This is a genomic window from Enterocloster sp. OA13 (genome assembly GCF_022440595.1).
Classification (GTDB): domain Bacteria; phylum Bacillota; class Clostridia; order Lachnospirales; family Lachnospiraceae; genus Enterocloster; species Enterocloster hominis.
Map to the genome: position 1 here is coordinate 2,652,891 of NZ_JAKNTF010000001.1, position 115,343 is coordinate 2,768,233.

Below are 115,343 nucleotides of genomic sequence, written 5' to 3' on the forward strand. Positions count from 1 at the left end.
TGGGAACCCTGTAGCGGTTGCACAGCTTGATGGTGTCCACATTCAGGCCAGGGCTTACGATATAGTTGGCGCCGGCCAGGATGCATGCCCTTGCTGTCTCAGGATCCAATACGGTACCTGCGCCGATTACAATCTTGTCGTTATCTTTATACTTATTAGCCATCATCTTGATGAACTCAACAGGGTCGCCTTCATCCATGGTCATGGTCAGCTCAATGAAGTTGATGCCGCCCTCGATGATGGCGTCAACTACCTTCTCACCCTGCTCGTAATTCTTTGCACGGACAACCGCAACCAGACAGTCCTCTTTCATTCTTGATAAAACTTGTTCTTTTTTCATTTCGCTTCTCCTTCTTTCCGCAAATTCGCATATACGAATCAATTTCATATTTGCGATTTTATACTTAAATTTTAATCGCTACCGCTTGATTTGTCAACAGCAAAAGATGTAAAAATATAAGTTTTTCTACTGCCTTTTCAGCATTTTCCCAAAAAGCCCAGCAGCCTTGATATCTCTGCCGCCTTGGTCCGCACCAGGCAGCCCAGCGCATCGTAATCTTCCGTGGGTTTGTAAAGGCTGGATACGCTGATGGCGCCCATGACATTGCCGTCCTGGCCAAATACCGGCGATCCCACACATTCCATGTGTTCCTCCAGCTCCCTTGCGTCAAAAGCATAGCCCTTGTCACGAACACGCTCCAGTTCCTTCTCCAGTTCCTCCCTGGTAACTATGGTCCGCTCCGTATGCTTCTTAAATGTAATGCGCTCCATCAGCTGCCCTGTCTCCTCCTCATCCGAGTAAGCCAGGATGGCCTTTCCCAGGGAAGTGCAGTAAATCGGATTCTTGGTGCCCACAGTGGCTGTGGTGATGATGGGGTTCTCCGGCTCAAATTTGCAGATGTAGACAATGGCATCGTCGGAGCGGATGCCAAAGAATACGGTCTTTCCCACCTCCCTTGAAAATGCCTTCAGCACCGGGTCAATGGTACTGATGAAATCCAGGTTATTGGTATAGTTGATGCCGATCCTGTATGCCGTAAGACCGATGGTATAACGCTGCTTCTGCCCTCTGGCCACATGAATCATCCCGGTCTGTACCAGTGTTGTCACGATGTCGTAGCCGCTTGTCTTGGGCAGGTCCAGCTTCTCGCATATCTCGTCCAGCGTAATCCCGTCCGGCTTCTTGGACACCAGTTTCAGTATGTCTATGGTCCGCAGTGTGGTTCTGTTTAATTTCATGGATACCTCCCACCTTCTGTCACATGTATGTCACCCGTATATGCAAATGGATTTGGATATGCAGATATTGTATTCTGTATTCGTATATGCATATCAAATCCGTATATACGATATCATAGATTCAGTATACATCATCTTCCTCTGTGATGCAAGGGGTAATTCCGCCATAAACAACTGTTTTTCCGGCTATTTTATCCAACGGTCCGGCGGCTGTGCCTGTGATGACGGTATCCGGCTATCAGGTTAACTACTGCCGCCGGACTTAATTCCTGCCGCCGGGCTTAATTGCTGCCACCGGACTTAATTCCTGCCGCCGGGCTTAATTGCTGCCGCCGGACTTAATTCCTGCCGCCGGGCTTAATTGCTGCCACCGGACTTAACTACTGCCGCCGGGCTTCCTACAGTGTAACTCCCTGCTTGAAGATTGCCATATCATGGAAGCCAGCTTCTTCTGACTTCACTTTCCTGCCGGAAGCAACTGCAAGCACATAATCCAACAGTTCTTCTGCCAGTTCTTCCTTGGTCATATCCTCCACCATGCGTCCCGCATTGAAATCAATCCAGTTATCCTTGTGTCCTGCCAGCTTTGAATTGCTGGAAATCTTCACTGTAGGCACAGGGGATGCAAAGGGCGTTCCCCTTCCTGTGGTGAACAGGACCATATGGGCGCCGGACAGGGCCAGGGCAGTGGATGCCACCAGGTCGTTGCCCGGGGCGCTTAAAAGGTTCAGTCCCTTTACCTTGACCATCTCCGTGTATTCCAGGACGCCTCTTACCAGGGCGCTGCCTGACTTCTGGGTACAGCCCAGGGACTTGTCCTCCAGGGTGGAGATGCCGCCCTTCTTATTGCCTGGCGAGGGGTTCTCATAGATGGTCTGGTTGTGGCTGGTAAAATAATCCTTGAACCCGTTAATCAGGTTCACGGTCTTTTCAAACAGTTCAGGCGTGGCGCAGCGGTTCATGAGCAGTGTCTCCGCCCCGAACATTTCCGGCACCTCTGTCAGGATGGTGGTTCCGCCCTTGCTTACCAGAAGGTCTGAGAATGCGCCTACCACCGGGTTGGCCGTTATGCCGGAAAGTCCGTCAGAGCCGCCGCACTTCATTCCAATCACAAGCTCGCTGGCATCAATCTTCTCCCTGGTAAATGCCCCTGCATACACTGCCAGTTCCTTTAACAGGTCCATGGCCGCCTCCATCTCATCCTCCACATCCTGGCACTGGAGGAATTTCACACGGTCCTTGTCATAATCCCCGATGTAATCCATCAGCACGGGAATATTGCTGTTCTCACAGCCCAGTCCGAGTACCAGCACGCCGCCTGCGTTGGGGTGATGGATCATGTCGGCCAGCACCTTCCTGGTGTTTTCCTGGTCATCCCCCATCTGGGAACATCCATATGGATGGGGAAATGCAATCACATCCTCCACACTGCCCTTTACCAGTTCCCTGGCCCGGGCCTCAAGCGCCTTGGCAATGGAATTCACACATCCTACCGTGGGAATGATCCAGATTTCGTTACGGATGCCCGCCTTGCCGTCAGACCTGCGGTAACCGTCAAAGTAAACGTGCTCCGTTGGCTGGACATCCGTTCCGTCCGGCGTATAATCATAGGTAAGGACATCTCCCAGGGCTGTCCTCACATTATGGACATGGACCCATCCTCCTTCCTTAATATCTTCCTTTGCATATCCGATACGGAAACCATACTTAATGACTTCTGCACCGCTTCCAATGTCCTTCAGGGCAAACTTATGTCCCTGTGGGATATCTTCCTGAATGGCTACCTTCCTGCCCTCCACGTCAAGTGTCTCGCCCTTTGAAACAGGCCGCAGCGCAACGGCGACATTATCGTTCCTGTTAATCTTAACAATATCCTGCATGGTCTTTACATTCTCCTATCATTGTTATTTGGTGTGCCCGCTTTATTGTAAGTACTTACAATTATTCTACTCATTTTCAAGGAATAAGTCAATAAAAAAATAGAAAAGTATTGCAATATTTACGCGGAATATGTATAATGAACTTAGCTTGTAAGCGCTTACAGAATGTGAGGTTATTTTATGAATATATACGATGTCTCTGAACATGCAGGGGTATCCATTGCAACTGTTTCCAGGGTACTGAACGGCAATCCCAACGTCAGTGAAAAGACCAGGGAAAAGGTCCTTAAGGTCATGGATGACCTGGGATATACCCCGAATGTATTTGCCAGGGGACTGGGGCTTAATACCATGCAGACCATCGGAATCATGTGTTCCGATTCCTCCGACCCCTATCTGGCGGGTGCCATCTACTATTTGGAACGCGGACTCAGGTCCCATAATTATGATGCAATCCTGTGCTGCACGGGATATGACCTGGATGCAAAGCAGAAGTATTTTGAGCTGCTGCGCTCCAAACGTGTGGATGCCATCATCCTGGCCGGCTCCAAGTTTGTGGAGATGCGGCCCAAGGATAATGCATATATTACGGAAGCTGCTTCAGAACTTCCCATCATGCTGGTTAACGGATACCTGGAAGGGGATAATATCTACAGTACGGTATGCGATGACCATGCTGCCATGTACGGCGCCGCTTCCCAGCTCCTTAAGGCCGGCAGGAGGCGTATCCTGTATCTGTACACCAGCTATTCCTACAGCGGGGTCAACAAGCTGGAGGGCTACAAGGATGCCCTGAAAGCTTACGGAATGGCCCCCTGCGATGAACTGATCCGGCAGTGTCCCAAGGACATATCTGCTGCCAAGGAACTGCTTGTGTCCCTTCATGGACAGGGACTGGAATTTGACGCGGTCATGACAAGCGATGATTCCCTGGCCGTGGGTACTGTTAAGTATGCCCACGCATCCGGCATTTCCATACCCGATGAACTGAATATCATCGGATACAACAACTCCATCCTGTCCCAGTGCACGGATCCGGAGATAACATCCATTGACAGCAAGGTAGAAGCACTGTGCACCACCACCATCAACACACTTATGGGGGTTTTCAGCGGCGTGAATGTGCCCAGCAGGACCACGATCGCCTCTGATTTAATAAAAAGAAAAACCACTAATTTTTAATTCTTAAGGAGGATTAACAACATGAAAGCATTTATGGACAAGGACTTCTTATTATCCAGTGATATGGCAAAGGAGCTGTATCATGATTTCGCAGAGAACATGCCGATTCTTGACTATCACTGCCACATCAATCCGCAGGAGATTTACGAAGACCGCAAGTTTGATAATATCACCCAGGTATGGCTGGGCGGCGACCATTACAAGTGGCGCCAGATGCGCTCCAACGGCATAGACGAAACGTACGTGACCGGAGACAGCACGGACTGGGAGAAGTTCAAAGCATGGGCAGAGACCATGCCCAAGTTAATCGGCAACCCGCTGTACCACTGGAGCCATCTGGAACTGAGGAAGTATTTTGGTTACCAGGGCTTCTTAAACGGAGATACGGCTGAGGAAGTATGGAACCTCTGCAACGCAAAGCTGCAGGAGGATTCCATGACAGTCCGCAACCTGATCAAGCAGTCCAATGTCACCCTTATCTGCACCACCGATGACCCGGTTGACACACTGGAGTGGCACAAGAAGATTGCCGAGGATGACACATTTGACGTACAGGTCCTTCCTGCCTGGAGACCGGACAAGGCCATGAACGTCGAGAAGCCAACCTTTGCAGCTTACATGGCGCAGCTCTCCCAGGTCAGCGGTGTTAAGGTAACTGATTTTGCCTCCTTAAAGGAAGCCCTTAAGAACCGTATGGCATTCTTCACCTCCATGGGATGCTGTGTATCTGACCACGCACTTGAATATGTAATGTACGTTCCCGCGGATGAGGCTGAAATTGACGCCATCCTTGCCAAGGGGTTAAAGGGAGAGGCCATTACCAAGGAAGAAGAACTGAAGTTCAAGACCGCATTCATGCTCTTTGTTGCCCGTGAATACACTAGGATGGGCTGGATCATGCAGATCCATTACGGCTGCAAGCGCGACAACAACGCCTACATGTTTGAGCAGATTGGCGCTGATACCGGTTTTGACTGCATCAACAATTACGCCCCCAGCGCACAGATGGCTGACTTTTTAAATGCACTGAGCGCTTCCAACGAGATACCAAAGACCATCCTCTACTCACTGAACCCCAATGACAATGCCTCCATCGGCACCATCATCGGCTGCTTCCAGGACAAGTTCCCGGGCAAGATCCAGCAGGGTTCTGCATGGTGGTTCAATGACCACAAGGTGGGAATGACTGAGCAGATGACCAGCCTTGCAAACCTGGGCTGCCTGGGCAACTTCATCGGTATGCTCACAGACTCCAGAAGCTTCCTGTCCTACACCAGACACGAATACTTCCGCCGCATCCTGTGCGAACTCATCGGCGGCTGGGTAGAAAACGGGGAGTATCCCGCAGACATGAAAGCCTTAGAGGACATCATCAAAGGCATCTGCTATAACAATTCCGTAAAATACTTCGGTTTCAACCTGGATGTTGTAAAATAGGATTACTTATATGATAAACTTGGTCATATAGTAAAATCAGGCTGGCGTCCGCCGGGCGAATTCCCAGCGGATTGGATACACAGGTACGAAGGACGCAGAAAGCCCCCTCAAATCAACAGATGACTGAGGGGGCTATTCTTAATTCCAAATTCTACAAATAAATATCATACTTTCAATCCACAGAATAATCCAGCCTTATTTCAGCCGCACCACATGCTGGCAGTAAATATACAGATTCTTTATCTTCTTGGCCTGCTGCCCATCATCTCCCAACACAATAGGCTGTGTTCCTGAAGGTGTTATGTACAGTTTAAACGCAAGCGCATCCTGACCAACATGCATATCTTTTACCGGTGCGTATGCGAAATCCTGTCGTTCAATATCCAGATATTCAAACATGATATGTTCCAATTCAGGGTTTGAAAAGACGCGTACAATATCCGCCGCTCCCTTCATCTCCATGATGGCTTTTGCTTCTTCAAATGCAATATTAGTGAAACGGTAGTCGCCATTCCCCAAAATATAAGCCAGCATACTATTATCCAATAACAATAACGGATCTTTCGCCATAACAATACCTCCTTTTTATTAATACACTTCGTTTCACTATTATCATAAGCCATTATACAAATATTGTCAATATTGTTAGAAAACAATCAATATCGTTCGATATTTATCAAACAAATTCCACAAAGTGATTAAAATTACCTTGACATATCAAAAGAGTTTTTCAACAATTCACAATTTATCAGAGGTCCATTTTCTCTATGCGGATTCTATATCTTCCCAATTGAGCCAGTACATGATTGTCTTCCGCTTTCATTTTCGGACTCCTTTCCCATATCAGGTCCTGATAGCGGTATATGCTAAGCAGGATTCCGAGCAGTCCATAGACAGCAACCGTGTGATATCCCCCATATGTAAAAAAGGGAAGCCCGGCCGTGGACACAAAGACGAATCCAAGGTTCAGCATCAGGTTCCAGCCTGTTTCCAGGACAAGGATCATGACACATCCATAACCAATCAGCTGCCCAAGCTGATTCTTCTGCTTTTTCACCATGTGGAACAGCAGGAACAAAAACAGGATTAACAATCCGGCCAGGATCCCTACTGCCAGGACTCCCCAGGTGGAGGCTGCCTGCAGCATCACATAATCATATTGTGCACCAGGAAGCAAATGGATTGGGGTTCCCTCCGGCGTACCGCCCTTTGTAAGCCCGCCCAGGAATTTAAGCTGCTTCATGATATCCCTTGTCACCACTACCTGGAATGCCTCTTCCCTGGCATAGGCCCATGGACTCAGGATTGCCCTTAACCTTGCCATCTGATATGGCTGCATTCCAAGGTAGGAATAACATCCGCCCGCCAAGGCCAATGCCCCCAGCCCAAGAATCGGCCTGCTTTTCCGTTTCACCTGATACCAGTTCCTGAACAGGGAATACATCAGCATCATGAAGCACACAGACATCACATCCAGTGTAATGCCAATCCCGCCGCCAATCACTGCAAATGAAGTATAGGCAGCAGCCAGCAGCCATAAAAGGGAACGGATGACACCTGAATAACCGGTACCGCGATACCCATAGAGAATCCCTCCATACATGGGAATGAACAGATACATGACCGTCTTCATATAGCTGTGTCCTCCATTGATGACCTGGACCATCCCCAGATTGCAGACGAGGATGATTGAAACCAGGAACAGCCCTCCAATCAGTTTCCCATATCTGCTAAACAGACTGTAATCACAAAAGTAAAGGATTGACATGAATCCCAATCCCAAGAAAGTGTAAAGGCATTGGCGGGCAAATGCATCCTGGTTTATCCGGTACAGGTTTTCTGTACCAAACCGGTAAATACAGAAATACTGTACCAACAGCCCGGCCAGACTTAAGAGCATTGCCATTCCCAAAACCATCCAGTTGTTTTTGGGCCTGTGGATACGGTCCATATCAATCCCTACTTCCACGGGGCTTCCCATCTGGCGGACCGCTTCTTCCAGCGCCTCATCCCTGGTCCGCCCCATCTGCTCATAAACCTGGGCCTGGTCTTCGATATGAGTCCGGATTTCCCTCTCAACCTCCTGCTTTGCCTTTTTATTACGGATCTGCCCGGTTAATTCAGACAAATATTCATGCATTTCCATATAAGGCACCTCCTATCACCTGTCCCACTGCCTTTGTATAGGTTTCCCATGCCTCCTTTTTCCTTATCAGTTCCGCCATGCCCTGCTTTGTGATGGAATAATATCTGCGCACCTTGCCCTGGGCTTCCTTTTCATAGGATATGAGTAGTTTCCTAGACTCCATGGTGTGGAGCAGCGGATACATGGTGCCCGCTTTCAGGCTAAATACATATTCGGAGCGTTTTTCCAGCTCTTCTATCATTTCATAGCCATACATGTCTTTTTCGGATAAAAGCTGTAAAAGGAGCATGGATGTATTGCCTGATGATACAATCTTCTCTTCTGCCATAATTGATTCCTCCTGTTGACGCGTGTATTGTTTTCATGGATAGTTTTGGATGGGTTTGGGTATCTTTATATGGATGATGGATATATAGATAATCTATATATCATGATATGATTTATCTATGGACATCCTTTATGCCACTACATGATTATCATATAGCCATTCCATATACCATGGCACGTTCATTATATAGCCGTTCTACCTATCATAATTATATATAGATAATCTATATATGTCAAACACTGATTTTCCCTTTCTTCCTGTTCATCTGCAGCACGGCCGTCACCGCGCCGCTGACAGCAAGGAGCGCATAAAAGCTGATTCCGCGGCTCAGCATCATCACCGGGAAAACCTGTCCCCCGCCAAGTATGGGCCTGTATAGCGAGATAAAACTTCCCTCTGAGGCGCCAACCGACCCCGGAAGCGGAACCGCGGTCACAGCAAGGCTCAGGATAGCCTGCATGGCAAGGAACCGACCAGGTTCCGCCTCTATTCCAAGGGCCAGGCAGGCAAAGTAAGGTACCAGGAACAGGGCTGTCAGCTGAATCAGCGCGCGAAGGAACATCCTGACAACCACCAGCGGGTACTGTCTCAGATACGCCCCTCCCCTGCTGTATTCGTTAATCAGTCCCTCCATTTTGCGCTGGGCCTTTTTGCGGTTCCTTATGAGCTTTACCCTGGTTAATATACGGATGGCCCACAGTACCACCCGCTCTGCCAGAAGGCTGTTTAAAATAATCAGCAGGATCAGGCCGGAGCAGATTCCATTGACCAGGATGCCGAATACCAGAAGCCACTGTATGAGTCTTCCCTGGGACATGACAAAGGACAGGTTAAGGAGTACCATGACGCTTCCATACACCAGCACCGTCATCTGATACACGGCCGCCACAGCCAAAAGTGTAAAGGAACTGTGGGCAAATCCGAACCCGTCCCTGGTCATGTAAAACAGCTGCATGGGCTGTCCGCCTGTGGCAGAAGGCGTGATGGCGCTGAAATAAAAGCCCGCAAAGGAATAGGACAGGGAGCGTCTGTAGGGAATCTTTTTATGGAAGGTCCTCATAAGCAGCCGGATATTGGCGGCTTCACAGTTGATGAACACGAACATGCAGAAAAATGCAGGCAGCACGAACCTAAGTTCCGCCCGCTGAAAGGTTTCCCCCATGGTTTCCATGGAATGGTTCTGAAAAAGCACGTGAAATGTCACCAGGGCCAGGACTGCAACCATACAAAGCCCTATGAGCATTTCCTTCATTTTCATTTTCTTCTGCTCCATCCTGCGCCACCTTCCTTCTTTTCCTCTGTAATTCCCAAATCCTGTCCAGACATCCATCCCCGCTATCTGCACGGGCGGCACCCTGTGTTAACGCGCCTATGTATGGAGCCTGGTGTTAATATGCCAGTGTATGGCACCGGTGTTAATATGCCAGTATATGGCCCACGCCATCCGGACCGGACAATACCATCCTGGATCTGCTGTGTATATTATACTGGCTATTTATTAAAACTTACGGTAATTTTCCTTAAGAAACACAGCCAAACCATATAAAAAAGCCTAAGACTCATTATCTTAGACTTTTTTCATGGATGCTGTTGTATGTGAGCAGGACGGTAAGCCGGGTTATGTCGTTGGATGGCCATCTATCTAGGACTGCCGTCGCCGGCAGCCTCAAGCAACCTACCCGGAAGCTGACGGGCCGCCATATGCTTCCTGTTCGGTCTTGCTTCGGATGGGGTTTACATGTGCCCCGCCTGTTACCAGGCGGGCGGTAGTCTCTTACACTGCCCTTCCACCCTTACCTTTCCCGGTCAGGCCGGGAAAGGCGGTACATTTCTGTTGCACTGTCCCTGGAGTCGCCTCCGCCAGACGTTATCTGGCACCCTGCCCTGTGAAGCCCGGACTTTCCTCTCCTGCGGCCTTGCGGTATCGCAGCAGCGGCCATCTGTCCTACTCACAACCTACACAGTTTATCATAGAAACCCTGGTTTGTCCAGTCATTTTCCAAGCCGCTGCCCACAATGCCTCAGCCTGGAAACCGCTGCCCGGCCCTGGTTAAACGTTGAGGCAGCTGCCGCCGATGAACTCCCGCAGGATTGAGTTCTTCGGTATGTCCTCGCTGCTGACACCGATGAAATAATCCAGGAACTTGAGAAGCCGTTTTGCTTCCAGATATTCCTCCGAATCCTTGGGAATGCCAAACAGCAGTGGCTCCGCATATTGCTTCAGCACGGCGAACTCGTAGACCAGGGCCGAGTTGAACATGGCGTCCGCCTCCTCCTGGAATGGGAAGATGTTCTCCTCCTCGCCCTTGCGCACGGACGGCCACATACGGATGGTGTCCTGGGCCGATGACCCCCTGGTCCTGGCATCCCGTATCATCCTTCGGATAAGACGTCCGTCTGTTGTGGGAATCCGGTTGTGCTCATCTACGTTCAGCTGGGTTAAGGCGCTGATGTATATCTTGAACTTACTCTCCTTTGGCAGGGAGTGGGACAGCCTGTCATTCAGGCAGTGGATGCCTTCAATCACCAGGATGTCCTCCTGCCCCAGCTGCAGGAAACTGCCCTTATACTCCCTGACGCCTTTCTTGAAATTATAGTAGGGCATTTCCACCCGTTTCCCATCCAGAAGGTCCATCATGTTCTGGTTAAACAGGTCGATGTCCAGGCATTCCAGCACCTCATAATTATAATTGCCATGTTCATCCCTTGGGCTGTTCACCCGGTCCACAAAGTAATTGTCCACCGCAATCGGATGGGGCTTAAGCCCGATTGCCTCCAGCTGCACGGAAAGCCTGTGGGAAAATGTGGTCTTGCCCGAGGAGGACGGCCCTGCAATCATGACGAACTTGGCGTTCCGCCTGGATGCAATCTGCGCCGCTATCTCTGCAATCTTCTTTTCCTGCAGCGCTTCCTGAACCAGTATCAGATGGGACATCTCCCCCTTTGAAATCTTATCATTCAGGGCGCCCACTGTTTCCAGGTCCAGCCTCCTCCCCCATTGGGTGGACTCTGTCAGGGTTGCAAACAGCTTGTCCATGGGTTCAAACCTGGGCACCACTTTCGGCTCTGACTTGGAAGGCAGAAGCAGCACGAATCCATAGTGGTAAGGAACCAGGTCAAAGTACCGGATATATCCCGTATTCTGGACCATATATCCGTAATAGTAGTCCTCGAAGCCGTCAATGCTGTAGATATTGACCCTGGATACCCTGCGGTACCGGAACAGCCGCTCCTTATCATACATCCTGTGGCGGTGGAACAGCTCAACCGCATCATCCGTTGACACGCTGCGTTTCATGATGGGGATCTGCTGCGCCACATACTCCGCCATCTTGTTCTTCACCCGGATGAGAAGGTCATTGTCCAGCACAAAGTTACCCCTGGCCTCCACAAAGAATCCCCTTCCAAGTGAAAAATCAATGACTATCTTCTCTATATTCTCCGCGCCTGCAACCGCATAAAATGCCTTCAGCATGATCAGGCAGGCGCTTCTCTGATACGTGGCCAAACCAGGCTTGTCCCTGGCAGTGATGAAGGTAAGCTCACAGTCTTTTACATGCTTGTGAAGCTCCTGGAGCTTTCCGTTCACACGGACCAGAAGGATGTCATCCTCGTACTGGTACTGATATTCCTCAGCCACTTCCAGCCAGGTTGTCCCCTCCGGATATTCCCGGACAAAACCGTTTACATTAACTTGAACCAAAGGCTTTTACCTCCTCTTTCTTATTCAGGCAGTCCCATTCCTGTTTGTTAATTGTCCTATAGGATGACCGTGGGCCATGATGGCGGCGCCTGGATTACTTTTACGCCCTCCCCCAGCCTGGCGGCCAGATAGTCAGCCATGTAGGGAATGAAGATATGTTCCAGTCCGTAATGTCCTGCATCGATTACCGCCATATTCCTTGCAGCGGCATCAATGCCCTGGTGATGGCTGATATCACCTGTGACCAGCACCTGGGAACCGGAGGCAATTGCCCCTTCAATCTCGCTGCCCCCGGCGCCCGGACACACGGAAACCTTGTTTATCTCCGTATCCAGCAGTTCCTGTCCATAGACCACTGCAAAGGGAAGGCCAAAGGACTCCTTGACCTGCCGTGCCAGACTCCGTACCGTCACCGGCTTCCTGAGATACCCGGTCTTGCCGATTCCGTAAGGCACCAGGCCCTGGCTCCCTTCCATCTCGCCCATTGCTTCCAGTGGCACGCATTCCGTAAGGCCCAGGCGTCCTGCGGCCAGGTCGGCCATACAGCCGGGGGCCGCATCAAAATTGGTGTGCATGGCATAGTAGGAAATATCAGCCTGAATCAGCTTTACCAGCCTTCTGGTAATGAAATTCTGGTCATTTACCTTCTTGATTGCCTTAAAAATCAGGGGATGATGGGTCAGCAGCATATCCGCGCCCGACTCTATGGCTGATTCCACCACCTGGTCCGTGGCATCCAGGGCAATATAGATTTTCCTGACCTCTTTATCGCTCCTTCCGGCCAGAAGCCCGGGATTGTCCCATTCACACGCACATCCCTCTGGCGCCAGACTGCTTAACATCTCAATGATCTCACTGCATTTCATCCTGTGCCTCCTTTATCCATCCCAATTCTTCCATAAGGGCATTCCTGGCCCTTAACTGTGCCTCTGTCATGGGGATTGCTGTCCGTGCCGGGGCCATTTCCTGAACCTGGTCCATCCCTTCATCCCCCTGCGCCTTAAAATGATCCAGGATTCCCTGGACCCTGGCCCGTTCCTTCTCCAGATATTCCTTCAGTACGCCGTCCTTCCTGTCCAGAAGGATTTTCCCATACCGGTACCATATGGGACGCGAGTAGGTCATGGAGCCGCGGCCCACATCCATGATGGTATAATATTTCCCCTCATCTTTTACCATGGCTTCCTCTTCAATGACAAAGCCATTCTCTTCCAGGAACAGCCTGACCTTGTGTATATCAGACTGTGGGGAAAGGATCCAGTGGCTGACGCTGTCCCACATGTGGCGTCCTTCCTCCAGGATGCGGATTTCCAGTTCCCCTCCCATTCCGGCGATGATGACCGTGTCCGCTTCGCCTGGTTTTAATTCCTTAAGACCATCGCTCAGACGGGCTTCGATGGTGCAGAAGGACGGCTGCCCGCCGGCTGCTGCATTTTTAGCGGCCCACCCTTCATATTCCTTTATGTGTTCCCTGGCCCGCTCAAGAGGCCCCGGCCTCACATCCATTGCAATGGCCCTGGCTGCCCGGCCTGTCTGGGCCAGATGGATGGGCACATATCCATGATCCGTACCGATATCCGCAATGCGGCTGCCCGGCCTTACAAAGTCAGCCACTGCCTTTAAACGCAGGGACAGACGCACCACGCCTTTTAAGCCGCTGCCGCCCATCCCTGTCATATCCATCTTATCATTTGTTTCCTGTTTCATATTATTCATCCAGATAATCCTTTAGTTTTTTACTTCTGCTGGGATGGCGCAGCTTGCGCAGGGCTTTTGCCTCAATCTGGCGTATGCGTTCCCTGGTCACATTAAATTGCCTTCCCACTTCCTCCAGCGTCCTTGGACGGCCGTCATCCAGGCCGAACCTGAGTTTTAACACCTTCTGCTCCCGTTCCGTCAGGGTCAGCAGCACTTCCATCAGCTGTTCATGGAGAAGGGTAAATGCCGCGGCGTCCTGGGGTACCATCACATTATCATCCTGGATGAAATCCCCCAGATGGCTGTCCTCCTCCTCGCCGATGGGTGTCTCCAGGGATACCGGCTCCTGGGCCATTTTCATGATTTCTGACACCCGCTCCACGGGAAGGTCCGCCCTAGCAGCAATCTCCTCCGTGGTAGGCTCCCGCCCCAGTTCCTGGAGAAGCTGGCGGGAGGTGCGCACCAGACGGTTGATGGTTTCCACCATGTGGACGGGAATGCGGATGGTCCTTGCCTGGTCTGCAATTGCCCTTGTGATGGCCTGGCGTATCCACCAGGTGGCATAGGTGCTGAACTTATAGCCCTTGGTGTAGTCAAACTTTTCAACGGCCTTAATCAATCCCAGGTTCCCCTCCTGTATCAGGTCTAAGAACTGCATGCCCCGCCCCACATATCGCTTGGCAATGCTGACCACCAGGCGCAGGTTGGATTCTGCCAGACGTTTTCTTGCATCCTCGCTGCCCAGCTCCATGCTCTTGGCCAGTTCAATCTCCTCCTCCATGGACAGCAGGGGAATCTTGCCGATTTCCTTCAGGTACATGCGCACCGGGTCTTCCAGGCTGACGCCCTCAGGGACAGAAAGGTCCAGATGCTCCACATCTATCTCTTCCTCTTCTTCCAGGCTGATTTCCTCTTCAATGAACAGGTCCGGGTCCAGCTCCTGGGCTGAATCCATCCGGATGATATCCACCTTGCTCTGTTCCAGGAAATCAAAAAGCTGGTCCATCTGGTCACTGGTGGGCTGCTCCGAGCCAAAGTAGCTTATAATCTCCTGATATTCCAGGACATTTTTCTTCTTCTTTGCCTCCTCAAGCAGTCCTGCCAGTTTTTCCTCAAACACATTCGTCCCTTCCATAACCGGTCCATCCTTCCTATGAAATGCTGTTAATCCAGTGAGATCCGCAGCTTCTTAAGTGCAGCCTGCTGCTTTATGATTTCCTGTAACTGGGTTATATCTTTTGCATTGCGGCTGGCCGCATCCAGGCTGTTCTTCCTGACCTTCATGACGGTTTCGGAGAATGCCTTCTTCTGTTCTTCATTGTTTAAGGACTCTTTGAGGCTTGCGTTGAATAGTGCCGCCACTTCCTTGTACTGGTCTTCATCATTGATGAAGTGGCTGAGTATGGCTGCCGGATTTAAGTTACCCGATGCCTGGCCTTCAAATACCATCTGTGCCACCTGGTGATACAGATCCTCCACAAAATCATCTGCTGTAATGATACCCTTAATCTTGTCAAATAACTCAGGATTTTCTATCAGCCATGTGAGAAGAAGCCGCTGGGAACGGCGGATGCCATCCTCCTTGTCCGGCTTTTTGGGGCGTTTGGGACGCGCCTCCCCACCATCCTGATACCCGCTTCTGCCTTCCGGCCCTGCTTCCCCGTAATCGTAATATCCCTCCGGGGGCCCGTCATAGCCTTCATAGTACCCGTAATCAGGATACATGTCCTCTTCCACGGCCCTGTGCTGTACCTTGCCCCCATGGTCCAGGCTGTCACCGGACTTCATCCCAAAGCTCATACCCATACGGTTCACCAGACCCCGCAGCTCATCCGCAGGAATCATCTGCTCCCTGGCAACCGCCTGGAGGTAATTCTCCCGCTCCAGGGCCTCCCCGAACTGAAGGAGCTTTTTGGCTGTTTCCTGGTAGAACCTGGTCTTCTGCTCCGGGTCATCCATCTGGTAGCCCTGTCTCAGCACGTCCACCTCGAACAGGAAGCTGTTCTTGGCCTCCTTTATCCTCTGGCGGAAGGCATCAGCCCCCATGTTCTTGATGAACTCATCCGGGTCTTTGTGGGGCTTCATGTTCAGCACCTTGATGGACATGCCCACCTCCTTAAGGATGGGGATGGCCCTGAGGGCTGCCTTGATACCGGCCCCATCGCTGTCATAGGTCAGGATGACCTGGTCCGTGTAGCGTTTCAGCACATTGGCGTGCTGGCTGGTAAATGCCGTCCCCAGGGACGCCACCGCATTGGTGAATCCCGCCTGGTGCAGGGAAATCACATCCAGGTACCCCTCGCAGATGAGCAGATATCCTTCCCTGGAAGTCCTGGCATAATTAAGGCCGTACAGGTTGCGGCTCTTATCAAACAGCTTTGTCTCGGGGGAATTTAAATATTTGGGTTCCCCGTCCCCCATGACACGGCCGCCGAATCCGATTACGCGGTTATTCACATCCATGATTGGGAACATGACACGGTTCCAGAACTTGTCCCGTCCCCCGCGCTCTTCCAGTGTCACCAGCCCGGTATCCTTCAGGAAACTGTCCTCATACCCCTTCCCCTTCAGGAAACGGTACAGGTCGTCGCTGGTCTTATTGGAATATCCAAGGCCGAAATGCACGATCGTATCATCCAGAAGCCCCCTTCTGTCATGGAGATACTCATATCCAAGCTTACCCTGGGGCTGTTTTAACTGGTAATAGAAATAATTGGCCGCCAGTTTATTCACTTCCAGCAGCCTGGCCCTGTGTTCCGCCTGCTCCCTGGCCTCCTTGCTGTACTCCATCTTAGGCAGGCTGACCCCGGCCCGGTCAGCCAGATGGGCCAGCGCTTCCTGGAACGTGTAGTTTTCATATTCCATCACGAAAGTAAGTACATTCCCACCTGCGCCGCACCCAAAACAATAGTACATCTGCTTGCCAGGAGACACGGAAAAAGATGGGGACTTCTCATTATGGAAGGGACAGAGTCCAAAATAATTGGCGCCCTTTTTCTGAAGCTTTACATATCCTGAAATCACATCTACGATGTCGTTCTTCATTCTCACTTCTTCTATGACTTCATCTGGATAGTACATGTATGAATCTCCCTTCTGTATCTTAATGCTGCCTTAATATACGTTCCACCGCTTGGGGACAAACAGTTCCTCAAACTGGTCAATGGCATAAATATCGCTCATGCCCGCAATATAATCGCAGACCACCCGCGACTTCTTCTCCCCTGTGTTTACAATGAGCAGGACATATTCCATGGGCAGCTTATCCACATGCTTCATGTAATAATCATAAAGCTGCGTGATCATCTGCTGGGCCTTGCCCTCCTCTGCCTTGGGGATGTCGTTCTTATAAACATTGTCAAACATCCACTTGCGAAGGCCCTGCATGGCATCCTCCATGCCCTCGGACATGCGTATCTCCGGTTTATCCATGCTGTTGAGGATAATGTCGTGAATCATGGTATTAAGGCGCTCACGCACGCTGCGTCCAAGGACATCCGTATACTCACAGGGCAGATCCTCCTCCTTGAACATCCTGGCCCGGATGGCATCGTCAATATCATGGTTGATATAGGCAATCTTATCCGACAGCCGGACAATGGCGCCCTCCAGGGTGGAGGGGTGGCCCGATGTCCTGTGGTTTAAGATCCCGTCCCTCACTTCCCACGTCAGGTTCAGTCCCTTCCCATCCTTTTCCAGCACCTCCACGATGCGCACGCTCTGTTTATAATGCGCAAACCCATCCTCACAGATCTTATTCAGTATGTATTCCCCGGAATGGCCAAAGGGGGTGTGGCCCAGGTCGTGGCCCAGGGCAATGGCCTCTGTCAGGCTTTCGTTCAGCCGCAGGGTCTTGGCAATGGTCCTGGCAATCTGGGATACCTCAAGGGTATGGGTCAGCCTGGTCCGGTAATGGTCGCCCTCAGGCGCAAGGAACACCTGGGTCTTGTGCTTTAAGCGCCTGAATGCCTTGGAGTGCAGTATACGGTCCCTGTCACGCTGGTATTCAGGTCTCATGTCACATAAAGGCTCCGGCTTGTCCCTCCCCCTTGTCCTGCTGCTCAGGGACGCATAGGGACTCATATACTGCTCTTCCAATTCTTCCAGTGACTCCCTGATATTCATCCTCCCACTCCCTATCTCTATTATTATATTGTTAAGTCTCCCATTTTACTACAAAAATTTCATTTTTCGTGTCACAATCCCATATCTTGTCTGTAAACATGTACCTAATGTCCATATTATATCACAATATATGAATATTTCATATGGGCAGACTCCCTGATATCAAGTTAATGTTACAAAGTTTTGGAGCCTTTTTCAAGGCTCCAAGTCTGCAAACCAGCATAACTTCGTAGGGAGTATGGTAACTTAGTGTCAAGCAAGACAGCTATTTATGGTAAATTAGTGCTAAGTTAGTATTTAGAAAATATAATTGATGAATCAATTTTTTGTATTGATATAGTCATCTTTAGTAAAAATGCTACAATCGAGTGTAATGATAATATCTAAATATTTCCATACATTATCCGTTTCTATTCTCTTCATCTTCTGTTAAATCTGATTCAGGAAATTCACTGGCAAGCTTATCCGCCACTTCCTCCCAATAATTAACAATGTCTTTTGTAATTACTGGAATAAAGTGTTTTAGAAAACATAAAATTAATCTCTATTTTTGTCTCCCAAATACATGTTTTCTAATTTCTGTTTCTCTTTTAAATTAAGTTTCTCCTCTAAAATACTCATGTACTACTTACCCTCTTCTCTATTAAGCAAATCAGAAATTGTCCACTCCCCGTTTCGCACATTTGATACTCTCCGATATTCATAAATTGCGTAAATCAGTATATCTACGTTAGAGAAGTATGCTTTAACAAAATCATATGATTTAATCTCCTTGCCCTTCATCTTAGCTTTGCAAAATTCACTTGGCTTTATTCCCGATTTTTTAAATTCGGAATACAACCCTTCATTCAAAATAATCAACATTTCAATCTCAGGTGCCGTTATAACGTTAATAACATCAACTTTTTTTGCATAAGCTGGACTGAGCTTAAAATTTTCTCTTCTGGAATCTAAAACTCTATAAACTGTGATTTTTTCTGAAAATCCCTTTTTCAAATATCGTTCTTCAAAATCCTTACCTTTTCTACACCGAAGGATCTCTTCTTCAATCAGGTTTTCTTTTTCAAAAATCAATTTATTGTTCTCTAAAAGCAAATCAAGTATTGCACGTTCTGCTCCACCTTCACAAATACAAGCTATATATTTCCCCAATATGTATTCCTCCTCTAGTTACGATTTATGAGGACTTTTTTCAAGGCAATATAAGCTTCATAGGTTGGAACGGTTCCTTCTAAAAAGTCACTTTGATATGCTTCACTTTTTTTAATATCATTCCTTTTTAATATATTCGATAAGTTCTCTGCCGAAATACCATTCCGGTTCCTAACAATAAAAATATTATCATTTCGTTCAAATTCATCTAATAGTTCGGAATAATGTGTTGAGAAAATAATGACTGCACCATTTTTATTGACCTTAGAATCCCGGAAAAATCGAATCAATGTGGAAACAATCTCCCTGTTAAAGTGATTTTCCACCTCGTCTACAATAAGATATCCTCCATCTTCAAATGCAAAAAAAGCATTCATAAACACACTGATTCCTTTTATAGTGCCGGAAGAAAGATATTTGTCCAATACCATTGGATTGTTCATTAAGATTTCTTCTTTTCCTTTAAATTTCAACCGAATATCAACATCTTTCTCATCTACAGCACATTTTAAATATTCAATACTAGGGTCGAGGAATAGTAAAAGCTCTTTCGGAAATTTCCCCAGCAAATTCAGCATATTAAAATTTGTCCATTTCGACATGTCACACAGGAACACTTTCGATTTATGCTTTTTATTAAAAGCAATAATTATACTGACATCATCCATCAGATATTCTTCGTCCTGATTTCGTTTCACAGCAGGAATGCCTTGAAAATCAAACATCCCCTTCTTCGTTTTTATTTTTGTCGATTTCTGTGACCACAGGTTTTCACTTTCAATCATATATCTGGTATTCTCATCGATTGGATTTATTGTCTTTTTTATAACAGTTTCCAATTTGTTAAGCAATCCTGAATGATAAAAAAACGTAGTAAAAGTTACAGTTTGCTCATCATTAATATCCTCTAAAATTTCCTTTGTTTCAATCGTATTGATTGGCTTATTGTTCAATAAATTTATCACAAAAGCTATCACTCTTAAAATTGTAGTTTTTCCCGATGCATTAATGCCAATAAATGATATTGAATTATTAACATAAATATTTGAGAATATCTGATACAATCCATCGTTATTCTCTGACTGCACTCTCTGCTGTGCAAAAAAATCAATTTCTAAATTTTCTTTAAAGTGAGGTAAGCCACCTACTTGTATTTTAATCAGTTTCATAATCCCTCCTAGAATTTATCTACAAGATTTTCGTTTTTATATTGTTATTATATCCTCTTTTTTTACTTTTATCAATATTTATTTTTAAATTTTACGTTATTATATTAAATCGGCAGGCTGTCCCGCACACACAGCGCCCCATACCCCAGCTGCGGATTGGGCCAGGTCCCGTATCCCGGCAGGTGCCTGGCTCCCCGGGCCAGATATGCCTTTACCTTCTCCCCGTAAAGGAAAGGGTCGTTTCCATCCACGATTCCCCACTGCATGAGAAGGGCCGCGCTGCCGGACACAAAGGGCGCCGCAAAGGAAGTGCCAGTCACCGCCTCATAACCACCGCCGCTTCTGGCCGTCACGATGTCCACCCCAGGAGCCGCAATGTCCGGCTTCACCTGACGTGTCTGCCGCGTAAAACCGCGCCCTGAAAAATCCGCGTATGATTGGTAGGAATCATCATAGGCGCCCACGGATATCACATTGGCTGCCGTGGAAGGGATGGTAAGGGTGGTCTCCGGCACAGGCATAAGGAACCGGGTGGAGGGATTCAGGATTCCCCTGGAGGGCAGCCACATGTCGTATTGTCCCGTCACGATCCGCTCCGGCGTAAGGCGGAAGGTCCAAATCCCGCTGTCCAGATAGTCCCTTATGGGGATGAAATCAAAATAAACTTCCTGCGCCTTGCTGTAAGGGCTGGGCTTGCCATAATAAATCAGGATTCTGGTCCCCCCGTAATTCAGGGTCTGGGGCCCCAGACGGCTGTCTATGGGACCGATGGTGCCGCCTGAAGGCGTAATCAGACGGATGGCAAACCCGTCCACATAGGATTTCCAAAGCTGGACTCCCATGCCGGTCTCAAAAGGCGCAATGGATAATTCCACATCCGTGTCACTGCCCATGACCAGCCGGCCCGCCGTGTGCCCGTTTCCAGTGCCTTCATTTCCAGTCCCTGCAACCAGCACGCTCCTTCCATAATTCGATATATCGTTCATGAAGGTTTCCAGAAGGCTGGTGCCGTCATGGGAACCATAGGTGTTGCCAAAACTCAGGTTGACTGCAACAGGACGCCCCAGCTCCTGGGCCTGGCGGATTACAAAGTCCAGCCCCTTCATCAGCTGTGTGGTCCTTGGGAAATTATCAGCCACAGGGGCGCCCAGTTTTACCACCAATAAGTCACTTTCATACGCCACCCCGCGGTAGACACCCTGGCTTCCCCTTCCATTCCCGGCCGCAATGGCTGCCACGGCTGTCCCATGGCCGCTTAAATCCACGGAAGGCACAAGGTCAAGGGCGCCTGCCCGGTCAGATGCGTTCAGCGCCTCATTGATTTCTTCCCGTGTATAAATCCTGTCCCTGTCCTGGTCCATGAGCATGAGGATCCTGGTACTCCCGTCCGCATTCCTGAAGTCCTGGTTCAGATAGTCGATGCCAGAATCAATGACCGCCACCAGTACACCGCGTCCGGTCAGTCCGCCCGGCAGTCCGCTTATGACCCCGCCCGTCACATTGCCCGCGCCTGAGGGGGATTGGACCACGGAAAGACAGGAGGCCGCCCTTGCCATGTTGCTGGCAAAGAACAGCCTCTTTGGTTTCTCAATATATTCAATCTGGTTCAGCTCACTGACCTGGTCCACAAGATGTTCCGGCACCACAAGGACAGCGTACCCGTTAAGAAGTTCATCCACCTGGATTCCTGACCCTGCAAGGCCCGCAAGGCTGCCTGAATGCCGGACAATCAGTTCCCATGTCCGTTCTTCAGGGTCATAACCCACGTCCAGGTTTTCGGAGCGCTCCCGCTCCTCGTCCGTGGCGCTAAGGGCCAGATTCAGTAGATTTTCCCGTTTTTGGTTCTGCATGGTTGTTCTCCGGCATTCCTTATCATTAGATGCTATTGATCAATGCTCTAAATTATTCCAATTATATGGGGATGCCTGGAATGGATTTACAAGCACGCCTAAATGCATTTCCCCATTCCCATGCTTATCCGCGGACCGTCATGTAGATGTTATAGAACCCTGTCAGGGTCACCACCAGGACCATGATCGGTGTCAGGAAACGGATGCAGAGTATCCACAGTTTTTTAAGTTTAAAAGGTATCCCGTCTTTTTCGATTTCATCCACCAAGTTGTTGGGGTCCCATTTCCATCCGATGTAATAACACATGGTCACGCCTCCCATGGGAAGCAGGATATTGTCTGTTATCATTCCCACAAAATCAAATACGCTGTAGTTTAAGATGGTCACATTGCCCAGTGTCCCAAAGGAAAGGGCGCTGGGAATTCCCACAAGGAAACATGCCGTCCCAAGAAGGATGGTCCCGGTCCGCCGGCTCAGACGCATGGTGTCCAGGGCAAAGGAAACCGTTACTTCCAGCAGGGCAATGGCGCTTGTGACTGCCGCAAAGAATACAAGGGTAAAGAACACAAGGGCGAAAACGGGACCGAACCGTATGGCTGAGAACACCTTGGGAAGGGTTCCGAAGATTAACCCTGGTCCCTGTCCCGGTTCCAGGCCAAAGGAGAACACCGCCGGGAAAATAGCGGTTCCCGCCATCAGCGCAATGATGGTGTCAAGTCCGGCCACGCTGAGACAGCTCCTTGGGATATTCTCCTTGTCGCTGAGGTAGCTTCCATATGTGATTGTGATGCCCATGCAGAGGCTGAGGGAATAGAACACCTGGCCCAGGGCAGCGCTGACCGCCGTCATGTTAAAGGCTGAGCGGTTCGGTATGAATATGAACCTAAGCCCCTCCGCCGCATTGGGAAGGGTCACGCCCCTTACGATGATCACGATCAGCAGCAGGAACAGTAAGGGCATCATGACCTTACTTACCCTCTCAATACCGTTGATTCCGAAACAGCAGATGACCGTGGTCACGAACAGGAACAGGAAATGCCAGAATACCGGTTCCACCGGGGAGCTGATAAAGGCGGTAAAGTCCTCAGGCGCCTGATAGGTGGACGCATAGCTGACAATGTATTTTAAGATCCATCCGCCAATGACACTGTAATAGGACAGGATAAGAAATGCTGCCGCCACGCCGAACACACCCACAATACGCGCATTGGAATTGATGTCGCCATAGGCCTGTACCGGGTCATGGCGCGTACGTCTTCCAAGGGACATTTCAATCATCATGACCGGTATGCCCAGTATACAGATAAAAAACAGGTAAACAGCCAGAAAGGAGGCTCCTCCGTTGCGTCCCATCAGATAGGGGAATTTCCACAGATTGCCCAGTCCGATGGCAGCGCCTGCCGTAGCCATGATAAAGCCCAGTTTACTGGCCCACTGATTCTTTGTCTTCATATTTTAGTCTTCCTACTCTCTTGTGCGTTTTTTTATAAATATAAATACCAGACCGCTGACCCCCATCAAAATGGGGTAAAAGCAATATGGGATAATCTCAAAAGGCGTGAGGCCCGTCAGGGTCGCCGCCGCAAGGAGCTGTGCCCCATAGGGAATCAGCCCCTGTCCCATGGAGCTGAACATGTCCAGCAGGGAAGCGCTGCGCCTGGGAGTCACGCCAAAGTCATCGCTGATTTCCTTTGCAATAGGCCCGGACATGACAATGGCCACCGTGTTGTTGGCCGTGCACATATCCACCAAAAGGGCCAGGGCGGCAATTCCCAGCTCCCCTCCCCGTTCCCCGTTAATCCTTTTCCTGATAAAGGACAGGATGAAATCAATGCCCCCGTACTCCTTTACCAGGGCCACGATACAGGCCACGATGATGGAAATCACAGTAATATCATACATCCCCATGATTCCCTCCCCCACATGGGTGAACATGTCCCCCAGGCCGAAGGCTCCCGTGCCCACGCCTGCAATCAGGGACAGCACCGTGCCTGCAATCAGGACGATGAATACATTCACGCCTGCCAGGGCGCCCACCAGTACCACCAGATAGGGAAGGACGCGGAATATGTTGTAGGTCAGTTCATCCTTTAGCTGGAAAGCAGCGTCCCTGCCCAGAACCAGGAACAGCAGGATGGTCACGATGGCTGCCGGAAGCACTATCAGGAAATTCTCCCTGAATTTATCCTTCATCTCACAGCCCTGGGTCTTTACAGCGGCAATGGTCGTGTCGCTTATCATGGACAGGTTATCCCCGAACATGGCGCCGCCCACAACGGCGCCGGCGCATACGGCCATGGAAAACCCGGTCTTCTGGCTGATTCCCACTGCAATGGGCGCCAGCGCCGTAATGGTCCCCACGGAGGTCCCCATGGATATGGATATGAAGCAGCCGATAAGGAACAGTCCCGCCACCGCCACATTGGACGGCAGGATGGACAGGCCCAGGTTCACCGTGCTGTCCACGCCCCCTGCTGCCTTTACAGCCCCTGTAAAAGCGCCTGCGGCCAGAAATATAAGGCACATGGTTATGATGTTCTCATCCCCCACGCCTTCTGCAGCCAGCCTGATCTTATCTGCGAATCCCAGCTGCCGGTTCTGTACAAAGGCAACCAGAAGCGCAATTAAGAAAGCAGCAATCGCCGGCATGCTGTAAAAATCCCCGGTAATGAATCCAGAACCTAAGAATATTAACAGAAACACCAGAATAGGGAGAAGGGCAGACGCCCTTCCCTCTTTTGTATTCCCCATCATATAATCCCCCTGTACATCGTGTCCGCCCCTGTTACTTCAGGAAGCCATTGACAATCTGGGCCTCTGCCTCTTCCTCTGTCAGCCCCAGCGTCATCAGCTTCACAATCTGCTCCCCTGCAATCTTACCGATTGCAGCCTCATGGATCAGGGCGGCATCGATATCATTGGCAATCAGGCCCGGAATGGCGAATATCTTGGCATCATCCATGATGATGGCATCGCACTCCGTGTGTCCGCTGCACTTTGCATTGCCTACGATTTTGGAATTGAAGGTCTGCTTTGACCGGTCCTTTGCAACGGAACGCGATACCACGTCCGCGCTGGAGTCATCCCCGTTCAGGTTCACGATATAGGTGCTCTCCGCATCCTGGGTCCCATGGGTCAGAAGGCGCTCCCTGACAATCAGCTTGGCGCCTGCGGCCAGCTCCGCCGTGTTGGTCCTGTTGGTGGAATCCACGCCTTTAATCTGGACCATTTCCATCTCCATGTAGCTGTTTTCTTCCATATATACCTCGGTTCCGGGATTCAGGATACGCTTACCCTCCCCATCTCCTTCGCCGTAATGCTTTTCCACGTATTTAACCCTGGCATTCCTGCCCACGAAGAAACGGTGGATGCCGTCGTGTTCAGAATCCTGGTCCCCGCAGTTATGGATGCCGCAGCCAGCCACGATGACCACATCCGCGTCATCCCCGATGAAAAAGTCATTGTATACCATTTCCTTTAAGCCGCTGGCGCTGACCACCACCGGGATATGGACGCTTTCATGCTTTGTCCCCGGCTTGATGCGTATGTCGATTCCTGCCTTGTCCGTCTTGGTAGTTATATCTATGTTGGCTGTTGTGGCACGTGCTGATGTCTTTCCATTGGAACGGATATTATAAGCTCCTTCCGGCACGCCGTGCAGGTCAGCCACTTCTTCTAACATTCTCTCCTGTATTGCGTCTCCCATCATTGGTTCCTCCCCTTACTGTGCTGTCTCGTAAAACTTACTGCATGCATCCACCGCGGAAGCAGTACCCATGATCTGAGGAAGCACCTCATCCTTGGGGCCCTGGTTCACAACGCGGCCGTCTGCAATTACCACGATTTCATCTGCAATATTAAGAATCCTCTCCTGATGTGAAATAATCAGGATGGAGCCGTTGGTGTTCTGGCGCATACGCTCAAATACCTGAATCAGGTTCTGGAAGCTCCACAAATCGATTCCGGCCTCAGGTTCATCGAACACGGAAAGCTTGGATGCCCTGGCAATGACAGACGCAATCTCAATCCTCTTAAGCTCGCCGCCTGAAAGGCTGGCATTGACTTCACGGTTAATATAATCCTTGGCGCAGAGGCCTACCTCGGCCAGATACTGACAGGCTTCCGCCACGCTCAGCTTCTTCTTGGCCGCCAGGCGCAAAAGGTCCAGCACCTGCACGCCCTTAAAGCGCACCGGCTGCTGGAATGCAAAACTGATTCCCAGGTTCGCCCTGTCCGTAATGCCCATATCCGTGATATCCTGTCCGTCAAACAGGATACGGCCCCCAGTGGGCCTCTCTATTCCCATAATCAGCTTGGCTGTGGTGGACTTGCCCCCGCCGTTCGGTCCGGTGATGACAACGAACTTCCCATCATCCACTGTAAGGCTGATATCCTTGATGATCCCCTTTTCTCCTTTTTCGTCATTCACATCAAAGGAGAGATTCTCTAATGTAAGCATTCTGTTTCCTACCTCTCTTTATCTCTTCTTTTTATTTCCGGGTACGGCAAAAAGCCTGTCCCCCCTACGGTTTTTAGGCCACAAATTACAGTATAAACTATTTCCCACCAAATTACTATCAAAACTTTACCTCTTATGGCAGAAAATGTCTGTTGCAAATGCAACATTGCTAGTTTTCCCTTAAAACCATATTTATATTTATGTTTCAAGGGAATATTCCCCTGCATGCAAAAAAAAACAGGAAGCCATCAGCTTCCTGTCCGTACTGCAGAAGAAGGGAGTCGAACCCTCAAGGTATTACTACCACACGGACCTGAACCGTGCGCGTCTGCCAATTCCGCCACTTCTGCGTTACGCTGCTCTCGCAAGCAACGTAGGTAATTATAATAGATGAATCGAAATTTGTCAATGGCTTTTTAATAAAAACTTTTCAAAGAACTCATCCATGGGAATGGGCTTTGAAAAATAGTAGCCCTGCCCGATGGAACACCCCATCTCCGTCACCATGTCCAGCTGTTCCTTTGTCTCAATTCCCTCACACAGGGAAACAAAACCCATTTTGTTGGTCATCTGGATCAGCTGCCTTAAGAATTCCCTTCCCCTTTCCGTATTCCGGCAGGACTGTACAAAGCCACAGTCCAGTTTAATCACGTCACTGGGAATATCCGCCATCATATTCATGATGGAATACCCTGAACCGAAATCATCAATGGATGTGGTAAACCCGCTGTCCCGCAGTTCCTTCATCACGTGGAAGGTCCGGTCCGTGTCTTTCAGGAATGCGGTTTCCGTCAGTTCAAACTCCAGGAGCCCGTGGTCGATCCCGTACTCCTGCGTCCCCTCCATGATATCGGACAGGATACTGTCCATCCGGATATCCACACTGGAAAGGTTAAGGGAGATACAGACAGGTCGTACGCCTTTGTCCAGCCATTCCCGGAGTTTCCTGCATACCTGCCTGAAAATACTTAAATCCATCTGTGAAATAAAACCGTTCTTCTCAAACAGAGGCAGGAACTCTCCCGGCGCAATGATGGTGCCGTCCTCCCTCTGCCATCTGACCAGGGCCTCGGCTCCGGTCAGACTGTGGTCCTTCAGTGAAAGCTTGGGCTGCAGGTACACCTTAAACTCATGGTGTTTCAGTGCGTATTCCATCCGGTTGATGATTTCATTTTCCCGGAAACTGCTGTCAAATGGACCATCATTAAACACCACCACGGCGGACTGTATGATATAATCCACTGACCGTCTGGCAATATTGGCCCTGTCAATGGCCGCGTCAATCTCCCTGCATTCCCTCTCAATGAAATAAATCCCGGAACGCACCATGAGATTGACATTCGTGAACATCTGGTTCTGTATCCTGCAGAAATCCCCATTCAGGCGCTGGACCATCTCCACGAATTGATTCCGGTCCATCCTGCATATGCCAAAGCACAGGAACTGGTCCGCGCTTACCCTTGTGTAACGGTTTTCCTCCCGCCCATTCTGTGTCAGCATGTCTGCAAACATGCGCAGGATATTGTCCCCCTGGGTGTACCCCACTGCCTCGTTAATGAATTTGAATCCCTTGATATCACTGGCAATGATGACATATCCACCTGCCCCGGCGTCCATTATCTTCTGGCACTCATCCTTAAAACAGGCATAACTCATCAGTCCGGTAAGGATATCCCGGTTTTTATAATATTCGGCCTTCTGCCTGGCCTCCATCAGGCGCAGGGATGTCCTGGCATTGGTCCCCACCACCTTGGCCAGCTCAGATATGGCGCTACGCTCTGACTGTGTCCACTCCCTTTCCTCCTCCGTATTCACAAGCACCATCATCCCAACGTACCTTCCATCGATGAAAATGCCCGCAAACAGCATGGTCTTTGCCCTGGCCCGGTCCATGATCCTTCTCATGCCTGTATTGTAGACTTCCAGCTTGTCCCGGTTCAGCACGGCAATCCCATCGCTGTCATACAGATTGTAACTGAGATAAAATTCCTCCTGCCGGAATGAATCCGAAGGGTCAAACAGCATGGCCGTCCTGTCATCCACCCACTGGTAAGCGCTGTGTCCCTCCCCTTCCCTTTCCCCGTTCATGTAAATGGCAATGCGGTTAAGGCGGAACCGGCTGCCGATAAAGCCCATGAGGATATGCAGCGCCTCCTCAAAGGAGGAGGTCTTCTCAAACACCTCCAGGGCAACCGCTGTGCTGGTCTTTCCCTGCAGGCTGCTCTGCTCCTTCAGCTTTTTATCATTCAGTTCCTTCAGCCGTTCATAGGTAAATATATCATCCTCTTTATCAGTGACAGACTCATAGAAGCGGACCCCGCCCTTGCCATCCCTCTTAACCTGGTGCATGGCCTGGTCCGCCTTTACCATGATATCGTAAAAGCCCTTTTCATCCTCCGCAATCATCCGGCCGCCGATGCTGCAGCCCACCGTCATTCCTCCGTACTCGCTGCTGTCCAGTATACCGCTTATCTCCCGGACAATGAGCGCCGCTGTCCTTGATGCTTCCTCCATGTCCGTGTCCTTTAACAGCACAAGGAATTCATCCCCGCCGAACCGTCCAATCAGGTCTCCCTCCCTGCAGGTGCGCTTCAGGCAGCTGGCAACATTCATCAGCACAACATTGCCGAACAGTTTACCGCGGGCCTCATTAATCTTATGGAAATCATCCATATCCAGCAACAGTGCCGCTGTCCGCTCCGGCTTTGGCACTGTTTTCAGGTATTCTTCCATCTGCCGCTCAAATGCCCCCACCGTAAGCAGGTTGGTAAGCGCATCATGGTCCTCCGAAGCCTCTTCCTTGCTGCTTCTTAGTTCCGTCACATCATTGAGCACGCTCTGAAGGTGGTCCAGTTTCTGCATCAGTATGTTCTGTACCCTGTCCTTTAACAGGAAGGTCCCCACTATCTGTGCCACATAGGTGAGGACTGATATCTGTTCCCTGGTCCAGCGCCGGTTCTCCCTGCACTCGTCAAAGCCGATAAATCCCACCAGGCGTCCATTATCATAAATCCCGCACTGAAGGATGGCCTTAATGCCCTGGGAGGTCAGCACCTCTTTCTGTACCGGATGGAGTTCCTCCACATCCATGCACAGGAAAATCCCGTTCTTATCAAAATTATCCCTGTATCCCGGCGCATCCTCTTCATAAGACATATCCTGCAGATTGTCAATCTGCGGACTGATTCCCTGGTTGCACCACTCAAAGGTATTACTCATGAACAGCCCGTCCGGGCTGTCCTCAAATATATAGACACGGCTTACATTAAACTGAAGCCCCACTATCTTAAGGATGGTATTGATGGCCTGCCTCGTATCCTCCGATTCATACAGCACCTTGAAAACATAGTGGATTACCTTATCACCGCCATATACCGGGCCATTATCAGAATCTATGTCAGGCACGCGCCCTGAAAATGCCTCCCACTTCTTAGCGTCCACCGAAGGCAGGGAAGGTTCATAAAACACGCATTTGCCTTTTCCTGTCTGCTTACCGGAATAAAGGGCAATGTCCGCCTTGGTAAAGAGCTGGTCAAACTCCCTTCCATTCTCCGGATACATGGAAACACCGATACAGCATCTCAGTTCAATGGGATTATCACCGGCAGCGGAGATTCCTGACATTCCCTCCATGATGCGGTCTGCATAAGCCATGACCGCTTCACGGCTTCCCATGCCTGCGAGAAATACAAGGAACTCATCCCCGCCGATCCTGGCCACCACATCGCTTTTCCTGGACACGCTGTTTATACATCCGGCGGCCTCGGTCAGCACACTGTCCCCAAAAAGATGACCCTTTGTATCATTCACTTCCTTAAAATTATCCAGATCCACAATCATAAGGGCGGCCGTCATCCTGCTCTTGCCTGCCTCTTCCAGGAATTCCGATATCCGTTCCCTGGAAGCTTCCCGGTTCAGGAGCCCGGTAAGGGAATCCCTTCTGGACTTCTCCCTGTAGGTACGGATCCGGTTCTTATCGTCCGTGTCATCCAGCATCATGGCATAGAACCAGATCTGCCCTTCATCCCCCTTAATGATACGCCCACGGCAATCCACCCAGCAGGTGCTTTTATCCTTCCTGACAATACGGAATTCCGTCTTAAGGACCTCCCTGTGCTCCCTCAGCTGCTGTCTGCACTCTGAAAGCGCATGATGGTAGTCCTTCTCCAGGATCATCCCCTTAAGCGTACCTCCGGTCAGCACATTAAACTCATCCTCATCCCTGCATCTGAAAAGTTCCAGGATACCCTGGTTCACAAGGTCCACCCGTCTTTCCTTATCCGCTGTACAGCGGAAGAAACCGGCCGGCATGGAATCCATCAGAAAATGAGTCCCCCATTCAGCCCGTACCCCTTTTATCATTTGCCCATAATCACCCATATCAAGTGTGCCTCCGCATACGCCGACCTTGTGTCATGATTTGATTATACTGGAGATTCCAAACATTTACAAGTGTTAGAATTTAGGTTTTGGGAGGGCGGTAGGGGGAGGTGCATCCGTCCGTGAGGGGAATGGCAGCGGGGGAGATGGACGCGGCTTTGGGGCTAGTGCTTCTAATGCTCCGGGATCCGGCGCTGGACAAGAGGCTGGCTGCCAAACTCGCGCTTTGTCTTCTCCAACCATGACGGTATCGGGCTCAGACAAAAGGCGCCAGCCTCTTAGCACCGGTTCCCGCAGCATAAGAATCACACGCCCCTGCAGAAGCATCCATCTCCCCCGCCGCCATTCCCCTCACCCACTACGTACCTCCTCTTACACATTACAAAATCTAAGTTCGGGAGGAAGATAAGATTTCCGCCCCCTTTTTTAGCTATTCTTTCTCACCATCGCTTCCCTTTCACATCTTTACCTCTTACTCTCCCGTTGTTTGATTGTTTGGACGCAGTAGCCGGATGGCACAGCAGCCTCTTCATAAACTTAGCTGGAGGCAGGGGCGGGAGGCGGGCGGGGGTGCGGGGCCTTGTGGAGGGGGTATGGTCTGCTAACTCAAAAAGGCGGTAAAAACAGGGCCGAGTGAGGGCATCAAAGCCCGAACGCAGAGCGCCTACGGAAGAAAAATCATCAAGATTTCTTCTGTAGTTGGCGCGGTGCCCTGTTTTTACCGTCTTTTTGAGTTAGCAGACCATGCGCCCGGAACCAGGCCCCGCAGCCCCGCCCGCCGCCCGCCACTGGCTCTGGAAACACCAAAAAGCAGAGGCTGCGTACCCCCGCAAACCTCTGCCTTCAAACCTCAGATCAACCTCTAAGTTCAATCCCAAGGCCGCCGAGTCCATTCAATATCTTATTCATTACCGCACTGACTTCCTTGTCTTCCAGTGTATGGTCCTTTGCCCGGAAGGTGATGGAGTATGCCACGGATTTATGTCCTGCCAGGACCTGGGCTCCCTCGTAGATGTCGAAGAGCTTATAGCTTTCTAAGAACCTGCCGCCGCGCTGTTCGATGATGTCTTCAATCTGTCCCACCAGGATGTCCTTGGGCACAACCATGCTGATGTCACGGGTTACGGCAGGGAACTTGGCAATTCCGGTGTATTTCCTGTCAAATGTGGTGAAGTCCATGATGGAGGGCATGTCAATAACGGCAACATAAGCCCTGTCGCCAATTTTATAATTGTCTGCCACATCCGGGTGAACTTCGCCGAGAAAGCCTACAACAGTCCCGTCATAGACAATGTCTGCCTTTCTTCCTGGATGAAGATATGGATGCTCCCCATTGGGATTGTAGTGGGGCTTCTTGTGCATGCCGGCTTTATCAAAGAATTCCTCCACAACGCCCTTCATGGTGAAGAAATCCCCATCGCCGTACATACCCAGTGTGAACTGCATGCGCTCATCCGGAAGCTCTGTCAGCGGAAGGGCTATGGGACGGTATACGTTGGCCAGTTCATACAGGCGCACATCCTTGTTGCGTCGGTTGTAGTTGGTTGCAAGGGATGTGAGCATCCCGTTCAGGGAGGTGGTCCGCATCACGCTGAAGTCCTCGCCCAGGGGATTGGAAATGTTCACGGTCGCACGCAGGGGACTGTCTGCCGGAATCAGCATCTTATCAAATACCTTGGGGCTTTCAAAGGAATAGGTCATGCCCTGTGAGAAACCGCAGAACTCAGCAATCTCCCTTGCCAGTTCCTCAATGCGCAGCTTGTAAGACAGCTTTCCGGTGGTCGCCTCGCCGGATGGAAGGGTGGTTGGGATCTTGTCATATCCATAGAACCTTGCAACCTCCTCTGCCACGTCGGCCATGCGCTCCAGGTCCTGCCGCCAGGTAGGGGCAATTACCTCTTTTGTATCAGCGTCATAGCCCAGTTCTATCATCCTGAAGTATTCCAGCATGTCTGCTTCCGGGATATCCGTGCCAAGAAGCCTGTTAATCCTGGCAGCATCAAATGGTATCCTCTTCTCTTCCTTTTTCACGGGATAGATATCGATGATGCCTCCGATTACCTCGCCTGCCCCCAGTTCTTCAATCAGCTGGCATGCGCGGTTTACTGCTTCCTCTGCCGTATTGGGGTCCAGGCCCTTTTCATACTTGCCTGAGGCATCAGTGCGCAGTCCCACCTTTTTTGCGGATAAACGGATGTTGGTTCCGTTGAAACATGCGGATTCGAATACCATGGTCGTTACGTCATCTGTAATCTTGGAGTTCTCACCGCCCATGATTCCCGCGATGCCCACTTCCTTTTCCCCGTCATTAATCATGAGGATGGTGGAGTCCAGCTTCCGCTCCTGGCCGTCCAGGGTCTGGAACACATCCCCGTCCTTTGCACATTTTACAATGATTTCATGGCCGGCCAGCTGGTCATAGTTAAATGCATGCATGGGCTGTCCGTACTCTTCCATCACGTAGTTGGTTATGTCCACGATATTGTTGATGGGACGGATTCCGCTGGCAGCCAGACGGCGCTGCATCCACTGGGGGGATGGGGCAAGCTTGATGTTCTTGACCATCCTTGCGCAGTAACGGGGGCACAGCTGGCTGTTTTCAACGCGTACCTTCAGGTAATCATTAATATCCTCATCATTGCCGGTCTTTGCGACGGACGGCGCCGTGAAGGATTTTTTAAAGGTGGCTGCCGCTTCCCTGGCAATGCCGATTACACTGTAGCAGTCCACGCGGTTGGATGTTATTTCATATTCAAATACCACATCCCGCAGTCCCATGACGGCCACCGCGTCTTCTCCCGGTACACTGTCCTTTGGAAGGATGTAGATGCCGCTCTCCGGCGCGTCCGGATACATATCCCGGTCAGCTCCCAGTTCCTCGATGGAACACATCATGCCGCAGGACTCCACGCCCCTTAATTTGCCTTTCTTAATCTTAATGCCGTCCTCAGGAAGGGCGCCGCCGTCATGGCCGCCTGCCACGCGTCCGCCGTCCAGGACCACAGGAACCTTTTCCCCCACCGAAGCTTCCGTTATATTGGGCGCCCCTGTCACAATCTGGACAGGCGCGTCAGCCCCCACATTGACCTGGCACACCACCAGTTTGTCCGCATCCGGGTGGCGCTCAACAGAGAGCACCTCGCCCACTACGATATTTTCCAGGTTCTTATCCAGACAGGAATAGCCTTCCACCTTTGTACCTGTGAGTGTCATGGCATCCGTGTATTCCTGGGCAGTGACATCAAGGTCCGGCACATATGCTTTAATCCATGATAATGCTGTATTCATATTGGTTCTCCTTCTATATTCACTAATCAATCATGTATGCATCAGAACTGTTTCAGGAAACGGATATCGTTCTCATACAACAGGCGCATGTCATCAATCTCATACTTAAGCAGTGCAATACGCTCAAGGCCAACGCCAAACGCAAATCCGGAGTACTCATCCGGGTCAATGTTGCACATCTCCAGCACATGAGGATGGACCATGCCGCAGCCCAGGATTTCAATCCAGCCGGAGCCTTTGCAGAACCGGCAGCCCTTGCCGCCGCATTTGAAGCAGGTCACGTCCACCTCTGCGCTGGGTTCTGTGAATGGGAAATGATGGGGACGGAACTTAACCTTTGTCTCTGGTCCGAACAGCTCTTTTGCAAATTCTGCCAGTGTGCCCTTTAAGTCGGCAAATGTAATGTTCTTGTCAATTACAAGCCCCTCAATCTGATGGAAGGAAGGTGAATGGGTGGCATCTACCTCATCGGAACGGAATACACGTCCCGGTGCAATCATACGGATGGGAAGCTTTCCCTTTTCCATGGTACGCACCTGCACGGGGGATGTCTGGCTTCTTAAAAGGATGGTGTCGTTGATGTAGAAGGTATCCTGCTCATCCCTGGCCGGATGGCCCTTCGGGATATTCAGCTTCTCGAAGTTATAGCGGTCGTATTCCACCTCGGGTCCTTCCACCACCTCATAGCCCATGCCCACGAAGATGCGCTCCACCTCTTCCAGGGCGATTGTATTAGGGTGGCTGTGGCCCACGTTATTCTTCCTGGCCGGAAGGGTGACATCAATCACTTCCTTCTTAAGCTGCTCTTCCCTGGCCTTTCTTGCCAGTACATTCTTTGTCTCCTCCAGCCTGGCTTCGATAATGGCCCTGGCGTCATTGACCATCTGCCCCACCTTGGGGCGCTCCTCAGGGGAAACATCCTTCATGCTCTTTAAAAGGCTTGTGAGTTCTCCTTTTTTGCCCAGGTAGGACACACGGATATCATTCAGCTTTTCCAGCGCATCGGAAGCTTCGATTTTCTTTAAGGCTTCTTCTTTGATTTTCTCTAACTGCTCTTTCATGGCTTCTCCTTTTCTAATCTCTGTTGGGTGTAATCCGCGGCTTCCTATGTTGTCCTATGCCTGTGAAAGCAATAAAAAAAGCCCCATCCCTCCATACGAAGGGACGAGACAATACCCGCGGTACCACCCTGATTCCTGCTTAAAGGCCTTGCGGCCTGTCAATGCAGACACTTAAACGCATGTAACGTATGCTCACGTCACGGACTACAGGAATACCTTCCTTCATCCATGCAGCTCCAGTGGGAATTTCAACCTCTTATCTGAACCTGGGCAGGCTTTCAGCCGGTGGCCTCCCCTCTCTGGTGGAAAATAAGTGTCTACTGTACACCTTCATTGCTTTTAAGATGTAAATCTAATGTACATTCTAGCCACATCTTGGGGAAATGTCAAGAGGTTTTGGGATGATTTCTCATTTGACGAAAACCAGGTTAAGGGTTAAACTTATTTTTAGACGGAACAAAAGAAAGGTTGTACAACTATGATTACCAAACATACAATACCCTGCCTTGATTTAAAACAGATTGCTGAATCCGGGCAGTGTTTCAGGATGAACCCGCTGGACCTGGACCTGCTGCCTGAGGGAACAGATTACGGATACCGGATCATCAGCAGGGGGCGTCTTCTTGACATATGGCAGCAGGGACAGGAACTGACTTTTGACTGCGCCGGGGAGGACCTGGATTTCTGGCTGGATTATTTTGATATTGCAACGGATTACCAGGCCATGATTAACTGCGTGGCCCCAGGGAACACGTATCTGGCCGAGGCCGCGCAGGCCGGAAAGGGCATACGTATCTTAAAACAGGACCCATGGGAAATGATCATCACCTTCGTGATATCCCAGCAGAAAACCATCCCGAAAATCCGCCAGCTGGTGGAAGCCCTCTGTGCCTCTTACGGCACCCCGGTTAACGGTGCCCTGGTTAATGGTGCCCCGGTTAATGGCACCCCGGTTAATGGTGCCCCGGTTAATGGCACCCCGGCCAACGGCATCCCCGGGAAAGGGCCGGAGGTTTCCATCGAAGGCCCCGATTCAAGCCAGCGCCTGTTTTCCTTCCCCTCCCCGGAAGAGCTATCCCGCGCCACGCTGGATGAGCTTAAGGAGCTGAAACTTGGATACCGGGCCAAATACATATACCAGTTGTGCCAGGATGCGGTATCCGGCGCCCTGGACCTTGCCATGCTGGATACCATGGATTATGATGCCGCCCTTTTATACCTGACAGGCTTTTATGGAATCGGTAAGAAGGTGGCCAACTGCGTGTGCCTGTTCGGCCTGCACCAAATTGGGGCATTTCCCGTGGACACATGGATAGAGAAAATCCTTATGGCCCAGTACTATGATAAACGCAAATACCGCCGCACCCCCAAGACATGTCTCTGCGATACAATCGTAAAGGATGTCTTTGGCCAGTACGGCGGCTGTGCCGGCGTCATGCAGCAGTATATATTCTACTATGAACGGCTGAGGAACAGCAAGCTGTCTTAGAACGTGTCACATCATCCCCAGCTCAAATATCTTCCACTTCCCTCTAAAGCCCGATTCTTTTCCCACCGCAAAGTCCCTGGTATACGTACCGTCCCCCCACTGGGGCGCCTGTTCCAGGGCTTTGTCGGACCAGCGCTGGGAAAAATCCACCCGCACCACCTTGTATTCCTTAAAGCCATACTGGCTGGCCTGTTCATCGTAATATGGCTTTTGGTCCGCATACTCCACGGTTGCAAGGGTCTGAAAGCCATGGATGATATATTCTTTTATATAACGGCCTTCCCTGAAGTTTAAGTCATCCTGCCCAAAGTTAAGGCTTTCAAGCTGGTCCTGGGGGAACAGCCTGACGCACCTGTCAAACTGGGCAAGGCCCATGTATTTGAAGTACCATGCAGCAGCCAGCTGCGCATCATCCGATGGCATTTTCTCAAACTTGACGTGTCTTGGAAGGGAGTCCTCAACCGTGTATTCCTTCACCAGATGCTCCCCGCCTCTTGACCGGTTGACAGCAGCCACCATGAACATGATGGCCAGGCATGCCAGGGTGATGCCGCATATCTTTAATGCCTGGGGTGAGAATTTCTCTTTGTTCATTGCTTTTTCCTTTCACTTGCCTTTTTATCCGGTCTGTCTTGGTATCACCTGATAATCTGCCAGACAGGTACGGATACCCTCCTGGGTGTCCCCGATGCAGATTCCCTGCCTGCGGATCCGCTCCGTATCAATCATAAGGTTTCTTGGGCAGGAGGCAAACCGCTCCGTATCCCGCTCTATCAGGCCGGACACATCGCTGCTTCCCGTCACCGCCCTGAGGAACAGGGCCGCCGTGTCAAATGTGCTGCGGCTGTTCTGGCTGCCAAAATTATAGACCCCGCCAGGGAGTCTCATGGCTGCTTCCATATTCCTTATCACTTCCCACACATATGTGATGCCCCTGTAATCGTGTACAGGCAGCTTCAGGATCCGTTCCTCCCTCCTGGCATCCAGGAGATTGCCAAGCAGGCCGCAGCCGCCCGGACGGTCACTGGACGGATAGTCATACATCCAGGTCAGGCGCAGCGCCACCGCGTCGTGGAGACAGGTCAACATGGCTTCCTCTGCACGCTTTTTATCCCTTCCGTAGACAGAGCAGGGACGGTGAGGCCCCTCCTCCCGGTTTGGCTCCATGGAATCGGATGCATTGTATATCTGGTCCGAACTCATGAATACCATCCTGCTTCCGGACTGCCTGCACGCCTTGGCCATATTGGAGGTTCCCCGCACGTTAATCTGTTCGGAACGCTCAGGCTCCTTCTCACATGTAGCTGTGTTGGACACGCCCGCACAGTGCAGCACGTAATCCGGCCGGATTGCCTTTATGAATGCCGACACCGCCAGGGAATCGCTTACTTCCAGTTCCCTGTGGCTCACGCCAAGGGTTTCATATCCATCTATCTTCCTGAAATATTCTGAAAGCCGGGAACCTAAGAATCCATTGGCCCCGGTTATTAAAATACGCTTTTTCATTGTACTGCTCATACCTTTCTTCAGATATGATAACATTATAGCCCAGGTACTGTCTATATTCTTTGCGATTTTCTTAATATTTACCCAGACACTTTTTTAAAACAGGCAGTCAGTCCTGTCTTTTTCCAGGGTGCCTCTGCCTGCATGAACACAGGCCCGGTTCAACTGGCCGGGCCTGACTGATATTCCAATGTTCTTTTGGTTCCTGTGCCTTACTTGAATATCCCCTTTTTCTTGGGCTTTTCCTCTTCCGGCGGGGTAATACCGTTCATGGCGTCATCAAAACGCCTTAAAGCTTCCTTCTGCGCCTGGTTCATGCGCTCCGGAACCTGGACAACCAGGGTCACATAGTGGTCGCCGCGCACATTACGGCTGCGCAGGGAAGGAACACCCTTGCCCTTTAAGCGGACCTTGGTGTCTGTCTGGGTGCCTGGCTTCACTTCGTACTCCACCTCGCCGTCCACGGTCTTGATGCGGATTGGGCCGCCAAGGGCTGCCCGGGCAAAGGAAATGGGTACCGTGGAATAGATGCTGGTATCCTGGCGCTTAAAAATCGGGTGCTGTGACACCACTGCCTCCACCAGAAGGTCGCCGCGCTCACCGCCGCCGGTCCCAGGCTCGCCGCCGCCTGCAAGACGCACGCACTGGCCGTTATCAATGCCGCCCGGTATGGATACCTTGAATTTCTTGCGCACGGTCTTATAGCCTGTGCCATAACAGTCCGGACACTTCTCCTTGATGATCTGGCCCGTGCCGTTACAATCAGGACATGTCTGCACATTCTGGACCTGGCCAAAGAAGGACTGCTGGGTGTACATGATCTTACCTTTGCCGTTACACTTGCCGCAGGTCTGGGGTGAAGTGCCTGCCTTGGCTCCTGTACCGTGACAGCTTGCACATGTCTCTTTAAAATTAATCTCAATCTCTTTTTCACATCCAAAAACAGCTTCCTCAAATGTTATCCTGATGGAAGTCTTTATATTGGCGCCGCGCATGGGACCGCTCCTCGCCCTGGAAGACCGGCCGCCGCCAAAGATATCGCCAAAAATATCACCGAAGATATCACCCATATCCCCGCCAAAATCAAAACCGCCAAAGCCGCCGAAGCCACCGGCCCCGCCGCCGCCCTGGTCAAATGCAGCATGGCCGAACTGGTCGTACTGCTGACGTTTCTGAGGGTCGCTTAACACACTGTACGCCTCTGAAGCTTCTTTGAACCTGGCCTCTGCCTCCTTATCGCCTGGATTGGCATCCGGATGGTATTTCTTGGCAAGTTTCCTGTATGCTTTTTTCAATGCATCATCGTCTGCATCCTTGGGAACGCCCAGAACTTCATAGTAATCTCTCTTACTCTCTGCCATGTTGTTTACCTCTTAACACTCTTTATCTGCATAAAGGGGTTAGAAGCCGGAATACCGGCCCCTAATCCCCATTTTCGTTCATCTTGCATTAAACTTCCTTGAAATCAGCGTCTACCACATCGTCATTCGGTGCGGAGGAAGCGCCAGCAGCGCCGCCCATGTCAGGACCTGCGCCAGCTGCACCGGCTGCCTGTGCCTGCTCATATACCTTTGCAAACAGCTTCTGAGCGCTGTTCATCAGTTTCTCCTTGCCTGACTTGATGTCCTCAACCTGTGCGTCAGTCATCTCTTCAACAGGAGCGCGGTTGATTGCTTCCTTCAGGGAGTTAAGGTCTGCCTCAACCTCGGCCTTATCGTTAGGTGAAATCTTATCGCCCACTTCTTCCAAAGCCTTCTCGGTCTGGAATACCATGGAATCAGCGTCATTTCTTGCATCGATGGCATCCTTGCGCTTCTTATCCTGCGCCTCGTACTCAGCTGCTTCCTTTACTGCCTTATCGATATCATCGTCAGACATGTTGGAACCGGAAGTGATGGTGATGTGCTGTTCTTTTCCTGTTCCAAGATCCTTTGCGGATACATTTACAATACCATTGGCATCAATGTCAAAGGTAACCTCAATCTGCGAAACACCTCTTCTTGCTGGCGGAATCCCATCCAGACGGAACTGTCCAAGAGTCTTGTTATCCCTTGCGAACTGACGCTCGCCCTGTACCACATGGATATCCACTGCGGTCTGGTTGTCAGCGGCAGTTGAGAAAATCTGGCTCTTCTTAGTCGGGATTGTGGTGTTGCGCTCAATCAGCCTGGTTGCCACGCCGCCCATGGTCTCGATGGACAGGGAAAGCGGGGTTACGTCCAGAAGAAGGATATCCCCTGCGCCAGCGTCTCCTGCCAGCTTGCCGCCCTGGATGGCTGCGCCGATAGCCACACATTCATCCGGGTTAAGGGATTTGCTTGGCTCCTTGCCGGTGAGCTGTTTCACCTTTTCCTGTGCCGCAATCATACGTGTGGAACCGCCCACCAGAAGTACCTTGCCCAGTTCGGAAGCAGTGATGCCTGCATCCTTCAGCGCGTTCTGTACCGGGATTGCGGTGCGCTCAATGAGGTCATGTGTCAGTTCATCGAATTTAGCCCTGGTCAGGTTCATATCCAGATGCTTCGGTCCTTCTGAGGTTGCTGTGATGAATGGCAGGTTGATGTTGGTGGTGGTAGCTGTGGACAGCTCCTTCTTTGCCTTCTCAGCCGCTTCTTTTAATCTCTGGAGGGCCATCTTGTCGTTGGAAAGGTCCACGCCCTCTGCTTTCTTGAACTCAGCAATCATCCAGTTGGTAATTGCATTATCAAAATCATCGCCGCCCAGACGTGTATCGCCGTTGGTGGACAGAACTTCAATTACGCCGTCGCCGATTTCAATGATGGAAACATCAAATGTACCGCCGCCCAGGTCGTATACCATGATTTTCTGCTCTTTTTCATTGTCCAGTCCATAAGCCAGCGCAGCGGCTGTCGGCTCGTTGATGATACGCTTTACATCCAGGCCCGCAATCTTACCTGCGTCCTTGGTTGCCTGACGCTGTGCATCATTGAAATATGCAGGAACCGTGATGACAGCCTCGGTTACGGACTCGCCCAGATAGCTCTCAGCATCGGCTTTCAGCTTCTGGAGGATCATGGCGGAGATTTCCTGCGGGGTGTACTTCTTGCTGTCAATATCTACCCTGTAGTCTGTTCCCATGTGACGCTTGATGGATGAGATGGTCTTGTCAGCATTGGTAACTGCCTGACGCTTTGCCGGCTCACCGATCAGCCTCTCTCCTGTCTTTGTAAAAGCCACAACAGATGGTGTGGTCCTTACACCTTCTGCATTGGCGATAACGGTTGGCTTTCCGCCTTCCATAACAGCAACACAGCTATTTGTCGTACCTAAATCAATACCGATGATCTTGCTCATAGTTTTTTCCTCCTGATTATTTGGTTTATTCATGTATTATATGTTCCACCCAACAAAGTCCGTAAACCCGGTCAGGTGCCTAATGCCTTAGTTAGCAACTTTTACCATGCTGTGCCTTACGACGCTTTCCCTGTACATGTAGCCCTTCTGTAATTCCTCTGCCACAATGTTCTCGCCCAGGCTGTCATCATCCACATGCATCACCGCGTTGTGGAAGTTGGGGTCAAACTCCTGGCCCACGGCTTCAATCGCCTTCACGCCTGCTTCCTCCAGCGTCTTCTGGAACTGCTTATATATCTTCTCCATACCCTCGGCAATGGGGCTGCCCTTTTCATCCTCGGGTACGGTAGCTAAACCTCTCTCAAAATTATCAACCACGGGAAGCATACGCTCAATGATATCCCTGGCCCCCATTTCGTACATGGTGGATTTTTCCTTTTCGCTTCTCTTGCGGAAATTCTCAAATTCCGCCATCTGGCGTTTTACCCGGTCCGTAAGCTCCTCTATTTTCTCATCCCTTGGGTCCTTCTTCTTTTTGAAAAAGCTCTTTTTTTCTTCCTTGGCAGAAGCAGCCTCTTCAGTATCCCCGGATGCCTCCTCCGGCGTCCCTTCTTCCTGCTGGCACGCATCCTCTGTGCCGTCACAGGCCGTCTGCCCGTTCTCAGCCATCACTTCTTCCTGCCCTGTTTCTTTGGCTTCTGCTTCTTTTTTTAACTCTTCGTCCTTCATATCTTCACTCACAGCTTATCACCTTTCATCTTTTTTAAATGCCGTATCCAGCTGATTCATAAGGGTACGCAGGGTGCCTAACACCTTCTCGTAATCCATGCGCTTGGGGCCGATGATTCCGATGGTTCCCCTAAGGCCTCCGCCCAGGTCATAATTGGCAGTCACCACGCTGCAGTCCTTCATGGACTGTACCGGGCTTTCATCGCCAATGTAAACCTGTATGCCCGCATCGCCTTCCACGCCTGCATTGACTTCAGACACAAACTCCTGCAGCACTTCCTGATGTTCCAATGTACCGATCAGCTGGCTGGCCCTCTCACCTTCCGTCAGTTCGGGATACTTGAAAATGTTGGTTGCTCCGCTGGTATATATCTGCAGGTCTTCCCCGCCTGCCCGGATGGCTTCCGCCACCTCATTAAGCACCAGGTCCACTACCTGGCTGTGGATGCCCGCGTCAACCTTCAGCTTACTGATGATATCCAGATTAATCTCTTCAATGGTCAGTCCGTTCAGACTGCTGTTCAACAGGATGTTCAGGTTCAGCAGCTCATCATCGGTCAGCTCATCGGACACATCCACCATGGTATTCTTGATGATGTTTCCTTCCACCACCACTACCACCAGCATTTTATTCTTCTCCACCTTGGACAGCTGGATGAACTTAAGCTTGGTCTTGTGGTAACTTGGGCCGCTTATCATGGCTGCGTAGTTGGTGTTGGAGGCAAGTACCTGGGCCATCTTCTTGAGGACCAGTTCCAGTTTATCAACCTTCTGGACCATCATCTCCTTAAGCTCCGTTACCTCGCTGTCCTTCTCCAACATAATCTGGTCCACGTAAAACCGGTATCCCTTATCAGAAGGAATACGGCCCGCAGATGTATGGGGCTGTATGATATAACCCATCTCTTCCAGATCCGACATCTCGTTGCGGATGGTGGCAGAACTGAGTTTTAAATCCGAATACTTGGAAATGGTCCTGGAACCCACGGGTTCCCCTGTTTCCAGATACGTTTTGATAATCGCCTTTAATATGGTCATCTTCCTGTCATCCAGGAACGTATCCACCGGCATCTGTCCACCTTCCTCTCCGAATTATTAGCACTCGGTTTCGAGGAGTGCTAACATCTACATTCCATAATATATTCCTTCTGAGTGAATTTGTCAAGAGATAAATCCAAATTCTTTTATTATAATTTATTTTTCCAGTTTCACAGGACATAGATGATGTAGTCCCCCTCCTGAAAAATACCTATATATTTGATTTTATCTCCCACTTTTAACAATTTTCTTGCAAAAATATGTAAAATATTCCCCACTTTTTATGAATATGTAACACTTGTTTAATGATTTCAGCTTGACAATTAATAGTTTTGTAATATAATGAAATATACATATAATATAGTCATATGGAACCAGAACAATCTGTTAATATTGCGAGGTAAATATATGCACAATACCATAAGAAAAACCGTCCTGGCCGCGGCGGCTGCCGTCTTATGCCTGGCAGCTTCCTTGCCAGCTTATGCAGAAGAAACATCCCATACGGATGTGGCGGTAATGAAGGATGAGGCTGCCGGCAAAGATGGGACCACGTCTGCGTCAGTGGGCAAGGACGTGACAGTTGTTGAGAACGGATTCCCGGACAGGGACACGGAACATGGTTCTGCGCAGGATACCGCAGGGACCAGAACCTCCCATAAGGACAGGACCAGCCGCGGTTCAGAAGAAGAATACGTGGACGCGGGTCCCGGCGCCAGGAAGAAGGAAGAACCGCCTGTTTCCACGGAAACCTCCCTTGGCAGGTTCACCATCACCGGTTACTGCGGATGCGATAAGTGTTCGGGCGGACACGGGCTTACCTATTCCGGCACGGTTCCCACGCCTAACCACACCATTTCTGCGGACCTGGACCAGTTTCCGCTCGGCACCAGGCTGAAGATTGACGGAACCGTCTATACGGTTGAGGATAAGGGTTCTTCTGTCAAGGGTAACATTCTTGATATTTTTTACGGCAGCCACGAGGAAGCGCTTGCCAAAGGTACCTATACCGCAGAAGTATTTTTAATGGAAGACTGATTTTCCCGCTACATACGGACATTTTGAAAGCCACCAGCATCAAAGGCTGGCGGCTTTTCTTTTTTGCCCTGGGCACAGGGTTTTCCGGTTACATATCCAAGAAATTTCCTTTATTTCCATATATTTCCTTGACAATACAGGAAAATTATGATAAAACCTTGTTTATTGCTCATATATTACAAAAGTATTACATATAATTTATTAATATGTTAAGAAACTATTTTGAATATTAAATGAGCAATAGGAGGTAACAAATAAATGAAATTCAGACACTTATTAACCGGAACCATTCTTACCATCAGCTTACTTGCAGCTTCTGCCGTCACGGCATTTGCAGCTGTATCCAAAGGACGTTTTGAGACAGTTGACAGCACCACCATCAGCGGCTGGGCATACGACAGCGATTCCCCTGATGACGCGTTAAACGTAATGATAACCATCAAGAATAAAAATACAGGTGAGGAAGTATTTTCCCAGCGCATATCCGCCGGGGAATACAGGGAAGCGCTTTATAAGGAAAACCGGGGCAATGGATGCCACGGCTTCACCATCAATGTGGACTGGAGCGCTTATCCGGACGGCATATACCTGGTAGAGGGAACCGTGGGGGGCCGAAGCTTCCCCAATCCCAGGACATACACCAACGGCAGCGGGGATGCCCAGACAGGAAGCGCTGCTGACGGACAGGGGCTGATACCCCTTGGGGTCTTTAAAACCACCGGCTACTGTCCCTGCCGCGCCTGTTCCGAGGGCTGGGGACGCCATACATGTACCGGCGCCGTCGCCACTGCCGGACACACCATCGCAGTAGACCCAAGGGTCATCCCTTACGGCTCAAAGGTCATGATTAACGGTGTTGTCTATACGGCAGAGGACCGCGGGGGCGCTGTGAAAGGCAACCACATCGATATTTTCTTCAATACACACGCTGAGACGAGACAGCATGGAATGCAGAACGCCGAGGTATTCCTGGTCCAGGGATAGACAATAAGATATAACGTGATGATTGAATTCTAAGTGCTGCGTCCTTTAAAAAACGGGGCGGATGGCAGCGGACAGGGCCATATGGAATAGCCCATCCGCTGTCATCCGCCCCGTTTCATATCAGGACTGCATTCCTATCCAGGTCCTATCCGCCAATTTCCCGGAGTTCCGTCCCACTGTAAAAGAACTTCAGGATGGATTCATAGTCCTTTCCTTCCTTGGCCATTCCCTGGGCGCCGTTCTGGCTCATGCCCACGCCGTGGCCGAATCCGCCTCCATAGATGTGGAAGGATGGCTTTCCATCCTCTCCTGTCCTTTTTTCTATGGAAATGAAGGCGCTGGGAAGGGTCGCGCTTCCTTCCATTGTCTTGCCGTCCTGTTTGGTAATGACAATGCCCGGATTCCCCAGGGCGGAACGGATGGCGCCCTGTCCCTTGACAGTCACTGTCCCGCCGCTTCCCGACACGCTCAGTTCGCTGGCAATACCGCCTGCCCCCCGCCCCGTGATGGTCATGTCCGTGACTGCTCCGGCCCCATTTATCTGGGCCGATACCATATCGCTGCTTATATCTGTCTCCCAGCGGAACATGGCGTAGGAGGAGTCATAGGCTGTCACGTCCCTGCTTCTTATAAAGGAATCAAAATTGTCATTATCCCCTACGTCCAGGGGCTGTCTTCCCGCCTTCACCTCCACTGCCTGGAGATACGGGTATTTCTGCGGGTCCGTGCCCCATACGCCTGCGTCTGCGGTACGGCCGCAGGAGGTGGAGAAATAAAAGGCGTCGATTGGCTTATCCTCGTAGAAAAGCATCCTGCCGTATGTCTCCTTGACGGCCTGTGTGGTCTTCTCATCCGCCTGGGTGTTGTTATATACCTGGAAATTCGTACTGTCATCCACATGGGCGCCGTACTGGCTGTAGGAATTGCCCTGAATCTGCCTGTATGCATAGGTCCTGGCGCATACGGCCTGGGCCTTTAAGGCCTCCTTTTCATAGGAGGGCGGCATTTCGCTGGGCACTACCCTGGTCAGGTAATCTTCCAGATACAGGTCATTGACCAGCACCAGTCCCTCATCGCATTCCTTGATTTCCATTTTCCCGGTGTAGACCGGCGTACCCTGGCTGCGCTCAATGGAAGTGACCGTGACCCCGTCCGGGTTATCCGGGTTTATGATGATACGGCCGTATTTAAGCCTGTCATCCCCTGGCTGGATGGTTAACCCGGTTCCCGCCTCCAGGCGCTCCTTCTCCGTCTTGCCTTTGGAGTTCTCATATTCCATCTGCGCCGGACTATTCAGTACAAGGCTGACCGATGGATGGTACAGGTTTTTAAATCCGGTGTCCATGATCAGGACACGGATGGTCTTGGCGTCAAATTCCCGTTCCAGCAGCGCTGCACACAGTTTTCCGTCCGCCGCCACAAATTCCTGCAGGTCATAACCCACCAGGATATCATTTATACCTAATATCTTAAAATCCCCGTAAACCTTGTATACATGGAAATTCTCAGACACAGGTATCTCGCCATATCCCTCAATCTCAATGGCATTCTCTGTAACAGAAAGTACCTTGCCGCTGATGCGTTCCTTTTTCATGGTAATCTTCCTGAGTCTGCCGCCCTCCATGTGAAGGTCCGCCAGGTTGCCTGCCATGTCTGATACATCGCCCAGCTTTTCGCTGACAGGGAATTCGCGGTAGGCTGTTCCCAGATACGCCTTGAAGCTCCTGCCGTCTGTCTCAGACAGCCATATGTTCTCGTAAACAACATCCTCTGACACCAGTTCCCTCATGGCAATCATCTCGCCGTCCCTGGCAAGGAACCGTATCTCACAGTCCAGGTACGCGTCCAGGGCAAGTCCCTGGAACCCGAAATTGCCTTCTGTCGTGTATGCGGTCCAGCTCTCGGCCTGCAAAAGGTTGGAAGGCGTGCCGTAAAGCACCGCGTCCACCATCTTCACGGCCCCGTCCGGGTCTGTCTGGGACCTGATACCCTCATAGAGCCTCCACCACTCCTCCTCCGGAAATGCCCTGTCCTTATTATGTTTGGTGGCCCCGGCCTCCAGCTTAAGCCTGCCGGAAACCTGTCCGGCCATAAATGCCGCCTCCTGATATGTAAGGTATCCCTGGGCCGCAGAAAGGGTGGGCGGCGTCAGCTCCTCATCCAGATATCCCTCGTCATAGAGGTAATCCATGTATTTGACAAACCAGTTGTCCTTTTCCTTGGCAGAAAAATAAGAGCTTCCCCGCTCCTTTTCCCGGCTTGCGCATTCTTCCTTGGTGGCAACCGCCAATGCCATGGCCTTAAACGCCTGGGCCCTGGTGATTCCGTCCTTTGGCGGCTCCATGGTCACTATGATTACCATCAGTATGATGACAATGGAAACAACACCGGCCACCCATGCAATCATCTTATTCTTCATATTCATATATCCGCTCCTGTATCATGGGGAGTAAAACGAATGAAAGCAGCGGGTGCACCGCTGCTTTTATCATCTGTAACCCCAAAATGCCGTCTCTTACTTATTGACGCCTAGCAATGCTAGGTGGGCAACCTCACTTAAACTTCTGCCTTCCACTCAAAGGAGGCCTGACATCCGTTTAAAAATATTGGAATCCCTTGTGTCTAATGTAGGTTCAAAATTGGTAAGAGTGTCGAACATTCCAGGTAATTACAGACGTTCATCATTTATCTTGGTGTTATTATACCCCAAACATCAGCGTTTTTCAAGCTGATTTTTCTGAACATTTATGGAAGTTTTTCCAATCACCCAAACCTTTCCACCCCATATTCAGAAACTCTTGCGTATATAAGGGTTTCCGGCCCCGGCGCATCCTGGCTGATGGTACAGGATGAGAGGAATTTATCCGCGCCCGCCTGTATCCGCTCCTGGCTGTCCGCGTAAAGGACCGCAAGGACATCCCCGGGCATTACCTTTTCGCCGTACTTTTTCTTTAAAATGATTCCGGCCCCATAGTCAATGGCGTCTTCCTTTGTATTGCGTCCGGCTCCCAAAAGCACGGAGGCGATTCCGATGCCTTCTGTGTCCATATGGGAGATATAGCCTTCCTCCGGCGCTTTTACCTCATATGTACAGGATGGGGATTCAAACTGTTCCGGCTTCCATATGAAGCTTTCATCGCCGCCCTGGGCCTTTACCATTGAAGCCAGGCACTTAAGGGCGCTGCCGTCATGGATGGATTCCTCCGCCATCCCCCGGCATTCCTCCACGGTCCCCTTGCCGGCCATATGAAGCATGTTGGCCGCCAGCTCCAGGCATACCCTGGTTAAATCCTCTGGTCCCTCTCCCTTTAATGTGCGGATGGCCTCGGTCATCTCCAGGGAATTGCCGATGGCGTATCCCAGGGGGATATCCATATTGGTAATCAGGGCGCAGCACCTGCGGCCTGCCAGGCATCCGATGGAAACCATCTTCTGCGCCAGGCTGATGGACTCCTCCAGGGTCTTCATGAATGCGCCGCTGCCCGTCTTCACATCCAGCACGATGCTGTCGCTTCCGGCAGCCAGTTTCTTGCTCATGATGGAGGACGCGATAAGCGGTATGCTGTCCACCGTGGCAGTCACGTCCCGCAGCGCATATAGCTTCTTATCCGCAGGCACCATGTTGCCGGACTGTCCAATCACGGCAATGCCGTTCCTGTTCACGATATCAAAGAATTCTTCCCTTGGGATGGCCGTCTTAAATCCAGGTATGCTCTCCAGCTTATCCACGGTCCCTCCCGTGTGTCCCAGGCCCCGGCCGCTCATCTTGGCCACCTTCACGCCCAGGGAAGCCACCATGGGACCTGCAACCAGCGTTGTCTTGTCACCCACGCCGCCGGTACTGTGCTTATCCACCTTGATTCCCTCAATGGGAGACAGGTCCACCATGTCCCCGGAATGGGCCATCTCTAATGTAAGATATGTGATTTCCTGGTCATTCATTCCCTGAAAATAAATTGCCATCAGCATGGCTGACATCTGGTAGTCTGAAATCCCTCCATCCACGAATCCCCTGACCATATAGGCAATCTCATCCTTTGTAAGGGCGCCGCCCCGCTTCTTGGTCTCAATTAAGTCATACATCCTCACAGTATCCACCGCCTTTCACAGCACCAATCCTTATTTCTCCAGGTCATCCGGTCCAAAGCTGTCCGGCAGAAGCTGTTCCAGGGTATATTCCCTGTAATCCTCCGCGCTTTTTGCCACCAGGATCCGGAAGGTGGACGGATTACAGAATTCCCTCATCACCTGCCTGCACACGCCGCAGGGCGTACAGTAATCCTTTATCACCCCATCCGGCCCGCCGCAGATTGCGATGGCCGCAAAATCCCTTCTGCCCTCGCTCACCGCCTTAAAAAATGCACACCGTTCAGCGCATACGCTGGGCGTATAGGACGCATTCTCAATGTTATTCCCTGTAAAGACCGTTCCGTCCCCGCAGAGCAGGGCCGCAGAGACATGAAAATGCGAATAAGGGGCATAGGATCTGGGCAGCCCGTCAATAGCTGCCTGTATCAGCTTCTTTCTGTCCATCCGCGCTCCCCCTTTCCGCCTTGGCCAGCTTGACAATCCGGCTGGTTCCCAGACGTTCTGCGCCCAGGTTGATGAATTCCTCCGCATCCTCAAAGGACTTAATCCCTCCGGCAGCCTTCATGCGCACGCCTTCCCCGATATGCCCAGAGAACAGCCTGATATCTGCAAACGTAGCCCCTGCCTTGGAAAACCCGGTGGATGTCTTGATGAAATCCGCCCCTGCCTGGGTGACGATTCCGCACATCTTGACCTTTTCCTCGTCCGTAAGGAGACAGGTCTCAATGATTACCTTCAGGATACGGCTGCCGCAGGCAGCCTTCAGCCGGGTAATCTCCTCTTTTATCCGGTCATATGCCTTGTCCTTTAAGTCACCGATATTGATGACCATGTCAATCTCATCCGCGCCGTTGGCAATGGCATCCTTTGTCTCAAAGACCTTGACCGCCGTTGTATTATAGCCATTGGGGAATCCGATGACCGTACATACCGCCATCCGGTCCCCCATATATTCCTTTGCCCGCTTCACATAGGACGGCGGTATGCATACGCTGGCCGTTCCATACGCCATGGCGTCGTCGCAGATTTCCTTAATCTGGCCCCATGTGGCGTCCTGCCCCAATAATGTGTGGTCTACCCTGCTGTAAATCTCTTTTCTGTCCATAGGTTCCCTTCTCCTTTTTACATTAACTTTAATCGGCTGTTTCCTGTTAAACAGCCTGATTTTGTCTTAGATATTTCCATTATAATACAATCCGCATTCCTAAACAAGGGAAACAAACGTCCCCTCCACATACGCCCTCAGCGCTTCCGGTTCCAGCGTGACCTGGACGCCCCGCTGTCCCCCGCTCACCATGACGGTATCATATAGCTGCGCCATCTCTTCTATATAAGTAGGGAAATGTTTCTTCATCCCAATGGGGGAACAGCCGCCCCTGATGTAGCCGGTCACTGCCAGCATATCCCTGACGTGGATCAATTCCACCTTCTTTTCCCCTGCTGCCCTGGCCGCCTTCTTCAGGTCCAGCTCCTCATCCACAGGGATGCAGCATACAAGGTAGCCCTTTTTCTCGCCCTTTAACACCAAGGTTTTATACATCCTGTCATGTTCCACTCCCAAAAGGTCCGCTGCATGGCTGCCCGACAGGTCGTTTTCATCCACCTCATAGGTTCCTGTCCCATAGGCAATCCCAGCCGCATCCAAAAGCCTCATCACATTTGTCTTAACCATCAAGTCCACTCCTGTCCTTCATTTACATTCCAACCCATCATAACCCTTTTTTGTATATCAGTCAATGCAGTCCGTCATATACAAGGCATATCCCCACATTCGCATTCCGCCTATTCACAAAATTGGATGTAACATTTATAATAGGAGAAGGAACGTCTGTGTTACATCAAAACAAGCACAATCAGAAAGGACCTTAACATATGGAAAGAAACGATATCATCATCATTCATGGCAAGGATTATAAAAATATGGCAAAGAAGGTGCTGGAACAGGCCGATGTGGCCGGGGATATCGGCAGCAGGGATAAGAAGGTGGCATTAAAGCCCAACCTGGTCACGGCCAAGGCCCCGTCCAGCGGAGCCACCACCCACAGCGAACTCCTGGCCGGGGTCATTGAATACCTTCAGGAGCACGGATTCAAGGATATCACTGTGATGGAAGGTTCCTGGGTAGGCGACCGTACGGGAGAGGCGTTCCGGGCAGCCGGATATGACCGGGTATGCCGCCATTACAATGTTCCCTTTGAGGACCTGCAAAAGGATACCTGGAAGGAGTATGACGCTGCCGGAATGAAGATCAAGCTCTGCGACAAGGCTGCTGCCGTTGACTATATGATTAACATGCCGGTGCTCAAGGGCCATTGCCAGACCACGGTTACCTGCGCCCTCAAGAACAGCAAAGGAATCATCCCTAATTCGGAAAAACGCCGTTTCCACACCCTGGGCCTTCATAAACCTATTGCCCATCTGAACACCATCGTCCCCGGCGGCTTCATCCTGGTGGACAATATCTGCGGGGACCTGGATTTTGAGGAAGGCGGCAATCCGGTTGTGATGAACCGCGTGCTGGGCTTTAAGGACCCGGTGCTCTGTGATGCGTTTGTATGCGGCTGTATGGGATACCCGGTGGAGACAGTGCCTTACATCACCCTGGCGGAACGCCTGGGTGTCGGAAGCACGGATGTTGCCCACGCCAACACGGTTTACTTAAACCAGGCGTCTGAGGCGGACGGCCAGTTCCGTATGACCAGGCGGGTTGAAAACCTGGCTTCCTATGCCAGGCCATCCGATGCCTGCAGCGCATGTTACGGTTCCCTGATTTACGCCTTGGACCGTTTAAATGACAGCGGATACCTGAGGAAGGGCCTTGCGCCCATCTGCATCGGCCAGGGATATAAAGGAAAAGAAGGCGCCATCGGCATCGGCCAATGCACCTCCTGCTTTGCAAAAACCCTGGGCGGATGTCCGCCAAAGGCTGCTGATATCGTGGACTTCTTAAGTGAGAACTGGAAATAAGGACCGGGAATAAGCATCGGGAATAAGCACTGGAAATAAGCACTGGAAATAAGCGTTCCCTGCCCTACAGTCCCTTTTCCCGCAGCCATCCGACAATATGGCCTGCATAGGCCTTTTCCCTTTTCAGCAGTGTAAAATGGTCCGCTCCCTTGACAAACACCACCTTTGCATCCGGGATCTGTTCCCCCATCCACAGGGTATGGCGGGGACGTATCATGTCCCGGCGTCCGGTAAGGAGCAGTACAGGGGCCTGGATCAGGGACAGTTCCGCTGCCGTAAGATGGGGCCAGTTGGCCATCAGTCCATTTAACTGACGGCCTGATACTGCCCGTTCCTTCACCCTCCGGGGCATGGGCAGCTTCTCCACCACACGCCAGAACTTATAACCGGCCTTTACCTGGGCATAGGAAACAGCCGTCATGCCCTTTGGCAGCGCATTGCCGCTGACAGCCACCACGGCCAGCACCTTATCCGGATACCGGCTTGCTGCCTCCAGGGCCACGTTGGCGCCGTCGCTAAAGCCCAGGATGACTGCCTTTGGCACATGGAGCACATCCATCACCTGCATCACGTCATCTGCCATACCGGAAGTGGTAAGCTCCTGGGTCCGGACCGTATCCTTCAGTTTCGAAGCCCCATGCCCGCGGCTGTCCATAAGGATGACCCGGTAATACCGGCTCATAAGCTCTGCCAGCCGCCCGAATATCTGGTGGCTTTCACCATTTCCATGAAGCATCACAAGAGGCACTCCCTGCCCCAGCTCCTTATAATATAATGAAGCAAAGCGGTTGTCCGCGTAACCTTCCTTCATCTGCATGACCTCCAAAAATTAATATTTCCAAAAGCAGATAAGGCAGAGACTGTGTAACCTCACACAGCGCTCCGCCTTTATCTTATGGTCTATCTTCTATTACTGTTCGCTTTTTCCACATGCACATTCCTGCCTTTAATCTTAGCATGGGACATGGCCTTCAGCACTTCGTCCGCATACTGTCCAGGCACATCCACAAATGTGTATCCGTCATACATGTCAATGCTTCCCACCATACGGCCCGGGATTCCTGATTCGCCTGCAACAGCGCCCAGGATATCTCCTGGCGTGACCCTCTGGGCCTTGCCGATGTTGATGAAAAGCCTTGCCATCTGACCATCGCCCTCGCCCAGGACATAATCGATGGCAGCCCTGTCGGTTGCCCCCCTGCGGCCCCGTCCGTAAGCAGAGGAACTGCCTCTCTCACGTCCGCGTCCGCGGCCCATGCCTCTTCCAAAGCTGTCCAGGTCATCCAGTGAACGGGCCGGCATGGTGCAGTCAATGACATCTTCATTGTCATCGCCCATATTCATCTTGAGAAGGGCTGCAGCCAGGTCCATGGAAGTGTAATCCTCTTCTATCAGCTTTTTCTCAATGATGTTCACCATCTTGGTCAGGTCATTATCGTTCAGTATATCCATTACCTGGTCCAGTACCTTCTCCACCTTGATTTCCGTAATATCATTCAGGGACGGGATGGCCTGGGGAATGATCTTGGTCTTACAGTAGCGCTGGATGTCACGCAGCTTATACACTTCCTTGCCCACAACCAGGCTGAACGCCTTACCTTCGCGTCCCGCCCTTCCGGTACGGCCAATCCTGTGCACATAGTACTCGTCATCCTGTGGCACATCATAGTTGAATACCGCTTCCACATCGCCTACGTCAATACCCCGGGCCGCCACATCCGTTGCTACCAGGATATCGGTGCGTCCATTGCGGAAACTGCCCATGACGCGGTCACGCTGCACCTGCTTTAAATCCCCATGAAGGCCTTCTGCAAAATATCCCCTGCCCTGAAGCGCCTGCACCAGTTCATCTACCTGCCTCTTTGTATTACAGAACACAATGGAAAGCTTTGGCGCATACATGTCTAACAGCCTGCACATGACCTCCACCTTGTTCTTTGGCTTTACTTCATAATAATACTGGGTCACTTTGGGAACGGTCAGTTCCTTTTTGATGACCCGGACCGTTACGGGATCGTCCTGGAACTTCCTGGCAATATCCGCAATGGCCTGAGGCATGGTTGCTGAAAACATCAGGGTCTGCCTCTCTTCGGGAAGCTGGCTTAAGATGGTTTCCATATCCTCTAAAAATCCCATATTCAGCATCTCGTCCGCTTCATCCAGCACAACGGTGTGCACATGGTCCATCTTTACGGTCTTACGGCGCATATGGTCCATCACACGGCCAGGTGTTCCCACCACAATCTGTGTGCCGTCCTTTAAGGAACGTATCTGCTTTACAATATCCTGCCCTCCGTAAATGGGAAGCACCTTTGTGCCATGCATGAACTTGGCCAGACGGCGCATTTCCTCCGCCACCTGGATTGCCAGCTCCCTTGTGGGAAGCAGTATGATGGCCTGGAGCTTTTTCACCTTTGGGTCCACCTTCTGAAGAAGGGGGATTCCGAATGCCGCCGTCTTGCCGGTACCGGTCTGGGCCTGGCCAATCATGTCACGGCCCTCCATGGCTACCGGGATGGCCTGGGCCTGGATAGGTGAAGCCTCCTCAAATCCCATTTCCGTAATAGCACGGATAATTCTTTCGTCTAATTGTAACTCGTCAAACTTAACTGTCTCCATATAACTGATTATGTCCTTTCTTCCTCTGCCTCTTTCCCTCATGGAAAGCAGACAGGCCGCCTTGTGCATTTCCCCCACATTACCGCCAGAACCATATCTCCCGGTGTGGCGCCGTATAACCTTATACAGCCCCATACCCGCACCCCTGCTCAGGAAATATGACATGTGATGCACCGCAATATTAAGAGCGTTTCTTCACGAAACGAACATCCTTTTCACACAAAAAACGAGAGGTAATACAGGCACGTCGCGGCCTTTCATCCTCTCGCTTCCTACGATAGTTAACTATAACAGATATTGGTGCGGCTGTCAATGTTTTTACTTATTTTTTTCCTGATGCCGTACATAGCCTGTATATATCCATCATCTGTGTTTTACCTATTTTGACAAAATTACCCACCGGAATGGTATCCCCATAGGTGGCCTTGTCCGCCATCTCCTCAAACGCATCCACCGGCAGTCCCGCATCCTCAAATCTAAGCGGCATGCCCAGTTTGCAGAAAAATCCCCTCATCCTTCTGATTCCCTCCATACAGATGGCATCCTCTTCCCCATAAGCCAGGTCCACATCCCATACGCGCACCGCAAACTGCATGAAGCGTTTTTTGTCATGACTGTATACATATTCCATCCATGCCGGATACACAATGGACAGGCTGGCTCCATGGGCAATGTCATATTTTCCGCTCATCTCAAGGGCAATCCTGTGGGAAGCCCAGTCCTGGACGCGGCCAGTGTTAAGAAGCCCGTTGTGCGCCAGCGTCCCGGCCCAGACAATCTCTGCCCTTGCATCGTAATCCTCAGGTTCCTCAAGCGTCTTTACCCCATTGGCAATGATGCTTCTCAAGGCACCCTCACAAAGCCTGTCGGTCAGATCCACATGGGTGGTGTTGGTAAAATACCGCTCCATGATATGGGTCATCATGTCCACCACACCGCATCCAATCTGATAGGGCGGGAGGCTGTATGTCAGTTCCGGATTGATGATGGAGAATACAGGCCGGATTAAATCCAGGTTAATGCTCTTTTTATACCAGCCATCCTCATTGGTGATGACGGAACTTAAGCTGGCCTCGCTTCCGGCTGCCGGAATGGTGCAGACAGCGGCTGTCATCAGCGTTTCCTTCGGAGTCTCCTTCCCCAGATAGAAGTCCCATACATCGCCGTCATAGGGAACACCTACCCCAATGGCCTTGGCTGTGTCAATGGCGCTTCCGCCGCCAACGGCCAGGATGAACCGTATGTTTTCTTTCCTGCACAGTTCAATCCCTTCCCGGACCAGTCCCAGCCTTGGATTAGGTTTCACACCACCCAGTTCCAGTACCTGGATGTCCTGGGCCTTCAAGGATCCGCACACCGTGTCAAACAGGCCGTTCCTTTTTATACGGTCCGAGCCATAGACCAGAAGAGCCTTATCACAGTCACTGTATTTCCTTACCTTTTCTCCTGTCTGGTTCTCCGTGCCTTTACCGAACACAATTTCCGTTGTATTGGAAAATTCAAAATTAATCATCTGCCGTCTTCTCCTATCTGTATAATCCTGCTTTTCCAAGAGAGCCGAACAGCTCCATTTTCTCACGTATCACCTGTTTCGCATCCTCGATGCCGGGATTCAGCACCTTAGCTGGAATGAATCCTCCGGTTTCCTCAATCACCTGGTTCACCTTTTTGAAAAATGCATATTTGAAATCACTGGAAATGTTCACCTTACGGATTCCAATCCTGCACGCTTCCCGTATCTCCTCATCCGGGTTGTTGCTTCCTCCATGGAGGACCAGTGGCACAGGGGACACTGCCTGAATCTTCTCCAGCAGTTCCAGCTGGAGTTTCGGCACAAACCCTTTTGGGTAAATGCCATGGGCTGTTCCGATGGCAATGGCCAGGCAGTCAACGCCCGTCTTAGTCACAAAATCCACCACATCCTCAGGATTGGTATAGGTCACATGTTCCACCCCGCCTTCTTCGGAATTGCTCATGACGCCGATGGTTCCAATCTCCCCTTCCACCGATACATCCACCATGTGGGCCAGACCCGCCATTTCCTTTGTCAGCATTACATTCTCCTCATAGGGAAGTTCGGAGCCATCCAGCATTACCGATGTAAAACCTGCCTGGATTGCTTTCATGCACTGCTCCACGCTTTTGCCATGGTCCAGATGAAGCACGAAGGGGACCCTGCTTCCTGCCAGGCGCTCCCTTACATATGTATAGAATTCCTTGGTGGCAAACTCAAATTCCCCCGGCGCCACCTGCACAATGGCAGGGGCATCCTGGGCTTCCGCTTCCTCTACCACGGAACGGAACAGGGAACTTTCCGTGGCGTTAAAGGCGCCTACGGCGAAGTGGTTCTTATTGGCTACTGCCAGCATTTCTTTCATATTTATCAGCATTTACGTCATCCTCCATTTTCCTGTTGTTTCTGTTTAAAATGTTTCTATCTTAATATCATCGCTGTTACTGCTTACGTCTGTCTCCCCCGCACTTCCCAGGTCTTCAAAGCTCTCATCCTCTTCTGTCACCGGCTTCTTAATCAGGGAAAGGATGACCCCTGTTATCACACTTCCGATTGCCAGGGCAATGCAGAATTTTACCGGATTGGTAAACAGCGGCACGGAAAGCATCCCGCCATGTGGAACAGGTGCACCGCAGGCCCAGACCATGGACAGCCCGCCTGCTACTGCGGAACCGCATACGCAGGAGAATACCACGCGGATAAGGTCCCTGGCCGCGATGGGAATCACGCCCTCGGTAATCATGCAGAACCCCATGGGAACCGCTGCCTTTAACGCCTCTTTCTCTGCCCTGGTGTATTTATTCCTGGTCAGAAGACAGGATATGGCAATGCCAAAGGGAGGAATCATGGAGCCTACGAATTTAACTGCCTCCGGTTCCAGGATACCGTCAATCATAAGGCCATTTACAAAGGTTGACATGGTCTTGTTAACAGGTCCGCCGAAATCAAAGCAGGCCATGCCGCCTAACACTGCGCCGAATACAAACTTAGAACCGCTCTGCAGGCTGCTGATTGCCTCGGTCAGTGTCACCTGAAGCCATGCAAATGGCTGTCCTACCACGGTAAACATAAGGACTGAGGCAACGGCTGTTACAAGAACAGGGATGACCATCACCGGCATGAGTCCCTGCATTGCCTTTGGAAGCTTCACATACTTCTTAACCGCCAGCACAAGATATCCGACCAGGAAACCGGCGACAATACCGCCGATAAAGCCAGCCTTGATTTCCGTACAGATAAATCCAAGGATCAGTCCGGGCGCAATGCCTGGACGGTCGGCAATTGAATAGGCAACACCTGCGGTAATGACCGGCACCACGGCTGACATACCAAAGCCGCCTGCCTTGTAAAGGTAATATCCGATTCCTGATGTGGAATTGCGCACATCGCTGTCAATGAACTGCCCCAGTGCCATGCAAAGGCCGGCTGCAACCACCAACGGAATCATGTAACCGATTGCTGTCAACACATGCTTTTTAATCAATGCTATAACGCCATGTTCTTTCATACTTTCATCCTCTCCTTTATCCTTTGTTTTCCAATGCTTTTTCTACCTTCTCAATAAAACCGATTGCATTTTTAATCACTGCTGCAGTACCTACACGGATAACTGGTTTCCCCTTAAACCGCTCTTCCCCGGATATCTTCACATCCACTGCCAGGATTACCACGTCCGCATCCGCTATATCCTGTTCTGTCAGCTTATACTCCGTACCTATGGTTCCCTGTGTCTCACATCTGCACTCATGCCCCCTGGCCCTGGCGCCTTTGATTAATTTCTCCCTGGCCATATAGGTATGGGCAATTCCCGCGGTACAAGCGGCCACACCGACAATCTTCATTCTATTTCCCCCTTTCTGTTAAACAGTGTGAATATCTCATCCTCACTCTCTGTTGTTAATAGTGTTTCTATTACCTCATCGTCACATAGTGCAACTGCCACCTGGGACAATAATGAAACCAGCTCTGATTTGTCCGCACTGTTGACCGCGAACATGACAAATGCCCTGGACGTTCCTTCCCCAAGGGTCTCCCAATCCACCCCCCGGTCCACCCTTCCAACTGCCATGGCTGTCTTTATCACTGCATCTGATTTACCGTGGGGAATGGCTACCTGATTGCCGATTCCTGTAGGTCCTTCGCTTTCCCGCTCATAGACCGCCTGTATGAACATCTGTCTGGATGCCAGTACCCCGGCCTTATCAAACATACCTGCCATTTCCTCAATGATTTCCTTTTTATTCCTGCCCTTCATGTGCAGGTTGATGCAGGAACGTTGTATTACATTTTCTATTGCCATAGATGAAACCATCTTACCCATCCTCTCCTTTTCTTCAATTTTCTTTAAGCTTCTTCCCGGTCCACCGCATCCCTTACCCTCTGATTCATGAGTACTGCCAGCTGATGGCTGTCATCCATGCGCCGGATTGCCTCTACTTCCTCCTCATTATCAAACAGGTCCAGGAACACGCTGTAAAATTTAATCGTTTCTTCTTTCATCCCCGCTGCCTCGTCCAGATTGAATGCCAGCAGGAATACCACATCCGCGGTTTCGTCCTCCTGCCACCTGACCGGACGGTTAAGGACAGCCACCGCAACAGTTGGCCGTATGACAAACTTTGCATATCCGTGGGGAATTGCCACCCCTTTTCCTAATGCAGTGGGTGCCGTTACCTCATGCTCCAGTACGGAACGCTCAAACTCCGCTGTTACATATCCTGCGTCTGTCAACTGTTTGCAGAGGATTCCAATCAGCTTATCTTTATCTGATACTTCCATATGAAGATGCACAAACTCTTCATAAAACAGGTTTCTCTGGATACTAAGCTGGTTACAGGGCTGCTTCAGCTTAAGCTTCCTCCGCCTTACCTGTTTCATCTTTATTTCCACATTCCTGATATCATACTGGGTCATCAGATGGTCTACCACCACTACTTCCTTTCCAAAATAAGGACTTTTCAGCTGAAGGGTGGTGATGATCAGGTCACAGGGCACGCGGTTTACTTTCTTTAAGTCCCTGGCGGAAAGCACATCCACAATCCGTATATCACTGATTGTCCGTTCCAGCTGCTCCCGCAGAAGCTGTGATATACCAATCCCATAATCACAGACCACACAGGCTGTCACGGTTGACAGGCTCCGCTCAATGGCCCCGCCTAAAAGCAATGCCAGGCTGCACATTTCATGTTCATTTAATTCCAGCCCCAGTTCTTTTTCAAAATAAACGCCAACCGCATAAATAGCTGCAAATATATTGGGATATTTCTGTTTTACCTGCTTTAAAAGAGGATTTACTGTCTTTACCCCGTACCGGAGCCTGGCAATCATGGATCTGAGCTGAAGGAACAGGCTCCCGGAAAAGAAAATGTCCTGTCTTAAGTTTACATTTACAATATCGCTTACCAGGGATACCAGCCGTATGGTAAAATAACACAGTTCCATATGGTCTGCCTGGCATGCCAGCATCTGGTCCATATCCTGGAAATTCTGTATATCAGAGATATCGATGACAAATTCCATGAATTCCTGTTCGCACGGTTCCAGCTTTATCTGATAACTTTGCTCAAGGATTTCAATGAGCCGTCCCTTAATCCGCCTTGAAAAAGCTCCGGATACCTTGCAGGGAAGGGCTTTTGGCATGGTTACAAACTTATGCTTCCTTGCCCTGGCAATGCTGAGGGACAGCATGAAGAACATCTGGATATGTGCCTCATAGCCAAAAGAAAAACCGTAATGCTCTTCCAGCGAATAGATTCCCTTATTGATGCCGCTTGTGTCAAATCCTTTCAGAAAATCCTCTATAAGCAGATACTCCCCTGACTGCCCGGCCCCCTGTCCCAGACCAAACAGTTCCTTCCTGCTTCTGCGTTTCATCGTCAGGAACAGGTTCCACATGGCCATACGCCACTGGTATTCACCATACCTTATCTGATACCCCTTCCCCCTTTTCTTTTCCAGTATAATGCCGTAACCGCAAAACCAGTCCTGCAGTTTTGGCATCAGCCGTTCCACCAAAGAGCGCCCTGCATAAAATTCCTTCTGTATCTCCCCCAGTCCCAGGCTCCCCCTGGTCAAAAGGGAATATATGATCTGGCTTTTCAGATCCAGCTGTCCCATTACAGGATTTTCTTCATCCAAAAGGCGTTTCAGCTTTTCCCAGTTTTCATCATCCACCAGAAGACGGACGCCTTCATGGGGCTTTTTATCCAGCTTCCCCAGTTTTTCCTGCTCCATTGTTTCCTGTATCGCAATCAGTTCATTGCGTATTGTCTTTACAGATACCTGAATCACACCGGAGATGTCGGAAACAGGCACATATCCGTCCTGGTCATGAAGATAATATAAGATATCCATCTGTCTGCTGGTCACATACACCTTCTCCTTTCTCCCATGGTCCTTCTGTTCTATATCCACATTATAGCAGTCTGGCATTTTTGCTCCGTTCATCTTTTTGACACATTCCTTTCTGAAAATTCTGTTTTTTTGACACATTTCATAATGGAAGTATCATAGCGTAATCCATCTGGATGTACAATGTGAGGGGGAATGAAAACAGGCATACGCCAATCATCCCAGCGTATGCCTGTTCCATATCCCAATATTCAGTTGAGTTTTTTCCCGGCAGCGTCTATTCTCTCCAATCCCATGTTTACAGCAATTCCCGCCGCAATCATCAGCCCTCCTGCAAATGATGCATCCACCCTGCCCTTTCCTGCCGCCACATCCAGGAGGACGCCGGTAAATATCTGCCCCACGAATGTAAGCATGGTAAGCCGGAAAGCCGGAAGCCTGGGAACCGTAAGGTTACACAGCATAACCACAATGACGCCCATCATGCCGCCCGTATAAATAAAGGGGTGGGCGGCCAGCCCGCTGCCGGATACCGGCTTCATGATTTCCCCGGCCAGCACACAGATGACCACTGTAACGGGAAGTCCTGCCATATGATTAACCAGTGACCCTGAAAGCGCGCCCACTTTCCCGGACAGCCGTGCATTGACAGTCCTTGACAGGACTACCGTGACCCCTGCGGCCAGGGACAGCAGGACCGCATATGAGGCTTTGCCAACCGTGGCATCCAGCATGACAAAAATCCCTGTCAGGGAAAATGCCAGCCCCACCAGGTTATATCTGCAAAACGGACACCGCTTCATCCCAAACAGCCCAAGGCAGTCAATCACCAGGGACATGAGGGCCTGCCCTAAAAGCCCCAACGCCACTATGCTGGTCATGCTTATATGGCCAAAGGCCAGATTGTTAAACACAGTGGTAAATGCGCCTATGGCACCGCCCAGATAAATCCAGGCAGGAGCGTGTCCTGTCAGTTTCCTGTTTTCCTTCCTCACAGCACACAGCAGGTATGCAAAGAGGATACCCACCACATGGATGATGACGGATGCCCGGAATACGCCGTATGATCCTGACAGGATTCCATTAACCGAAACCATGACGGATAGTACCAAACCGGTCAAAAGAGCCAGCAGTCCATACATCCTTCCACCTCCCTTAAGATTCATGCACTGATTATAACCGCATTCCCCCAACAGGGCATAGGACATTTGTCCTACTGTTTTGTGGCATTACCTGTTATAATGGAGGCAGAGGTGATATTGAGATGAAAGAACTGCCCATGTCAGATAAACACAGGGAAAAACTATCGGAATACGGCCTTCAGGATATGTACCCTGACTCCTGCAGGCTTGTGTCTTATAAGGCCGGGGAAACCCTTCTCCGGGAGGGGATGCCCCTTACCTGGCTTGGCGTCATCATGTGCGGCAAAGCCAAAATATGCTCTACTGCCCCCAACGGCAGGAACCTGGTCCTCTGCTACTATGTATCGGAGGGCATCATTGGCGACCTGGAACTTATGACCGGCCTGAAGGGCGCAACCACCACCATTGTGGCAATCACGGATTTTGAATGTATCACTATCTCCCTCAGTATACACAGTGCGGCCCTTAAATCCAATACCGTATTCTTGAACAGGGTGGGAAATGAACTGGCCTTAAAGCTGCTGCGAAGCTCAGCCAATTTTGTGTCCTCCTCCCTGTACTCCGGCGAGGAACGGCTCTGCTCCTACATCCTGCAGACATCCCACAACCGCATGTTCAGTGATATCCTGTCCGATGTCTCCTGTTCCGTGGGAATGAGTTACCGCCATATGTTCCGGCTGTTAAACCAGCTCTGCGCGGAAGGGATACTGGAGAAACACGGATATGGCTATCTTATCCTGGACCTGGATGCCTTAATCCGGCGTTCAGAGTCCTCACACCACAAAACAGTCTGATGACAGGTATGCAAGACGGCACGCCAAAGGGGCATGGAATCCATGCCCCTTCATCCTATCCCAACCGATACTGGTTAAAATTGTACTACATCCTTTATCTCTTCCGCCCGCTCCACGTTCTCTGCATACAGTACAGGACCTTCACCGTGGTAATCCTTCTGGTATTCAATCCCCACTTTGGCCCGTACCTTAACCCACTGCTTGGTCTTATACTCTTCTGCGCCTTCCCATTTGCACATAAAGCCAAGGAAGGTCATATCTGCTTCACAGCAGGTCATGGCCATACGGCCGGGCACGAACTGTCCCTTGGGGAATTTAGGGGACTTTAACACCATGGCGGTAAATTCCACCACTTTGTCCTTGTACCGTTCCGGCTGGTCCATACAGTCAATATACCAGATGCCGTAATCTTTCGGCTTAATCTCAATCACATCCGCGTTCAGGTCATAGGGAAGATCCTCCTCCAGGGTGGCCTGCTCAATCTCACCGTCCTTATCTTCCAGCACGATCTCGCTGTCCCGGCTCATGGCCCGGATGGTACGGCGGTAGGCTGTCAGCTTCTCATCCGGGATGCCGTCGCACCGGTTCATGATGATAAGCTCAGACCCGCGCAGCATGGCGCCTAAAAGGGGCTTCATATTCTGCACGTAAAGGTCAAAGGTGGAGCCGTCAATGATGGTAATCTGCTGGTATATGGTCCAGTCATCAGGCAGCTTAAGTTCATCCTGGTTCCACATGCCGTTCCATTCCATAAGGACACGTTCCGGACGGTATACCACTTCCAGCTCATTCAGATACTGGGGTGTCAGCTTCTCAAATGAATCCACATATACCACAGCTGTCCTGTTCTTTTTAAGCTTTTTCTCATCATATTCCGTATCCCCTTCCTCACACACAATAAGAAGGGTCTTGCCGTCTGCCTTAAAATAATCCTGCTGCATGGTAAAGTCCAGGAACTGGGTCTTACCTGCCTCAAGGAAGCCGTTGATTAAAAACAACGGCATGATATCGTCTTCAATTTCATATGCCATAATATTATCCTCAGCTTCTTCCGAATACGCTGTTTAACGCTTCTTCTTCAAGGCTTGCACCAATCACGCACACCTTGCCGGTATAATCAGGCCTTCCCTCGCGGATTTCATACTGCTCGGGCACTAAGTCAAAGTACAGCCACTCCCCTGGATTCTCCGTGGGCAGCATCCCCTTCGCCCTCAGTACCTGTCCAAATTCCTCCGTGTAAGCCAGACGTTTCAGTATATCCTCCAGCTGGTCATGGGTTACCGGAACAATTGTCTCCATGCCCCAGCTTGTGAATACCTCATCCGCATGATGGTGTCCGTGGTCATGGCCGCAGCATCCATGGTCGTGGTGATGGTGGTCATGGCATTCTTCCCCGTCATGATGGTGATGTTCATGGCCTTCCTCTCCATCATGGTGATGCTCATGACACTCTTCCCCGTCATGGTGATGATGCCCATGGCACTCTTCCCCATCATGATGATGTTCATGGCACTCTTCCCCGTCATGGTGATGATGCTCATGGCACTCTTCCCCATCATGGTGATGATGCCCATGACACTCTTCCCCGTCATGGTGATGATGCCCATGGCACTCTTCCCCGTCATGGTGATGATGCTCATGGCACTCTTCCCCATCATGGTGATGATGCTCATGGCACCCTTCCCCTTCATGATGGTGCTCATGGCATTCTTCCTCATGATGCTGACGGCTTTCCCTCACCTCTGCCAGAAGGTCATCCAGCATGGTATCATGCTTCTCAATGATTTCAAGCAGCTGCGCCCCGGACAGCTCCGCCAGGGGTGTTGTTATGATGGCTGCGTCGCGGTTCTTCTCACGAAGCATGTCCACATCCTTCTGCACCTTTGCAGCATCTGTTATATCGGTACGGCTGAGCACAATGGTGCCTGCATTTTCAATCTGGTTGTTAAAAAACTCGCCGAAATTCTTCATATACATCTTGCACTTTGCAGCATCCACAATGGTTACGGCGCTGTTCAGTTCCACTTCCATGTCCGCAGATACGTCCACCACTGCCTTCACCACGTCTGACAGCTTGCCAACGCCTGAGGGTTCAATGATGATGCGCTCCGGTTTATACTTTGTGATGACTTCTGCCAGGGATGCGCCAAAATCGCCTACCAATGAACAGCAGATACAGCCTGAGTTCATCTCACGGATTTCTATTCCGGCATCCTTTAAGAAGCCTCCGTCAATTCCAATCTCGCCAAATTCGTTTTCAATCAGTACGACCTGTTCTCCGGCAATCGCCTCTTCCAAAAGCTTTTTGATGAACGTTGTCTTCCCCGCACCAAGAAAACCGGAAATAATATCAATTTTCGTCATTTTACTCTTTCCTTCTTTCTGAATATCCGACTCCCTGCGCCGTCTTGCCGCAACAGGGCATTATTATAACCTGTCAATTGACTATTTTGGCACATCAGCCACATAAAGTCAAGACGTAGGCGCTTTTATCTTTTACCGGCAGCACTGGCTAATCATTTTAAAACCATGGATAAGCCATTCCTTCACACACGGACAGGGCAGACAAAGCTTATCCAAAGCTTCATCTGCCCTGCCCCATTGCACAGTGATTCACCTACAAATCAAACTAATATCACAACCTTACAGTTTTCTCCCCGTCCCCATCAGAAATCCAGATACATATGCATTGGATAGGAAAGGTATTCCACGTCATCCAGCTTCTCCACCGTGATATATCCGGCCGGTGCATTGAGGATGGTCGGGATACGGTTAACGATGGTCGCACATGTATGCTCCACGGTAGCCGGTTTCCTGACAAAGAAGGTGGTATCCGGTTCACCTATGATCTTCCAGTCGCATAAATCGCCGTCATCCGGTCCATAAACCTTGCCGATACACTGGGTTTCAATCACCGGTCCCTGAAAAGTCTCGGTGGTCACCACCGCGCTCATGCCGATGCAGTTGCCCTTGGGAATCGTATATCCCATGGTCTCGGAATACAGGTCCGAATCATAGAAATATGGAACACACTTCTGTGTCTGGGACTTGATGGTCCAGCCCATCTTATTGCACAGGGCCTCATTGGAGTTCCACACATAGCATGGCTCCAGTGTCTCAGGATGGGCAATCTTTGCCTCAAATTCCTCCGGCGTAAGCCCGACCCCATGGGCCTCTGCCAGGGCCAGTCCGTAGTCCTCCACATTGTAGCTGGTGGCTCCCTCAATCCGGTCAATGCGGTGTACGCCTCCCGCCACACAGCCAATCATGTTTACCCAGTAAATATCCTGCATGCCTGCGCCCACGATGGTGCAGTTATTATCCTTAGCCAGCTTATCCAGCTTATTGGTGATGGCGCTTGCCGTGGTCCACGGATAGATTGCCTCCTCGCAGGTGGTTACCACATTAATCCCCCTGGACACGCACTTCTCAAAATGGGGATACACGTCCTCCATGAAGCTGAACAGGGTCACCACTGCAATATCTGCGTCGCATTCATCTAAAACAGCATCTGCGTCATCGCGGATTGTCACGCCAATCTTAAATCCCAGGCCCGCGAACTCTCCCACGTCCATTCCGACCACGGCAGGATTCACATCAATCGCACCTACAATCTCAGCACCTTTCTCATACAGATAGCGCAGGATATATTTGCCCATCTTTCCACAGCCATACTGTACCACACGGATTTTTTCGCAATTCATCATGATTCTTAACCCCTTTCCTGTATCGTTGCTTTGTACATTGATAGTTCCTGATATAAGTATAAGGCTTATACAAGGTATGGAGTCAAGGGCTTTTTTTATGCATTTCCCCGCAGGGAGACAGGTATCTGGAGCCGGAGGAACATGCCCCTTTCCTGCATGTCCATGGGCACCTCCGCCACCACCTCACAGATATAATCGCCGGTAATCCTGTAGTGTTTTTCCTGGATTTCCTTCAGAAGGCGGCCGATATATTCCTTCTCCTTATCAAAACTGTTACAGTAAATACACAGGTAGGTACTGGCCGGTATGGGGGTAATCAGGCTTTCCTTCACAAACCCCTTATCCACCAGCACGAATATCTGTGTGGAACAGAACTCCCCTTTTATCAGGGACTCCTTCTTCATGACGGTTCCCGCATTATAGAAATATATGGGGGACAGCTGGTTGGCAATCAGGTTCTTCTTCAAATCACGCAGGATCTGCTCATACACGTCAATCCCGTAATCATAGAAATTCACACCTGAATCCGTCATATAAGTCAGGCGCCCCGGGATGTACTCCAGCACAATGGCGCCGTCCGGAGGGGCATTTTCATACCATTCATAGCTTTCCAGGGTGCGCTCAATGGCCTTTCTCTGGTACATCAGTTCCCTGGACCTGTCATCAATCTCATCCAGGTTGCGGTACAGGATATCCTTGAGCATGTCCGGGTCAAAGTGCTTTAGCTGTTTCTTGATATCCTTAAGCGACATCCCCAGGGCCTTCATGCGCTGGATCATATCCAGCTGCGCGCTTTGGCGTATATCATAATAACGGTATCCATTCTCCGCATCCCGGTGCAGGGGTGAGAACAATCCCTCCTTATCATAAAGACGCAGCGCCTGTTCCGACACACCGTTCAGCCTTGCCATCTGTCCAATTGACAGTTTTTTCACAGCACACCCCTCCCGAATATTATGTATTTTATATAATCACGCGCCTGTATCTGCTCTGAATATGGAATAATTATACCAAAAAAACCTTATACCAGCAATAAGGTTTTGCCCCTCCTATTTCATTTACTGTAGATTATTTATCAATTGTATCTCCCTTAAAATGGAAATTTTCACAAAACGCTTATCATAGTATGTTTATCACAGTACGCTTATCACAGCACTTCCCTCCAAAAAATAATACCTGCGGCCCACCCCGCCGGTCCCGCCACCTTAAGGGGGCGTCCCGGTCCGGCGTGTGCCGCAGGCATTTCCGCTCATATTAATTCCGCTCATATTGTTTCTTTTTGCCAGGAATGGAAAACCTTTACCATCTCCTCGCTGCTTAGCTCAGCTTCTTCACAATCTTCTCCGCATCCTCCTGGTTGCCGATTACCATCAGGTGGATATCGCTCTCTACGACATAATCCGCGCCTGGCATGAATTTCATATGCCCACCCTTATTTTTAAGGGCAATGATGGAAATGCCGTATACCCGGCGGATATTCAGGTCCTTGATGGACTTCCCTACCCAGGAATCCAGGGGACGGATCTCAAAAATGGAAATGCCGTCAGCCAGCTCCGTATAGTCAAACACATTGTTGCCGCTGTAGCGCACCGCTGCCTTCTCTGCCACGTCCCGGTCCGGATAGACCACCTGGTCCGCCCCGTTCTTTAACAGAAGACGCGCATGGATGTTGCGGTTGGCCTTGCTGACAACGTACTTGGCCCCCATCTCCTTAATCATGCTGGTAACCTCCAGGCTGTTCTGGAAGTTATTGCCAATGCAGATGAAGCAGATATCAAAATTCCCCACCCCAAGGCTTTTTAATACAGCCTCATTGGTGCAGTCGCCAATCTTGGCGCTGACCACATAGGGAAGGATAGGCTCCAGCTTTTCTTCCGATATATCCACTGCCATGATCTGATTGTCATGCTTTGCCAGATTCTCACACAGGTGCTGTCCAAACCTTCCGATTCCGATTACAAGAATTGATTTCATGTATAAGATACCCCTCTCTTTTTTCTTAGACCCTTTTATCCAATGGTAATCCTCTCAGCCGGCAGCTGCACATGAGGCTTGCGGCTGGACCTGGTGAATGCAAGCGCAAAGGACAGGCTGCCGATACGTCCGCAGTACATCAGGATAATGATTACAATCCTCGAAAGCGGATTCAGGCTTCTGGTCACGCCCGTACTCATGCCGGATGTGCCGATGGCCGAACACGTCTCAAAAAACACATCTGACATAGGCAGGTTCTGGAACACCATGATCAGGATGGTTGCCGTGAGCATCAGGCTCAGGTTGATGGTCAGGATACAGGCTGACTGGCGGATGGATTCATCCTGAAGCCTCCTGCCGAATATCTCCACGCCATAGGTCTGGCGGATATTGGAATGGACATACAGAAGCAGCACGGCCAGCGTGGTGGTCTTGATGCCTCCTGCCGTGGAGCCGGGGCTGCCGCCAATGAACATCAGCATGGCCGACAGGAACTTGCTCCCGTCTGTCAGGGCCGCCGTGTCCACATTGTTGAATCCGGCTGTCCTTGGCGTCACCGCGCTGAAAAAGCAGGCTAGGAACTTCTGCGAACCGTTCATCCCCACCAGGATGTTGTCCCGCTCCATCAGATAAAACAGGATGGTCCCACCTGCCAGCAGCACTGCCGTGGTGACCAGCACTATCTTGGTGTGGAGCAGGTAATGGCGGACATCCCACCGTTTCCTGTACAGGTCGTCCCACACAATGAATCCGATACCGCCGATGATTATCAGGGTGGAAATGGTCCCAATCACCACCCAGTCCCCTGCATAGGAGCACAGGGAGCTGTACTGCTCCGTATGTCCCATCAGATCAAATCCTGCATTACAGAACGCGGATATGGAATGGAATATGCCATACCAGGTGCCGCGGAACAGTCCGTACTGCGGAATGAAACGGAGGGACAATATGATGGCGCCCGCCCCCTCAAAAATCGCAGTTCCTATGATGATCCGTTTTGCCAGCTTCACCATGCCGCCAATCTGCAGCGTGTTGACGCTCTCTTCCATAAGTCCCCGTTCCTTTAACCCGATTTTGCGCCTCAGCACAATGGAGAGGAATATACCGATACTGATGAAGCCCAGCCCGCCCAGCTGGATCATGATCAGCAAAAGCGCCTGTCCAAACAGGCTCCACTGGGTCCAGGTGTCCGCCACCACCAGCCCGGTCACGCAGGTGGCGCTGGTAGCCGTAAACAGGCAGTTGAGGAACGGCTCGCCCTGTCCGTCCCTGCTGGATACCGGCAGCATCAGCAGCAGGGTTCCTGTCATGATTATCAGGAAGAATCCATATGCAATGAATTGTGTCTGTGATATATGTTTTTTTAAATGCTTCTGTTTAAAATCATACAGCTTCTCTTTCATGTTCCCCTCACTTAACCCTTTTGCGGAATATGGCACAGATTGACATCCCAAATCCCAGGGGCATTTTTATGGAAATCCTTCCCACGAACTGCATTGTATCACTTGTTTCACGGTATGTCTACCTGCAAATGGCCGGTCCGGCTAAATTCCCGGAAATGTCCGGCTGAATCGTGCAGTCCAATCCTCCTGCCTCACGTCCGGAGCCGCCCTAAGGACTGCCATGCCATGAACAGGATGAACACCAGGAGGTTTACCACCACCACGCTGGCCCCGGCCGGCGTTGAGAACTGATAGGAGGCCGTCATTCCTATTATAAAGCATAGGACGGACAATATACCCGCGGACACCACAACACTGCCAAAGCTTTTAAACACCCGCATGGAGGAAAGGCATGGGAAGATAATCAGGCTGGAAATCAGCATGGCGCCCATCATGCGCATGCCCAGCACGATGGTCACTGCCGTGAGCACGGCAATCACCACATTATAGAAGCCCACATTGACCCCGGTTGCCTTTGCAAAATTCTCGTCAAATGTAACTGCGAATATCTTATTGTAGCACACCAGGAACAGGATAAGCACCACCACCGACAGCACGGCGGACAGCGCCACATCCTCACGGCTCATGGCCAGGATGCTGCCGAACATATAACTGCTCACATCCGTGGTCAGCCCCGTGGTCAGGGAGGTGACTATGATGCCGATGGCCAGTGCGCTGGCAGATATCAGCGCAATGGCCGCATCGCTTTTTATCCTGCTGTTCTCCGTAATCCTCAGCAGGAAAAATGCCGCCAGGACCACCACCGGGATGGATACCTTCAGCGGGGACCAGCCCATGGCCAGGGCAACGGATAACGCTCCGAAGGATACATGGGAAAGCCCGTCCCCAATCATGGAATACCGTTTTAACACCAGGCTTACCCCCAGGAGCGAGGCGCACAGGGATACCAGCATCCCGCCCACAAGCGCCCTTACAAGGAAGGGGTATGATAACATTTCGCCGATGATATTCATTGTCTCTCCTCCTTCTTCTCAGCCGGATGTACGTGGAGCTTTGGCACATGGCAGCCTGCCGTGGGCTTGCACCGGCCCTGTTCCTTCTCATGGAAGAAATGGCCTGCCGCCTTGCTGTTCATATAGTCATGGGCAGGTCCGTAGAACATGACCCGCTTCTGTAAATGAAGGATTTTGTTGGCCTCCTCCACCGCATTCCTCAAATCATGGGAAACCATCAGGATGGCCACCCCGTCTTCCCGGTTCAGGCGCCGGAGCATGGCATAGAATTCCTGGATTGCCATCGGATCCAGGCCTGTAATGGGTTCATCCAGGATCAGCAGCTGTGTGGTGGCACACAAGGCCCTGGCAATCAGCACCCTCTGCTGCTGTCCACCTGACAGTTCACGGTAGCATAAATCCTTAAGGGGGGTGATGCCCAGCTTCTCCATGTTCGTTCCTGCAATCTCCTTTTCAACCCTGGAATAAAAGGGTTTCCACCCCCGCCTGCTGAGGCATCCGCTTAACACTACCTCCAGCACCGTGGCCGGAAAATCCTTCTGGGCAGCCGTCTGCTGGGGCAGGTATCCGATTCCCGAACCCTTCAGCTCATCGGATACCGTCAGCCTCCCTGCCGTGGGCTTTAAAAGGCCAAGAAGGCCCTTCATGAGCGTACTCTTGCCTGAACCATTTTCCCCAACGATACACAGGTAATCGCCAGGGTTGACCTCCATGTCCACATCCACCACCGCGTCCTGGTTATCGTATCCAAAATCAACATGTTCACATTTAATTAAAGGTGTCATCTCATACCTCATCTTTTTCATTGCTGCCAATACTACTCAAGGCCCTTCCTAAGGTTCTCCACATTCTGGTTCATCAGCTGAAGGTAGGTAACCCCTTCGTCAAACTGTTTCCTTGTCACATTATGGCAGGAATGGAGAAGGAGCGGAACCGCCCCGGTCTCCTCGCTGATGATTTCCGCCGTGCGGTGGCTGGACAGCTCCAGGTAATACACCCCGTGGATCTGTTCCTCCTTCACCTTGTCAATCAGGTAGGCGATGGTTTTGGCGCTTGGCTCCGTATCCGTGCTGCAGCCGGAAAATGCGGCCCTGTAGGAAAGCCCGTACTCGTCCGCAAAGTACCGGAACGGGAACTTGTCCGCAACCACGATCATATGGTTCCTTCCCTGCGCCACCACCTGCCTGAACCGTCCGTCCAGGTCCTTCAGCTCCTCAATGTAGGCATCCGCATTGGCCTTGAACCGGCCGCTGTCCTCTGGGGCGGCTTCCATCAGGGTCTGGCTGATGATCCTTACAATGGCCTGGGCGTTCACAGGTGAGGTCCAGATATGCTCATCATATTCAATATCCATCTCATGCCCGTCCCTGTCATCGTATGCATGCAGTTCCGGCACGCCTTCATGGTCCCCGTAAGCACTAGTGTCTTCCATGTATCCATGGCCGTCTTCCATGTGTCCGTGGGCGTCTTCACCAGGTTCATGGGCATTTCCCCCATGTACGTGGGCGTCTTCCCCATGCTCATGGGCATCCTCCATGCCCTCCACATGCTCCTCCTCCACCGCGTCCACGTAATCCATCATGGTGAGTATCTTCATATGGCTGGTATCCAGTGAATCCAGCACCTGTCCGACCCAGTGTTCCATCTCCCCGCCGTTGAGCACCAGCACGTCCGCCTCCTGCATGGCAATCATGTCCGCAGGCGTGGGCTCAAAGGAATGGCTGTCCATCCCGGCCGGGACAATCAGCTTCAGCTTCACCCTGTCCCCTGCAATCTGGCGCACAAAATCATAATAGGGGAAAATCGTGGTGACAACGCACAGACGGTCATCCGCCCCATCCCGGACCTCACCCCCATGGCTGCCGCCCCCAGGCCCTGTCCCCGGCCTGGCGCCGCACCCCCACGCGCCAAGGATGGTCCCGGCTGTCACAAGCAGCGCCATCAGCCAGGCCATCCTTTTTAGTTTCGTATTCTTTTCCCTATTCAATTCCATTCACATCCTTTATATACCGCACCACATCCACGGGATGGTCCGCTATCAGTTCCGGGTTAAATGCCTCCAGCTCTTCCCTGTCCCTGAAGCCCCATGTGACGCCCACCGTATCCACCTGGGCGTTCTTACCAGTGCGCATGTCCGTATTGGTGTCCCCCAGATACAGCACCTCTTCCCGGTCCACCCCCAGTTCCTCCATCAGCGCCCACACGCCGTCCGGGGACGGTTTTTTCCTGATTCCCTTGTCCTCGCGCTCCCCATAGACCAGGTCGAACCTGCCCTTTCCGAATACGCCCTCCACATTGTCCAGGGTCCTTGGATGGGGCTTGTTGGACAACACCGCTGTTTTTATATGGTTCTCCTTCAGGAAATCCAGCAGTTCCATGATTCCGTCATACGCCTTTACACGGTACATACAGCACCCTTTGAAAATCTCCGGATACAGATTCACTGCCTCCCCGTAATGTTCAAGCTTACTGTCCCCGCAGGCCTCCAGGGCGCGCTCCAGCAGCTTCTTATATCCATCGCCCACGAAAACACGGCACTCATCCACTGAAACCTGCCTCATCCCCCACTTCTCCAGGGACAGGTTCACAGACCTCTGGATTGCATATATGGAATTAACAAGTGTCCCGTCCAAATCAAAAATACAGCATTTATACATTATGGTTTCCATCCCTTTCCATTCATATACTCCGGTTTTCAACACAAAGTACATCATAGCACAATTCCCTCTGTTTGACCAGTACCACCCATATACAGGTCTGCCCGCGGGCATGCATTTGACACCCATCCGTCCCCATGCTATACTTTTCCCATAACAAACACACCAGCAGTTTACAAATTTAAAGGAGCACATTATGAGTAACCCTTATGTAATAACCTGTTGTTCCACTGCAGACATGCCCAAGCACTACCTGGCAGAACGGGGAATCCCTTATGCCTGCTTCCATTTCAGGATGGAAGATAAAGAATATGATGATGATTTAGGCAAATCCATTTCACTTGAGGAATTTTATCAAAAAATCCGTGACGGCGCCATGCCCACCACGTCCCAGGTGAATCCCGAACAGTATGAGGCCATGTTTGAGCCAATATTAAAAGAAGGAAAGGATATCATCCACCTGACCCTGTCCACCGGTATATCCGGAACCTATAATTCTGCTGTCATTGCCAGGGACGAGATGTTGGAGCGCTATCCTGAACGCCGCATCGAGATAATCGACTCCCTGACAGCTTCCGTGGGATACGGTCTTTTGCTGGATACGGCCTGGGAGAGGATGCAGGCCGGAGCGGATTATGAAGAACTGGTTTCCTGGATCAAAGAACATAAGTTACAGCTGCACGGATGGTTCTTCACAACCGACTTAAGCCACCTGAGGAGAGGCGGCAGGATATCGGCCTCCGCGGCCTTTTTCGGCAACATGCTGAACATATGTCCGCTGATGAATATCAATCATGAGGGAAAACTGATTCCCCGGGACAAATTCCGGGGCAGGAAGAAGGTAATAAGAGAACTGGCCGAACGGATGAAGCTCCATGCCTTGGACGGCACCGGATATTCCGGCAGATGTTTTATCTGCCACTCCTCCTGCCCCGAGGACGCCGCGGCCGTGGCATCCCTGATTGAGGAGAACTTTCCCAATCTGGACCAGAAGCCGTTCCTGGCGGAAATAGGAACCGTAATCGGCTCCCACACAGGTCCCGGCACAGTAGGTATATTCTTCTGGGGCGATAAGAGGACGGATTAAGTCTTACCCTTCCTTCCCGGCCATGACATACAGGGCCGCGAATCCCAGGGCTGCGGCAATCACGCCGTACACAATATCAATGCCCTGGGGTATGCCTGGAAACAGTTCGGGAAGGGAACCGAACATAAAGCCCAGGATGATGAGGTAGGTGGGCTGGGGATGGCGCTGCATCAGCCCTTCCAGCACCTTGGCCGTAAGGAATATGCCGCCCAGCACGCCTGCGCCAAGTGGAATCAGGGGCAGGATGTTCAGGGTGCTTATGTTCTTTATGATGCCCTCATAGATTCCCAGCATATATAACATCTGGGACACGCTGATTCCCGGAAGCACCAGGCCCACCGCGATGATCACGCCGCCTGCAAGCTGGATCAGGACAGCGCCGGGGCCAAAGCTTCCGTCCGGTGCAAACAGCCCGGCCGGGAGCAGGGCCAGGATGACCACCCCAAGGATTCCTATAATAGGATAGGCAACCGCTCCAAGGCTGATCCTCCTGATACCGGCCTCCCTGTATATCATGGGCACGCCCCCGGCCACTGCCCCCAGGAAGAAGAAGCGGAGGGGTACATCTGCCCTGGTGGTGAACAGGAAGCTTATGAACCTGGAAAACAGCACCATACCCACTCCCGCCCCCAGGACGAAACGCACCAGGAAGGACATGCTCTTTCCCGGATTCCTGAAAAATGAACTGACCGAGGAAATCAGCCGGTCATAGACCCCCAGTATCATTGCCATAGAACCGCCGCTGACGCCCGGCACGGTCATGGTGCCGCCAATCCACATTCCTTTTAATATCGTAATCAGATTATCCCTATCCATTCTCAAGCTCCTTTTTCCGTTATCTGGTCCATTGTACCCTATTGAATACAAAATGGGAATTAATTTTCTGTATATATTATGCCTGAAAATGCCCTCTTATTGCTGCTTTTCCAAACTGTCTGCGCCGCAGACCGCAAAAAGCCCCGGAACATATAGGTTCCAGGGTGTGTTTGAAAATTGCTTTCCGTCAGCTGTGCGTCCCACTTCGTGGGAGATTTGGTCCCGATGAGGGAGGCGTAGCGAGCTACGTTGACCGAATTGGGACCAAATATACCGCGAAGTGGGGCGTGCAGATGGCGGGAATGAATTTTCAAACACACCCTGGGGCTTTTTCAGGGAATATGATTATATAGGAATGATGGTTATGTACGGATGGTCCTGTTTAGAATCCCATTCCGTAGGAAAATCCGTTGCTGCAGGACCCGGTGCTGCAGCCGCTGCCCTGGCAAGTACTGCCTGTGCAGTTACCGCCCGCACAGCCTGGATTCAGGCCGCACTGTGAACCGCCTGCGCTTACGCCCATACGGCTTAAGATGGCATCCAGCTCCTGTCCGCCGTTCTGATAGCAGACAGCCTGGGGGCAGTTGGCGGTGTCATAGAGCGCTGCGTTGTACTGATTCATATTTGCCATATTGGTGCCGCATACATTGCCCAACAGGGCTGCTGCGGCCATGGTTGAAACTGGTAACATAGTTTTGTCCTCACTTTCCCATTTTAAAATGTTACAAATGTATTTCTTTTTTGTTACAAAACTATATTACCACAATTAGGATTCCTTGTGTCAGGGAGTAATTGGGGGATTTCCCAGAATATGGGAGACAAGATTCGATTTATTTTTAGTTATATTTGTCCCACTGCGTGAATATATTTTTACTATTATGTAACCGACCCTGTATCAAGGCAGGCTGCAGGCGGTTACTATTATATGACAGGGGATTTTACATTATGCTAAATAACGTCAAGAAAAACGTAAGTACATCATTTCCATTTCTCAGGTCCGACCGCCACTTTGCCCATACGCAGGAAATATTCGATACCGTCCAGACCATGAACATAAGCCAGACACTGAATTTTTCCATCCTGCTCATCCTCATGGAGCTGGGCAACCTGATCAGCTACTGGGCCGTGGACATAAGAAGCCGTCTTATCTCCCCCACCAGCTTCGCCATACTCATATTCCTCCTGTACATGGGCTTTAATATATTTTACTGTGATTATCTGCTGGGACTGGAGCGCAATGGGCGGACCAGGAAGCTGCTCCAGTGCCACACCTATTCCTTTACCATCATGTTCAGCCTGTTCTGTCTCTGCATGAACTACCTCTGCCTGAAGGGCAGGATGAGTGCGGAAAGCGTGCTCCTGTTCTATATTTACCTGGCGGCAGGCCCTATCTATACGTACAAGGAAGCCCTGGCAGCCATTGTCACCACCGGTGCGCTGGCCCTTCCTTCTTTTGTTGCCCAGAAAGCGCCTGTATCCATGTACTCCAACATGTTCCTGTACAGCTTCACCAGCCTGTTCCTGTCACAGATGCGCTGCCGCATCACAGGAAACAACCTGAGGCTTTTAAGGGAAGCCTGGGACGAACAGGTATATCTCCAGGACCGGGCTGACAACGACCCCCTGACCCAGGTCCTTAACCGCAGCGGTTTTTCCGTGCGGCTGGAACAGCTGATTCCCGCTGCCATCCAGCTCTATGTGCCCATCGCCGTCATCATGGTGGACATCGACTATTTCAAGCAGTACAACGACACCTTCGGCCATATGGCCGGGGATGAATGCCTGAAAAAGGTGGCTGCTGCCCTGGCTTCCCGCATCCACCAGGGCAGGGATTTAATCTGCCGTTTCGGCGGGGAGGAATTCCAGATCCTTCTGTATGGGATTAAGCCCGAGGACGCCCTCCACGCTGCCGACCGCCTCCGCCAGGCTGTGGCCGACCTGAAGCTGCCCGCCGCCGACAGACGCACGGCTCCCTATGTCACCATCAGCGTAGGTGTCTCCAGCGCGGTCCCTTCCTCCATGGAGACATATAACGGCATGATAAAGGCAGCCGACGATGAACTGTATTACGCCAAGAATCACGGCAAGAACATGGTGTCCTTCCGGGAACTGCCGCCCGAAAAGGAATCCGTCCCAAGTTCCGTATCCGTAACCCGGTGCATGGCCGTATCATGTGAGCTGCCCAAATCATGATATTATTTCACAAAAATGCTCTCCGCATAGTTGACGGAAGCCATTGCGTCCCGGCAGTACATGTCCGCATCAATGGTCCTGGCATATTCTTCCGTAAGGACCGCCCCTCCGACCATGACCCTGGCCCATGGCGCGGCTGTCCTCAGCCTGCGGATGGTCTCCTCCATGCTTGGGACCGTGGTGGTCATCAGGGCGCTGAGTCCCACAAGCTGAACCTTCCTGCCCATGGTTTCCTCCACTATCCGCTCCGGAGGCACGTCCTTGCCCAGGTCCACCACCTCATATCCGTAGTTCTCTAACAGTACCTTCACTATATTCTTGCCAATGTCATGGATATCGCCTTTTACCGTTGCAAGTACGATGGTTCCCTTTTTCTCCTGTACCTGGCCCTTGGCGTCCATCTTTGTCTTGATGACCTCAAAGGCTGCTTTTGCCGCTTCCGCGCTCATGAGAAGCTGCGGGAGGAAGATGGTTCCCTTCTCAAATCCCTTTCCCACCCGGTCCAGGGCCGGAATCATCTGGTCATTGATGATTGCCAGGGGTTCCTTTTCCTCCAAAAGCGCGGTGACCGCCTGATGGGCCGCATCCTTCAGCCCCCGCTCAATGGCCGCGGACAGGGAGCAGTCCGTGCTTTCCCCTGCTGCGGCAGTCCCGCCTTTTCCTATGGTCTGTCCCAGACCGGCGGACTGGCCGCTGTATACACCGATGTACTGGCTGCACTGGGCATCCCTGTCCATAAGGGCATTGAAGCTGTAGAATGCCCGCATCATGGCTTCCGAATTAGGATTGATGATGGCTGCGTTTAAGCCCGCCTCCATGGCCATGGTAAAGAATGCGGCGTTGATGATTTCCCGTTGAGGCAGTCCGAAGGAAATGTTGGAAACTCCCAGGATGGATCTGCCTCCCAGTTCATCCCGGATGCGGCGGAGCGTGTCCAGGGTGGTCAGGGCGCCTTTGCTGTCTGAACTTACCGTCATACAGAGGCCGTCCAGTATGATATCCTCGGCCCCGATGCCATAGGACGCGGCCGTGTCTATAATCTTGCGCCCCACTTCAATCCGTCCTCCGGCTGTCTCCGGGATCCCGCCTTCATCCAGGCACAGGCCCACCACCACGCCGCCGTACTTTGCCACCAGCGGGAATACCTGGTGCATGACCTCTTCCTTGCCATTGACCGAATTAATCAGGGGCTTTCCATTATATACCCGCATGGCCCGCTCCATGGCTTCCATATCCGACGTGTCAATCTGAAGCGGCAGGTCTATGATGCTCTGAAGCTCCTTCACCACTTCCTCCATCATGGATGGTTCGTCAATCCCCGGCAGGCCCACGTTCACATCCAGCACATCCGCGCCATTATCCTGCTGGCTTACGCCCTCCCTCAGGATGTATTCCAGGTCATGGTCCCTCAGGGCCTGTTTGAACTTGGATTTACCCGTGGGATTGATGCGTTCCCCGATGATTACGGTTTTCCCGCCGATTACCACTGCCTGTGCATAGGAAGAAATGACGGTGCGCTTCTTAGGCTCTGGCAGGCGGACAGGAATATCCCTGCAGCGTTTAACGGTTTCCCGTATGTGCGCCGGGGTGGTACCGCAGCATCCGCCCACCACGGCGGCCCCCAATTGAGCGATTTCCTCCATGGCAAGGGCAAACTGCTTCTCATCAATATCATAGACCGTCCTGCCCTCCTCGCTTCTTGGGAGGCCCGCATTGGGGTTCACCAGCACGGGAAGGGAGGTCACCTTCATGATGTCCCTGAGGATTTCCTTCATCTGCACAGGGCCAAGGCCGCAGTTGATTCCCAGGGCATCCACCCTCAGTCCCTCCAGCAGGGCCACGGTGGACTCCACATTGCCCCCGGTCAGAAGTTTTCCCTTCTCATCGTATATGACCGTTGCAAACACAGGAAGGGGTTCCCCATCCTCCCGGCTTATGCCTGCTTCCTTTGCAGCCAGCACAGCCGCCTTTAATTCATAGCTGTCGCTCATGGTCTCAATCAGGATAAGGTCAGCGCCTGCCTTTGCACCCGCGGTGACAACCTCTTTATAAAGGCTGACCGCTGCCTCAAACTCCAGGTCCCCCAGCGGTTTCAGCAGCTTTCCCGTGGGGCCCAGGTCCAGCGCCACATATCCGTGTCCTGCCTCCTCCACCGCTGCCCTGGCATGGCCCACTGCCGCTGCCACGATTTCCTCCAGGTTATCCCTGTACTTCAGCCCATTAGCCCCAAATGTATTGGTGGTCATGATATCGGCCCCTGCCGCCAGGTACTGTCTGTGGATGTCCCTGAGCACCTCGGGGTGTGTCAGGTTCCACAGCTCCGGCAGTTCCCCTGCCTTAAGGCCCTGGGCCTGAAGCAGGCTTCCCATGCCGCCGTCACAGAACAGGCGGCGCACTTTCATTTCCTCTAATATTCTCATTGTCAGTCCTCGCAAGCTAATATATCCTGTACCAGGATGTCCACATGCTCCTCACTGGTAATCCAGCTGGTGCAGAGGCGTATGGCCGTGTGGCTGTCATCCACGCGTCCCTGATGGGTGTAGCTGAACCTTCCCTCCCACTGCTTAAGCACCTTGTCCGGCATGATGGGGAATACCTGGTTCGTGGTATTGTATACCAGGAACGGGTATCCCTTATCCGTACAGGCCTTTCTGATCCTGTCCGCCAGACGGTCCGCGTGCCTGCCCAGCTCCATGTACAGCCCGTCCCTTAGAAGTTCTGAGAACTGGATTCCCAGAAGGCGTCCTTTGGCCAGCATTCCGCCTCTCTGCTTGATATGATAGCGGAAATCTGACTTAAGCTCCTGGTTCAGGATGACCACCGCCTCGCCGAACAGGGCGCCCACCTTGGTGCCTCCGATATAAAACACATCGCAGTTGGCAGCCAGCACCGGAAGGTCCACGTCATTGCCCTCGGCCATAAGGCCGTAGGCCAGGCGCGCCCCGTCCACAAACAGGTACAGCCCGTACTTCCTGCACACACCGTAAAGCGCTTCCAGCTCCGCCCTTGTGTAAATGGTCCCCAGCTCCGTAGGGTTGGATATATACACCATCTTGGGCTGTACCATGTGTTCAAAGCTCTCGTCGTGGATGTGTTCCAGGTAAAGCGTCTCCACCTGGCCGGCGCTTATCTTGCCATCCTCCGACGCAAGGGCCAGGACCTTGTGTCCGGTTGCCTCAATGGAACCTGTCTCATGGACATTAATATGGGCGGACACAGCGCCCACAACGCCCTGATGGGGCCTGAGGGCAGATGCAATCACCGTCATGTTGGCCTGGGTCCCGCCCACCAGGAAGTGCACGTCAGCATCTTCCCGTTTACAGAGTCCCCGGATGATGGAGGCAGCCTCCTCACAATAGTGGTCCTCCCCGTATCCGGGCGTCTGTTCCAGGTTTGTCTCCATCAGTTTCCTGAGGATGCGCTCATGGGCGCCCTCACTGTAATCGCAGTTAAAACGAATCATTTTCTTTCCTCTCCTTTTCCCTTTCATGGTACAGGTCCCTACCGCCTGTACGCGCAGTCCTTCTTCCCACATGCCTCGCAGCCCTTCACATCACAGCGGTACGGCTTCCTGCTGGCGCCCATCACGGCCGTGACAGATTTGGAAGGCATCATGAGAAGGCTGTCCGTAAGCTTGATGCCGATGCGCTTGCCTGCCTCCAGACAGTCTAACAGCCGGCTCTGGCAGTCCAGCGGGAAATCTCCGTAGCCCGGACTGAACCTTGGGCGCAGATACCAGCCGTCCGCCTCGTAATCCGCCTTCAGGCCGGCGCAGACCTGGTCGCAGTATTCCTCTATCATGGCAGTGGCAGCGGCCTGCATGATAACGGCCTTGCTCATCTGGAGACGGTTATACTTCCCGATCAGATGGTCCGCCCCCGTGCCCAGGGTGGCTGCGAATACAAGGATCCTGCCGCAGTCCGCCAGGTTTCTTGCCAGGTTCCTGCTCCTTGTAAGGAAGACCCCGGCATCCACCAGGCCGTCCTGCCCCAGGGCCAGGGGATAATCCCGGCACAGATGCAGGGGCCTGGCTTCCCGGCCAAGTTCCCCGATGCACTGTTCCACCAGCTCCATCACCCGTTCATCCGCTTCATGCCTTCCATATCCCAGATACCGCAGTACTTCCCCCCTGTCAATATCCCGTGTCTCCATCCAATCCTCCTATGGCGTGCATGTGTACTCATTTCCAAGTATTTCTGAAAGATTCTCCTTGATTTTCCCGGCCACATCCGGCTTGTTCATGGAATAGATGTGGATTCCGTTGACCCCGTTGGCAATCAGGTCGATGATCTGGTCCGTTGCATAGGCAATGCCAGCCTGCTTCATGGCAGCCGGATGATCCCCGAACCGGTCCACGATGGACATGAACCTGGACGGCAGGTACGTGCCGGACATCTGTGTGATACGCTTGATCTGTTTCGCATTGGTAACCGGCATGATCCCGGCAATGACAGGGACCGTGATTCCCTTTTCCCGGATGCGGTACAGATAGCTGTACAGGATGCTGTTATCAAAAAACATCTGGGTGGTCACGAAATCGCAGCCAGCCTCCACCTTCTGTTTCAGATAGTCCATGTCCACCGACTTGTTGGCGGATTCCACATGGCCCTCCGGATAGCAGGCAGCGCCGATGCAGAAATCCCCCGACTGTTTGATTTCCCGAATCAGTTCGGACGCATAGTGGTAAACCTTGGGGGTCTGTCCGTTTTCAGGGATATCCCCCCTGAGGGCCAGCACATTCTCAATCCCATGTGCCTTCAGCTCCTTAAGCACCCCCTGTACCTTCTCCCTGGTGGACGACACGCAGGTCAGATGGGCCAGGGGCGTCACGCCGTACTCCTTGATGTCCGAGGCAATGCCCACCGTATAATCGCTGGTGCCTCCGCCTGCGCCGTATGTAACGCTCATAAATGCCGGCTTAAGCTTGGCAATCTCTTTTGCCGCCTTCTCCACCGTATTATAGTTATCTTCTGTCTTAGGAGGAAATACCTCAAAAGACAGGGTGGGCTTCCCCTGTGCCAGTATATCCCGAATCTTCATAATCGCTCTGCCTCTCTTTACTCAAAATGCCCCGGCCCCCTTTTCTGATTCAGGATTGCCGGAGCATGGATACACAGTGCATGTGCGCTGCTGCATGATACAGCAGCCACGTGCACTTACTATTTACATCTCAACCGTCACTTTTTTCAGGTGCCAGATATCCCTTACATACTCCTCAATGGTCCTGTCGGATGTAAACTTACCGCTGTCAGCCACATTGAGGATGGCTGCCTTGGCCCACCACTTCTCATCTCTGTATGCCTTATCCACCTTGGCATGGGCCTCTGCATAGGAACGGAAATCCTTCAGGATGAAGTAGGTATCCGCCTTATCGCTGCTCTTGGTATTCAGCAGGGAGTTATAGATATCCCGGAACAGCTCAGGGTTATCCGGCGCATAGTAGCCGTTAATCAGCTGCATCAGCACCCTGCGGATTTCCTGGTCATTGTTAAAGATATCCATTGGATAATATCCGCCGTTATTCTCATAATTAATGACCTCATCCGATGACATGCCGAAGATGAAGGCATATTCGCTGCCCACTTCCTCAACAATCTCCACATTGGCCCCGTCCATGGTGCCCAGTGTCAGGGCGCCGTTGAGCATGAACTTCATGTTGCCCGTGCCCGAAGCCTCCTTGCTGGCCGTGGAAATCTGCTCACTCACATCAGCAGCCGCAAAGATAAGCTCTGCGTTGCTTACCCTGTAATCCTCAATGAATACCACCTTAATCTTGCCTCCGATGGACTTGTCATTGTTGATTACATCCGCCACGGAATTGATTAACTTGATGGTCAGCTTGGCGCGCTTATAACCGGCCGCTGCCTTGGCGCCGAAGATGAATGTCCTGGGCACCATATCCATGTCCGGATTATCCTTTAACTGGTTATACAGATACATCACATGCAGGATGTTCATCAGCTGGCGCTTATATTCGTGAAGCCTCTTTACCTGTACGTCAAAGATAGAACGGGGGTCCACCTCAATCCCGTTGTGTTCCTTGATATATCTGGCCAGTCGGATCTTGTTCTGGTACTTGATGTTCATGAATTCCTGCTGGCACTTTTCATCGTCCGCATAAATCTCCAGCTTCTTGATATGGGGAAGGTTGGTAATCCACTCATCCCCGATCTTGGAGGTCACCCAGTCAGCAAGCAGGGGATTGCCGTGGAGCAGGAACCTTCTCTGGGTAATGCCGTTGGTCTTGTTGTTGAACTTCTCCGGCATCATCTGATAGAAATCCTTTAACTCCTGGTTCTTAAGGATCTCGGTGTGCAGTCTGGCAACGCCGTTGACGGAAAAGCTGGCTGCAATGGCCATGTAAGCCATCTTCACCTGTCCGTCGTAGATGATGGACATCTTGCGCAGCTTCTCCTGGTTGCCCGGATACATGGACTGGATCTGGTTCTGGAACCTGCGGTTGATTTCCTCCACAATCTGGTAAATCCTTGGAAGCAGGCGTGAGAACAGCTCTATGGGCCATTTCTCCAGGGCCTCTGACATGATGGTGTGGTTGGTGTACGCACATGTCTTGGTGGTCACCTCCCATGCCTCATCCCAGTTCAGGCCTTCCTCATCCAAAAGGATACGCATCAGCTCAGGGATTGCAACCGTGGGGTGGGTATCGTTCAGCTGAAACGCCACCTTCTCATGGAACCTGCGGATATCGTCATGTTTTTCCTTATACTTTGTGATTGCCCTCTGCACGCTGGCGGAGATGAAGAAATACTGCTGTTTCAGGCGCAGTTCCTTGCCCGCATAGTGGTTGTCGTTGGGATACAGCACTTCCACGATGGTCTTGGCAAGGTTCTCCTGCTCCACTGCCTTCTGGTAATCGCCCCGGTCAAAGGAATCCAGGTTAAATGTATTCACCGGCTCCGCATCCCAGATACGCAGGGTATTCACCACGTTATTGCCGTAACCGATTACCGGCAGGTCATAAGGCACGGCGCGGACCGTCTGATAGCCGTCCTGCACGAAATGGTTGGCGCCGTTCACATTCTCAATGCGCACATAGCCGCCGAACTTAACTTCCTGCGCATACTCCGGGCGGCGGATTTCAAATGGGTTGCCGTCCTTCAGCCATTCATCCGGCACCTCAATCTGGTAGCCGTTCTCAATCTTCTGTTTGAACATACCGTAGCGGTAGCGGATGCCGCAGCCGTAAGCAGGATATCCCAGCGTCGCAAGGGAATCCAGGAAACACGCGGCCAGACGTCCCAGACCGCCGTTGCCAAGGGCAGCGTCCGGTTCCTGGTCCTCAATCAGGTTTAAATCAAATCCCAGTTCATCCAGCACTTCCTTAATCTCATCATGGGCGCATATGTTGATGATGTTGTTGCCCAGGGCGCGGCCCATCAGGAATTCCATGGACAGGTAGTATACTGTCTTTGTATCTTTCTTTTCATACTCTTTGTGGGTTGCTATCCACTCGTCGATGATAACATCCTTTACCGCATAGGCAACCGCCTGGAATACCTGCTGGGGCGTAGCCTCGTCAATGGTACGGCGGAACATGTTCTTCACGTTGTCTATCACGCTGCGCTTGAATGTGACTTTATCAAATCCTTTATTCATCGGCACAATCCTCCCTATCCTCATATAGGCGGGGTTTTTTAACCCCGCCTCCCATATTAACATTATTTCATGGTCTTTTCAACACCAAGCATGACTTTTTCGCCGTTGATGCCCCACTCCTTGGCGTAGCCGCCCATCCTTCCAAGGAAGATGGTATCAGCCATTACCTCGGCCTTGATCTGGTCTGCATTGGCCTTCAGAAGCTCTGCAATCCTGTCATTGTCATCCTGGTAAACAGCGATATGGTCCATGACCTCAAAACCTGCTTCCTTACGCATGGTCTGGATCTTGCTGATGATCTCGCGGACAAAGCCTTCCTCAACCAGCTCCGGTGTCAGGTTGGTATCCAGCACCACGGTCAGGTAGTTGTCCTCTTCCGTCACATATCCGTCCTTCTGTGATACGTCAATCAGAAGGTCGTCCTTTGTCAGCACCACTTCCTGCCCTGCGAAGTCAAAGGTCAGGGCGCCGCTTTCATTCAGCGTATCCATGGCGGCGCTGCCGTCAATATCCGTAAGGGCCTGGCGGATCTGTCCCAGGAGTTTCCCGTACTTGGGTCCCACCGTCTTAAGCTGGGGCTTAAAGGTATAGGAGGTAAATTCCCTCACATCATCGGAGAAGGCCACCTTCTTCACATTCAGCTCATCCTCAATGATCTTCACATAGAACTCGGACAGGGCGTGGTCAGCCTTGATATACATCTGGGCAATAGGCTGGCGGTTCTTGATGTTGGCGGCATTCCTTGCGGCGCGGCCCATGACCACGGCCTTTAAGACTTCATCCATGTCCTGCTCCAGGCTGGTGTCAATCCAGGCCTCCTGCACCTCAGGGAAGTCGCACAGGTGAACGCTTTCAGGCGCATCCGCATCAATCTTCCTGACAATGTTCTGGTAAATCTGCTCTGTCATGAACGGAATCATGGGAGCCGCTGCCTTGGCAACCGTCACAAGGGCGGTATAGAGGGTCATGTAAGCATTAACCTTATCCTGCTCCATGCCCTTGGCCCAGAAACGCTCGCGGCTTCTGCGCACATACCAGTTGCTCATGTCATCCACAAACTCCTGCAGTGACCTTGCGGCCTCGGGAATCTGGTAATTCATCAGGTTATCATCCACACATTTAACCATGGAGTTCATCTTGGAAAGCAGCCACTTATCCATGACAGGAAGCTTATCGTACTCCAGGGTGTGCTTTGTGGCGTCGAAATTATCAATATTGGCATAGAGTACCCAGAATGCATAGGTATTCCACAGGGTGCCCATGAACTTACGCTGTCCTTCGGTCACGGCCTTGTCCTGGTATCTCTTGGGAAGCCAGGGCGCGCTGCAGGTATAGAAGAACCAGCGGATGGCATCCGCGCCATGGGCTGCCAGGGTATCAAAGGGATCTACCGCATTGCCCTTGGACTTGCTCATCTTCTGTCCGTTCTCATCCAGTACCAGGCCCATGACAACAACATTTTCATAAGGCGCCTTGTTAAAGAGCAGGGTGGATTCAGCCAGCAGGGAATAGAACCATCCGCGGGTCTGGTCCACTGCCTCGGAGATGAACTGTGCCGGGAACTGTGATTCAAACAGTTCCTTATTCTCAAATGGATAGTGGTGCTGTGCAAATGGCATGGCGCCGGAGTCAAACCAGCAGTCAATGACCTCGGGAACGCGCTTCATAAGCCCGCCGCACTTGGGACACTTGATATTCACATTGTCAATATACGGACGGTGAAGCTCGATGTCCTCCGGACAGTTGTCGGACATGCTCTTTAACTCTTCAATGCTTCCGATGGAATGCTGGTGTCCGCACCCGCACTCCCAGATATTAAGAGGCGTTCCCCAATACCGGTTCCTGGAAATGCCCCAGTCCTGGATATTCTCCAGCCAGTCGCCGAAACGGCCCTTGCCGATGGCGTCAGGCACCCAGTTAATGGTATTGTTGTTGCGGATCAGATCCTCCTTCACAGCAGTCATCTTGATGAACCAGGATTCCCTTGCATAGTAAATCAGCGGTGTGCCGCATCTCCAGCAGTGGGGATAGCTGTGTTCAAAAGCAGGGGCTGAGAACAGAAGCCCCCTTGACTTCAGGTCCTTTAACACCAGCGGGTCTGCGTCCTTGACAAAGGTGCCTGCAAATGGTGTCTCACTTGTCATATCACCCTTTGCGTCCACCAGCTGTACAAAGGGAAGGTCATATCTGCGTCCCACATTGGCATCGTCCTCACCGAATGCAGGGGCGATGTGTACGATTCCCGTACCGTCCGTCAGTGTTACGTAGGTGTCGCACACCACGTAATATGCTTTCTTGTGCTGCTTCTCAGCAAGGGGCACGGAGCACCCGTACAGAGGCTCGTATTCCTTATATTCCAGATCCTTGCCCTTGTAATTCTCAAGTACTTCGTAATCCTCGCCCAGCACGGTGGCGGCCAGGGCCTGGGCAATATAATAGGTATAGCCGTCCCCGGTCCTTACCTTCACATAATCCTCCACCGGGTTCACGCAGAGGGCCAGGTTGCTTGGAAGGGTCCAGGGCGTGGTGGTCCATGCCAGGATATAGGCATCCTCGTCCTTTACCTTAAACCGCGCAATGGCGGAACGTTCTTTTACATCCTTGTAACCCTGGGCAACCTCATGGGAGGAAAGGGGGGTCCCGCAGCGCGGACAGTAGGGAACCACCTTAAAGCCCTTGTATAAAAGGCCCTTGTCCCAGATCTGCTTTAACGCCCACCACTCAGATTCAATGAAATTATTCTCATAAGTCACATATGGGTCATCCATATCAGCCCAGAAACCGACGGTGTTGGAGAAATCCTCCCACATGCCTTTGTATTTCCAGACGCTTTCCTTACACTCCCTGATGAACGGCTCCAGCCCGTACTGTTCAATCTGGTCCTTGCCGTCCAGTCCCAGTTTCTTCTCCACTTCCAGCTCCACGGGGAGTCCGTGGGTATCCCATCCCGCCTTACGCGGCACCATGTAGCCTTTCATGGCCCGGTATCTCGGGATCATGTCCTTGATGACACGGGTTTCCACGTGGCCGATATGGGGCTTGCCGTTGGCGGTGGGCGGTCCGTCATAGAACACGTAAGGCTTGCAGCCCTCGCGCATCTTGATGCTCTTCTCGAAGATGTGCTCATCTTCCCAGAATTTTTCCACTTCTTTTTCTCTTTCCACAAACTTAAGGTCTGTGGAGACTTTGTCATACATCCTTGGATTCCTCCATTCCTAGTTTTATATACTCTGGTATGTGCTGTGTTATATGGATTCATATAAAAAAGGCTTCCGTCCCGAACAGGACGAAAGCCGTAAATAACTCCTTCGTTTAACCACCTATTACTGCATACCATCATATGAGTCCCTTTAACGCAGGAATTGCGTCCCGGCTTACCATGCGGCGTGTCCATGCATCCCCTGGATGCCTGCGGACCTTGTCCCATCTTCTCAGCCGGACAGCTCCGGAGTGATATTCAGTCCTGCATTACTGGCACCGGGCTTCCACCATCCCCGGCTCTCTGAGGCGTTCCTGCAGACCTACTGTCTCCTTCACAGCTTTTACCATTTAACTTCTTTATTATAATAATGCCTTGGGGAAATGTCAACCTTAACCGCAATTTTAATCACACACAGCCCTTGTCCGGTGTAATTATTCTGTTACAATCCATCATATACTGTTGACAAATACAACTGACGGCGTTAATATTATACACTATAAATATTTAACATTGTTAACTATTTTTCCAAAAGGAGGAAAAACATGTCGGATGAACGGAATGAGAAAATACTTCAGTCAGAGCTGATGCAGATCATGCAAAGGATGAAGAAAATCAGGCTGAATATCTTATCCGAGCAGGTGATTTATTCGGAATATTATGCATTGGAACAGATTGACCGGTATGTGAAGGAACATCCGGGTTCCATCGGCATCTATGTGTCGGAGCTGGCCGAAAGCATGAAAATCGTGCCCTCTTCCGCCTCCCGCCTGCTTAACACCATGGAGGGAAAAGGACTTATAACAAGAAAAGTCGACACCGGAAGCAGGAGGAATATTTTCGTATGCCTGACGCCTGCGGGCAGGGATATCCTGACCAGCACGGCCCGGGATATGGATCTTCTGAAATCACAGATCATACGGAGGATGGGACCGGAGGATATATCCCGGCTCATCGGACTCTGGGGAAAGCTGGCCGATATCATGGAGGACGAGATGCACCAGCTTCTGGAGCGCAGGAAAAAGAGAACGGAGGAACGGCCATGAGACGCAGCTGCATTACCATTGAACGGCAATATGGAAGCGGAGGACGGGAAGTTGGACGGATCCTGTCCCATAAGCTCGGAATCCCTTTTTATGACGGGGAACTGCTGCTTCTGGCAGCGGAGCGGTTCGGGCTGAATCCCGGGGTCCTGAAGGAAAAGGATGAAAAACGCAGCGGAAGCCTGCTCCACGACATTGCCGTGTTTGCGGGCAGCATGCAGGATTACGGGCGGATGTTTGAGCCTTACCAGCAGTTTGAGGCGGTCAGTGAGACCATACGGCGGCTGGCCATGGAAGGTCCCGGGATTTTCATCGGAAGGTGTGCGGATACGGTCCTGAAAAATGTGTGCGGTTCCCTGAACATTTTCATCTATGCGTCCTCCATGGAGGAACGGATACAGCGGATCCATCATACGGACCATGTGCCCTTAAAGAACATCGAAGCCTATATCCGGCGCAAGGACCAGCAGAGAAGGGAATATTATAAGATGTTTGCTGAAAAGGAATGGGGCAGGATGGAAAACCATGACATCTGCCTGAATACCAGTTCCTTCGGATATGAAGGATGTGCCGATATTATAGCTGCCATGGCTGACAGAGCATCCGGCAGCAGGAAGAAGGAATAAGTTGAGTGTACTTTTTCGATATTTCAAACCATATACACTGTACATACTGCTGGCCATCGTGCTCCTCTTTGGCCAGGCATCATGCGACCTGGCGCTGCCGGACCTGATGTCCGATATTGTAAATGACGGCATCACCACGGGCAACACCTCCTATATCGTGGGCACCGGCTTCAAGATGCTGGGAGTCGCCCTGATCAGCGCGTGCTGCACCGTCACGGTGGGTTTCTTAGGAGCCAGGGCAGCTGCAGGCGTCTGCCGCGGACTGCGCCGGGATGTATTCATATCCGTGGAAGGGTTCTCCAATGCGGAGCTGGACCGTTTCTCCACCTCCTCCCTCATTACCAGGACCACCAATGACATCACCCAGATACAGATGCTGATTGTCATGATGATACGCATGGTGTTCTATGCGCCCATCATGGCTGTGGGCGGCATCCTCCACGCCCTGGCCAAGGATAAATCCATGTCGTGGATCATCGCCCTGGCCGTGGTCCTGCTGTTTACCGTGGTGTTCTCCATGTTCAGCCTTGTGATGCCAAAATTCCAGGTGGTACAAAAGCTCATCGACCGCTTAAACCTGGTGGTCCGCGAGAACCTTGAAGGAATGCTGGTGGTCAGGGCCTTTGATACCCAGGAATTTGAGGAAAACAGGTTCGACACGGTAAACCGGGACCTGACCAAGACCAACCTGTTCGTGAACCGGACCATGTCAGGAATGATGCCTGCCATGATGCTCATCATGAACCTCATAACCCTGCTGGTCATATGGGTCGGCTCCAACCAGGTCTCCGGCTTCCAGATGGAGGTGGGCGATATGATGGCCTACATGCAGTACGTGATGCAGATCATCATGGCCTTCCTGATGATGTCCATGATGTTCATCATGATCCCAAGGGCCATTGTATCCATCAACCGTGTGGTGGAGGTCCTTCAGACTAAATCAAGTATTACCGACCCCAGGCATCCATCATGCCCGGATAAGGTCCGCGGCGTGGTGGAATACCGCAATGTGTCCTTCCACTATCCCGGCGGGGACGGGGATGTCCTTTCAGATATCAGCTTCACTGCCCTTCCCGGACAGATAACCGCCTTCATCGGCGCCACGGGCAGCGGCAAGAGCACCCTGGTCAACCTGCTCCCACGTTTCTATGATGTAACCGGGGGCGAAATCCTCATTGACGGTGTCAACATCAAAGACTGGCCCCTTCACAAGCTTCGCCAGAGCCTTGGGTTCGTGCCCCAGAAAGGAATCCTGTTCTCAGGCACCATCCGCTCCAACCTGGCTTACGGCGACCGGACAGCCAGCGGGGAACAGATTGAACGTTCCGCCCGCATCGCCCAGGCCATGGAGTTCATTGAGTCCAAACCAGACCTTTTTGACACCATGATTGCCCAGGGCGGAGGCAATGTGTCCGGCGGTCAGAAGCAGCGGCTGTCCATTGCCAGGGCTTTGGTGAAGGATGCGCCCATCAATATATTTGACGACAGTTTTTCCGCCCTGGATTTTAAGACGGATGCAAAGCTGAGGGCGGCCCTGAGGGAAGAAACCGGTGACACGACCCAGTTCCTGGTGGCACAGCGTATCAGCACCATCATGAACGCGGACCAGATCATCGTACTGGACCACGGGAAGATGGTGGGCAGGGGCACCCACCGCGAGCTTATGGCAGGCTGTAAGGTCTACCGTGAGATTGCACTGTCCCAGCTCAGCGAGGAGGAATTGCAATGACAGAACAAAAACAATCATCCGCTCCCCGGATGGGCGGCGGCCGCGGCATCCGCGCGGCTGGTGAGAAGGCAAAGGATTTCAAGGGCACCATGCTCCATCTCCTACAATACCTGATGGTGTACAAAGCCTCGGTTGCCGTGGTCATCCTGTTTGCCGCATGTTCCTCCGTCTTCTCCATCATAGGACCCAAGGTCCTTGGCAAGGCCACCACCAAGCTGTTTGAAGGCATGATGGCCTGGATGATGGGCACCGGACTTCTCACCGATTTCCGCTACATAAGGAACTGTCTCCTGCTGCTGGTGGTGCTGTACCTGATATCGGCTGTATTTTCCTATCTGCAGAGCTATATCATGTCGGGTGTCAGCATGAAGGTCACTTACCAGTTCCGCAAGGACATATCAATGAAAATGAACCGGCTGCCCTTAAGCTACTACGACACCAGGACCCACGGCGAGGTGCTGTCCCGCATCACCAATGACGTGGATACGGTGAGCCAGACCCTGAACCAGAGCCTTACGCAGATCATCACCTCGGTCGCGACCCTGGTGGGCGTCCTGATCATGATGATATCCATCAGCATCCGGATGACCCTGGTGGCCGTCATGGTACTGCCCCTCTCCATGGGCCTGATCATGGGCGTTGTGAAGAAATCCCAGCGCTATTTCAAGGGCCAGCAGAAAAGCCTTGGAATGCTCAACGGACACATCGAGGAAATATACGGCGGCCATAATGTGGTCCAGGTCTTTAACGGCGAGGCCGAGGCCATTGAAAAATTCACGGAAATCAACGATGAGCTTTACAAATCAGCGTGGAAATCCCAGTTCCTGTCCGGCATGATGATGCCCATCATGTCATTCGTCAGCAACCTGGGCTATGTGTCCGTATGTCTGTTAGGCGGATATCTGACCGTAAAAAAGGTAATTGACATCGGCGATATCCAGGCTTTCATACAATACATGCGCTCCTTTACCCAGCCCATCACCCAGATTGCCAATATCTCCAACACGCTCCAGTCCACGGCGGCTGCGGCGGAGCGTGTGTTTGAATTCCTGGATGAGCAGGAGGAGGTTCCTGAGACTCAGACGCCCATACAGCCGGAACAGGTGCGGGGGGATGTGGAATTTTCCCATGTGCATTTTGGCTACCGTCCCGACAAACTGATCATCCATGACTTTTCCTCGGTCATCCACGCGGGCCAGACCATTGCCATCGTAGGCCCCACCGGCGCGGGCAAGACAACGGTGGTAAAGCTGCTTATGCGGTTCTACGAACTGAACAGCGGCAGCATATTCATCGACGGGCATAACATCCTGGATTTCACCAGGAACGGCCTGCGCTCCGTGTTCGGCATGGTACTCCAGGAAACCTGGCTCTACAGCGCCAGCATCATGGACAATATCCGGTACGGGAATTTTGATAAAACCGATGAGGAAGTCATGGCAGCCGCAAGGACCGCCCACTGTGATGAATTCATCCGGTCCATGCCGGGCGGCTATCATATGATGATTAATGAGGAGGCCAGCAACCTGTCCCAGGGCCAGAAACAGCTTTTAACCATTGCCAGGACCATCCTGGCAGACCCGCGGATCCTTATCCTGGATGAAGCCACCAGCTCCATTGACACCAGGACCGAGGTTCTGATCCAGAATGCCATGAACAACCTGATGCAGAACAGGACCAGCTTTGTCATTGCCCACCGCCTGTCCACTATCCGGGACGCTGATTTGATCCTGGTCATGAAGGACGGCGACATCATCGAACAGGGTAACCACCAGGAACTGCTGGAGAGGAAGGGCTTCTACGCCGACTTATATCAAAGCCAGTTCGCACTGAACACTTAGCGCCATCCCGCACGCCCAATGGCGGAAGGCCTGAGGCTTCATGAAAGAAAATGAAAGGTGAATGAAATGAACGATAAAATCCAGAACAATATAGATGGGGAAGAAACCAGCGGCAGGAAGGGAAAACTCAAAAAAATCCTCTACCCCCTGCTCTTCGCCGTGGTCATCATCGGATGCTGCACCGGTTATTACCTGTTCAGCGTAAGCACGAACTATTTCAGCACGGATAACGCCAAGGTTACGGCAAAGCTCTATTCCGTCATGCCAGTTACCAGCGGGAAACTGATATCCTGGGATGTGGAGAACGGCGACCTGGTGGAACAGGACCAGGTGCTGGGCCGTCAGGAAGTGCTTCCGTATATCACGTCCCCCATAACAGGAACCGTTGTCAAGAATGACGGCGCGGCCAACCAGACCGTGGCCGCAGGCACGCCCCTGGCAGTGATTGCCGACACCTCCAACCTGTATATCGGTGTCAATGTGGAGGAAACAGATATCATGAAAATCCATCTGGGCCAGCTGGTGGATGTCAGGCTGGACGCATATCCCCACAGGACATTTAAGGGACAGGTAACTGAAATCGACCCGGCAACCCAGACTTATTTCACCAACACCACCAGCTTTTCCACCAGCGGGACCTACACCAAGGTCACACAGCTGATTCCCATCAAGGTCACCATCGAGAACAAGGAAAACCTGCCTCTGGTGTTCGGAATGAACGCATCTGTAAAGGTACATTTGAAATAAGGAAAAACGGGAGGAATCATAATGAAGAAATTAATAGGAATCGGAGCCGGCCTTATGCTGGCCGCCAGCCTTATCACCGGATGCTCCGGTAACAGCAGCCAGACCGAGGTGACAACCGCCATTGCAAAATCAGGCAGGGACCTGTCCTCCATGGTATGGCAGGGAACCGTGGAGGCCATGAGCACCATTGACATCATGCCGGAAACCAGCGGCAAGGTAACTGCAATCATTGCTTCCGAAGGACAGCATGTGAACAAGGGGGATGTGATATTCCAGGTGGATGACACCAATGCCGCCCTCTCCCTGCAGCAGGCCCAGGCCGGATACGATGCTGCCCAGGCAGCATTCGGCATTGCAAAAAAGGCAAGCGAACAGAATACAAACGTGGCCCCGGCAGAAATCGAGTACACGGACGCCAAAAATAATTTTGCCCGTATGCAGGCCCTTTACGCTGCCAATGCAATCTCCCAGGTGGATTTTGAAAATGCAAGATCCAGGATGGATTCAGCCGAGGCAAAGCTCCAGGCAGCCAGGAACGGCCAGGACGGCAATTACGATTCAGCCAAGGCCCAGCTGGACAGCGCCAAGGCAGCCCTTGACATTGCCCAGAAAAAATACGACGACTGTGCCGTCACCTCTCCCATCACCGGAATGATAACCAAAATCAATGTGGAAACCGGCCAGACCGTGTCCCCCCAGGATACAGGCGCAACCGTCATGGATGACAGCGGGGAAAAGGTGGAAATCCAGGTAGCTGACACGGATATCGGCCAGCTGGCAAAGGGCATGCCCATGGATATAAGTCTCCAGTCCGCCGGAAAGACCTGCCGCGGCAGCATATCTGAAATCTCTGCTGTCTGCGATTCCAAAACAGGCATGTATACCGTCAAAATCCTGCTGGACGCTGATGACAGCCTGCACGACACCGGTCTTATGGCAGATGTCCGCGCCTCTGTCAATGAACCTTCCGCATCCGTATATATTCCATCCAAATGCATCTTTACCGATGATGATGGGGATTATGTATATGTGGTGTCCGGGGAACAGGCCGTGAAAACGCCTGTCACCAAGGGCAGGAAGAAAAACGCCTACATGGAAATAACCCAGGGTCTTACCCAGGACAATGAGGTAATCCTGCAAAGCAGCCATTCCCTGGAGGACGGCATGAAGGTGCGGGTACTGACCGTCAAATAGGCCGGAAACAGCGAACGGTGCCGCAGTAAGGATTGTTATATTTTTAACATTTCCTTTGCCTTTTGTAAAATCTGTGCTATACTACTTAGCAACATACAAGCGCAGCCGTCAAAATACAGCGATTCCGCATATCCGCGGACAGCTCCCGGCCACGCACCAGGGAGGAACCTATATGGAACAGAGAAATCTTACGTTACTGACAGACCTGTATGAACTGACCATGATGCAGGGATATTTTAAGGAAAAAGACGCCAACGAGACAGTCATCTTTGACATGTTCTACCGCACCAATCCCCACGGCAATGGCTTTGCCATCTGCGCCGGGCTGGAGCAGGTGATTGAATACATCAGGGACCTGCATTTTGACGAAAGCGACATTGAGTACCTGGGAAGCCTGGGTATATTCGAGGAGGACTTCTTAAAATATCTCCGCGGCTTCCGCTTTACCGGGGATATCTACGCGATTCCGGAGGGGACCATCGTCTTCCCAAGGGAACCGCTGGTCAAGGTCATCGCCCCCATCATGCAGGCGCAGCTGGTGGAGACGGCCCTGCTCAATATCATCAACCACCAGAGCCTGATAGCCACCAAGACCGAGCGCATCGTGTATGCGGCCAAGGGCGACGGCGTCATGGAATTCGGTCTGCGCCGCGCGCAGGGACCGGACGCAGGCGTTTACGGCGCAAGGGCCGCCATGATTGCGGGCTGTATCGGCACCTCCAATGTGCTCTGCGGCAAGATGTTCGATGTTCCGGTCAAGGGTACCCATGCACACAGCTGGATCATGAGTTTCCCGGATGAGCTTACGGCCTTCCGCACCTACGCCAAGCTGTATCCGTCCGCATGCATCCTGCTGGTAGACACCTATGACACCCTGGACTCCGGCGTCCCCAATGCCATCAAGGTATTTAAGGAGATGCGTGAAGCCGGAATCCCCCTTACCTTTTACGGTATCCGCCTGGACAGCGGCGACCTGGCCTACCTGTCCAAGAAGGCCAAGAAAATGCTGGACGACGCCGGATTCCCGGATGCAGTCATCTCCGCTTCCAATGACCTGGATGAAAACCTGATTAACTCCCTGAAGATGCAGGGCGCAACCATCAACTCCTGGGGCGTCGGCACTAACCTGATTACAGCCAAGGACTGCCCGTCCTTTGGCGGAGTGTACAAGCTGGCGGCCGTTAAGGACAAGGCCACCGGACAGTTCATCCCCAAGATCAAGCTTTCAGAAAACGCAGAGAAGATCACCAACCCCTGCAACAAGACCATACAGCGCATTTACGACAAGGCCACAGGCAAGATCATCGCCGATTTAATCTGCCTGGTAGGCGAGGAGTTCAACACGGAAAACTCCCTGCTGCTCTTCGACCCCATTGAAACCTGGAAAAAGACCATGCTGGCCCCTGGCAGCTATACCTTAAGGGAACTGCTTGTGCCCATCTTCCTGAACGGCCAGTGCGTATACGATTCCCCTAAGGTAATGGATATCCAGGCCTACTGCAAGAAGGAACTGGACACGCTCTGGGATGAGTCCAAACGTCTGATTAACCCGCACACGGTCCATGTGGATCTGTCGAATGAATTGTGGCATATTAAGAATCAGCTGTTGGATTCGTTCCATAGGAATTAAAGTTGGATTTAAGGGGTGGGATTCTATCCCTACTCCCGGTAAGGTCAGTTTACAGGGAACAAGGCACATATTATGAAATGGGCTGCTGACAAAACCAAAAAAGAGGACTTGAAAAATTCAAGTCCTCCGTGTATAATTTACTTAGAAGTAATCAAAAGACATTAGCTGGTCTGATGATTGCGCTTCGGATAACTACATAATTTTTAGTTACGCGCTATCCTCTATGCCAGTAGAGGATAGCTATTTTTTGTCATGATGATTGTCTATGTAAGTTAATGCCGCAAAAATCACCAGCACTAATGTCAACACTTCAAGTGTATCCATTATACATTTCCTCCTTCGTTTATTTCCGAAGGAAACCATCAGACTATCCTCTGACTTCTGTTAGATTATACATAGACATTTTATCATAACGAAAAAGCAAATACAATGATAACCATGGTATATTTCAATTGGTGCATGACTACGGTTTGCAACAGACCACATTACTCTTTACAATCTTCATCGGACATCAGTATTGGCAATCCTGTTTTCTGCTCAAAAGTAAGTGCCATCAATCCGCCCTCATCTTTGGATAGGTTTTCTTGTAGTGCGTCCAAAAGAAACGGTGCATCCACTGTATCACAAATGTCCTCTGCGGCCACAGGAGACGCTTTAAATCATAAACCCCCATCCCCCACCAACAACGGCAGCACATTCTGGGGCAGATCATATATCACCATATCCGCCTTCTCATCCAAAGGCCTGGGCGCCCTGTGGATGATTATCATCTTCTTTCCCTGGAAATACCGGATATAATGACTGTATACATCGGAGCGCAGGCTTGTTCCAAGAACAAGGAGTACATCGGCTTTGGATATCTCCTGGGTGGTGCGGCTTACCATCTGGCTGTCCACCATTTCCCCGTACAGGAACGTGCCTGGGCGGATGATGTGGCCGCAGTCCTCACACAGGGGGACGTGCCTGGAATTCCTTATGTAGTCCATGGAGTAATGCTTTCCACAGTGGGTGCATGTATTTTCATATATCCCGCCGTGGAGGTATATCACGTTTTTTGTCTCAGCGGACCTTGGCAGGTCGTAAATGCTGGTGGTCACCATGCACTGGAGCATACCGCGCCTTTCCATCTCTGTCAGCGCCTCCACGGACGGGGTCATCCTTGGTATCTTCTCCAGTATCTCACGCCTGTAAAAATCATAGAACAGTTCCGGTCTCCTGGAAAAACAGGATATATGGAACAGCTCCTCCGGGGACTGCCCATATTCCTGCTCAATCTCATAGGCACGTCCCTCCTGTTTAAGTCCTAAGATACCGCCTTCCTCCAGCATTCCGGAACCGCAGACAGCTACCGTATAACGGCTCTCAGCCAATGCCTCTTTCAGGAGTTTCAATGTTTCCTCACCTATCATACTGATTCTCCTCCCTATCTCATTTCTGAGTCCCATTATACCGCAATGTCCCCTTGATGACCACTGGATTTCACAATATTTACCGCCCTTTCATCGACAAAACACGCAGGCAGTACTGCCCTGTTTTATTTTATGTACCCGTTGACACAGATGGCTCCGTAGGGACGGATGCTCATCCTGAAGGCGCTTCCCTTGCCTGTGCAGTTTTCAATGTAGGTGATGTATTCATCCACCAGTTCGTTGGGCAGCATGGCCATGATGACACCGGCGAACCCGCCTCCGTGGACACGGCAGGCGCCTTTCTGCTTCCCGGCAATGAACAGTTCCGTGAGGGCCAGGGTCACGGTGATTCCCTGTTCCTGATAATTGCTGTTGGTAAAGCAGTTCTGGAGCCATTTCCAGGAGGAATTGCCGGAAGCTGTGATATTGGCTAAGAAGTCTTCAAAACGGTTCTCCTTTAAGGCTGCCACCTCTGCTTCCACCCTCTTGTTCTCCTCAAAGAAATGCAGGGCGCGCAGCACGGAACGGTCGCCTGCAAACTGGCGCACTTCTGCCAGGTTACTGATTACCTCCTCCTCTGTCACCTGTGACAGAACTTCCTTGCCAAAGAACTGAGCCACCTTCTTCATCTCATTGGGGACGGATGAATAATCGGCGCTCAGGTCCGCATGGCCTTTTCCGGTCTGTACGATGATCAGGCTGTGGTTCTGTGAGCCAAAGTCAAAATCTATCTTCTCCACTGCCGGTGCGCTGGGTTCCACGAAGTCAATGGTAATCAGCCCGCCCACCGCGCAGGCCATCTGGTCCAGAAGGCCTGAGGCCTTGTCCCAGTAGTTATTCTCGGAGTATTTGCCAATATGGGCATAGGCCACGGTATCCATACGGCCCTCATTGAAAAATGTATTCAGCATGGAACACAGGAGCATCTCAAAGGATGCGGATGAACTGACGCCTGCCGCGCTGATGACATTGCTTGTTATATATGCATTAAATCCGCCCACCGAATACCCGGACTCCTCAAATCCCTTTAAAAGGCCCTTTACCAGGTCCACGGTCCCCGCCTTTTTCTCACTGGGTTCCAGATGGTTCAGATCGATGGTAAAGTCCTGGTTGTATGTCTCACTTACAATATGTACATGGCTGGAGCTGTTTTTTGCGGCAACGCCCACGCAATCCAGGTTAATGCTTCCCGCCAGCACCTTGCCGTGATTGTGGTCCGTATGGTTTCCGCTGATTTCCGTGCGTCCCGGTGAGGAAAATAAGAGCACGTCCCCGCTGTCCCCAAAGGTCTTCTCATATCCTTTCAGCAGTTCCTGATACCGCGCCACGTTCCCTGCCACGGCATCCTCTCCGTATAACTTAGCCAGAAGTGTTTTAGCGCCTTCACTTTCCATCATCTGAATGGTCTCATTTACCTTCATGCCTTACCTCTCCTTTATCATACACAAAATCAGGGGCGGGCACCCCTGTCTGGGATTAGTTTATCACAGCATGGCCTGTGCCCACAATAGAATATTTTATGTCTTTGTATCAATTTTTATGGAAATGCCCCCGGTTTCCTGCTATAATCCAAAAATGAAAATTCTAAAAAGGCGGTGCCCCTGATATGGACTGGAACGGTAAACCCTATCATTCCCTGGACTATGAGTTAAAAAAACAATTTGGTCAAAAAGTGTATAAGCTTTCCTTAAACGGCGGCATGACCTGCCCGGGCCGTGACGGGACCCTTGGCAGCGGCCCATGTATCTTCTGCAGCGCAGGAGGCTCCGGGGACTTTGCCGCACCTGTGATGGATTCTGTCCATGAACAGATTGAAGCTGCCAAGCTGCAGGTGCAAAGAAAAATGTCCGGCCCTGGTTCCTATATCGCCTATTTCCAGTCCTATACCAACACCTATGCCCCGCTGTCCCATCTCAGGGCCATATTCACAGACGCTATCCGCCACCCTGACATAGCTGCCCTGTCCGTTGCAACCAGGCCGGACTGCCTGGGGCCTGAAGTGGTGGATCTGCTGCGGGAACTTAATTCAATAAAACCGGTGTGGGTGGAACTTGGACTGCAGACCATCCACGAATCCACGGCCCGTTTCATCCGCAGGGGCTATCCCCTGCCTGTCTTCGAATCCGCCCTTCTCCGGCTTAAGGAGGCAGGGATTACGGTCATTGTCCACGTTATCCTGGGACTTCCTGGTGAAACCAGGGAAATGATGCTTGAGACGGTAAGGTATCTGGCGAAGGGTGTGGTGGACGGCATCAAGCTTCAGCTGCTCCACATCCTGAACGGCACGGACCTGGCCAGGATTTACCGGGATACCCCCTTTCCGGTGCTGTCCATGGAGGAATACCTTGACCTTGTGATTGACTGTGTGGAACTGCTCCCCCCTGACATGACCATCCACCGGATTACAGGGGACGGTCCCAAAAAGCTTTTGGTTTCCCCGCTGTGGAGCGGGAATAAGCGCCTTGTGCTGAACAGCCTTCACCGGCGTTTTAAGGAAAGGGATACGTGGCAGGGAAAGCATTTTCCTCTATGAATCCCAATTTTTAGGGAATGAAACCCTTGTGCTGAAAAGCAATTCGTCGTATACTATAACATAATGCGAAAAATCAGGAGGACATAGTATGGACAAAATTAAGATGACCACCCCCATCGTAGAGATGGACGGCGATGAGATGACAAGGATTCTCTGGCAGATGATTAAGGACAACCTGCTTCTGCCGTACATAGATCTGAAGACAGAGTACTACGACCTTGGCCTGGAATACAGGGATGAAACCGATGACCAGGTAACCATCGATTCTGCCAACGCCACCAAGAAGTACGGTGTGGCCGTCAAGTGCGCCACCATCACCCCCAACGCTGCCCGAGTGGAGGAATATCATCTGAAGGAAATGTGGAAAAGTCCAAACGCCACCATCCGTGCCATCCTGGACGGCACCGTGTTCCGCGCCCCCATTGTGGTGAAGGGGATTGAGCCATGCGTAAAGTGCTGGAAAAAGCCCATCACCATTGCAAGACACGCTTACGGCGATGTCTATAAGGCGTCTGAGATGAAGATTCCGGGACCCGGGAAGGTAGAGCTGGTATACACGGCTGAAGACGGAACGGAGAGCCGTGAACTGATCCACAGCTTTAACTGCCCGGGAATCGTACAGGGCATGCACAATGTGAACAGATCCATTGAAAGCTTTGCCAGAAGCTGTTTCAACTATGCCCTTGATACCAGACAGGACCTGTGGTTTGCCACCAAGGATACCATTTCCAAAAAGTATGACCATACCTTCAAGGATATTTTCCAGGATATTTTTGATGCGGAATACGCAAAGAAATTCGAGGACGCCGGAATCACTTATTTCTACACCCTGATTGATGATGCGGTTGCCCGTGTCATGAAGTCCGAGGGCGGCTATATCTGGGCCTGCAAGAACTATGACGGCGATGTGATGAGCGATATGATTTCCTCTGCCTTCGGTTCCCTGGCCATGATGACCTCTGTCCTGGTGTCACCGGACGGCAACTTCGAGTATGAGGCCGCCCACGGCACCGTACAGCGTCATTACTATAAGCACTTAAAGGGCGAGGAAACCTCCACCAACTCCGTTGCCACCATCTTCGCATGGACAGGCGCCCTTCGTAAGCGCGGCGAACTGGACGGCAATAAGGAACTGATGGAATTTGCAGACAGGCTGGAGAAGGCCACCTTGGATACCATTGAGGAAGGCGAGATGACCAAGGACCTGGCCCTGATCACAACCAATCCAAATCCGGTTGTACTGAACAGTGAGGACTTTATAAAAGCGATTGCGCGCAGGCTATAGATATTGGTATTTTCAAATTAAATTAAAAATAATAAAACAGTGTGCATGGCGTATGGATATTATATCAGCCAGGCACACTGTTCTTCGTTTGAAAGATATTCCCAACCTATTGCTGTACAGAGCTATTGCTGTACAGAGATACGGACGCTTTAGCACTGGGGGCAGCGCCTGGTTTACCCAATCTCACCTGTCGGGATACTTGCCGGGGAAGCGTATCTAAGAACAACCCGCTGACTGCAATATCCCATAGGGATTTCAGTTTCTTTATCCACTATTTCAATCCAAATGTTAACATCATGGTCGTTGCAAAATTGTGACAGCTCATAAGCAGATAGGCCTTCCCCGGTAAAATCCATATTGTAATCCCGATCGTATTCAAGTGGATAAACCACGGTTTCCTTCAAGGACATGATTTGACCATCCGGATATATTATGCCGCGAAGCCATATCTCATGACCGGCAGGATTAATATTACATTTTGAACTGGGTAAGCGGAATGTGCCTACACTGTCATCTAAAATATAACACAGTTTACCATGATGGTATTCACTTTCATAGAGAGGAACCGGTTCGCCTTCAATCGCTATGGATGCGTTTTCATTCCAGCACCGGATGCCATTATTACTGACTGCTTTAGGCCCGGCATTACATTTTCCATCCTTGTCCACCTGGTATCCATCCGGGGTTATTGTGTCAGAAAGCATATATCCATTATGATCAAAATAGTAGCATTCGGATTGTATTAGAATCCATTCATCATATGGATAAGAGCCATCATCATATTGATACCACCAGCCATTGGCGTCCTTTTGCCACTGTCCGGCAAATGCGGTAAAACTCATACTGATTGATAATAATGCGGTTAGGATGATTCTTTTCATAGTTACCCCCTTATTGATTAAAAAGAGATTATTGCTTCCATCCGCCGGGAAGTACTGCACGTATGCCCTTTACTTCCCTTCCGGCTGTCTCCCGGTTCCTACCCACTGATTATCTCTTCTACCAGCGCCCGCACATGTATCTTCATGGTATCCAGACATGGCACCGGGGAAATCCGGTCATTGAGGGCCAGCGGCAGTTCGGTGCAGCCCAGAATGACGGCCTGTATGCCATCTTCCTCCACCATCCTCCTTATGATCCTCACAAGCCCTTCCTGTGTCTCTTCCCTGACATCCGCAAATTCCAGTTCCGTGTATATTTTCTCATTGATATATTCCATCTCATCTTCCCGGGGACTTATGACCTGGATGCCGCTTTCTTCAAAGGGCCTTTGAAAAAAGCTGCCTTTCATGGTAAATATTGTCCCCATCAGCCCCAGTCTTGTCAGTCCCCGCCTGTTTGCTTCCCCACAGGCAGCTTCGATGATACTTACCAGAGGGATGGGCGTCTGCTTCTTCAGCTGGTCAAATACGATATGGGGCGTGTTGGCGGACAGTGCGCCGACCTCCGCCCCGGCCGCCGCAAGGTTCCTGACTGCGGCCAGCAGGTAAGCGGTCAGCTCCTCGTAGCGCCCTTCGTTGCAGAACCTCTGGATGTCAAATACATTCACACTTTCCAGTGAAAGAAAAGGCAGTACATTTTCTCCCATCCTCTCACGGACCCCATAGATGATCCCCCTGTAATAGGGAACCGTGGATTCCGGTCCCATCCCACCCACCAATCCCAATTTTTTCATGGCATATACCTCCGTATACTCTGCCTTTATCCATATGGCTGGATGAAGCATCCAGGGTGTGTCTGAACATACATTCCCGCCTTCTGCCCTAAGGGATCCACAGGAATCCACCAAAGGTACCCACTTAGGGTAAAGCACGCCCTGGCCCAGATCAGCTGAACCATACTGGAATTCCGGCTTTTTATGTCTATAGATACAGGATACTACTGACACCAGCTGTTTTCAAGCTGAAATGCGATTGAAATGTGCCCCAAATAAAGCTATAATGGATAACATCACGATACGTTAAAGGAGAAGGATATGGATTACAGGACATATTTAAAGAACTATCCCGATAAGGACGGCCGTTTTGGCCCTTACGGCGGCGCTTACCTGACCGATGAACTGGTTCCTGCTTTTGAGGAAATCGCAGACGCCTACCAGACCATCTGCCACTCTTCCCAGTTCATCAATGAACTGCGCAGGATACGCAAGGAGTTCCAGGGCAGGCCCACGCCGGTTTACCACTGTGAGCGTCTGTCCAAGAAAATCGGGAACTGCCAGATTTACCTGAAGCGGGAGGATTTAAACCATACCGGCGCCCATAAGCTGAACCACTGCATGGGCGAGGGCCTCCTCGCCAAGTTCATGGGCAAGAAGCGTCTGATTGCAGAAACAGGCGCGGGACAGCACGGCGTGGCCCTGGCAACGGCCGCCGCCTTCTTTGGCCTGGAATGCGAGATACACATGGGTGAAGTTGACATTGCAAAGCAGGCCCCCAATGTTACCAGGATGAAGATCCTGGGGGCAAAGGTCGTACCGGTCACCCATGGCCTTAAGACCTTAAAGGAAGCAGTGGATTCTGCATTTGAATCCTATGCCAAAAACTACAAGGACTCCATCTACTGCATCGGTTCCGCTTTAGGCCCGCATCCCTTCCCACTGATGGTGCGGGATTTCCAGTCGGTTGTGGGATATGAGGCCAGGGACCAGTTCTATGAGATGACAGGCATGTTTCCGGATGAAGTGTGCGCCTGCGTGGGAGGAGGCAGCAACTCCATCGGCATGTTCATCCCGTTTTTAGATGACCCGGTAGACATTACCGGAATTGAACCTCTTGGAAGAGGTGAAAAGCTGGGCGACCATGCAGCTTCCATGAAATTCGGCGAGAAGGGCATCATGCACGGCTTTGAAAGCATCATGTTAAAAGATGAAAATGGTGAACCGGCTCCGGTTTATTCCATTGCCAGCGGCCTGGATTACCCATCCGTGGGACCAGAACACGCGTTCCTCCATGACCTTGGACGGGTCAGATACGAGACGGTCAGCGACGAGGAAGCCATGGAAGCATTTTTCAAATTATCCCGGTACGAAGGAATCATCCCAGCCATTGAAAGCTCCCATGCCGTTGCCTACGCCATGCGCAGGGCAAAAGAGATGAGGCAGGGTTCCATCCTGGTATGCTTAAGCGGCAGGGGCGATAAGGATATTGATTACGTGGTTGAGCATTATGGTTATGGGGAACAGTTTTTAGACGGACAGGAATAAATCATGCCAGATACATGAAAATGGACAGGAGGCCTGAAGGGGCCTCCTGTTTTCCATATAATTCCTATTTTCGGATATTAAAATATACCTGGCCTGCTTCCAGGGGGACACCTTTGGCAGCATACATCTCGCTGACCGTGACAAGCTGGTAACCCTGGGCAACCAGTTGTGGGACCGCTGCCTCAAAGGCTTCCGCCGTGGATGGATAAAGGTCATGCATCAGTATGATGCTCCCATCCTTTGCCTGGGATAACAAGGTGGAAAGAATGGCGTCCTTATCCTTACTGGACCAGTCTTCCGTATCAATATTCCACTGAATCATGGGATAGGATACAAGCCCTGATACCTGTCCCTTAAATGCGCCGTAAGGCACCCGTACCAGTTTGGGCCGGAAGCCGGTCACTGCCTCCACTGCGTCATTGGTCATCTCTACCTGGGAAATGACTTCCTCCGGAGCAAGATTTTCCAGGTTTTTATGGTTATATGTATGGTTTCCGATTTCGGACCCGGAGTTGTGGATCCGTTTCAGGGTATCTTTATAATCATTGACACGGCTTCCAACAATAAAGAAGGTGGCCCTGCCTCCATAGGCATCCAATACGTCCAGGATCCTCTGATCCACCTTTGTGAAAGGACCGTCATCAAAGGTAAATGCAATCATGGGTTTTGACGCATCCACAGGCCCTGGGATTGAGGACAGTTTTCCTGAGGGATCAACGCTTTCTGCCGATGGTGCGGCGGCTGATGGACCTGCCGCCACGGCTGGTCCATATTCATTGCCGGATCCTCCCAGCGGCTCAATGGTCTTAAGGTCCGGCGCCGTGACTTTCTCAGCGCCATCTGAAACAGCAGTTCCCGGCGCAGCGCCTGAGACAGCCCCCGTGAAAGGCGGAAGGTTTTGATTCCGGCCAGGGCCTGTGAGTTCAGCTTTTGCCTTGGAATTGCCGTTATTGGGATTCGCACTATTAGGATTCGTACTATTGGGATCCGTACTATTGGGATCCACACTATTGTGATCTGTACTATTTGAACCTGTATTATTTATACCTGTATTATTTGTATCCGTATTGTTTGTATCCGCATTGTTTTTATCCGTATTATTTATGTCTGTATTATTTGCGTCCGTGCTATTTGAATTTGCCTGATCCGCATCTGTGCGGTTTTTGTCCGTATCTGTACGGTCCGTACCCGTCCCTTCTGCGTCACCGCTGTCCGCATCCGATTGACTGGTTCCTATACCGCCGCCGGAATTACCGTTTCCATCCTCACCGCTTCCACCTGGCCCGGCAGTTCCGTTTCCTCCCATAATTCCTCCATTCCCCTCTCCCCCGTTCATGCCTGCCCCGATTACGGCTGTCCAGGCAGAGGAAAAGAAACCATGGTCCCCGGCGGACAAGTTCTTTCCGTAGTAAAATAGTTGTGCCACACAGAACACGGCCACCAGGACCATGGTAAGCTTTCCTCCAAACTGCAGGGTTGAGTGGACGCCTTCCCTGCGGATTTTGGCACGGCGTGTTCTGCTGGGCTGCCTGCGCGGTTTGAAGCCGGCAGGTTTCTTCTTGTATAAGGATTTTGTATGGGCAGCTTTATTTGCCTTTTTCTTTGTGTTATAAATCATCTATATTTATCTCCTGTATAACCTAATGCCGCCTTGGCATAACGATACTGATATGAGGCACGCTGCCGCCGATACAGATATCAGGCACCCTATTCACAGTTATTTGCGCAACGCGGTACTGGGTTAATCACTTTACTCTATTAGACGGAAAAACATGTGAAAAAGTTTCACATCTACGAAAATAATGCTGATTCCAGACCAGCCTTTCCATTGTAATCATATGCAGGGATTCTGTCTATGGATTTAATGAAATTGAAAGAATAGTTTCAGAAAGAGGAGTAGGGAATCTCCGGCTATCAAGCCTGGAATCCTGGAATCGTACAAAATAAAAAGGCCCGGATCATTCCATATTTATCAGGAATCATCCGAGGCCAATATTTTCTTAATTTCAGGATGTGTGACACATATATACCAGCAGGGACATTCAGTCCACATGACGGGTCAGGACAATCGGCAGCCGGGCGCATGGCGCTTCAGCTCAAACAACACCGGGCACACTGCACTCCAGCGCAAACAACATCGGACATATTGCGCTCCAACGCAAATATCACCGGACACATTGTACTCCAATACAATCAGCAGTCCGGGGACATGGCTACCCGCCTGCCCCCGGACTGCTTCGGGAATGATGCTTCCCGGCCTATTCTTCAGACATTGCCCTTATCTCCTCATTAACCATGACATCATAAGATATGCTGGTCATATACTGGTAAAACTCCTGCTTTTTTGCATCTTCGGTTATGGCGCGCGTATATCCGCCGGAGGAAGTACCTGGCACCATCTCAAGTGAAAGCGCCTCCCCGTCCCAGTCAGCCTTAAGGAGCGCTGTCCTGGGAATGCTGCTGCCGAATATGAAATTACCAAGACTGTATATAATGGGCTTCCCTTTATAATATTCCATTCCCTGAAGCACATGGGGGTGGCTGCCGATTACCATGTCGGCCCCCGCGTCAATATACTGTTTCCCCATGGTCCTCTGGTACTCCTGGGGGCGTTCATCCCGCTCAATTCCCCAGTGCACATATACGATAACAAAATCGCATGCTTCTTTGGCTTTCTTTATCTCTTCCAGCAGCAGGGCCGGGTCATAGGTGGTCAGCATACCCGGGCCATTGGCAGTGGCATTCCACGAACCCACGGGGATTACCCTGGATGCTCCGAGAAAGCCGATTTTCTTTCCTTTTATTTCCATGATGACCGGCTTTTTTGCCTCATCCAGGTTGGCGCCTGCGCCTACCCTGAATATTCCGGCCTGATCCAGTGTATCACATGTGTCCAGCAGGGCATCGGTCCCAAAATCCAGGGCATGGTTGTTGGCAAGGGTCACGATGTCGATTCCCAGCTCCTGGAATATGGATGCCTTCTCAGGAGGCAGGCGGAAGGTGAACTGTTTATCCGCCGCTGCCGCTCCCCTGTTGCTGAATGGAAATTCCTCATTTACCATGAATACATCGCTGCTGTCAATGATGGAACGGAACGTCCCATCCACCACACCGCTTATATTCCCGGCCTTATCATAGGCGCCCAGTACATGGTCTGATAAAAGTATGTCCCCTGCAAACACAAAGTGGATGACAGGGTCCTCTGCCCCATCCACACCAGGCTCCCCATTGTCCATGTCCTGGTCCTGTCCGTTTGCGGCTGTTCCCAGACCATCTTCCAGGGAAGCCCCATCCGTTCCAGGCCCCTGGCCGTCCCCTGCTTTTGCCAGCTGTCCCTCAGATGCAGGGTCCCATGGCCCGTCGCTGTCCCAGGGTTCGTTCCCGCCCCGGTTTCCATGCAGGCTGTCTCCATCCTCCGGCCTGCCTTCCGCCTGAACCGGATTCCCTGATCCGCCGGACATTTCCATATCCGGTGCGCTGTCTTTGAAGGAGCCTATATCCTCCGCCTTCACGTATCTGTTATGGGTGGCGCTCCACACAAGATATCCGGTTATTCCTGCCAGCATGATTCCAAGGATAATCACGGCTGTCAGCATTATGTTCCTTCTGTTCATTCAAAACCTCTTACGTCAAATTGCCAGGATGATTCCTCCGTCATTGGCATATACAGTGGCTACCCCGGCCGCGGTTGTAACCAGGACGTCTTTAAACTGCCCTCTCTTCATAAGCTCTGTCCTTGTATACTCTGCCCGCTCCGCGTTGTTCACATGGCAGACCACCGCCACCTTATCCTTTGTATCTCCTGCTTCTTTTACCGCGATATCGCACATACGCTGGAGCGCCTTGTTGATTCCCCTGGCCTGGTCCAGCTTGATGATGACGCCTGCATCGGCGCCCATGACCGGCTTGATATTAAGTGCGGTTGCAAAAAATGCCTGCAGCCCTGAAAGCCTTCCGTTCTTGCGCAGTGTATCCAGGCTCTCCAGGACAAAGTAGGTATGCATCCTGTCCCTGAACGCAAGGGCTTTCTCAAGGACCTGGTCAAATTCCAGCCCGGCTTCACACAGGTTCTGGATGAACAGACCAATATTAAGCTCGCCTGAGGACGCGGATAATGAGTCGATGACTGCTACCTGCTTTTTCTGGGCCTGTTCGCCCTTTTCCGCCTGCTCTTCCTCATACAGCTTCTTGGCCAGCGCCGCTGAATTATAACTGCCGCTCAGATGTCCTGACAGGGTGATTACAAATACTCCCTCTGCATCCGCCGCCTCATACGCTTCCTTAAATGTCTCCGGCGAAGGGCATGCTGTCTTCGGGCATTCCGGGCAGGCCTTTACCATATCTATGAATTTCTTCTGGTCAAATGTCTCATCATCCACCACGGTTGCATTACCGACCTGCAGCGTAAGCGGTATCATCTGGAATCTGGAATCCTTCTTTAACTCATCTGTCAGATCAAGACAGCTGTCTCCAATAATTTTGTAGGTCATACAAAAGTCCTCCGGTTTCTTATCCATGCTTTTAACATGTAGTATTGATTACTACTTATTATAACAGTATGCATTATAAAATGCAATCCTTAATGTAGGCAATCAATGACCGAAGGACAGACAGCACCGCATCCCTGTCCTTGCGGGCAGGAGGGACCCTGCGCCATGCCTGTTCCAGGGTGATATAGGCTGCACCGGATAGTGTGGACTCCCGGCAGACCCTGAACCCCTGTGCATCCATCTGGACCATCCATGAGGTGCCGTGGCACCAGCAGTTTATATCAGGCAGGCAGATATCGTCCGTCCTGTCTGCAAGAAACAGCCGGTAGGAGGGAAATTGTTCCATGCGCCCAGCTAATTCCTCCAGTCCCCTGGCATAGTGAAACGGGGAAATAACCACCTGGCGGCCGCAGATAAGCGACAGGCTGGTGCTTACAAAACGTGTGCGGATACGGCATTTCATCTCATCCAGCTGCAGGATCTGGATGATTTCCTCCCCGGTTCCCGGCAGATGTTTTTCCTCTGGATCTCCTCCCGGCGGCTGGCCTCCCGGCAGACTCCCACCCGCCGGCTGGCATCCCGTCAATTGCCCTTCCGTCGGCTGGCATCCCGTCAATTGCCCTTCCGTCATCCGGCGCAGGAACCGGTTCACCTGCCTGCACCGCAGTGCGGCAAGCCCTGATACCCCATTTTCCTGAAGGATGTCATCCATCAGTTTTTCCCCCACTGTCATGAATGCAGGCGCGGGAAGATAGGATAAAAGCTTTTCCCCTTCCCGGGCAAGGCCGTCCAGACCGCTGATTGATCCATGTTCCATATCAATGGTAAGCTCCGTGAACATGGGGCGGCAGCTGGCCAGCACCATATGGAACACGTTCCTGTGCTGGAGGATGGAATATGCGTCCGTATAGACCGTGGTGGAGGTCTGGTCCGTGGCCATTGACATCCCGGTAACACTCATTGCATGTTCCAGGATGAAAAAGGAAAACCAGTATATATTTTCGTCATAATACTGATGATAATACCAGTGTGCATTGCGATGGAACATAAGAGGGCTGCACAGCTGGAAAAACGATATGAACCCGTCAACGGAAACAGAAAAATGCAACGCGGCCCGGAAGGTGAATCCCCGGTCTAAAAGCTTAAGCATCCGCCTGACCCAGGTCCTGGCAAAATCCATATCCTCCAGCAGCCAACGGCTCTGTTCCGAATCCACATATAGCATTTCCCCCGGATGTTCCATGGCCTCGGCCACATCCAAAAGGTCGGATATTGCCTGCCGCCTTCCTTCCGTGCTGGTATAGACAGCTATCTCCGCCGTGCACACTGCCTCTGTCCGCAGGGTAAATGCCCTGGGTACCGTAAAATGGCGGTCAGTCAGGACCCGCCTTAAAAGGACGGCCTCATCCATTGGCGCCGCCTCGTCCTCCAGTGGGATCAGGGAGCGCAGGGCATCGCACAGGGCTGTCCTGTCCTGCCCCAGAAGCATTTCACAGATATCCTCAAAATACACGGACTTTACATTCAGGCGGCGGTTTCCGCTGCGCCATTTGCTGACCAGGCTGGCATCCACATGAAGCCTGCGCGCCAGGCCTGCCGTGGAAAGCCCCAGCCTATCCATAAGATAGCCCAGGGTAGACAGTTTTTTCTCAGTCATGGTAATCTCCTCCTCATGATATTCCTGTTTTTACATGGCAGACAGCTGTCACGGTACACGGTCTGACAAAAGGCCTGAATCCCTTTCCAAATGAATCTGACATTGTTATACTATAGGCATGACAGCGATATGCACAAAAATATAATTATATTGCTGGTATAATTAGTTATTTTTACTTTTTGTGCACCTGGTCCGGAACAGGCTTCGCACCAGTCATAGTTTAAAGTCATAGGTTGAAAAATAAGTGTCAATAATATGCGTTCAAAAGGAAAGGAGTACATACTTCATGGCAGAAAACAAGGATTATAAGTTTGTGGACCATTATGAGTTTGATGAGGAACTTCTTAAAAAGGCATTTGCTGAGGCACGTAAAATCTATAAAGAGCGTGGTTTCATGCGCAGGATGGGTTTTGGAAAGGCTCCCGCCATCACCACCGTGGACATGGCAAGGGCATGGATGAGTGAAGGCCATCCATTTACCTGCGACCACTCCGAGGAGGTCTGTGCCAATGCCCTGAAGGTGCTGGAAGCCGGACGTAAGTCTGGTGTACCCATTTTCCATACAACCACGGGATATATCGGCAAGCAGCAGTGGGACCTTCCCCGCTGGGATGAGAAAATCCCCATGAGCGCCCTGGACATCAACTCCGAATGGCTGGAAATCGACCCTAAACTGAAACCGCTTCCCGAAGAGCCTGTCATCCATAAGAAATACGCCTCTAATTTCTTCGGGACCCACCTTGCCCAGACACTTAACTTCCTGGGCGTGGACACCCTGATTGTCATGGGAGCAACCTCCTGTGCCTGTGTACGCCATACGGTCATGGATTCCACCGGCTATGGATTTAAGACCATTGTACCGGAAGGCACTGTGGGCGACCGTGTTCCCGGCGTCATTGAGTGGAACCTGTTTGATATGGAGGCAAAATTCGCGGACGTGGTTCCTGTTGACGAGGTTGTCAGGTATCTGGAGGGAATCGATTCCAGCGTATACACCAAACACGAAAGGTCCTTGGACCAGTAATGATTGATTCCTGGCGTATCATGCATCCATGAAAGGAGTTAACATGAGCCTTCTGATTAAAAATGGAACCATTGTCACAGCTACCAGCGAATTCACAGGCGACCTCTACATTGAGGGAGAAACCATCCGGCAGATTGGATTCAATCTGAAGGTGGATGCGGACCGGATTGTGGATGCCACAGGCAGATACATACTGCCGGGAGGCGTGGATGAACATGTCCACTACGGCTCCTTTGGTGGACGGCTTTTTGAGACCGCCGAGGCAGCGGCCGTGGGAGGGACCACAACCATTGTGGACTTTGCGCCGCAGGAAAAGGATGTGCCCCTTTTAGACGCCATCCGCCGCCAGGCCGCCAAGGCGGAACATATCTCCTCTGTGGATTTTGCATTTCATGCAGTCATCATGGACCCCAAGGAATCTGTTTTTGAGGAAGTCAGGCATCTGCCCGAGGTGGGCGTGGCCACACTGAAACTGTTCATGGCATACAAAGGCACTTCTTTTTACTGCGACGACGAGGCAATCCTAAACGCCATGATGCGCGCCAAAGAGGCAGGTGTCACCATGATGGTCCATGCGGAAAATGCAGATATCATCACCATCCTGACGAACCATTATTTAAGCCAGGGCAAGACCGCCCCGGTCTACCACTATCATGCCCGTCCCCCCATTGCGGAGGAAGAGGCAACCGGACGTGCAATCGCACTGGCCAAGGCGGCTGACTGTCCGCTTTTCGTGGTCCATGTAAGCGCCAAGGAAGCCATGGAAGCAATCCGTGAAGCACACAGCCAGGGCTGGCCCATCTTTGGAGAAACCTGTACCCATTATCTGACCCTTACCACTGATTATCTTGACAAGCCTGGCTTTGAGGGCGCCAAGTACATATGCTCGCCGCCGCTCAGGCCCCAGGAGCACGTGGATGCCATGTGGCATGCTGTGCGGGAAGGCTGGCTTACCGCCGTGGGTTCTGACCATTGTGCCCTGGACGGCGGTTACGAGGGGGCCAAGAAAAAGGGAACCAATTTCTCCAATGTCCCCAATGGCTGCCCCGGCGTCCAGGACCGTCTGGCCCTGCTGTGGACCTATGGTGTGTGCACGGGAAAAATCACACGGCAGAAATTCGTGGAATTATTTGCAACCAATCCCGCCAAGGTGGTGGGGCTTCCCGGCAAAGGCGAGCTGCGGGTGGGGGCTGACGCGGACATTGTCATCTTCGACCCAGACTGGAAAGGAGTCATCACCAACAAGGACAGCCTTCATGGGATTGATTATGAGCCATTTGAAGGATTCGAGATTCAGGGCCGTCCTGAGCAGGTGTATCTGCGCGGCAGGCTGGTAGCCCAAAAAGGTGTATTCGTAGGCGAACGCGGCAAGGGACAATGGCAGAAATGCCGGCCCTACGGCCTGTGCTACGATTATTATCACAAATAACTGACCCCTGCATAGTATCCATATGCCAAAATAGGGTGTTGCAAAAGGCGGCCCTTCCACACTGCGCATGATCTGCTGTTTAGCAGGTACTGATTCCGCGGTGGAGGCTGCCATCCTGCAACACCCCATTTTATTTGACATTACTTTACTGCAATGGCTTCAATCTCGCAGAGCACGCCCTTTGGCAATGTCTTCACAGCCACACAGCTCCTGGCCGGCTTGGACACAAAATAGGATGCATACACCTGGTTAAATACTGCGAAGTCATCCATGTCCGCCAGGAAACAGGTGGTCTTGAATACCTTGTCAAACCCGCTGCCCGCTGCTTCCAGGATAGCGCCCACGTTCCTGCAGCTCTGTCCTGCCTGCGCCTCGATTCCCTGAGGGATGGTGCCGTCAGCCGGATCCACGGGAATCTGGCCCGATGTATAAACCAGGCCGTTCACCTCAAAGCCCTGGGAATATGGTCCGATTGCTCCGGGCGCCTTCTCTGTACTGATGATGTCCATGTTAAAATACCTCCTCCTGCATTTTATGTTATCGCGTTCACATTCAACTATATTCATTATAGCAGATATGCCGCCTGACTGCAAGAACAATTGGAAATACGCTGTTTTTCCTCTGTTTTTTATGGACATCCACTTTCTCCGGTGCTATAATGATACT

General features: G+C 51.4%; 93 protein-coding genes, 1 tRNA gene, 2 other RNA genes, 1 pseudogene and 1 other annotated feature (1 of these 98 only partly in view). Of the genes and pseudogenes, 22 read left to right on the forward strand and 75 right to left on the reverse strand.

From position 1 onward, the window contains the following. The 3 genes from MCJ35_RS11795 to MCJ35_RS11805 form a co-directional block, all read right to left on the reverse strand. A protein-coding gene (locus MCJ35_RS11795) for a bifunctional 2-keto-4-hydroxyglutarate aldolase/2-keto-3-deoxy-6-phosphogluconate aldolase (protein WP_008716701.1) crosses the window boundary here: on the reverse strand, positions 1-340 show its 5' portion. Its footprint begins 314 nt before the window's first position; only the first 340 of its 654 coding nucleotides appear in the window; the start codon lies at positions 338-340; its stop codon lies off the left edge, out of view. Between the two features lie 137 nt (positions 341-477). Next, positions 478-1,239 carry an IclR family transcriptional regulator gene (locus MCJ35_RS11800; RefSeq protein ID WP_025487031.1) on the reverse strand — a complete coding sequence of 254 codons (762 nt, stop codon included), beginning with the start codon at positions 1,237-1,239 and terminating at the stop codon, positions 478-480. A 398-nt stretch (positions 1,240-1,637) separates the two neighbouring features. Then, complete coding sequence (locus MCJ35_RS11805; RefSeq protein WP_025487029.1) at positions 1,638-3,119, reverse strand: UxaA family hydrolase; 1,482 nt, start codon at positions 3,117-3,119, stop codon at positions 1,638-1,640. A 180-nt stretch (positions 3,120-3,299) separates the two neighbouring features. Between MCJ35_RS11805 and MCJ35_RS11810 the strand changes: the two genes are divergently transcribed. Beyond that, complete coding sequence (locus MCJ35_RS11810; RefSeq protein WP_008716708.1) at positions 3,300-4,301, forward strand: LacI family DNA-binding transcriptional regulator; 1,002 nt, start codon at positions 3,300-3,302, stop codon at positions 4,299-4,301. A 21-nt stretch (positions 4,302-4,322) separates the two neighbouring features. Continuing rightward, positions 4,323-5,738 (forward strand): glucuronate isomerase, encoded by a 1,416-nt coding sequence (uxaC, locus tag MCJ35_RS11815; protein WP_008716709.1) that lies wholly within the window; start codon positions 4,323-4,325, stop codon positions 5,736-5,738. 195 nt (positions 5,739-5,933) lie between these two features. Here uxaC and MCJ35_RS11820 read toward each other — a convergent pair whose 3' ends face one another. The 23 genes from MCJ35_RS11820 to pheS all read right to left on the reverse strand — a co-directional run bounded on the left by MCJ35_RS11820 (position 5,934) and on the right by pheS (position 35,098). Continuing rightward, complete coding sequence (locus MCJ35_RS11820; protein ID WP_008716710.1) at positions 5,934-6,308, reverse strand: hypothetical protein; 375 nt, start codon at positions 6,306-6,308, stop codon at positions 5,934-5,936. Between the two features lie 178 nt (positions 6,309-6,486). Further along, positions 6,487-7,884 (reverse strand): FtsW/RodA/SpoVE family cell cycle protein, encoded by a 1,398-nt coding sequence (locus tag MCJ35_RS11825; RefSeq protein WP_025487028.1) that lies wholly within the window; start codon positions 7,882-7,884, stop codon positions 6,487-6,489. Beyond that, entirely contained in the window at positions 7,871-8,212 is a 342-nt protein-coding gene (locus MCJ35_RS11830; protein ID WP_008716712.1) for a PadR family transcriptional regulator, read from the reverse strand. Before MCJ35_RS11830 ends, MCJ35_RS11825 begins: the two co-directional genes overlap by 14 nt. Before the next feature lie 232 nt (positions 8,213-8,444). Continuing rightward, positions 8,445-9,485, reverse strand: coding sequence for a lysylphosphatidylglycerol synthase transmembrane domain-containing protein (locus tag MCJ35_RS11835; RefSeq protein WP_008716713.1), 1,041 nt, complete (start codon positions 9,483-9,485; stop codon positions 8,445-8,447). 320 nt (positions 9,486-9,805) lie between these two features. Continuing rightward, positions 9,806-10,164: RNase P RNA component class A (rnpB, locus tag MCJ35_RS11840), an RNA gene on the reverse strand. Positions 10,165-10,262: 98 nt separating this feature from the next. Then, on the reverse strand, positions 10,263-11,915 hold the full coding sequence (locus tag MCJ35_RS11845) for a nucleoside kinase (protein ID WP_008716715.1): 1,653 nt from the start codon (positions 11,913-11,915) through the stop codon (positions 10,263-10,265). Positions 11,916-11,971: 56 nt separating this feature from the next. Then, complete coding sequence (locus tag MCJ35_RS11850) at positions 11,972-12,781, reverse strand: Nif3-like dinuclear metal center hexameric protein (protein WP_025487027.1); 810 nt, start codon at positions 12,779-12,781, stop codon at positions 11,972-11,974. Then, positions 12,768-13,631 carry a tRNA (adenine(22)-N(1))-methyltransferase gene (locus MCJ35_RS11855; RefSeq protein ID WP_025487026.1) on the reverse strand — a complete coding sequence of 288 codons (864 nt, stop codon included), beginning with the start codon at positions 13,629-13,631 and terminating at the stop codon, positions 12,768-12,770. Before MCJ35_RS11855 ends, MCJ35_RS11850 begins: the two co-directional genes overlap by 14 nt. Then, positions 13,624-14,748 carry an RNA polymerase sigma factor RpoD gene (rpoD, locus tag MCJ35_RS11860; RefSeq protein ID WP_008716718.1) on the reverse strand — a complete coding sequence of 375 codons (1,125 nt, stop codon included), beginning with the start codon at positions 14,746-14,748 and terminating at the stop codon, positions 13,624-13,626. The genes MCJ35_RS11855 and rpoD overlap by 8 nt, the downstream gene beginning before the upstream one ends. 29 nt (positions 14,749-14,777) lie before the next feature. Then, positions 14,778-16,694 carry a DNA primase gene (dnaG, locus tag MCJ35_RS11865; RefSeq protein ID WP_120058083.1) on the reverse strand — a complete coding sequence of 639 codons (1,917 nt, stop codon included), beginning with the start codon at positions 16,692-16,694 and terminating at the stop codon, positions 14,778-14,780. Between the two features lie 33 nt (positions 16,695-16,727). Beyond that, complete coding sequence (locus MCJ35_RS11870; RefSeq protein WP_025487025.1) at positions 16,728-17,738, reverse strand: deoxyguanosinetriphosphate triphosphohydrolase; 1,011 nt, start codon at positions 17,736-17,738, stop codon at positions 16,728-16,730. Positions 17,739-18,362: 624 nt separating this feature from the next. Beyond that, positions 18,363-18,890 (reverse strand): hypothetical protein, encoded by a 528-nt coding sequence (locus MCJ35_RS11875; protein WP_025487024.1) that lies wholly within the window; start codon positions 18,888-18,890, stop codon positions 18,363-18,365. 14 nt (positions 18,891-18,904) lie between these two features. After that, positions 18,905-20,059, reverse strand: a complete 1,155-nt coding sequence (locus tag MCJ35_RS11880; protein WP_025487023.1) for an AAA family ATPase — start codon at positions 20,057-20,059, stop codon at positions 18,905-18,907. Between the two features lie 104 nt (positions 20,060-20,163). Next, positions 20,164-21,909 carry a S8 family peptidase gene (locus MCJ35_RS11885; protein WP_025487022.1) on the reverse strand — a complete coding sequence of 582 codons (1,746 nt, stop codon included), beginning with the start codon at positions 21,907-21,909 and terminating at the stop codon, positions 20,164-20,166. A gap of 124 nt (positions 21,910-22,033) precedes the next feature. Further along, a complete protein-coding gene (locus MCJ35_RS11890) occupies positions 22,034-23,362 on the reverse strand; it encodes a sodium-dependent transporter (RefSeq protein ID WP_025487021.1) in 1,329 nt (442 codons plus the stop codon). 12 nt (positions 23,363-23,374) lie between these two features. Continuing rightward, entirely contained in the window at positions 23,375-24,661 is a 1,287-nt protein-coding gene (locus MCJ35_RS11895; RefSeq protein ID WP_025487020.1) for a Na+/H+ antiporter NhaC family protein, read from the reverse strand. A 34-nt stretch (positions 24,662-24,695) separates the two neighbouring features. Beyond that, positions 24,696-25,616, reverse strand: coding sequence for a SufB/SufD family protein (locus MCJ35_RS11900; protein ID WP_025487019.1), 921 nt, complete (start codon positions 25,614-25,616; stop codon positions 24,696-24,698). 15 nt (positions 25,617-25,631) lie between these two features. Next, the gene (locus MCJ35_RS11905) at positions 25,632-26,369 is read right to left on the reverse strand and encodes an ABC transporter ATP-binding protein (RefSeq protein WP_008716737.1); all 738 of its coding nucleotides are present in this window, start codon (positions 26,367-26,369) and stop codon (positions 25,632-25,634) included. A gap of 8 nt (positions 26,370-26,377) precedes the next feature. Next, a complete protein-coding gene (locus MCJ35_RS11910; protein WP_008716739.1) occupies positions 26,378-26,578 on the reverse strand; it encodes a hypothetical protein in 201 nt (66 codons plus the stop codon). Between the two features lie 57 nt (positions 26,579-26,635). Continuing rightward, positions 26,636-26,719: transfer RNA gene (locus MCJ35_RS11915), tRNA-Leu, on the reverse strand. A 55-nt stretch (positions 26,720-26,774) separates the two neighbouring features. Beyond that, the gene (locus MCJ35_RS11920; RefSeq protein ID WP_240299496.1) at positions 26,775-30,749 is read right to left on the reverse strand and encodes a diguanylate cyclase domain-containing protein; all 3,975 of its coding nucleotides are present in this window, start codon (positions 30,747-30,749) and stop codon (positions 26,775-26,777) included. Between the two features lie 855 nt (positions 30,750-31,604). Further along, positions 31,605-34,037, reverse strand: a complete 2,433-nt coding sequence (pheT, locus tag MCJ35_RS11925) for a phenylalanine--tRNA ligase subunit beta (RefSeq protein WP_240299497.1) — start codon at positions 34,035-34,037, stop codon at positions 31,605-31,607. 41 nt (positions 34,038-34,078) lie between these two features. Further along, positions 34,079-35,098: a phenylalanine--tRNA ligase subunit alpha gene (gene pheS / locus MCJ35_RS11930; protein WP_040379483.1), complete on the reverse strand. Its 1,020-nt coding sequence runs from the start codon at positions 35,096-35,098 to the stop codon at positions 34,079-34,081. A gap of 96 nt (positions 35,099-35,194) precedes the next feature. Continuing rightward, positions 35,195-35,441: a binding site (T-box leader), on the reverse strand. A gap of 135 nt (positions 35,442-35,576) precedes the next feature. On the opposite strand from pheS, the gene MCJ35_RS11935 reads away from it, so the two are divergent. Then, positions 35,577-36,587, forward strand: a complete 1,011-nt coding sequence (locus tag MCJ35_RS11935; protein ID WP_025487015.1) for a DNA-3-methyladenine glycosylase family protein — start codon at positions 35,577-35,579, stop codon at positions 36,585-36,587. Between the two features lie 6 nt (positions 36,588-36,593). On the opposite strand, the gene MCJ35_RS11940 is transcribed toward MCJ35_RS11935, so the two are convergent. The 6 genes from MCJ35_RS11940 to hrcA form a co-directional block, all read right to left on the reverse strand. After that, entirely contained in the window at positions 36,594-37,181 is a 588-nt protein-coding gene (locus MCJ35_RS11940; RefSeq protein ID WP_025487014.1) for a hypothetical protein, read from the reverse strand. A gap of 24 nt (positions 37,182-37,205) precedes the next feature. Further along, positions 37,206-38,093, reverse strand: a complete 888-nt coding sequence (locus tag MCJ35_RS11945; protein WP_025487013.1) for an SDR family oxidoreductase — start codon at positions 38,091-38,093, stop codon at positions 37,206-37,208. A gap of 212 nt (positions 38,094-38,305) precedes the next feature. Beyond that, on the reverse strand, positions 38,306-39,454 hold the full coding sequence (gene dnaJ / locus MCJ35_RS11950) for a molecular chaperone DnaJ (protein ID WP_025487012.1): 1,149 nt from the start codon (positions 39,452-39,454) through the stop codon (positions 38,306-38,308). 88 nt (positions 39,455-39,542) lie between these two features. Beyond that, positions 39,543-41,408 carry a molecular chaperone DnaK gene (gene dnaK, locus MCJ35_RS11955; RefSeq protein ID WP_025487011.1) on the reverse strand — a complete coding sequence of 622 codons (1,866 nt, stop codon included), beginning with the start codon at positions 41,406-41,408 and terminating at the stop codon, positions 39,543-39,545. A gap of 87 nt (positions 41,409-41,495) precedes the next feature. Further along, the gene (gene grpE / locus MCJ35_RS11960; protein ID WP_025487010.1) at positions 41,496-42,137 is read right to left on the reverse strand and encodes a nucleotide exchange factor GrpE; all 642 of its coding nucleotides are present in this window, start codon (positions 42,135-42,137) and stop codon (positions 41,496-41,498) included. A gap of 18 nt (positions 42,138-42,155) precedes the next feature. Then, complete coding sequence (gene hrcA, locus MCJ35_RS11965) at positions 42,156-43,208, reverse strand: heat-inducible transcriptional repressor HrcA (protein WP_008716760.1); 1,053 nt, start codon at positions 43,206-43,208, stop codon at positions 42,156-42,158. Positions 43,209-43,583: 375 nt separating this feature from the next. Here hrcA and MCJ35_RS11970 point away from each other — a divergent pair, with 375 nt between their 5' ends. Both MCJ35_RS11970 and MCJ35_RS11975 read left to right on the forward strand, forming a co-directional pair. Beyond that, a complete protein-coding gene (locus tag MCJ35_RS11970) occupies positions 43,584-44,213 on the forward strand; it encodes a 3D domain-containing protein (RefSeq protein ID WP_025487009.1) in 630 nt (209 codons plus the stop codon). A 258-nt stretch (positions 44,214-44,471) separates the two neighbouring features. Further along, positions 44,472-45,197, forward strand: coding sequence for a 3D domain-containing protein (locus MCJ35_RS11975; protein ID WP_008716765.1), 726 nt, complete (start codon positions 44,472-44,474; stop codon positions 45,195-45,197). Positions 45,198-45,342: 145 nt separating this feature from the next. On the opposite strand, the gene MCJ35_RS11980 is transcribed toward MCJ35_RS11975, so the two are convergent. The 6 genes from MCJ35_RS11980 to ybaK all read right to left on the reverse strand — a co-directional run bounded on the left by MCJ35_RS11980 (position 45,343) and on the right by ybaK (position 50,958). Further along, entirely contained in the window at positions 45,343-47,616 is a 2,274-nt protein-coding gene (locus MCJ35_RS11980; RefSeq protein ID WP_240299791.1) for a SpoIID/LytB domain-containing protein, read from the reverse strand. 74 nt (positions 47,617-47,690) lie between these two features. After that, a non-coding RNA gene (gene ssrS / locus MCJ35_RS11985) (6S RNA) lies at positions 47,691-47,867 on the reverse strand. Between the two features lie 93 nt (positions 47,868-47,960). Further along, positions 47,961-49,286, reverse strand: a complete 1,326-nt coding sequence (locus MCJ35_RS11990; protein ID WP_034578298.1) for a pyrimidine-nucleoside phosphorylase — start codon at positions 49,284-49,286, stop codon at positions 47,961-47,963. A gap of 30 nt (positions 49,287-49,316) precedes the next feature. Continuing rightward, entirely contained in the window at positions 49,317-49,730 is a 414-nt protein-coding gene (cdd, locus tag MCJ35_RS11995) for a cytidine deaminase (RefSeq protein WP_008716771.1), read from the reverse strand. Further along, positions 49,696-50,391: a deoxyribose-phosphate aldolase gene (deoC, locus tag MCJ35_RS12000; protein WP_025487008.1), complete on the reverse strand. Its 696-nt coding sequence runs from the start codon at positions 50,389-50,391 to the stop codon at positions 49,696-49,698. Before deoC ends, cdd begins: the two co-directional genes overlap by 35 nt. Positions 50,392-50,490: 99 nt before the next feature. Continuing rightward, positions 50,491-50,958 carry a Cys-tRNA(Pro) deacylase gene (ybaK, locus tag MCJ35_RS12005; RefSeq protein ID WP_025487007.1) on the reverse strand — a complete coding sequence of 156 codons (468 nt, stop codon included), beginning with the start codon at positions 50,956-50,958 and terminating at the stop codon, positions 50,491-50,493. 200 nt (positions 50,959-51,158) lie between these two features. Here ybaK and MCJ35_RS12010 point away from each other — a divergent pair, with 200 nt between their 5' ends. Further along, positions 51,159-52,253, forward strand: a complete 1,095-nt coding sequence (locus MCJ35_RS12010) for a DUF362 domain-containing protein (protein WP_025487006.1) — start codon at positions 51,159-51,161, stop codon at positions 52,251-52,253. Between the two features lie 64 nt (positions 52,254-52,317). Here the strand turns inward: MCJ35_RS12010 and MCJ35_RS12015 are convergent, their stop codons facing one another. From MCJ35_RS12015 to MCJ35_RS12055, 9 genes are all read right to left on the reverse strand, one after another. Next, positions 52,318-53,064, reverse strand: coding sequence for an alpha/beta fold hydrolase (locus tag MCJ35_RS12015; RefSeq protein WP_025487005.1), 747 nt, complete (start codon positions 53,062-53,064; stop codon positions 52,318-52,320). Positions 53,065-53,153: 89 nt separating this feature from the next. Beyond that, the gene (locus tag MCJ35_RS12020; RefSeq protein ID WP_025487004.1) at positions 53,154-54,872 is read right to left on the reverse strand and encodes a DEAD/DEAH box helicase; all 1,719 of its coding nucleotides are present in this window, start codon (positions 54,870-54,872) and stop codon (positions 53,154-53,156) included. Positions 54,873-55,194: 322 nt separating this feature from the next. After that, a complete protein-coding gene (locus MCJ35_RS12025) occupies positions 55,195-56,385 on the reverse strand; it encodes an iron-containing alcohol dehydrogenase (RefSeq protein ID WP_025487003.1) in 1,191 nt (396 codons plus the stop codon). Positions 56,386-56,398: 13 nt separating this feature from the next. After that, positions 56,399-57,262, reverse strand: a complete 864-nt coding sequence (locus tag MCJ35_RS12030; protein WP_025487002.1) for a ketose-bisphosphate aldolase — start codon at positions 57,260-57,262, stop codon at positions 56,399-56,401. Positions 57,263-57,295: 33 nt separating this feature from the next. Beyond that, on the reverse strand, positions 57,296-58,393 hold the full coding sequence (locus MCJ35_RS12035) for a PTS fructose transporter subunit IIC (RefSeq protein WP_025487001.1): 1,098 nt from the start codon (positions 58,391-58,393) through the stop codon (positions 57,296-57,298). 16 nt (positions 58,394-58,409) lie between these two features. Then, entirely contained in the window at positions 58,410-58,727 is a 318-nt protein-coding gene (locus tag MCJ35_RS12040; RefSeq protein ID WP_025487000.1) for a PTS fructose transporter subunit IIB, read from the reverse strand. Beyond that, positions 58,724-59,206, reverse strand: a complete 483-nt coding sequence (locus tag MCJ35_RS12045; RefSeq protein WP_240299498.1) for a PTS sugar transporter subunit IIA — start codon at positions 59,204-59,206, stop codon at positions 58,724-58,726. Before MCJ35_RS12045 ends, MCJ35_RS12040 begins: the two co-directional genes overlap by 4 nt. A 23-nt stretch (positions 59,207-59,229) precedes the next feature. Then, entirely contained in the window at positions 59,230-61,332 is a 2,103-nt protein-coding gene (locus tag MCJ35_RS12050) for a BglG family transcription antiterminator (protein ID WP_025486998.1), read from the reverse strand. A 155-nt stretch (positions 61,333-61,487) separates the two neighbouring features. After that, positions 61,488-62,378, reverse strand: a complete 891-nt coding sequence (locus MCJ35_RS12055) for a DMT family transporter (RefSeq protein ID WP_025486997.1) — start codon at positions 62,376-62,378, stop codon at positions 61,488-61,490. Positions 62,379-62,500: 122 nt separating this feature from the next. On the opposite strand from MCJ35_RS12055, the gene MCJ35_RS12060 reads away from it, so the two are divergent. Next, on the forward strand, positions 62,501-63,172 hold the full coding sequence (locus tag MCJ35_RS12060; RefSeq protein WP_025486996.1) for a cyclic nucleotide-binding domain-containing protein: 672 nt from the start codon (positions 62,501-62,503) through the stop codon (positions 63,170-63,172). A 74-nt stretch (positions 63,173-63,246) separates the two neighbouring features. Here MCJ35_RS12060 and MCJ35_RS12065 read toward each other — a convergent pair whose 3' ends face one another. The 10 genes from MCJ35_RS12065 to MCJ35_RS12110 all read right to left on the reverse strand — a co-directional run bounded on the left by MCJ35_RS12065 (position 63,247) and on the right by MCJ35_RS12110 (position 74,121). Then, entirely contained in the window at positions 63,247-64,203 is a 957-nt protein-coding gene (locus tag MCJ35_RS12065) for a TIGR03943 family putative permease subunit (RefSeq protein WP_025486995.1), read from the reverse strand. Positions 64,204-64,213: 10 nt separating this feature from the next. Beyond that, a complete protein-coding gene (locus tag MCJ35_RS12070; RefSeq protein ID WP_025486994.1) occupies positions 64,214-65,536 on the reverse strand; it encodes a CobW family GTP-binding protein in 1,323 nt (440 codons plus the stop codon). A gap of 302 nt (positions 65,537-65,838) precedes the next feature. Beyond that, complete coding sequence (locus MCJ35_RS12075) at positions 65,839-66,879, reverse strand: NAD(P)H-dependent amine dehydrogenase family protein (RefSeq protein WP_025486993.1); 1,041 nt, start codon at positions 66,877-66,879, stop codon at positions 65,839-65,841. A 95-nt stretch (positions 66,880-66,974) separates the two neighbouring features. Further along, positions 66,975-67,814, reverse strand: a complete 840-nt coding sequence (locus tag MCJ35_RS12080; RefSeq protein WP_008716809.1) for a MerR family transcriptional regulator — start codon at positions 67,812-67,814, stop codon at positions 66,975-66,977. Between the two features lie 382 nt (positions 67,815-68,196). Then, positions 68,197-68,853 carry a potassium channel family protein gene (locus tag MCJ35_RS12085; RefSeq protein ID WP_008716811.1) on the reverse strand — a complete coding sequence of 219 codons (657 nt, stop codon included), beginning with the start codon at positions 68,851-68,853 and terminating at the stop codon, positions 68,197-68,199. Between the two features lie 35 nt (positions 68,854-68,888). Then, complete coding sequence (locus MCJ35_RS12090; protein ID WP_025486991.1) at positions 68,889-70,256, reverse strand: TrkH family potassium uptake protein; 1,368 nt, start codon at positions 70,254-70,256, stop codon at positions 68,889-68,891. Between the two features lie 191 nt (positions 70,257-70,447). Beyond that, complete coding sequence (locus MCJ35_RS12095) at positions 70,448-71,269, reverse strand: metal ABC transporter permease (protein ID WP_008716815.1); 822 nt, start codon at positions 71,267-71,269, stop codon at positions 70,448-70,450. Then, complete coding sequence (locus MCJ35_RS12100) at positions 71,266-72,054, reverse strand: metal ABC transporter ATP-binding protein (protein WP_008716817.1); 789 nt, start codon at positions 72,052-72,054, stop codon at positions 71,266-71,268. The genes MCJ35_RS12095 and MCJ35_RS12100 overlap by 4 nt, the downstream gene beginning before the upstream one ends. Positions 72,055-72,086: 32 nt before the next feature. Further along, complete coding sequence (locus tag MCJ35_RS12105) at positions 72,087-73,262, reverse strand: metal ABC transporter substrate-binding protein (RefSeq protein WP_227795996.1); 1,176 nt, start codon at positions 73,260-73,262, stop codon at positions 72,087-72,089. After that, entirely contained in the window at positions 73,249-74,121 is an 873-nt protein-coding gene (locus tag MCJ35_RS12110) for an HAD family hydrolase (protein ID WP_488473297.1), read from the reverse strand. The genes MCJ35_RS12105 and MCJ35_RS12110 overlap by 14 nt, the downstream gene beginning before the upstream one ends. A 1-nt stretch (position 74,122) precedes the next feature. Here MCJ35_RS12110 and MCJ35_RS12115 point away from each other — a divergent pair, with 1 nt between their 5' ends. Further along, positions 74,123-75,013, forward strand: a complete 891-nt coding sequence (locus tag MCJ35_RS12115; RefSeq protein WP_025486988.1) for a DegV family protein — start codon at positions 74,123-74,125, stop codon at positions 75,011-75,013. A 3-nt stretch (positions 75,014-75,016) separates the two neighbouring features. Here the strand turns inward: MCJ35_RS12115 and MCJ35_RS12120 are convergent, their stop codons facing one another. Further along, positions 75,017-75,829, reverse strand: coding sequence for a DUF368 domain-containing protein (locus MCJ35_RS12120; protein ID WP_008716825.1), 813 nt, complete (start codon positions 75,827-75,829; stop codon positions 75,017-75,019). A 59-nt stretch (positions 75,830-75,888) separates the two neighbouring features. Next, a pseudogene (locus MCJ35_RS32050) lies at positions 75,889-76,083 on the reverse strand (DUF6783 domain-containing protein); the annotation flags it as partial. Between MCJ35_RS32050 and MCJ35_RS32055 the strand changes: the two are divergent. Then, complete coding sequence (locus MCJ35_RS32055; RefSeq protein WP_353656117.1) at positions 75,994-76,182, forward strand: DUF6783 domain-containing protein; 189 nt, start codon at positions 75,994-75,996, stop codon at positions 76,180-76,182. The pseudogene MCJ35_RS32050 and the gene MCJ35_RS32055 sit on opposite strands and share 90 nt — an antisense overlap. A gap of 29 nt (positions 76,183-76,211) precedes the next feature. Here the strand turns inward: MCJ35_RS32055 and MCJ35_RS12125 are convergent, their stop codons facing one another. Continuing rightward, positions 76,212-76,520 (reverse strand): hypothetical protein, encoded by a 309-nt coding sequence (locus MCJ35_RS12125; RefSeq protein ID WP_025486985.1) that lies wholly within the window; start codon positions 76,518-76,520, stop codon positions 76,212-76,214. A 254-nt stretch (positions 76,521-76,774) separates the two neighbouring features. On the opposite strand from MCJ35_RS12125, the gene MCJ35_RS12130 reads away from it, so the two are divergent. Further along, entirely contained in the window at positions 76,775-78,022 is a 1,248-nt protein-coding gene (locus tag MCJ35_RS12130) for a diguanylate cyclase (RefSeq protein ID WP_025486984.1), read from the forward strand. A gap of 2 nt (positions 78,023-78,024) precedes the next feature. On the opposite strand, the gene MCJ35_RS12135 is transcribed toward MCJ35_RS12130, so the two are convergent. From MCJ35_RS12135 to ileS, 6 genes are all read right to left on the reverse strand, one after another. After that, positions 78,025-80,442, reverse strand: a complete 2,418-nt coding sequence (locus tag MCJ35_RS12135) for a homocysteine S-methyltransferase family protein (RefSeq protein WP_240299499.1) — start codon at positions 80,440-80,442, stop codon at positions 78,025-78,027. 2 nt (positions 80,443-80,444) lie between these two features. Then, positions 80,445-81,485 carry a threonine aldolase family protein gene (locus tag MCJ35_RS12140; protein ID WP_227795991.1) on the reverse strand — a complete coding sequence of 347 codons (1,041 nt, stop codon included), beginning with the start codon at positions 81,483-81,485 and terminating at the stop codon, positions 80,445-80,447. A 38-nt stretch (positions 81,486-81,523) separates the two neighbouring features. Then, entirely contained in the window at positions 81,524-82,174 is a 651-nt protein-coding gene (locus MCJ35_RS12145) for a vitamin B12 dependent-methionine synthase activation domain-containing protein (RefSeq protein ID WP_025486983.1), read from the reverse strand. Between the two features lie 9 nt (positions 82,175-82,183). Continuing rightward, positions 82,184-83,062, reverse strand: coding sequence for a methylenetetrahydrofolate reductase [NAD(P)H] (gene metF, locus MCJ35_RS12150; RefSeq protein ID WP_008716838.1), 879 nt, complete (start codon positions 83,060-83,062; stop codon positions 82,184-82,186). Between the two features lie 123 nt (positions 83,063-83,185). Further along, positions 83,186-85,639 carry a glycogen/starch/alpha-glucan phosphorylase gene (locus MCJ35_RS12155; protein ID WP_025486982.1) on the reverse strand — a complete coding sequence of 818 codons (2,454 nt, stop codon included), beginning with the start codon at positions 85,637-85,639 and terminating at the stop codon, positions 83,186-83,188. Between the two features lie 62 nt (positions 85,640-85,701). Continuing rightward, positions 85,702-88,836, reverse strand: a complete 3,135-nt coding sequence (gene ileS, locus MCJ35_RS12160) for an isoleucine--tRNA ligase (protein ID WP_008716841.1) — start codon at positions 88,834-88,836, stop codon at positions 85,702-85,704. A gap of 547 nt (positions 88,837-89,383) precedes the next feature. On the opposite strand from ileS, the gene MCJ35_RS12165 reads away from it, so the two are divergent. The 7 genes from MCJ35_RS12165 to MCJ35_RS12195 all read left to right on the forward strand — a co-directional run bounded on the left by MCJ35_RS12165 (position 89,384) and on the right by MCJ35_RS12195 (position 97,648). Beyond that, positions 89,384-89,884 carry a MarR family winged helix-turn-helix transcriptional regulator gene (locus tag MCJ35_RS12165; RefSeq protein WP_025486981.1) on the forward strand — a complete coding sequence of 167 codons (501 nt, stop codon included), beginning with the start codon at positions 89,384-89,386 and terminating at the stop codon, positions 89,882-89,884. Continuing rightward, positions 89,881-90,507, forward strand: coding sequence for a cytidylate kinase-like family protein (locus MCJ35_RS12170; RefSeq protein ID WP_025486980.1), 627 nt, complete (start codon positions 89,881-89,883; stop codon positions 90,505-90,507). Before MCJ35_RS12165 ends, MCJ35_RS12170 begins: the two co-directional genes overlap by 4 nt. Before the next feature lies 1 nt (position 90,508). Then, positions 90,509-92,236 (forward strand): ABC transporter ATP-binding protein, encoded by a 1,728-nt coding sequence (locus tag MCJ35_RS12175; RefSeq protein ID WP_025486979.1) that lies wholly within the window; start codon positions 90,509-90,511, stop codon positions 92,234-92,236. After that, complete coding sequence (locus MCJ35_RS12180; protein ID WP_025486978.1) at positions 92,233-94,077, forward strand: ABC transporter ATP-binding protein; 1,845 nt, start codon at positions 92,233-92,235, stop codon at positions 94,075-94,077. Before MCJ35_RS12175 ends, MCJ35_RS12180 begins: the two co-directional genes overlap by 4 nt. 66 nt (positions 94,078-94,143) lie before the next feature. Further along, a complete protein-coding gene (locus MCJ35_RS12185) occupies positions 94,144-94,824 on the forward strand; it encodes an HlyD family secretion protein (protein ID WP_025486977.1) in 681 nt (226 codons plus the stop codon). 21 nt (positions 94,825-94,845) lie between these two features. Further along, entirely contained in the window at positions 94,846-96,018 is a 1,173-nt protein-coding gene (locus MCJ35_RS12190; protein WP_008716850.1) for an efflux RND transporter periplasmic adaptor subunit, read from the forward strand. Positions 96,019-96,190: 172 nt separating this feature from the next. Continuing rightward, the gene (locus MCJ35_RS12195) at positions 96,191-97,648 is read left to right on the forward strand and encodes a nicotinate phosphoribosyltransferase (RefSeq protein WP_025486976.1); all 1,458 of its coding nucleotides are present in this window, start codon (positions 96,191-96,193) and stop codon (positions 97,646-97,648) included. Positions 97,649-98,307: 659 nt separating this feature from the next. Here MCJ35_RS12195 and MCJ35_RS12200 read toward each other — a convergent pair. Continuing rightward, positions 98,308-99,057, reverse strand: coding sequence for an SIR2 family NAD-dependent protein deacylase (locus MCJ35_RS12200; protein WP_025486975.1), 750 nt, complete (start codon positions 99,055-99,057; stop codon positions 98,308-98,310). Between the two features lie 125 nt (positions 99,058-99,182). Beyond that, on the reverse strand, positions 99,183-100,478 hold the full coding sequence (locus MCJ35_RS12205; RefSeq protein ID WP_025486974.1) for a galactokinase: 1,296 nt from the start codon (positions 100,476-100,478) through the stop codon (positions 99,183-99,185). Positions 100,479-100,663: 185 nt separating this feature from the next. Here MCJ35_RS12205 and mnmL point away from each other — a divergent pair, with 185 nt between their 5' ends. Continuing rightward, the gene (gene mnmL / locus MCJ35_RS12210; RefSeq protein WP_025486973.1) at positions 100,664-101,590 is read left to right on the forward strand and encodes a tRNA modification radical SAM protein MnmL/YtqA; all 927 of its coding nucleotides are present in this window, start codon (positions 100,664-100,666) and stop codon (positions 101,588-101,590) included. Positions 101,591-101,678: 88 nt separating this feature from the next. After that, the gene (locus tag MCJ35_RS12215; protein ID WP_025486972.1) at positions 101,679-102,875 is read left to right on the forward strand and encodes an NADP-dependent isocitrate dehydrogenase; all 1,197 of its coding nucleotides are present in this window, start codon (positions 101,679-101,681) and stop codon (positions 102,873-102,875) included. Positions 102,876-103,048: 173 nt separating this feature from the next. Here MCJ35_RS12215 and MCJ35_RS12220 read toward each other — a convergent pair whose 3' ends face one another. Both MCJ35_RS12220 and MCJ35_RS12225 read right to left on the reverse strand, forming a co-directional pair. Further along, positions 103,049-103,756 carry a hypothetical protein gene (locus MCJ35_RS12220; RefSeq protein WP_050927220.1) on the reverse strand — a complete coding sequence of 236 codons (708 nt, stop codon included), beginning with the start codon at positions 103,754-103,756 and terminating at the stop codon, positions 103,049-103,051. Positions 103,757-103,854: 98 nt separating this feature from the next. Next, a complete protein-coding gene (locus MCJ35_RS12225) occupies positions 103,855-104,550 on the reverse strand; it encodes an aspartate/glutamate racemase family protein (protein ID WP_240299500.1) in 696 nt (231 codons plus the stop codon). A gap of 300 nt (positions 104,551-104,850) precedes the next feature. Here MCJ35_RS12225 and trpB point away from each other — a divergent pair, with 300 nt between their 5' ends. Then, a complete protein-coding gene (gene trpB / locus MCJ35_RS12230) occupies positions 104,851-106,077 on the forward strand; it encodes a tryptophan synthase subunit beta (protein WP_008716869.1) in 1,227 nt (408 codons plus the stop codon). Between the two features lie 64 nt (positions 106,078-106,141). Here the strand turns inward: trpB and MCJ35_RS12235 are convergent, their stop codons facing one another. The 4 genes from MCJ35_RS12235 to MCJ35_RS12250 all read right to left on the reverse strand — a co-directional run bounded on the left by MCJ35_RS12235 (position 106,142) and on the right by MCJ35_RS12250 (position 112,224). After that, complete coding sequence (locus MCJ35_RS12235; protein WP_025486970.1) at positions 106,142-107,695, reverse strand: polysaccharide deacetylase family protein; 1,554 nt, start codon at positions 107,693-107,695, stop codon at positions 106,142-106,144. Positions 107,696-108,335: 640 nt separating this feature from the next. Further along, positions 108,336-109,691, reverse strand: a complete 1,356-nt coding sequence (locus MCJ35_RS12240) for a CapA family protein (protein ID WP_025486969.1) — start codon at positions 109,689-109,691, stop codon at positions 108,336-108,338. A 15-nt stretch (positions 109,692-109,706) separates the two neighbouring features. Then, positions 109,707-110,567, reverse strand: a complete 861-nt coding sequence (locus tag MCJ35_RS12245; RefSeq protein ID WP_025486968.1) for a DegV family protein — start codon at positions 110,565-110,567, stop codon at positions 109,707-109,709. A 73-nt stretch (positions 110,568-110,640) separates the two neighbouring features. Beyond that, positions 110,641-112,224 (reverse strand): helix-turn-helix domain-containing protein, encoded by a 1,584-nt coding sequence (locus MCJ35_RS12250; protein WP_025486967.1) that lies wholly within the window; start codon positions 112,222-112,224, stop codon positions 110,641-110,643. A gap of 286 nt (positions 112,225-112,510) precedes the next feature. On the opposite strand from MCJ35_RS12250, the gene MCJ35_RS12255 reads away from it, so the two are divergent. Both MCJ35_RS12255 and hydA read left to right on the forward strand, forming a co-directional pair. Continuing rightward, positions 112,511-113,248: an isochorismatase family protein gene (locus MCJ35_RS12255; protein WP_025486966.1), complete on the forward strand. Its 738-nt coding sequence runs from the start codon at positions 112,511-112,513 to the stop codon at positions 113,246-113,248. A gap of 43 nt (positions 113,249-113,291) precedes the next feature. After that, on the forward strand, positions 113,292-114,677 hold the full coding sequence (hydA, locus tag MCJ35_RS12260; RefSeq protein ID WP_040379506.1) for a dihydropyrimidinase: 1,386 nt from the start codon (positions 113,292-113,294) through the stop codon (positions 114,675-114,677). A gap of 140 nt (positions 114,678-114,817) precedes the next feature. Here the strand turns inward: hydA and MCJ35_RS12265 are convergent, their stop codons facing one another. After that, positions 114,818-115,186: a RidA family protein gene (locus MCJ35_RS12265; RefSeq protein ID WP_008716881.1), complete on the reverse strand. Its 369-nt coding sequence runs from the start codon at positions 115,184-115,186 to the stop codon at positions 114,818-114,820. Positions 115,187-115,343: the final 157 nt, after the last annotated feature.

What these genes read in the sequence shown, in the direction of transcription:
- cdd (WP_008716771.1), bottom strand. Translation starts at nt 49,730, where the DNA reads ATGGACAGAAAGAAGCTGATACAGGCAGCTATTGACGGGCTGCCCAGA.
- MCJ35_RS11980 (WP_240299791.1), bottom strand. Translation starts at nt 47,616, where the DNA reads ATGAAGAATAAGATGATTGCATGGGTGGCCGGTGTTGTTTCCATTGTC.
- MCJ35_RS12145 (WP_025486983.1), bottom strand. Translation starts at nt 82,174, where the DNA reads ATGGAGACACGGGATATTGACAGGGGGGAAGTACTGCGGTATCTGGGA.
- MCJ35_RS11835 (WP_008716713.1), bottom strand. Translation starts at nt 9,485, where the DNA reads ATGGAGCAGAAGAAAATGAAAATGAAGGAAATGCTCATAGGGCTTTGT.
- uxaC (WP_008716709.1), top strand. Translation starts at nt 4,323, where the DNA reads ATGAAAGCATTTATGGACAAGGACTTCTTATTATCCAGTGATATGGCA.
- pheS (WP_040379483.1), bottom strand. Translation starts at nt 35,098, where the DNA reads ATGAAAGAGCAGTTAGAGAAAATCAAAGAAGAAGCCTTAAAGAAAATC.
- MCJ35_RS12090 (WP_025486991.1), bottom strand. Translation starts at nt 70,256, where the DNA reads ATGAAAGAGAAGCTGTATGATTTTAAACAGAAGCATTTAAAAAAACAT.
- MCJ35_RS12025 (WP_025487003.1), bottom strand. Translation starts at nt 56,385, where the DNA reads ATGATTAATTTTGAATTTTCCAATACAACGGAAATTGTGTTCGGTAAA.
- MCJ35_RS11885 (WP_025487022.1), bottom strand. Translation starts at nt 21,909, where the DNA reads ATGCAGAACCAAAAACGGGAAAATCTACTGAATCTGGCCCTTAGCGCC.
- MCJ35_RS11935 (WP_025487015.1), top strand. Translation starts at nt 35,577, where the DNA reads ATGATTACCAAACATACAATACCCTGCCTTGATTTAAAACAGATTGCT.
- pheT (WP_240299497.1), bottom strand. Translation starts at nt 34,037, where the DNA reads ATGAATACAGCATTATCATGGATTAAAGCATATGTGCCGGACCTTGAT.
- deoC (WP_025487008.1), bottom strand. Translation starts at nt 50,391, where the DNA reads ATGGACAGAAAAGAGATTTACAGCAGGGTAGACCACACATTATTGGGG.
- MCJ35_RS12170 (WP_025486980.1), top strand. Translation starts at nt 89,881, where the DNA reads ATGAGACGCAGCTGCATTACCATTGAACGGCAATATGGAAGCGGAGGA.
- MCJ35_RS12040 (WP_025487000.1), bottom strand. Translation starts at nt 58,727, where the DNA reads ATGAAGATTGTCGGTGTGGCCGCTTGTACCGCGGGAATTGCCCATACC.
- MCJ35_RS11920 (WP_240299496.1), bottom strand. Translation starts at nt 30,749, where the DNA reads ATGGGTGATTATGGGCAAATGATAAAAGGGGTACGGGCTGAATGGGGG.
- rpoD (WP_008716718.1), bottom strand. Translation starts at nt 14,748, where the DNA reads ATGGAAGGGACGAATGTGTTTGAGGAAAAACTGGCAGGACTGCTTGAG.
- MCJ35_RS12110 (WP_488473297.1), bottom strand. Translation starts at nt 74,121, where the DNA reads ATGTGCTCCTTTAAATTTGTAAACTGCTGGTGTGTTTGTTATGGGAAA.
- MCJ35_RS12135 (WP_240299499.1), bottom strand. Translation starts at nt 80,442, where the DNA reads ATGAGAATATTAGAGGAAATGAAAGTGCGCCGCCTGTTCTGTGACGGC.
- hrcA (WP_008716760.1), bottom strand. Translation starts at nt 43,208, where the DNA reads ATGCCGGTGGATACGTTCCTGGATGACAGGAAGATGACCATATTAAAG.
- MCJ35_RS12010 (WP_025487006.1), top strand. Translation starts at nt 51,159, where the DNA reads ATGGAAAGAAACGATATCATCATCATTCATGGCAAGGATTATAAAAAT.
- MCJ35_RS11800 (WP_025487031.1), bottom strand. Translation starts at nt 1,239, where the DNA reads ATGAAATTAAACAGAACCACACTGCGGACCATAGACATACTGAAACTG.
- MCJ35_RS12245 (WP_025486968.1), bottom strand. Translation starts at nt 110,567, where the DNA reads ATGACCTACAAAATTATTGGAGACAGCTGTCTTGATCTGACAGATGAG.
- MCJ35_RS12050 (WP_025486998.1), bottom strand. Translation starts at nt 61,332, where the DNA reads ATGAACGGAGCAAAAATGCCAGACTGCTATAATGTGGATATAGAACAG.
- grpE (WP_025487010.1), bottom strand. Translation starts at nt 42,137, where the DNA reads ATGAAGGACGAAGAGTTAAAAAAAGAAGCAGAAGCCAAAGAAACAGGG.
- dnaG (WP_120058083.1), bottom strand. Translation starts at nt 16,694, where the DNA reads ATGTACTATCCAGATGAAGTCATAGAAGAAGTGAGAATGAAGAACGAC.
- MCJ35_RS12045 (WP_240299498.1), bottom strand. Translation starts at nt 59,206, where the DNA reads ATGGGTAAGATGGTTTCATCTATGGCAATAGAAAATGTAATACAACGT.
- ileS (WP_008716841.1), bottom strand. Translation starts at nt 88,836, where the DNA reads ATGTATGACAAAGTCTCCACAGACCTTAAGTTTGTGGAAAGAGAAAAA.
- MCJ35_RS11880 (WP_025487023.1), bottom strand. Translation starts at nt 20,059, where the DNA reads ATGAAACTGATTAAAATACAAGTAGGTGGCTTACCTCACTTTAAAGAA.
- MCJ35_RS11820 (WP_008716710.1), bottom strand. Translation starts at nt 6,308, where the DNA reads ATGGCGAAAGATCCGTTATTGTTATTGGATAATAGTATGCTGGCTTAT.
- MCJ35_RS12105 (WP_227795996.1), bottom strand. Translation starts at nt 73,262, where the DNA reads ATGGAATTGAATAGGGAAAAGAATACGAAACTAAAAAGGATGGCCTGG.
- MCJ35_RS11940 (WP_025487014.1), bottom strand. Translation starts at nt 37,181, where the DNA reads ATGAACAAAGAGAAATTCTCACCCCAGGCATTAAAGATATGCGGCATC.
- MCJ35_RS12235 (WP_025486970.1), bottom strand. Translation starts at nt 107,695, where the DNA reads ATGATTTATAACACAAAGAAAAAGGCAAATAAAGCTGCCCATACAAAA.
- MCJ35_RS11870 (WP_025487025.1), bottom strand. Translation starts at nt 17,738, where the DNA reads ATGAATATCAGGGAGTCACTGGAAGAATTGGAAGAGCAGTATATGAGT.
- MCJ35_RS12100 (WP_008716817.1), bottom strand. Translation starts at nt 72,054, where the DNA reads ATGACACCTTTAATTAAATGTGAACATGTTGATTTTGGATACGATAAC.
- MCJ35_RS12085 (WP_008716811.1), bottom strand. Translation starts at nt 68,853, where the DNA reads ATGAAATCAATTCTTGTAATCGGAATCGGAAGGTTTGGACAGCACCTG.
- MCJ35_RS11825 (WP_025487028.1), bottom strand. Translation starts at nt 7,884, where the DNA reads ATGGAAATGCATGAATATTTGTCTGAATTAACCGGGCAGATCCGTAAT.
- MCJ35_RS12060 (WP_025486996.1), top strand. Translation starts at nt 62,501, where the DNA reads ATGAAAGAACTGCCCATGTCAGATAAACACAGGGAAAAACTATCGGAA.
- MCJ35_RS11850 (WP_025487027.1), bottom strand. Translation starts at nt 12,781, where the DNA reads ATGAAATGCAGTGAGATCATTGAGATGTTAAGCAGTCTGGCGCCAGAG.
- MCJ35_RS11900 (WP_025487019.1), bottom strand. Translation starts at nt 25,616, where the DNA reads ATGGGAGACGCAATACAGGAGAGAATGTTAGAAGAAGTGGCTGACCTG.
- MCJ35_RS12070 (WP_025486994.1), bottom strand. Translation starts at nt 65,536, where the DNA reads ATGACGAAAATTGATATTATTTCCGGTTTTCTTGGTGCGGGGAAGACA.
- MCJ35_RS12195 (WP_025486976.1), top strand. Translation starts at nt 96,191, where the DNA reads ATGGAACAGAGAAATCTTACGTTACTGACAGACCTGTATGAACTGACC.
- MCJ35_RS12155 (WP_025486982.1), bottom strand. Translation starts at nt 85,639, where the DNA reads ATGAATAAAGGATTTGATAAAGTCACATTCAAGCGCAGCGTGATAGAC.
- MCJ35_RS12130 (WP_025486984.1), top strand. Translation starts at nt 76,775, where the DNA reads ATGCTAAATAACGTCAAGAAAAACGTAAGTACATCATTTCCATTTCTC.
- mnmL (WP_025486973.1), top strand. Translation starts at nt 100,664, where the DNA reads ATGGACTGGAACGGTAAACCCTATCATTCCCTGGACTATGAGTTAAAA.
- MCJ35_RS11830 (WP_008716712.1), bottom strand. Translation starts at nt 8,212, where the DNA reads ATGGCAGAAGAGAAGATTGTATCATCAGGCAATACATCCATGCTCCTT.
- dnaK (WP_025487011.1), bottom strand. Translation starts at nt 41,408, where the DNA reads ATGAGCAAGATCATCGGTATTGATTTAGGTACGACAAATAGCTGTGTT.
- MCJ35_RS12075 (WP_025486993.1), bottom strand. Translation starts at nt 66,879, where the DNA reads ATGATGAATTGCGAAAAAATCCGTGTGGTACAGTATGGCTGTGGAAAG.
- MCJ35_RS11905 (WP_008716737.1), bottom strand. Translation starts at nt 26,369, where the DNA reads ATGCTTACATTAGAGAATCTCTCCTTTGATGTGAATGACGAAAAAGGA.
- MCJ35_RS12240 (WP_025486969.1), bottom strand. Translation starts at nt 109,691, where the DNA reads ATGAACAGAAGGAACATAATGCTGACAGCCGTGATTATCCTTGGAATC.
- MCJ35_RS12125 (WP_025486985.1), bottom strand. Translation starts at nt 76,520, where the DNA reads ATGTTACCAGTTTCAACCATGGCCGCAGCAGCCCTGTTGGGCAATGTA.
- MCJ35_RS12095 (WP_008716815.1), bottom strand. Translation starts at nt 71,269, where the DNA reads ATGAATATCATCGGCGAAATGTTATCATACCCCTTCCTTGTAAGGGCG.
- MCJ35_RS11970 (WP_025487009.1), top strand. Translation starts at nt 43,584, where the DNA reads ATGCACAATACCATAAGAAAAACCGTCCTGGCCGCGGCGGCTGCCGTC.
- metF (WP_008716838.1), bottom strand. Translation starts at nt 83,062, where the DNA reads ATGAAGATTCGGGATATACTGGCACAGGGGAAGCCCACCCTGTCTTTT.
- MCJ35_RS11805 (WP_025487029.1), bottom strand. Translation starts at nt 3,119, where the DNA reads ATGCAGGATATTGTTAAGATTAACAGGAACGATAATGTCGCCGTTGCG.
- MCJ35_RS12030 (WP_025487002.1), bottom strand. Translation starts at nt 57,262, where the DNA reads ATGCTGATAAATATGAAAGAAATGCTGGCAGTAGCCAATAAGAACCAC.
- MCJ35_RS12115 (WP_025486988.1), top strand. Translation starts at nt 74,123, where the DNA reads ATGAGTAACCCTTATGTAATAACCTGTTGTTCCACTGCAGACATGCCC.
- dnaJ (WP_025487012.1), bottom strand. Translation starts at nt 39,454, where the DNA reads ATGGCAGAGAGTAAGAGAGATTACTATGAAGTTCTGGGCGTTCCCAAG.
- MCJ35_RS12165 (WP_025486981.1), top strand. Translation starts at nt 89,384, where the DNA reads ATGTCGGATGAACGGAATGAGAAAATACTTCAGTCAGAGCTGATGCAG.
- MCJ35_RS12065 (WP_025486995.1), bottom strand. Translation starts at nt 64,203, where the DNA reads ATGGCATATGAAATTGAAGACGATATCATGCCGTTGTTTTTAATCAAC.
- MCJ35_RS12190 (WP_008716850.1), top strand. Translation starts at nt 94,846, where the DNA reads ATGAAGAAATTAATAGGAATCGGAGCCGGCCTTATGCTGGCCGCCAGC.
- MCJ35_RS12205 (WP_025486974.1), bottom strand. Translation starts at nt 100,478, where the DNA reads ATGAAGGTAAATGAGACCATTCAGATGATGGAAAGTGAAGGCGCTAAA.
- MCJ35_RS12055 (WP_025486997.1), bottom strand. Translation starts at nt 62,378, where the DNA reads ATGTATGGACTGCTGGCTCTTTTGACCGGTTTGGTACTATCCGTCATG.
- MCJ35_RS12255 (WP_025486966.1), top strand. Translation starts at nt 112,511, where the DNA reads ATGGCAGAAAACAAGGATTATAAGTTTGTGGACCATTATGAGTTTGAT.
- MCJ35_RS12200 (WP_025486975.1), bottom strand. Translation starts at nt 99,057, where the DNA reads ATGATAGGTGAGGAAACATTGAAACTCCTGAAAGAGGCATTGGCTGAG.
- MCJ35_RS12225 (WP_240299500.1), bottom strand. Translation starts at nt 104,550, where the DNA reads ATGAAAAAATTGGGATTGGTGGGTGGGATGGGACCGGAATCCACGGTT.
- MCJ35_RS12140 (WP_227795991.1), bottom strand. Translation starts at nt 81,485, where the DNA reads ATGATTCGTTTTAACTGCGATTACAGTGAGGGCGCCCATGAGCGCATC.
- MCJ35_RS12020 (WP_025487004.1), bottom strand. Translation starts at nt 54,872, where the DNA reads ATGGAGACAGTTAAGTTTGACGAGTTACAATTAGACGAAAGAATTATC.
- MCJ35_RS12215 (WP_025486972.1), top strand. Translation starts at nt 101,679, where the DNA reads ATGGACAAAATTAAGATGACCACCCCCATCGTAGAGATGGACGGCGAT.
- MCJ35_RS11890 (WP_025487021.1), bottom strand. Translation starts at nt 23,362, where the DNA reads ATGAAGACAAAGAATCAGTGGGCCAGTAAACTGGGCTTTATCATGGCT.
- MCJ35_RS12120 (WP_008716825.1), bottom strand. Translation starts at nt 75,829, where the DNA reads ATGGATAGGGATAATCTGATTACGATATTAAAAGGAATGTGGATTGGC.
- MCJ35_RS11810 (WP_008716708.1), top strand. Translation starts at nt 3,300, where the DNA reads ATGAATATATACGATGTCTCTGAACATGCAGGGGTATCCATTGCAACT.
- MCJ35_RS11855 (WP_025487026.1), bottom strand. Translation starts at nt 13,631, where the DNA reads ATGAATAATATGAAACAGGAAACAAATGATAAGATGGATATGACAGGG.
- MCJ35_RS11975 (WP_008716765.1), top strand. Translation starts at nt 44,472, where the DNA reads ATGAAATTCAGACACTTATTAACCGGAACCATTCTTACCATCAGCTTA.
- MCJ35_RS12015 (WP_025487005.1), bottom strand. Translation starts at nt 53,064, where the DNA reads ATGAAGGAAGGTTACGCGGACAACCGCTTTGCTTCATTATATTATAAG.
- MCJ35_RS12220 (WP_050927220.1), bottom strand. Translation starts at nt 103,756, where the DNA reads ATGAAAAGAATCATCCTAACCGCATTATTATCAATCAGTATGAGTTTT.
- MCJ35_RS12250 (WP_025486967.1), bottom strand. Translation starts at nt 112,224, where the DNA reads ATGACTGAGAAAAAACTGTCTACCCTGGGCTATCTTATGGATAGGCTG.
- MCJ35_RS12185 (WP_025486977.1), top strand. Translation starts at nt 94,144, where the DNA reads ATGAACGATAAAATCCAGAACAATATAGATGGGGAAGAAACCAGCGGC.
- MCJ35_RS12180 (WP_025486978.1), top strand. Translation starts at nt 92,233, where the DNA reads ATGACAGAACAAAAACAATCATCCGCTCCCCGGATGGGCGGCGGCCGC.
- trpB (WP_008716869.1), top strand. Translation starts at nt 104,851, where the DNA reads ATGGATTACAGGACATATTTAAAGAACTATCCCGATAAGGACGGCCGT.
- MCJ35_RS11895 (WP_025487020.1), bottom strand. Translation starts at nt 24,661, where the DNA reads ATGGGGAATACAAAAGAGGGAAGGGCGTCTGCCCTTCTCCCTATTCTG.
- MCJ35_RS11945 (WP_025487013.1), bottom strand. Translation starts at nt 38,093, where the DNA reads ATGAAAAAGCGTATTTTAATAACCGGGGCCAATGGATTCTTAGGTTCC.
- MCJ35_RS12265 (WP_008716881.1), bottom strand. Translation starts at nt 115,186, where the DNA reads ATGGACATCATCAGTACAGAGAAGGCGCCCGGAGCAATCGGACCATAT.
- ybaK (WP_025487007.1), bottom strand. Translation starts at nt 50,958, where the DNA reads ATGGTTAAGACAAATGTGATGAGGCTTTTGGATGCGGCTGGGATTGCC.
- MCJ35_RS12035 (WP_025487001.1), bottom strand. Translation starts at nt 58,393, where the DNA reads ATGAAAGAACATGGCGTTATAGCATTGATTAAAAAGCATGTGTTGACA.
- hydA (WP_040379506.1), top strand. Translation starts at nt 113,292, where the DNA reads ATGAGCCTTCTGATTAAAAATGGAACCATTGTCACAGCTACCAGCGAA.